General features: G+C 70.8%; 104 protein-coding genes, 2 tRNA genes, 1 pseudogene and 1 riboswitch. Of the genes and pseudogenes, 57 read left to right on the top strand and 50 right to left on the bottom strand.

All coding sequences use genetic code 11. The features are described 5' to 3' along the window. The 4 genes from C3488_RS11905 to C3488_RS11890 all read left to right on the top strand — a co-directional run. The coding region (locus C3488_RS11905) for an ATP-dependent DNA helicase UvrD2 (RefSeq protein ID WP_181138979.1) at positions 1 to 1,120 on the top strand (1,120 nt) is incomplete at its 5' end. A gap of 165 nt (positions 1,121 to 1,285) precedes the next feature. After that, a complete protein-coding gene (locus tag C3488_RS11900) occupies positions 1,286 to 1,606 on the top strand; it encodes a hypothetical protein (RefSeq protein WP_181138978.1) in 321 nt (106 codons plus the stop codon). A gap of 175 nt (positions 1,607 to 1,781) precedes the next feature. Next, complete coding sequence (locus C3488_RS11895) at positions 1,782 to 2,150, top strand: WhiB family transcriptional regulator (RefSeq protein WP_019072119.1); 369 nt, start codon at positions 1,782 to 1,784, stop codon at positions 2,148 to 2,150. Continuing rightward, positions 2,147 to 2,470, top strand: coding sequence for a hypothetical protein (locus C3488_RS11890; RefSeq protein ID WP_103839340.1), 324 nt, complete (start codon positions 2,147 to 2,149; stop codon positions 2,468 to 2,470). Before C3488_RS11895 ends, C3488_RS11890 begins: the two co-directional genes overlap by 4 nt. Positions 2,471 to 2,596: 126 nt before the next feature. Here C3488_RS11890 and C3488_RS11885 read toward each other — a convergent pair whose 3' ends face one another. Further along, complete coding sequence (locus tag C3488_RS11885) at positions 2,597 to 3,970, bottom strand: AarF/ABC1/UbiB kinase family protein (RefSeq protein WP_103839339.1); 1,374 nt, start codon at positions 3,968 to 3,970, stop codon at positions 2,597 to 2,599. Then, positions 3,963 to 5,186 (bottom strand): ThiF family adenylyltransferase, encoded by a 1,224-nt coding sequence (locus C3488_RS11880; RefSeq protein WP_103839338.1) that lies wholly within the window; start codon positions 5,184 to 5,186, stop codon positions 3,963 to 3,965. The genes C3488_RS11885 and C3488_RS11880 overlap by 8 nt, the downstream gene beginning before the upstream one ends. A 222-nt stretch (positions 5,187 to 5,408) precedes the next feature. Here C3488_RS11880 and C3488_RS11875 point away from each other — a divergent pair, with 222 nt between their 5' ends. From C3488_RS11875 to C3488_RS11860, 4 genes are all read left to right on the top strand, one after another. Then, positions 5,409 to 6,005 carry a M48 family metallopeptidase gene (locus tag C3488_RS11875; RefSeq protein ID WP_103839337.1) on the top strand — a complete coding sequence of 199 codons (597 nt, stop codon included), beginning with the start codon at positions 5,409 to 5,411 and terminating at the stop codon, positions 6,003 to 6,005. Positions 6,006 to 6,206: 201 nt separating this feature from the next. Then, entirely contained in the window at positions 6,207 to 7,871 is a 1,665-nt protein-coding gene (locus C3488_RS11870) for a TerD family protein (protein WP_103839336.1), read from the top strand. A gap of 11 nt (positions 7,872 to 7,882) precedes the next feature. Next, complete coding sequence (locus tag C3488_RS11865) at positions 7,883 to 8,563, top strand: AIM24 family protein (protein ID WP_103839335.1); 681 nt, start codon at positions 7,883 to 7,885, stop codon at positions 8,561 to 8,563. Positions 8,564 to 8,579: 16 nt separating this feature from the next. Further along, positions 8,580 to 9,335, top strand: a complete 756-nt coding sequence (locus C3488_RS11860) for an AIM24 family protein (protein WP_103839334.1) — start codon at positions 8,580 to 8,582, stop codon at positions 9,333 to 9,335. Positions 9,336 to 9,387: 52 nt separating this feature from the next. On the opposite strand, the gene C3488_RS11855 is transcribed toward C3488_RS11860, so the two are convergent. Then, positions 9,388 to 9,903 (bottom strand): NUDIX hydrolase, encoded by a 516-nt coding sequence (locus tag C3488_RS11855; protein ID WP_103839333.1) that lies wholly within the window; start codon positions 9,901 to 9,903, stop codon positions 9,388 to 9,390. Then, positions 9,900 to 11,333, bottom strand: coding sequence for a zinc-dependent metalloprotease (locus tag C3488_RS11850; RefSeq protein ID WP_103839332.1), 1,434 nt, complete (start codon positions 11,331 to 11,333; stop codon positions 9,900 to 9,902). The genes C3488_RS11855 and C3488_RS11850 overlap by 4 nt, the downstream gene beginning before the upstream one ends. Positions 11,334 to 11,524: 191 nt before the next feature. Between C3488_RS11850 and C3488_RS11845 the strand changes: the two genes are divergently transcribed. The 4 genes from C3488_RS11845 to C3488_RS11835 all read left to right on the top strand — a co-directional run bounded on the left by C3488_RS11845 (position 11,525) and on the right by C3488_RS11835 (position 14,915). After that, a complete protein-coding gene (locus C3488_RS11845; protein WP_103839331.1) occupies positions 11,525 to 12,688 on the top strand; it encodes an SDR family oxidoreductase in 1,164 nt (387 codons plus the stop codon). Between the two features lie 216 nt (positions 12,689 to 12,904). Next, entirely contained in the window at positions 12,905 to 13,363 is a 459-nt protein-coding gene (locus C3488_RS11840) for a molybdenum cofactor biosynthesis protein MoaE (protein WP_103839330.1), read from the top strand. Between the two features lie 206 nt (positions 13,364 to 13,569). Next, positions 13,570 to 13,734, top strand: coding sequence for a hypothetical protein (locus tag C3488_RS40445; protein WP_181138977.1), 165 nt, complete (start codon positions 13,570 to 13,572; stop codon positions 13,732 to 13,734). 83 nt (positions 13,735 to 13,817) lie between these two features. Further along, the gene (locus C3488_RS11835; RefSeq protein WP_103839329.1) at positions 13,818 to 14,915 is read left to right on the top strand and encodes a PDZ domain-containing protein; all 1,098 of its coding nucleotides are present in this window, start codon (positions 13,818 to 13,820) and stop codon (positions 14,913 to 14,915) included. 73 nt (positions 14,916 to 14,988) lie between these two features. On the opposite strand, the gene C3488_RS11830 is transcribed toward C3488_RS11835, so the two are convergent. Next, positions 14,989 to 15,531 (bottom strand): PPA1309 family protein, encoded by a 543-nt coding sequence (locus C3488_RS11830; protein ID WP_258053375.1) that lies wholly within the window; start codon positions 15,529 to 15,531, stop codon positions 14,989 to 14,991. 174 nt (positions 15,532 to 15,705) lie between these two features. Between C3488_RS11830 and C3488_RS11825 the strand changes: the two genes are divergently transcribed. The 4 genes from C3488_RS11825 to C3488_RS11810 all read left to right on the top strand — a co-directional run bounded on the left by C3488_RS11825 (position 15,706) and on the right by C3488_RS11810 (position 21,138). Continuing rightward, positions 15,706 to 18,693: a UPF0182 family protein gene (locus tag C3488_RS11825; protein ID WP_103839356.1), complete on the top strand. Its 2,988-nt coding sequence runs from the start codon at positions 15,706 to 15,708 to the stop codon at positions 18,691 to 18,693. A 43-nt stretch (positions 18,694 to 18,736) separates the two neighbouring features. After that, positions 18,737 to 18,810, top strand: a tRNA-Met gene (locus C3488_RS11820). A 229-nt stretch (positions 18,811 to 19,039) separates the two neighbouring features. Beyond that, entirely contained in the window at positions 19,040 to 20,974 is a 1,935-nt protein-coding gene (locus C3488_RS11815) for a tetratricopeptide repeat protein (protein WP_103839327.1), read from the top strand. Between the two features lie 90 nt (positions 20,975 to 21,064). Next, positions 21,065 to 21,138: transfer RNA gene (locus C3488_RS11810), tRNA-Met, on the top strand. 139 nt (positions 21,139 to 21,277) lie between these two features. Here C3488_RS11810 and C3488_RS11805 read toward each other — a convergent pair. The 3 genes from C3488_RS11805 to hisN form a co-directional block, all read right to left on the bottom strand. Further along, a complete protein-coding gene (locus tag C3488_RS11805) occupies positions 21,278 to 21,697 on the bottom strand; it encodes a Fur family transcriptional regulator (RefSeq protein WP_103839326.1) in 420 nt (139 codons plus the stop codon). A gap of 165 nt (positions 21,698 to 21,862) precedes the next feature. Then, positions 21,863 to 22,258: a cyclic nucleotide-binding/CBS domain-containing protein gene (locus C3488_RS11800; RefSeq protein ID WP_103839325.1), complete on the bottom strand. Its 396-nt coding sequence runs from the start codon at positions 22,256 to 22,258 to the stop codon at positions 21,863 to 21,865. 251 nt (positions 22,259 to 22,509) lie between these two features. Continuing rightward, positions 22,510 to 23,310: a histidinol-phosphatase gene (hisN, locus tag C3488_RS11795; protein WP_103839324.1), complete on the bottom strand. Its 801-nt coding sequence runs from the start codon at positions 23,308 to 23,310 to the stop codon at positions 22,510 to 22,512. A gap of 204 nt (positions 23,311 to 23,514) precedes the next feature. Here hisN and C3488_RS11790 point away from each other — a divergent pair, with 204 nt between their 5' ends. Beyond that, a complete protein-coding gene (locus tag C3488_RS11790) occupies positions 23,515 to 24,123 on the top strand; it encodes a TetR/AcrR family transcriptional regulator (protein WP_103839323.1) in 609 nt (202 codons plus the stop codon). A gap of 63 nt (positions 24,124 to 24,186) precedes the next feature. On the opposite strand, the gene C3488_RS11785 is transcribed toward C3488_RS11790, so the two are convergent. The 4 genes from C3488_RS11785 to C3488_RS11770 form a co-directional block, all read right to left on the bottom strand. Then, positions 24,187 to 24,510, bottom strand: coding sequence for a multidrug efflux SMR transporter (locus C3488_RS11785; protein WP_103839322.1), 324 nt, complete (start codon positions 24,508 to 24,510; stop codon positions 24,187 to 24,189). Positions 24,511 to 24,611: 101 nt separating this feature from the next. Beyond that, positions 24,612 to 25,622, bottom strand: a complete 1,011-nt coding sequence (gene rsgA / locus C3488_RS11780; protein WP_103839355.1) for a ribosome small subunit-dependent GTPase A — start codon at positions 25,620 to 25,622, stop codon at positions 24,612 to 24,614. 17 nt (positions 25,623 to 25,639) lie between these two features. Further along, complete coding sequence (gene aroA / locus C3488_RS11775; protein ID WP_103839321.1) at positions 25,640 to 26,956, bottom strand: 3-phosphoshikimate 1-carboxyvinyltransferase; 1,317 nt, start codon at positions 26,954 to 26,956, stop codon at positions 25,640 to 25,642. A gap of 151 nt (positions 26,957 to 27,107) precedes the next feature. After that, entirely contained in the window at positions 27,108 to 27,839 is a 732-nt protein-coding gene (locus C3488_RS11770; RefSeq protein WP_103839320.1) for a M50 family metallopeptidase, read from the bottom strand. Positions 27,840 to 27,888: 49 nt separating this feature from the next. Here C3488_RS11770 and C3488_RS11765 point away from each other — a divergent pair, with 49 nt between their 5' ends. From C3488_RS11765 to C3488_RS11720, 10 genes are all read left to right on the top strand, one after another. Continuing rightward, on the top strand, positions 27,889 to 28,704 hold the full coding sequence (locus C3488_RS11765) for an SOS response-associated peptidase (protein WP_103839319.1): 816 nt from the start codon (positions 27,889 to 27,891) through the stop codon (positions 28,702 to 28,704). Positions 28,705 to 28,714: 10 nt separating this feature from the next. Then, positions 28,715 to 29,341, top strand: a complete 627-nt coding sequence (locus tag C3488_RS11760) for an alpha/beta family hydrolase (protein WP_103839354.1) — start codon at positions 28,715 to 28,717, stop codon at positions 29,339 to 29,341. 254 nt (positions 29,342 to 29,595) lie between these two features. Beyond that, complete coding sequence (sigR, locus tag C3488_RS11755) at positions 29,596 to 30,276, top strand: RNA polymerase sigma factor SigR (RefSeq protein WP_219822307.1); 681 nt, start codon at positions 29,596 to 29,598, stop codon at positions 30,274 to 30,276. Next, the gene (gene rsrA, locus C3488_RS11750) at positions 30,273 to 30,575 is read left to right on the top strand and encodes a mycothiol system anti-sigma-R factor (protein WP_103839317.1); all 303 of its coding nucleotides are present in this window, start codon (positions 30,273 to 30,275) and stop codon (positions 30,573 to 30,575) included. Before sigR ends, rsrA begins: the two co-directional genes overlap by 4 nt. Positions 30,576 to 30,769: 194 nt before the next feature. Continuing rightward, positions 30,770 to 32,152: an HD-GYP domain-containing protein gene (locus C3488_RS11745; RefSeq protein WP_103839316.1), complete on the top strand. Its 1,383-nt coding sequence runs from the start codon at positions 30,770 to 30,772 to the stop codon at positions 32,150 to 32,152. After that, complete coding sequence (locus tag C3488_RS11740; RefSeq protein WP_103839315.1) at positions 32,149 to 33,396, top strand: HD-GYP domain-containing protein; 1,248 nt, start codon at positions 32,149 to 32,151, stop codon at positions 33,394 to 33,396. The genes C3488_RS11745 and C3488_RS11740 overlap by 4 nt, the downstream gene beginning before the upstream one ends. A gap of 138 nt (positions 33,397 to 33,534) precedes the next feature. Further along, positions 33,535 to 34,515 carry a hypothetical protein gene (locus C3488_RS11735; protein WP_103839314.1) on the top strand — a complete coding sequence of 327 codons (981 nt, stop codon included), beginning with the start codon at positions 33,535 to 33,537 and terminating at the stop codon, positions 34,513 to 34,515. 97 nt (positions 34,516 to 34,612) lie between these two features. Beyond that, positions 34,613 to 35,263, top strand: coding sequence for a peptide deformylase (gene def, locus C3488_RS11730; RefSeq protein ID WP_103839313.1), 651 nt, complete (start codon positions 34,613 to 34,615; stop codon positions 35,261 to 35,263). Positions 35,264 to 35,584: 321 nt separating this feature from the next. Continuing rightward, a complete protein-coding gene (gene cyc1, locus C3488_RS11725; RefSeq protein ID WP_103839353.1) occupies positions 35,585 to 36,670 on the top strand; it encodes an epi-isozizaene synthase in 1,086 nt (361 codons plus the stop codon). After that, positions 36,667 to 38,031 (top strand): cytochrome P450, encoded by a 1,365-nt coding sequence (locus C3488_RS11720; RefSeq protein WP_103839312.1) that lies wholly within the window; start codon positions 36,667 to 36,669, stop codon positions 38,029 to 38,031. The genes cyc1 and C3488_RS11720 overlap by 4 nt, the downstream gene beginning before the upstream one ends. A gap of 63 nt (positions 38,032 to 38,094) precedes the next feature. Here C3488_RS11720 and C3488_RS11715 read toward each other — a convergent pair whose 3' ends face one another. From C3488_RS11715 to C3488_RS11690, 6 genes are all read right to left on the bottom strand, one after another. Further along, positions 38,095 to 39,102, bottom strand: a complete 1,008-nt coding sequence (locus C3488_RS11715; protein ID WP_103839311.1) for a ribonucleotide-diphosphate reductase subunit beta — start codon at positions 39,100 to 39,102, stop codon at positions 38,095 to 38,097. Between the two features lie 56 nt (positions 39,103 to 39,158). After that, positions 39,159 to 41,528, bottom strand: a complete 2,370-nt coding sequence (locus C3488_RS11710; protein ID WP_103839310.1) for a ribonucleoside-diphosphate reductase subunit alpha — start codon at positions 41,526 to 41,528, stop codon at positions 39,159 to 39,161. 144 nt (positions 41,529 to 41,672) lie between these two features. Next, a riboswitch (cobalamin riboswitch) is annotated at positions 41,673 to 41,763 on the bottom strand. 77 nt (positions 41,764 to 41,840) lie between these two features. Continuing rightward, complete coding sequence (locus C3488_RS11705) at positions 41,841 to 42,350, bottom strand: GNAT family N-acetyltransferase (RefSeq protein WP_103839352.1); 510 nt, start codon at positions 42,348 to 42,350, stop codon at positions 41,841 to 41,843. An 81-nt stretch (positions 42,351 to 42,431) separates the two neighbouring features. Further along, positions 42,432 to 44,060 (bottom strand): monocarboxylate uptake permease MctP, encoded by a 1,629-nt coding sequence (mctP, locus tag C3488_RS11700; protein WP_103839309.1) that lies wholly within the window; start codon positions 44,058 to 44,060, stop codon positions 42,432 to 42,434. Next, a complete protein-coding gene (locus tag C3488_RS11695; RefSeq protein ID WP_181138975.1) occupies positions 44,057 to 44,323 on the bottom strand; it encodes a DUF3311 domain-containing protein in 267 nt (88 codons plus the stop codon). Before C3488_RS11695 ends, mctP begins: the two co-directional genes overlap by 4 nt. A 143-nt stretch (positions 44,324 to 44,466) precedes the next feature. Further along, entirely contained in the window at positions 44,467 to 45,231 is a 765-nt protein-coding gene (locus C3488_RS11690) for a GntR family transcriptional regulator (protein ID WP_103839307.1), read from the bottom strand. Positions 45,232 to 45,653: 422 nt separating this feature from the next. On the opposite strand from C3488_RS11690, the gene C3488_RS11685 reads away from it, so the two are divergent. The 4 genes from C3488_RS11685 (at position 45,654) to C3488_RS11670 (ending at position 50,453) form a co-directional block, all read left to right on the top strand. After that, positions 45,654 to 46,937 (top strand): extracellular solute-binding protein, encoded by a 1,284-nt coding sequence (locus C3488_RS11685; RefSeq protein WP_103839306.1) that lies wholly within the window; start codon positions 45,654 to 45,656, stop codon positions 46,935 to 46,937. A 145-nt stretch (positions 46,938 to 47,082) separates the two neighbouring features. After that, positions 47,083 to 48,075, top strand: a complete 993-nt coding sequence (locus tag C3488_RS11680) for a carbohydrate ABC transporter permease (RefSeq protein ID WP_103839305.1) — start codon at positions 47,083 to 47,085, stop codon at positions 48,073 to 48,075. Positions 48,076 to 48,089: 14 nt separating this feature from the next. Further along, on the top strand, positions 48,090 to 48,950 hold the full coding sequence (locus C3488_RS11675; protein ID WP_103839351.1) for a carbohydrate ABC transporter permease: 861 nt from the start codon (positions 48,090 to 48,092) through the stop codon (positions 48,948 to 48,950). Positions 48,951 to 48,959: 9 nt separating this feature from the next. Next, positions 48,960 to 50,453 carry a glycoside hydrolase family 3 protein gene (locus C3488_RS11670; RefSeq protein ID WP_103839304.1) on the top strand — a complete coding sequence of 498 codons (1,494 nt, stop codon included), beginning with the start codon at positions 48,960 to 48,962 and terminating at the stop codon, positions 50,451 to 50,453. A gap of 79 nt (positions 50,454 to 50,532) precedes the next feature. Here C3488_RS11670 and nagB read toward each other — a convergent pair whose 3' ends face one another. Beyond that, positions 50,533 to 51,318, bottom strand: a complete 786-nt coding sequence (gene nagB / locus C3488_RS11665; protein WP_103839303.1) for a glucosamine-6-phosphate deaminase — start codon at positions 51,316 to 51,318, stop codon at positions 50,533 to 50,535. Between the two features lie 349 nt (positions 51,319 to 51,667). Between nagB and C3488_RS11660 the strand changes: the two genes are divergently transcribed. Beyond that, a complete protein-coding gene (locus C3488_RS11660; protein ID WP_103839302.1) occupies positions 51,668 to 52,738 on the top strand; it encodes an SIS domain-containing protein in 1,071 nt (356 codons plus the stop codon). 36 nt (positions 52,739 to 52,774) lie between these two features. Here the strand turns inward: C3488_RS11660 and C3488_RS11655 are convergent, their stop codons facing one another. After that, positions 52,775 to 53,527 carry an SDR family oxidoreductase gene (locus C3488_RS11655; RefSeq protein WP_103839301.1) on the bottom strand — a complete coding sequence of 251 codons (753 nt, stop codon included), beginning with the start codon at positions 53,525 to 53,527 and terminating at the stop codon, positions 52,775 to 52,777. Positions 53,528 to 53,621: 94 nt separating this feature from the next. Between C3488_RS11655 and C3488_RS11650 the strand changes: the two genes are divergently transcribed. Both C3488_RS11650 and C3488_RS11645 read left to right on the top strand, forming a co-directional pair. Further along, entirely contained in the window at positions 53,622 to 54,404 is a 783-nt protein-coding gene (locus C3488_RS11650) for a TetR/AcrR family transcriptional regulator (RefSeq protein ID WP_103839300.1), read from the top strand. Between the two features lie 426 nt (positions 54,405 to 54,830). After that, positions 54,831 to 56,297: a sensor histidine kinase gene (locus C3488_RS11645; RefSeq protein ID WP_103839299.1), complete on the top strand. Its 1,467-nt coding sequence runs from the start codon at positions 54,831 to 54,833 to the stop codon at positions 56,295 to 56,297. A 219-nt stretch (positions 56,298 to 56,516) separates the two neighbouring features. On the opposite strand, the gene C3488_RS11640 is transcribed toward C3488_RS11645, so the two are convergent. Both C3488_RS11640 and C3488_RS11635 read right to left on the bottom strand, forming a co-directional pair. Then, positions 56,517 to 56,774, bottom strand: a complete 258-nt coding sequence (locus C3488_RS11640; RefSeq protein WP_003992873.1) for a WhiB family transcriptional regulator — start codon at positions 56,772 to 56,774, stop codon at positions 56,517 to 56,519. A 320-nt stretch (positions 56,775 to 57,094) separates the two neighbouring features. Then, positions 57,095 to 58,063: a diacylglycerol kinase family protein gene (locus C3488_RS11635; protein WP_103839298.1), complete on the bottom strand. Its 969-nt coding sequence runs from the start codon at positions 58,061 to 58,063 to the stop codon at positions 57,095 to 57,097. Between the two features lie 135 nt (positions 58,064 to 58,198). On the opposite strand from C3488_RS11635, the gene C3488_RS11630 reads away from it, so the two are divergent. Further along, positions 58,199 to 58,651 (top strand): hypothetical protein, encoded by a 453-nt coding sequence (locus C3488_RS11630; RefSeq protein WP_103839297.1) that lies wholly within the window; start codon positions 58,199 to 58,201, stop codon positions 58,649 to 58,651. A 306-nt stretch (positions 58,652 to 58,957) separates the two neighbouring features. Here C3488_RS11630 and C3488_RS11625 read toward each other — a convergent pair whose 3' ends face one another. The 3 genes from C3488_RS11625 to C3488_RS11615 all read right to left on the bottom strand — a co-directional run bounded on the left by C3488_RS11625 (position 58,958) and on the right by C3488_RS11615 (position 61,003). Continuing rightward, on the bottom strand, positions 58,958 to 60,058 hold the full coding sequence (locus C3488_RS11625) for an RNA polymerase sigma factor SigF (protein ID WP_103839296.1): 1,101 nt from the start codon (positions 60,056 to 60,058) through the stop codon (positions 58,958 to 58,960). Next, the gene (locus C3488_RS11620) at positions 60,055 to 60,468 is read right to left on the bottom strand and encodes an anti-sigma regulatory factor (protein WP_103839295.1); all 414 of its coding nucleotides are present in this window, start codon (positions 60,466 to 60,468) and stop codon (positions 60,055 to 60,057) included. The genes C3488_RS11625 and C3488_RS11620 overlap by 4 nt, the downstream gene beginning before the upstream one ends. A gap of 274 nt (positions 60,469 to 60,742) precedes the next feature. Continuing rightward, positions 60,743 to 61,003: a UBP-type zinc finger domain-containing protein gene (locus C3488_RS11615; protein WP_103839294.1), complete on the bottom strand. Its 261-nt coding sequence runs from the start codon at positions 61,001 to 61,003 to the stop codon at positions 60,743 to 60,745. 62 nt (positions 61,004 to 61,065) lie between these two features. Here C3488_RS11615 and C3488_RS11610 point away from each other — a divergent pair, with 62 nt between their 5' ends. Next, a complete protein-coding gene (locus tag C3488_RS11610) occupies positions 61,066 to 62,661 on the top strand; it encodes a Na+/H+ antiporter (protein WP_103839293.1) in 1,596 nt (531 codons plus the stop codon). Between the two features lie 25 nt (positions 62,662 to 62,686). Here the strand turns inward: C3488_RS11610 and C3488_RS11605 are convergent, their stop codons facing one another. After that, a complete protein-coding gene (locus C3488_RS11605; RefSeq protein ID WP_181138974.1) occupies positions 62,687 to 63,616 on the bottom strand; it encodes a 1-aminocyclopropane-1-carboxylate deaminase/D-cysteine desulfhydrase in 930 nt (309 codons plus the stop codon). 170 nt (positions 63,617 to 63,786) lie between these two features. Between C3488_RS11605 and C3488_RS11600 the strand changes: the two genes are divergently transcribed. From C3488_RS11600 to C3488_RS11585, 4 genes are all read left to right on the top strand, one after another. Then, positions 63,787 to 65,193 carry a family 2B encapsulin nanocompartment shell protein gene (locus C3488_RS11600; RefSeq protein ID WP_103839292.1) on the top strand — a complete coding sequence of 469 codons (1,407 nt, stop codon included), beginning with the start codon at positions 63,787 to 63,789 and terminating at the stop codon, positions 65,191 to 65,193. A gap of 154 nt (positions 65,194 to 65,347) precedes the next feature. Next, entirely contained in the window at positions 65,348 to 66,472 is a 1,125-nt protein-coding gene (locus tag C3488_RS11595) for a family 2 encapsulin nanocompartment cargo protein polyprenyl transferase (protein ID WP_258053374.1), read from the top strand. Between the two features lie 207 nt (positions 66,473 to 66,679). Further along, on the top strand, positions 66,680 to 67,300 hold the full coding sequence (locus tag C3488_RS11590; protein ID WP_103839291.1) for an N-acetyltransferase: 621 nt from the start codon (positions 66,680 to 66,682) through the stop codon (positions 67,298 to 67,300). Between the two features lie 66 nt (positions 67,301 to 67,366). Further along, positions 67,367 to 67,561 (top strand): hypothetical protein, encoded by a 195-nt coding sequence (locus tag C3488_RS11585; protein ID WP_103839290.1) that lies wholly within the window; start codon positions 67,367 to 67,369, stop codon positions 67,559 to 67,561. Here C3488_RS11585 and C3488_RS11580 read toward each other — a convergent pair. From C3488_RS11580 to C3488_RS11570, 3 genes are all read right to left on the bottom strand, one after another. After that, positions 67,558 to 68,307 carry a VOC family protein gene (locus C3488_RS11580; RefSeq protein ID WP_103839289.1) on the bottom strand — a complete coding sequence of 250 codons (750 nt, stop codon included), beginning with the start codon at positions 68,305 to 68,307 and terminating at the stop codon, positions 67,558 to 67,560. The genes C3488_RS11585 and C3488_RS11580 overlap by 4 nt on opposite strands. A gap of 88 nt (positions 68,308 to 68,395) precedes the next feature. Continuing rightward, entirely contained in the window at positions 68,396 to 68,812 is a 417-nt protein-coding gene (locus tag C3488_RS11575) for a VOC family protein (RefSeq protein WP_103839288.1), read from the bottom strand. Between the two features lie 17 nt (positions 68,813 to 68,829). Further along, complete coding sequence (locus C3488_RS11570; RefSeq protein ID WP_103839287.1) at positions 68,830 to 69,261, bottom strand: helix-turn-helix transcriptional regulator; 432 nt, start codon at positions 69,259 to 69,261, stop codon at positions 68,830 to 68,832. A gap of 193 nt (positions 69,262 to 69,454) precedes the next feature. Here C3488_RS11570 and C3488_RS11565 point away from each other — a divergent pair, with 193 nt between their 5' ends. Further along, a complete protein-coding gene (locus C3488_RS11565; protein WP_103839286.1) occupies positions 69,455 to 70,207 on the top strand; it encodes a nucleotidyltransferase domain-containing protein in 753 nt (250 codons plus the stop codon). Positions 70,208 to 70,336: 129 nt separating this feature from the next. On the opposite strand, the gene sodN is transcribed toward C3488_RS11565, so the two are convergent. Further along, the gene (gene sodN, locus C3488_RS11560) at positions 70,337 to 70,732 is read right to left on the bottom strand and encodes a superoxide dismutase, Ni (RefSeq protein WP_103839348.1); all 396 of its coding nucleotides are present in this window, start codon (positions 70,730 to 70,732) and stop codon (positions 70,337 to 70,339) included. Between the two features lie 146 nt (positions 70,733 to 70,878). Here sodN and sodX point away from each other — a divergent pair, with 146 nt between their 5' ends. Next, positions 70,879 to 71,313: a nickel-type superoxide dismutase maturation protease gene (gene sodX / locus C3488_RS11555; protein WP_103839347.1), complete on the top strand. Its 435-nt coding sequence runs from the start codon at positions 70,879 to 70,881 to the stop codon at positions 71,311 to 71,313. On the opposite strand, the gene C3488_RS11550 is transcribed toward sodX, so the two are convergent. Then, on the bottom strand, positions 71,217 to 71,846 hold the full coding sequence (locus C3488_RS11550) for an ABATE domain-containing protein (RefSeq protein ID WP_103839285.1): 630 nt from the start codon (positions 71,844 to 71,846) through the stop codon (positions 71,217 to 71,219). The two genes, sodX and C3488_RS11550, sit on opposite strands and share 97 nt — an antisense overlap. 104 nt (positions 71,847 to 71,950) lie before the next feature. Here C3488_RS11550 and C3488_RS11545 point away from each other — a divergent pair, with 104 nt between their 5' ends. Then, on the top strand, positions 71,951 to 72,721 hold the full coding sequence (locus tag C3488_RS11545; protein WP_103839284.1) for a trans-aconitate 2-methyltransferase: 771 nt from the start codon (positions 71,951 to 71,953) through the stop codon (positions 72,719 to 72,721). A 64-nt stretch (positions 72,722 to 72,785) separates the two neighbouring features. Here C3488_RS11545 and C3488_RS11540 read toward each other — a convergent pair whose 3' ends face one another. Genes C3488_RS11540 through C3488_RS11530 form a run of 3 tightly spaced genes read right to left on the bottom strand, consistent with a single transcriptional unit; the run spans position 72,786 to position 75,510 of the window. Then, entirely contained in the window at positions 72,786 to 73,586 is an 801-nt protein-coding gene (locus C3488_RS11540) for an amino acid ABC transporter ATP-binding protein (RefSeq protein WP_103839283.1), read from the bottom strand. Then, on the bottom strand, positions 73,583 to 74,512 hold the full coding sequence (locus C3488_RS11535; protein ID WP_103839282.1) for an amino acid ABC transporter permease: 930 nt from the start codon (positions 74,510 to 74,512) through the stop codon (positions 73,583 to 73,585). The genes C3488_RS11540 and C3488_RS11535 overlap by 4 nt, the downstream gene beginning before the upstream one ends. A gap of 29 nt (positions 74,513 to 74,541) precedes the next feature. Then, complete coding sequence (locus tag C3488_RS11530) at positions 74,542 to 75,510, bottom strand: ABC transporter substrate-binding protein (protein ID WP_103839281.1); 969 nt, start codon at positions 75,508 to 75,510, stop codon at positions 74,542 to 74,544. A gap of 539 nt (positions 75,511 to 76,049) precedes the next feature. On the opposite strand from C3488_RS11530, the gene C3488_RS11520 reads away from it, so the two are divergent. From C3488_RS11520 to C3488_RS11505, 4 genes are all read left to right on the top strand, one after another. Further along, positions 76,050 to 77,273 carry an NADP-dependent malic enzyme gene (locus C3488_RS11520; protein WP_103839280.1) on the top strand — a complete coding sequence of 408 codons (1,224 nt, stop codon included), beginning with the start codon at positions 76,050 to 76,052 and terminating at the stop codon, positions 77,271 to 77,273. A gap of 310 nt (positions 77,274 to 77,583) precedes the next feature. Then, positions 77,584 to 78,549 (top strand): zinc-binding dehydrogenase, encoded by a 966-nt coding sequence (locus C3488_RS11515; protein WP_103839279.1) that lies wholly within the window; start codon positions 77,584 to 77,586, stop codon positions 78,547 to 78,549. A gap of 154 nt (positions 78,550 to 78,703) precedes the next feature. After that, the gene (locus C3488_RS11510) at positions 78,704 to 78,913 is read left to right on the top strand and encodes a helix-turn-helix domain-containing protein (RefSeq protein ID WP_037674056.1); all 210 of its coding nucleotides are present in this window, start codon (positions 78,704 to 78,706) and stop codon (positions 78,911 to 78,913) included. Next, positions 78,913 to 79,476, top strand: coding sequence for a Clp protease N-terminal domain-containing protein (locus tag C3488_RS11505; RefSeq protein WP_103839278.1), 564 nt, complete (start codon positions 78,913 to 78,915; stop codon positions 79,474 to 79,476). Before C3488_RS11510 ends, C3488_RS11505 begins: the two co-directional genes overlap by 1 nt. A 44-nt stretch (positions 79,477 to 79,520) precedes the next feature. Here C3488_RS11505 and C3488_RS11500 read toward each other — a convergent pair whose 3' ends face one another. The 7 genes from C3488_RS11500 to C3488_RS11470 all read right to left on the bottom strand — a co-directional run bounded on the left by C3488_RS11500 (position 79,521) and on the right by C3488_RS11470 (position 88,924). Further along, positions 79,521 to 80,552 carry a PadR family transcriptional regulator gene (locus C3488_RS11500; RefSeq protein WP_103839277.1) on the bottom strand — a complete coding sequence of 344 codons (1,032 nt, stop codon included), beginning with the start codon at positions 80,550 to 80,552 and terminating at the stop codon, positions 79,521 to 79,523. A gap of 1 nt (position 80,553) precedes the next feature. Next, a complete protein-coding gene (locus C3488_RS11495) occupies positions 80,554 to 81,489 on the bottom strand; it encodes a DUF4097 family beta strand repeat-containing protein (RefSeq protein ID WP_103839346.1) in 936 nt (311 codons plus the stop codon). A 187-nt stretch (positions 81,490 to 81,676) separates the two neighbouring features. Next, positions 81,677 to 81,856, bottom strand: coding sequence for a DUF6104 family protein (locus tag C3488_RS11490; protein WP_028420339.1), 180 nt, complete (start codon positions 81,854 to 81,856; stop codon positions 81,677 to 81,679). Between the two features lie 312 nt (positions 81,857 to 82,168). After that, positions 82,169 to 85,999: a multifunctional oxoglutarate decarboxylase/oxoglutarate dehydrogenase thiamine pyrophosphate-binding subunit/dihydrolipoyllysine-residue succinyltransferase subunit gene (locus C3488_RS11485; protein WP_103839345.1), complete on the bottom strand. Its 3,831-nt coding sequence runs from the start codon at positions 85,997 to 85,999 to the stop codon at positions 82,169 to 82,171. A gap of 282 nt (positions 86,000 to 86,281) precedes the next feature. Next, a complete protein-coding gene (locus tag C3488_RS11480) occupies positions 86,282 to 87,391 on the bottom strand; it encodes an ATP-binding protein (RefSeq protein ID WP_103839276.1) in 1,110 nt (369 codons plus the stop codon). After that, positions 87,388 to 88,125, bottom strand: coding sequence for a response regulator transcription factor (locus C3488_RS11475; protein WP_103839275.1), 738 nt, complete (start codon positions 88,123 to 88,125; stop codon positions 87,388 to 87,390). Before C3488_RS11475 ends, C3488_RS11480 begins: the two co-directional genes overlap by 4 nt. A 112-nt stretch (positions 88,126 to 88,237) precedes the next feature. Further along, a complete protein-coding gene (locus C3488_RS11470) occupies positions 88,238 to 88,924 on the bottom strand; it encodes a spermidine synthase (RefSeq protein ID WP_103839344.1) in 687 nt (228 codons plus the stop codon). A 233-nt stretch (positions 88,925 to 89,157) separates the two neighbouring features. On the opposite strand from C3488_RS11470, the gene C3488_RS11465 reads away from it, so the two are divergent. The 3 genes from C3488_RS11465 to C3488_RS11455 all read left to right on the top strand — a co-directional run bounded on the left by C3488_RS11465 (position 89,158) and on the right by C3488_RS11455 (position 93,323). Continuing rightward, complete coding sequence (locus C3488_RS11465) at positions 89,158 to 89,937, top strand: rhomboid-like protein (protein WP_103839274.1); 780 nt, start codon at positions 89,158 to 89,160, stop codon at positions 89,935 to 89,937. A 287-nt stretch (positions 89,938 to 90,224) separates the two neighbouring features. After that, positions 90,225 to 92,642 (top strand): endopeptidase La, encoded by a 2,418-nt coding sequence (gene lon, locus C3488_RS11460; protein WP_103839273.1) that lies wholly within the window; start codon positions 90,225 to 90,227, stop codon positions 92,640 to 92,642. Between the two features lie 168 nt (positions 92,643 to 92,810). Then, on the top strand, positions 92,811 to 93,323 hold the full coding sequence (locus C3488_RS11455) for a MarR family transcriptional regulator (protein ID WP_181138973.1): 513 nt from the start codon (positions 92,811 to 92,813) through the stop codon (positions 93,321 to 93,323). Between the two features lie 71 nt (positions 93,324 to 93,394). Here the strand turns inward: C3488_RS11455 and C3488_RS11450 are convergent, their stop codons facing one another. Further along, a complete protein-coding gene (locus C3488_RS11450; RefSeq protein ID WP_103839272.1) occupies positions 93,395 to 94,183 on the bottom strand; it encodes a protein phosphatase 2C domain-containing protein in 789 nt (262 codons plus the stop codon). A gap of 373 nt (positions 94,184 to 94,556) precedes the next feature. On the opposite strand from C3488_RS11450, the gene C3488_RS11445 reads away from it, so the two are divergent. The 5 genes from C3488_RS11445 to C3488_RS11425 are packed head-to-tail and all read left to right on the top strand — an operon-like array spanning position 94,557 to position 100,317. Next, complete coding sequence (locus C3488_RS11445; RefSeq protein WP_103839271.1) at positions 94,557 to 97,484, top strand: nitrate- and nitrite sensing domain-containing protein; 2,928 nt, start codon at positions 94,557 to 94,559, stop codon at positions 97,482 to 97,484. Beyond that, positions 97,481 to 98,020, top strand: a complete 540-nt coding sequence (locus C3488_RS11440) for a roadblock/LC7 domain-containing protein (protein WP_103839270.1) — start codon at positions 97,481 to 97,483, stop codon at positions 98,018 to 98,020. Before C3488_RS11445 ends, C3488_RS11440 begins: the two co-directional genes overlap by 4 nt. Next, positions 98,017 to 98,421 (top strand): DUF742 domain-containing protein, encoded by a 405-nt coding sequence (locus C3488_RS11435; protein WP_103839269.1) that lies wholly within the window; start codon positions 98,017 to 98,019, stop codon positions 98,419 to 98,421. Before C3488_RS11440 ends, C3488_RS11435 begins: the two co-directional genes overlap by 4 nt. Continuing rightward, positions 98,402 to 99,040: an ATP/GTP-binding protein gene (locus C3488_RS11430; protein WP_103839268.1), complete on the top strand. Its 639-nt coding sequence runs from the start codon at positions 98,402 to 98,404 to the stop codon at positions 99,038 to 99,040. The genes C3488_RS11435 and C3488_RS11430 overlap by 20 nt, the downstream gene beginning before the upstream one ends. A 23-nt stretch (positions 99,041 to 99,063) precedes the next feature. Beyond that, positions 99,064 to 100,317: a styrene monooxygenase/indole monooxygenase family protein gene (locus tag C3488_RS11425; protein WP_103839267.1), complete on the top strand. Its 1,254-nt coding sequence runs from the start codon at positions 99,064 to 99,066 to the stop codon at positions 100,315 to 100,317. Here C3488_RS11425 and C3488_RS11420 read toward each other — a convergent pair. The 4 genes from C3488_RS11420 to C3488_RS11405 all read right to left on the bottom strand — a co-directional run bounded on the left by C3488_RS11420 (position 100,290) and on the right by C3488_RS11405 (position 103,543). Then, entirely contained in the window at positions 100,290 to 101,276 is a 987-nt protein-coding gene (locus C3488_RS11420) for a hypothetical protein (RefSeq protein WP_103839266.1), read from the bottom strand. The genes C3488_RS11425 and C3488_RS11420 overlap by 28 nt on opposite strands. Before the next feature lie 102 nt (positions 101,277 to 101,378). Continuing rightward, the gene (locus C3488_RS11415; RefSeq protein ID WP_103839265.1) at positions 101,379 to 101,693 is read right to left on the bottom strand and encodes a hypothetical protein; all 315 of its coding nucleotides are present in this window, start codon (positions 101,691 to 101,693) and stop codon (positions 101,379 to 101,381) included. A 10-nt stretch (positions 101,694 to 101,703) separates the two neighbouring features. Continuing rightward, positions 101,704 to 102,429 carry a TetR/AcrR family transcriptional regulator gene (locus C3488_RS11410; protein ID WP_103839264.1) on the bottom strand — a complete coding sequence of 242 codons (726 nt, stop codon included), beginning with the start codon at positions 102,427 to 102,429 and terminating at the stop codon, positions 101,704 to 101,706. Positions 102,430 to 102,613: 184 nt separating this feature from the next. Continuing rightward, positions 102,614 to 103,543 carry a diiron oxygenase gene (locus C3488_RS11405; protein WP_103839263.1) on the bottom strand — a complete coding sequence of 310 codons (930 nt, stop codon included), beginning with the start codon at positions 103,541 to 103,543 and terminating at the stop codon, positions 102,614 to 102,616. A gap of 137 nt (positions 103,544 to 103,680) precedes the next feature. Between C3488_RS11405 and C3488_RS11400 the strand changes: the two genes are divergently transcribed. After that, positions 103,681 to 104,793 (top strand): ferritin-like domain-containing protein, encoded by a 1,113-nt coding sequence (locus C3488_RS11400; RefSeq protein WP_103839262.1) that lies wholly within the window; start codon positions 103,681 to 103,683, stop codon positions 104,791 to 104,793. Positions 104,794 to 104,874: 81 nt separating this feature from the next. Then, the gene (locus tag C3488_RS11395) at positions 104,875 to 105,513 is read left to right on the top strand and encodes a Uma2 family endonuclease (protein WP_103839261.1); all 639 of its coding nucleotides are present in this window, start codon (positions 104,875 to 104,877) and stop codon (positions 105,511 to 105,513) included. Here the strand turns inward: C3488_RS11395 and C3488_RS11390 are convergent. From C3488_RS11390 to C3488_RS11375, 4 genes and pseudogenes are all read right to left on the bottom strand, one after another. Further along, a complete protein-coding gene (locus C3488_RS11390; RefSeq protein ID WP_103839260.1) occupies positions 105,458 to 105,931 on the bottom strand; it encodes a DUF3291 domain-containing protein in 474 nt (157 codons plus the stop codon). The genes C3488_RS11395 and C3488_RS11390 overlap by 56 nt on opposite strands. 59 nt (positions 105,932 to 105,990) lie before the next feature. Then, positions 105,991 to 107,466 carry a penicillin-binding transpeptidase domain-containing protein gene (locus C3488_RS11385; RefSeq protein WP_103839259.1) on the bottom strand — a complete coding sequence of 492 codons (1,476 nt, stop codon included), beginning with the start codon at positions 107,464 to 107,466 and terminating at the stop codon, positions 105,991 to 105,993. Continuing rightward, a complete protein-coding gene (locus C3488_RS11380) occupies positions 107,463 to 108,773 on the bottom strand; it encodes an FtsW/RodA/SpoVE family cell cycle protein (protein WP_103839342.1) in 1,311 nt (436 codons plus the stop codon). The genes C3488_RS11385 and C3488_RS11380 overlap by 4 nt, the downstream gene beginning before the upstream one ends. A 112-nt stretch (positions 108,774 to 108,885) precedes the next feature. Next, positions 108,886 to 109,821: pseudogene (locus C3488_RS11375) on the bottom strand (ATP-binding protein); the annotation flags it as partial.

The raw sequence follows: 109,821 nt of genomic DNA, 5'->3' as shown, positions 1-109,821 counted from the left end.
AGTGCCCGCGTCCGAGATCGCCATCCTGTTCCGCACCAACTCCCAGTCCGAGATCTACGAACAGGCCCTCGCGGACGCCGGAGTGCCCTATCAGCTCCGTGGCGCCGAACGGTTCTTCGACCGCCCCGAGGTGCGCAAGGCGGGCGTCGCCCTGCGCGGCGCCGCGCGCTTCGGCGCGAACGACTCCCTCCTCGACGACGCTGTTGACCTGCCCTCCCAGGTGCGTGCCGTCCTTGCGGGCGAAGGGTGGACATCCGTGCCGCCCGCGGGCTCCGGGGCCGTCAGAGAGCGGTGGGAGTCGCTGGCCGCGCTCGTGAATCTGGCCCAGGACTTCGCCGCGGCCAGACCCGACGCCACACTCGGCGACCTGGTGGCGGAGCTCGACGAGCGGGCGAACGCCCAGCACGCACCGACCGTGCAGGGCGTCACCCTCGCCTCCCTGCACTCCGCCAAGGGTCTGGAGTGGGACGCCGTCTTCGTGGTCGGGGTCGCCGAGGGCATGATGCCCATCACCTACGCGAGGACCGACGAGCAGATCGAGGAGGAGCGCCGCCTCCTCTACGTCGGCGTCACCCGCGCGAGGGAACGCCTGTACGTCTCCTGGTCCCTGTCCCGCTCACCGGGTGGTCGTCCAGTCCGACGGCCGAGCCGCTTCCTCGACGGACTGCGTCCGGGCTCCTCCGCCACCACCGGCCGTACCTCCATCGGGGGCACCGGAGGCATCGAACGAGGCGTCAGCGCCTTCGGCGCGGCCACCACGGCCCTCACCCCACGCCGTACCAGCAGGACTCCGGCCCGCTGCCGGGTCTGCGGGCGCACGCTGTCCGACGCGGGGGAGATGAAGCTGATGCGCTGCGACGACTGCCCCTCCGACATGGACGAGGGCCTGTACGAACGGCTGCGTGAGTGGCGGGCGGTGCAGGCGCAGCGCAGTGGGCAGCCCGCGTTCTGCGTCTTCACGGATCGGACGCTGGTCGCGATCGCCGAGGCGCTGCCCGCCGATGAGCGTGAACTGGCCCGTGTCCCGGGGGTCGGAGCGCGCAAACTGGGCCGCTACGGAGCCGATGTTCTGGCCATCTGCGCAGGTCGCGATGTCGGGGAACAGGACAGTGGTGACTGATACCAACTCGTCGAAAAAATAGTTTGCGCATGCCCCAGCGATCCCCATAGGTTCTTAGCCACGGGGACAGCGGCCTTCTCGGAGGCCCTGATTCCGTGTTGTACTTGCATATCCGTCGGACTGGCTCACCCCAGTCCCCCGAGACGCCGAGAGGAGGCGATTGAAGTGATCAGCATCAAGACCAGCTCCACCAGCACCGTCAAACTGACCGATCGCTCGGTCGTCTCCACGTGCATGCTCGGCGCCTCCGACCTGGGCACCGGTCTGTCCGGCATTCGTGCCGTGCGTCCGGCGTCCTCCCTGTCTCTCGCGGGTCTTCCCGTCCGCGAGCGCAATGAGCGACCGACCAAGGCACTGGGAGCAGTAGTGGCACAGGCCGAGGCCTATGCCTTTGCGGCGGCCGGTGCCGGATTCCGGAAGCAGACGACGCAGCACCACCTGATGTGGGCCTTCCGTGGGCCAGAACCCTGGAGTGATCCAGCCTGATCGATGATCAGGCCGGCGCCTTCAGGGCCGCGGAACCCCATCCGGGATCCGCGGCCCTTCTGTTTTCCCCGAACGGGGATGGCAGAGCGAAGGGGCCTCGGGACAAGAAAAGAACCCGGTACCAGCCGACACCCGGTCCGATCGGACCGGAACGACCAGACGAGGAAGACGAACCGTGCAACTCGAAGCGCACGCCCCGTCCGTACCGCCTTCCGAAACGATCCCCCCGCCCGGCCTCACGGAGGACTCCACCTTGACCCCGCTCACCGCGCTGACCGCGCTCGACGACGCCATCGAGAACCTCGGCGTACCCGTCCCGTGCCGCTCGTACGACCCGGAGGTCTTCTTCGCCGAGTCGCCGGCCGACGTCGAGTACGCCAAGTCCCTCTGCCGCACCTGCCCGCTGATCGAGGCCTGCCTCGCCGGGGCCAAGGAGCGGCGTGAGCCCTGGGGCGTCTGGGGTGGCGAGCTCTTCGTCCAGGGTGTCGTCGTCGCCCGGAAGCGGCCGCGTGGCCGCCCGCGCAAGAACCCGGTCACGGCATGAACACCACAGGAACGATCGACCGCCCCCTCACGCACGACCCCAAGAAGCAGGCCCCGATGAAGCCGTCCACGAGTGAGCCCATGGGCTCCGCGATCCCAGACGTCACCACCACCGGCGCGAACGCCTCGCGTCAGAACAGGACCCGAGAGATGCAACTCATCCCAGAAGCCCTGGCTCGTGCGCATATGCACGAGCGGCTGCAAGAGGCCGAGCGGGAACGCCAGGCGGTGCGTCTGGCGGTGGCCCGCCGCATGCAGCGCCGGGCCGAGCGCGCCTCGCTGCGCGCCCGTCGGGCGCTCGCCATGGCCGTGATGCAGTAGCCGACGCCGTCGGCACCAGGACAACCACGCAGGGGCCGGCCCGAAGGGTCGGCCCCTGCGGCGCGTTGGGAGATGCGGGCCGAACCGGTCACCCGGGGCAGCCCGGCCAGGCGCGGTGCAGGCCGGTCAGGCCTCCGCCGCCGACTCCTCCTCCGGAGCCTTCTCCGGCAGGAAGCCCGGCAGCCACTCCTCCAGCTCGTCACGCAGGCGGACCGTCGCGCCCAGTTGGCACAGCACGCCGATCGTGCTCAGGGTCACCCGGTGGATGAGGAGGTAGGCCGGAGGAAGGTTGAGCTGCTTGCCCAGCTGGTGGGCGGGGGAGCGCGGGTCGGCGATACGGGCCGCCTGGCTGCGCATCCAGCCGCGAGTGAAGGTGAATTCGTCCGCCTGCGCCGGTTCGATGATCGGGAGGAGGTAGTCGAGGACCGCGTCGGGGTCGAGCGCGATGGACTCCTTGACGAAGCCCTCTTCACACAGCAGTTCGTAGACCGACTGCGCGTCGCCCTCCAGGGTCATGCGCAGGGAGTGTCCGATCGGGGTGGGCAGGCCGCCCGGCAGGCGGTCGACCGTGCCGAAGTCCATGACGCCGAGGCGCCAGCCGTCCTTCCCGTCACCGCTGCGGGGACGGGGCAGGAGGCGGAAGTTGCCCGGATGCGGGTCCGCGTGCAGCAGGCCTGTACGGGCCGGGCCGGAGAAGAGGAAGCGGGCCAGCAGCTGCCCGGCGCTGTCCCGCTGCTCCTGAGTGCCGTCGGCGATCACCTCTGAGAGCGGTATGCCGTCGATCCACTCGGTCACCAGGACCTGCTCGCACTGGTGCACCACTGCCGGCACCGTGACGTCGGGGTCGCCCGCGAACTCCTCGGCGTGGGCCCGCTGAGCCTGCGCCTCCAGCCCGTAGTCCAGTTCCTCCGAAACCCGGTCGCGCAGCTCCGCGATCAGCGGCTTGATGTCCATGCCCGGGATCAGGGGGCCCAGCAGACGGGCGAACCGGCTGAGTTGGTTCAGGTCGGAGAGCAGGGCGTCGCCGGCGCCCGGGTACTGGACCTTGACCGCGACCTCACGGCCGTCGTGCCACACCCCGTGGTGCACCTGCCCGATCGAGGCCGCCGCCGACGGCCTGTCCTCGAACTCCAGGAACAGCTCCTGCCAGTCCGCGCCGAGCCTCTCCTCGAGGACTCCGTGCACCGTCCGGGTCGGCATCGGCGGGGCTGCCTCCTGGAGCTTGGTCAGAGCCGCGCGGTAGGGGCCGGCCACCTCTTCGGGGAGCGCCGACTCGAAGACCGACAGAGCCTGCCCGAACTTCATCGCGCCGCCCTTGAGCTCACCGAGCACCTTGAACAGTTGTTCGGCTGTGCGCTGTTGGAGTTCGCGGCCGACCATCTCCGCGGACTCGCCGACGATCCGTTTGCCGAGTCCCCAAGTCGCCCGCCCGGCGAAGCCGAGCGGGAGCGCGGCGAGCTTGGCGGTCCGGGTGACCGCCTTCCGGGGAAGATCAGACATGCGCCCTCCAAGTCCCAGACAGCCGTGCCGCGTGTGCCTTGCGGGAGAGGTTCCTCGACGGCCGTTGCTCCGCCATTGTCTCGCGCGGCTCCCCGTCCTCGGAGGTGTGTCCCTCCTTACCTTTCTCCGCCGCGCCGCACCCGCATGCGGAATGCGCCCACACCGGCCGGGCGTGCCAGTCGAACCGGGGCACGGACGCCTCCCAGCGTGCGCCCGAGCTGGCGGGCCCGTAGCCGTCCAGGAACGCGAGCGCGTGCCCGGCGGCGACTCCCGCGACGGCAGTCGCCAACGCGAGGTCGCACGCCTGGACCTGGGGTCGGCGCCCCGAGCGCCACTGGGCGACCAGACGTGGCCAGGTCTCGTCCCGGTCGGCGCGCCCCCGGTCGAGGCAGCCGGCGCAGCTCGTCTCGCCCGGCAGGACGAACGGGCCGACGATGCCCGTGCCTTCCGCGACACCCGCGTACAGATGGGGTGTTCCCGAGGCGATCAGCGGTTCCGCGCTGAGCGGGTCGGGGGCGTGCACGTCGACGCCGTCGCGCGGGGCGAGGATCACCAGCGAGAAGCCGGGGTCCGGGTCGTCGTGGAGAGAGCGGCGCGCGGCGCGTTCCTGTCGCGGGGGCCGGTCGGGGGCGGCCGCGCGGACCGCGCGGCGGGCCGCCTCCTCTCTGCGCTCGCCGATCGCCTCCACCGGCAGGCCACCCGGGGCCACGTCCCACGGCTCGACACAGCCCGTGTCGCGGACGTCGACCTCGCCGACGCCGGCGCCCGCGAGGAGCGAGGCGAGGAGGACGCCCACACGGCCCGCGCCGCGGACCTGGACGCGGAGGAAGCGGCGGGCGGCCAGACGCCGGGCGGCCTCGCCGGGTGAGCGGGCGACCAGGGACAGGGATGCCAGATCGGCACGGAGGCGGTCGAGGACGGTCGCCTTGCCGCGGAGGGCGTCGGCCTGCGGGCCACCGCCGGTGGCGTCGTCGAGCAGGCCCGCGCCCGACAGGTTGTCCACGAGCGCGTCGACGTGTCCGTCCGGCAGGCCCATGCGGCGGGCCTCCTCGCGGAGCAGCGGCAGCCCGCGGGTGCCGTCGAGCAGGGTGAGGAAGCTGCCCGTCGCGGTGTCCACCGGGCCCAGCACCATCGCGTGCGAGGGTGCCATCCCGAACTGGACGGTGTTCAGATCGCGCCATCCGCGCCGCAGCGCGGGCTTCACCATCGGATGCATGACCGGCCCCCGTAGTCCGTAATGCGTCAGTACGTCGTCATATGACAGCGGATGTGTCTGTCCGCCGGCGCATGCCAGCATGCCTGGACCCAGCGCAGCGTGCCGAAAGTTGTCCACAGGGGGAGGTGTTCGTCATATGAATCACGTGCGCGGGAGTGGGGATCAGCGCGGAACCGCGTCGGAGGCGGGACTTCCCCCGTGTGCAGCGGGTAACGTCGGGGCGTGCCCGCCGACCCACCGCACCGTGCCGGAAAGCCGCCGCGCAGCACGACGAGCCAGCCGCCGAGCGGCTCGGGGACGAGCGCGATCGAGGTTCGCAGAAGCGCGCGACGCCGCAGAACGGTGTCCGCCTACCGCGAGGGTGATCGCACCGTCGTGCTCATCCCCGCCCGGATGTCCAAGGCGGAGGAGCAGCGCTGGGTGACCGTCATGCTCGACAAGCTGGCCGCTCAGGAGAGCCGCCGGGTGATCGGCGACGCCGATCTGGCCGAGCGTGCCGAGCGGCTGTCGCTGCAGTACCTGGACGGTCGGGCGCGGCCCGCCTCGGTCCGCTGGGTCACCAACCAGAACACACGCTGGGGCTCGTGCACCCCGTCCGAGGGCAGCATCCGACTGTCGCACCGGCTGCAGGGCATGCCCGAGTACGTCATCGACTACGTCCTGTTGCACGAGCTCGCACATCTGCTCGTACCGGGACACGGGCCGCGCTTCTGGCGGTTGCTGGAGGCGTATCCGCGCACCGAGCGTGCCCGCGGTTATCTGGAGGGGGTGGTCGCTGCCGGCCGACTGCCGTACCAGCCGGCGCAGGACGAGGAGTAGCGGCGACGCGGCCCACACTCCCTCAGCGGTCGTACGGGCCATCTCCGTACTGCGCGCACCGCCGCAGAAGGCCGAGAAGCCGCCGGTCCTCACGACGATGCGGTTGTGTACCGGGTCTGTACCGGCTCCCCTCCGCTGCGTGCGTTTGCCGTTAGCCTGGCGCGACGCACTCACATTCGGGATGGGGGACGGTCGTTACGCATGGCCAGGGAATTCCAACGCGGCCACAAGGCCAGGATCAGTGACCTCACGGCGGGCACGGACCTGTACGTAGGGGTGCAGATCTCCGCGCCCGGACTGAGCTTCGACATCAGCTGCTTCGGGCTGGACGCCGACGAACGGCTCTCGGACGACCGGTACTTCGTCTTCTTCAACCAGCCGAAGACGCCGGAGGAGGCCATTCAGCTCCTCGGTCCGCAGGCGGGGGACACGGAGTCCTTCCGGGTCACGCTGGACAAGATCCCGTCGCACATCCACAAGCTGTCCTTCACGGCGACGATCGACGGCGCCGGGCAGATGTCGCAGATCGGCCCCGGATACCTGCGTATCGTCGCGGGCGGCGAGGAAGTGGCCCGCTACCCCTTCAGCGGCTCGGAGTTCACCACCGAACGCGCCGTCATGCTGGGCGACTTCTACCTCAAGGACGTCTGGCGGTTCGCCGCGGTCGGGCAGGGGTTCGACGGCGGCCTCGAGGCACTGCTGAAGAACTTCGGCGGGGAGGTCCTCGAGGAGGAGCAGACGCCCGCCCCGCAGCAGCCGCAGACCGGTGCCGCCCCGGGGTTCGCCCCGCCGGCGTTCGCCGCCCCGGCCGCACCTGCCCCGGCGCCCGCACCCCCCGCACCTCCGGCATCCGCTCCCGCGCCGATGCCGCAGCAGCCGCAACCCGCCCCCCAGGGCTACGCGCCGCCCCAGGGACCCGCTCCCCACGCGCCCGCGCCCTCCGTGCACGCCGCCCCCACCATCGTCGCGCCCCTGAACGCGCCCCCAGCCGGAGCCGTGCCGCCGCCGGGCCCGGCGCCGCACGTCCAGCCGCCCGCTCCGCCCGGCCCCCCGCCCGGATACGGACAGCAGCCGGCCGCGTCGATGCCACCCGGATACGCACAGCAGCCGCCGTACGGCCAGGCTCCCGGGCAGTACCCGGCCCCGCCCGGCGCCCCCTCCCCGTACGGCGCTCCCCAGGGCGCTCCGCAGGGTGCTCCCCAGGCCACCGGTGTGGCCGCCGCGTTGCAGGTCTTCAAGGAGACGCCCACCGGGCAGCGGTGGACGCAGCAGAACAAGAAGCTCGTCCGCGTGGACCTCGGCATCGGCGGCCAGCCCGTACTGGCCCGCCAGGGCAGCATGGTGCTCTACCAGGGCAAGGTCGACTTCGGCTACAAGGGCGCCGGCTTCGCCGGGCGGATCGTGGGCAACGCCACCGGTCAGGAGATGCAGCTGATGCGCTGCACGGGCCAGGGGCAGGTGTTCCTCGCGGAGAGCGCCACCGATCTGCACCCGATCGAGCTCCAGGGGGACGCGATCTGTGTCTCCGCGGAGAACGTCCTCGCCTTCGACGAATCACTCCAGCACGAGGTGCGGCGCATCGAGGGGCACGGCATCCCCGGGGGCGCCCTGTTCACCATGCAGTTCCAGGGCACCGGCACGATCGTCGTCAAGACGCACGGCGCACCCGTGGTGCTGCCCGTCACCCCGACGACGTTCGTGGACTCCAACGCCGTCGTCGCCTGGTCGGCCGCCGCCCAGGTGATCGTCTCCAGCCAGGTGCGCATGCGCCGCAACGCCTATCCGGGCCACACCGGAGAGGGCGTGAACCTGCAGTTCCGCGCCGCACCCGGCAATTTCGTCGTCGTCCAGCCGTACGAGGTCTGAGGGAGCCCGTCATGAACCAGCCGCTCGCGGGCTATGCCCCCGCACCCGTCACCGCTCGCATGGAGAACCACGGCAGCCACATGCTGAAGGTCGCCATGCAGACCGGAAACGACCTCCTCGCGCGCGTGGGCTCCATGGTCGCCTACGAAGGGTTCGTCCAGTACGAGCCCAACCCGCCCGCCGTGCGCCAGATCGCGCGGGACTGGATGACGGGTGAGGGTGCGCCCCTGATGAAGTGCTCCGGCGACGGTCTGCTCTACCTCGCCGACTACGGGGCGAACGTCGTCGTCATCAACCTGGGCGGCGATGCGATCTCCGTCAACGCCACCAACCTGCTCGCCTTCGACGCCCACCTGCAGTGGGGCGTCGAACGCGTCAAGGGACTCGCCAAGTTCGCCGGACAGGGCCTGTGGAACACGAGGATCTCCGGGCAGGGCTGGGTGGCCCTGACATCCCGGGGCACCCCGATCGTGGTCGACTGCGGCGGAGGCGAGGACGAGACGTACGTGGACCCGGACGCACTCGTCGCCTGGTCCCCGAACCTCAAGGTGAAGGGCAAGCGCAGCTTCAAGGCGCAGTCGCTCATCGGGCGCGGCAGCGGCGAGGCCTACCAGATGGCGTTCTCCGGGCAGGGCATCGTGGTCGTCCAGCCCAGCGAGGACAGCACCGACCGCCTCCGGATCCGGGGCTGAGGGGGAACCGCACACCATGCAGAGCTCGCTTTTCGCCTACAACGAGCAGCAGACCCAGGAGCGCTACAGCCTGCAGAACCCGCAGATGCTGCGCGTCCTGCTGGAGGGCCACGACGACGTCCTGGCGCGCAAGGGCACCATGGTCGCCTATCAGGGGCTCATCGAGTTCGACGCCGAGTACCAGAGCGGCGGTCAGCGTCGCGCGCGGGCCCACACCGGTGAGGGCCTGGACCTGATGCGCTGTCACGGACAGGGCACCGTCTACCTCGCCAACCTCGCGCAGCACGTGCACATCATGGACGTCGAGCGGGACGGGCTGACCGTCGACAGCAGTTACGTCCTGGCGATGGACTCCTCGCTGCACCACGAGGTCATCGCCGTCGACAGCCTGTACGGGATCTCCGGCTCCGGCAAGTACCAGCTCAACATCACCGGCCGCGGCAAGGTCGCGCTGATGACGTCGGGTGCGCCGCTGCTGATGCAGGTCACGCCGGACAAGTACGTCAACTGCGACGCCGACGCGATCGTCGCCTGGTCCACCGGTCTTCGGGTGCAGATGCAGGCCCAGACGCATTCCTCCGGGGTGTGGCGGCGCCGCGGCAACACCGGTGAGGGCTGGGAGCTCAGCTTCATGGGCAGCGGCTTCGCGCTGGTGCAGCCCAGCGAGCTGCTGCCGCCGCAGAACGCCCAGATCGGGCAGGGGCTGGCCGCGCAGTTCGGCATGGGGCAGCACGGGGCACGGGCACAGAACCAGGGAAACGTCTGGAGCTGAGCATGGGTGAGGGGTGACCGCAGTGGCGGCCACCCCTCACCCGGTCACACCTTCACAGCCTGGCGCGCGTAGCTTCCAGCAGCCGTACGACCGACTCGTCCGCCACGTCCGCCACCTCGGTGTACGGGAACCAGCGCAGGTCCAGGGACTCGTCGCTGATCGCCTCCACGGCCCCGGCCGGGGCGAGCGCCGCGTACTGGACGTCGAGGTGCCAGGCGCACGGCGTGTGATGCCGGTCCAGGCGCACGGGACCGCCGGGCAGCAGGATCAGTCCCTCGATGCCCGACTCCTCGGTCGCCTCACGGCGCGCGGCGTCCGCCAGCGTCGCGTCGTCCGGCTCGCAGTGGCCGCCCATCTGCAGCCACATCCGGATCTTCTTGTGGAGGGTCAGGAGCACCCGGCCGTGCTCGGGGTCGATCACCAGTGCGCTCGCGGTGATGTGCCCGTCCCCACAGGACTTCCACATGCCGTCCGGGTGCGCCTGGAGGTGGTCCAGATACGCCTGGCGCAGCTCTTCCTGGTCCTCGTAGGACTTGAGCACGAGGACAGCGTCGTCGTGGAGGCTCACTCGGCGTCGTCGCCCTCTGCTTCGCCGCCGTCCTTCTTCCTCAGGTCCGGCTTCGGAGCGGAGCCGCCCGCCGCCTCGCCGAGCATCTTGTCCAGCTCCGAGAAGTCGAGCTGCTCGCGGTGCACGAACCCGTCCGGGTCGTCCAGGTCGGACGCCGTCGGCAGCATGTCCGGGTGGGCCCACAGGCCGTCCCGGCCGTCGACACCGCGCGCGTCCGTGAGCGACGCCCACAGACGGGAGGCGTCCCGCAGCCGGCGCGGGCGCAGCTCCAGGCCGATCAGCGTGGCGAACGTCTGCTCTGCCGGGCCGCCCGAGGCGCGACGGCGGCGCAGGGTCTCGCGCAGCGCGTCCGCGGATGCCAGGCGCGGCTTCGCGGCCGCGTGCACCACCGCGTCGACCCAGCCCTCGACGAGCGCCAGCGCCGTCTCCAGACGGGCCAGGGCCGCCTTCTGCTCCGGTGTGTCCTCCGGCTGGAACATGCCCTGCTGGAGCGCCTGCTGCAGCTCCTCCGGGTTCTGCGGGTCGAACTGGCCGACCACGTCCTCCAGCTTCGCCGTGTCGACCTTGATGCCGCGGGCGTAGCCCTCGACGGCGCCGAACAGGTGCGAGCGCAGCCACGGCACGTGTGCGAACAGGCGCTGGTGGGCGGCCTCGCGCAGTGCGAGGTACAGCCGCACCTCCTCCTTGGGCACGCCCAGGTCCTTGCCGAACACCTCGATGTTCAGCGGCAGCAGCGCGGCCTTCCCGGCCGGGCCGAGCGGCAGACCGATGTCGGTGGAGCCGACGACCTCGCCCGCGAGCACGCCGACGGCCTGCCCGATCTGCGTGCCGAACATGGCGCCGCCCATGGAGCGCATCATGCCGATCAGCGGGCCCGCCATGGCCTGCATCTCCTCCGGCAGGACGTCGCCCATGGCCGCGCCGACGCGCTCGGCGACCGGATCGACGAGCTCCTTCCACACCGGCAGGGTCGCCTCGACCCACTCCGCGCGGCTCCAGGCCACTGCGGAGCCCGAGCCGGACGGCAGCGACGTCGCGTCGTCGAGCCACAGGTCGGCCAGGCGGACGGCCTCCTCCACGGCGGAGCGCTCGCCAGGGCTCACGCTCTGGTCCTTGGTGCCGTCGGGGGTGCCCTGGGAGACCGTCTGGCGGGCGATCTGCTTGGCCATGTCCCAGTTCACGGGGCCGCCCTCGTAGGAGAGCATCTGGCCCAGCTGCTGGAAGGCGGCGCCCAGGTCGGTGGGGTTCAGGGAACCGAACATCGCTGCGAGCGGGTTGTCGGCGCCGGCACCGCCGGCTCCGGGAAGCCCGAAGCCGAACGGGTTGGCCGGTCCCTGACCACCGCCGCTCTGCGGGTCCTTCTTCTTGCCCTCGTCGCCGTTCTCCGGCTCCTCCGGCGGAAGGCCGAATCCGAATGGGGTGTCACTCACGGGATTCCTCGGCTGGTAAGGCCACCGGTTCCTTCCGGCGGCTGGCTGCCCGACAACACCACCCAGCGTAGACACCTTGACCCGATCGGGCCTGGGTGCTTCGCCGACTCCTGGCCTGGGGCAGGATGGATGCCACCTGGTACGCACGCGTGCTTTGCGTCCGTATGGAAGACAACCGCTGGAGACGCCCGGTGAGTTCCCCAGATCCGCAGGTTCGCGCAGCGCGAAACCATTCAGCCCACCCGTCGCCCGACCACCGCCCCTCAAGGACGGCGCTCGGCGCCGGCGAGTCGGCCGCCATCCGCGGGCCCGTCGTCGCGGTCACCGGTGCCGCGTCCGGGGTCGGCGCGCTGCTCACCGAGCGGCTCGCCGCGTGCGAGGAGATCCGGCAGGTCGTCGCCATCGACGAGCGACGCGGGGAGTGCGCGGCGGCGCGGTGGCACATCCTGGACGTGCGGGATCCGGCGATCGCGGACAAGCTGCGGGGCGCGGACGTGGTGGTGCACCTGGCGCTCGACCTGGACCTGGAGACGGACCCGGCGGCGCGCACGGCGTACAACGTGCGCGGAACGCAGACCGTGCTGACCGCGGCGGCGGCCGCCGGGGTGCACCGGGTGGTGCTGTGCACGTCCGCGATGGTCTACGGGGCGCTGCCGGACAACGAGCTGCCGCTGTCGGAGGACGCCGAGCTGCGGGCGACGGCGGAGGCGACCGGGGTCGGGGACCTGCTGGAGATCGAGCGGCTCGCGCGGCGGGCGCCGAGGGCCCATCCGGGGCTCAACGTCACCGTGGTGCGGCCCGCGGTGCTGGTCGGGGGCACGGACACGGCGCTGACCAGGTATTTCGAGTCACCTCGGCTGCTGGTGGTGGCGGGGTCGCGGCCGGCGTGGCAGTTCTGCCACGTCGAGGATCTGTGCAGTGCCTTGGAGTACGCCGTTCTCGAGAAGGTGGAGGGGGAACTGGCCGTCGGGTGCGAGGGGTGGCTGGAGCAGGAGGAGGTCGAGGAGCTGAGCGGGATCCGGCGGATGGAGCTGCCGTCCGCGGTCGCGCTGGGCGCGGCGGCCCGGCTGCACCGCATCGGGCTGACGCCGTCGCCGGCCGGGGACCTCGCGTACACGATGTACCCCTGGGTCGTGAGCGGGAGCCGGCTGCACGACGCCGGGTGGCGGCCGAAGTGGACGAACGAGGAGGTGCTGGCCGAGCTGCTGGAGGAGGTGGCCGGGCGGCACACCGTGGTGGGGCGGCGGCTGGGACGCAAGGACGCGACGGCGGCGGGGGCCGCGGGGGCGACGGTCGCTCTGCTGGGTGCGGCGGCGGTGGTGCGGAGGGCGCGGAAGGCGCGGCGGCGGGTCTGAGGGGCGGTGCGGGGGTCTGGTCAGGTGTCGCAGCGGGATTCCGGCCGGGTTCGGTGCGTCGCGGCTGGGCGCCGAGGCAGTTCGCCCGCGGCCCTCACCCTTCCCCTTCCCGGGTGCTCCGCCCCCGGGGCCCCGCTCGGGGACCGCGTCCCCTGAAATATCGCCCGGGGACTGCGGCTGTTCCTCCTTCTCCGAGGTGTACGGCACGATGGGGGCATGGCACCCAACAGTGATCACCCCGGTGAGCAGGTGGCGGACGAGCCCATCAAGCTGCTGGCCATTCGGGACACCCCGCTCTCCGTCGACGAGGTCTTCCAGTCCGTAGGGGACGCCGCGGCCGGAGGGATCGCGCTGTTCGTCGGAACCGTGCGCAACCATGACGGCGGGGCCGATGTCGACGCGCTCGGCTACTCGTGCCATCCGACCGCCGAGGCCGAGATGCGCCGCATCGCCGAGAAGGTCGTCGCCGAGTACCCCGTCCGGGCGCTCGCGGCGGTGCACCGCGTGGGGGACCTGCGCGTCGGTGATCTCGCCGTCGTCGTCGCCGTGGCGTGCCCCCACCGGGGTGAGGCCTTCGAGGCCTGCCGCAAGCTCATCGACGACCTCAAGCACGAAGTGCCCATCTGGAAGCACCAGAGGTTCTCCGACGGCACCGATGAATGGGTCGGCGCGTAGCGCTGTCGTTGTGGGGTGGTGGTCGGGCGGCGGGAGGGCGGGTCGGTGCCTGCCGAGCGGGGGAGCGCGTACCTCTCCTGGGGTTAACCAACCTCTCACCCGGGCTCCGGTTGCGTAACCGTACCCCTCGCGTGAGCGTTGACATTGCAGATGATTAATCTGCTGATCAGTCAGTTGCGGTCGCTCATCGGGGTTGGGAGGTCGGCATGGCGGCGCTCGCCTGGTTGCTGATTCCGCTTTTGGCTGGGATCGGTGCAGGACTGTGGGGCAGTTGGGCCAGTCGCAACCGCAAGGCCGCGGGCGACGGCTCCGAGCTCGCCGGGTACGCGCGTTTCCGCGAGGCCATGGAGAGGTCCCACTCGGGCGGCTGAGCGCGCCGAGGATCCAGGGCCGCCCGTGCTCGTACGGACGGCCCTGACGGTCCGCTGACAGCACCGTCCCGTACTGTCGTTCCATGCCACGCCGCACCGCGACGATGCTCGCCTCCACCTTGATGCTGATCGCGCTCCTGTGTGCGGGAGTGTTCATCAAAGTGCCGTACTCGGAGATGTCCCCGGGGCCGACGGTGAACACCCTGGACGAGCACGACGGCCAGCCGGTGCTGCAGATCTCCGGGCGCAGGACCTACCCGACGACCGGACACCTGAACATGACCACCGTGCGGGTCACCAGCGCCGACTACAACATGAACCTCGTGGAGGCCGTCTACGGCTGGCTGGCGCACGACACCAAGGTGGTCCCGCACGACACGCTCTACCCGGACGGCAAGACCGAACAGCAGTCCACGCAGGAGAACGCCGAGGAGTTCAGCCAGTCCCAGGAGAGCGCCAAGGTCGCAGCCCTGAAGGAGCTGGGCATCCCGGTGAAGTCCTGGGTGATCGTCTCCACCGTGCTCAAGGGGTCGCCCGCCGAGGGCAGGCTGCACGCCGGCGATGTGATCAAGGCCGTCGACGGCAGTGCCGTGAAGGTGCCCGAGGACGTCGCAAAGCTGGTCACCAAGCACAAGCCCGGCGAGAATGTCGTATTCACGATCGTCCCGGCGAAGGAGCAGGCCGCCGCCGAGAAGGCGCACAAGACGGCGACCGGAACCCGGGATGTGACGATCACCACGACGAAGTCCCACGACACCGGCCGGGAACGGGCCATCGTCGGGATCTCCGCCGGGACCGATCACACCTTCCCGTTCACCATCGACATCAAGCTCGCCGACGTGGGCGGACCGAGCGCCGGGCTGATGTTCGCCCTCGGCATCTACGACAAGCTCACCCCGGGCAGCCTCACCGGCGGCAAGTTCGTCGCCGGCACCGGCACCATCGACGACGACGGCCAGGTCGGACCGATCGGCGGTGTCGAGATGAAGACCGTCGGGGCGCGCAGCAAGGGCGCACAGTACTTCCTCACCCCCAAGGACAACTGCGCCTCCGCCGCCAAGGACACCCCCAAGGGGCTCACCCTGGTGAAGGTCAACACCATCGAGGACGCCCTGAACGCCCTCAAGGACATCCGCACCGGCAAGACCGCCGATCTGCCGACGTGCACCACCAAGGGCTGACGAGCAGCGCCTTCGCATGAGTGGGGGCGCCCGTAAGCCTCCGGGCGCCCCCACTCGCGCGTACGCGGAGCGCTCAGTCCTCGAACGTCGCCGCCAGTGCCTCCGCAAGGCCCGGCACGAGGTCCGGGCCGGTCAGCACCTCCGTCGGCGAGTCCTTCTCGCGCAGCCGCAGCGCCGACTCCCGCGCGCCGTCCCGCAGCACCGCCACCGTCATCCGCACCTCCTGGCGCTCCGGGTGCTCGGCGACCCACGCGGCCAGCTTCTTCTCGCTCAGTCCCTGGGGGACCTGGGACTCCGCGGACGGCGGCAGCATCAGCCGCTCCACCGTGAGCGCACAGCCGACCACCGCGTCGGGCCAGGCGATGGTGCCGAGGAACTCGTCCAGCGGCCGGTCGGCGGGGATCTCGTCCTGCTCGATCGGGGTGAGACCCGCGGCCTCGGGCTCGTCCTGAAGGCCGAGCTGGGTCGCGAGCGCGGGCTCCTCGGTCCGCAGGCGCGCGGTGTCGACGAGGGCGAAGAGGCGAGCGGGCTGGTCCCAGCCGAGGCCGGAGGCGTACTCGTCGATCTCGAGCACGGCCCGGGTGAGCGGGTTCGCTGCCATGGGAGTGTTGGACATGGTCACAATCCTGCCTCGTTCCCACCCGGAAGCGGGAACCGAGTAAAGCGCCAGTAAGTTGCATAGGTGAGGCTCCGCGATCGTGGAGCCTCATCCATGGTCCGCGTTCACGGGGGCCTGACGGATCAACTCGGATCAACAGCGAACTTCGAGGTGCGCACCTTGGCTTTCCAGATGCCCGACCGCGGCGGAGGCCCGACGGGGCCACGGATCAGAGTGGGCCGCCCGTCCGGGCGGGCCCGGACCCTGCTCATGACGCTCGGGGTCCTCGCCGTCCTCGGTATGGCGTTCGTCATGTTCGCCGGTTTCTGGACGGACTGGCTCTGGTACCGGTCGGTGAAGTACTCGTCGGTCTTCACCACCACCCTGTGGACCAAGATCGGGCTCTTCTTCGTCTTCGGTCTGCTGATGGCGGCAGCGGTCGGCGTGAACATCTGGCTCGCGCACCGGCTGCGTCCGCCGCTGAGCGCCATGTCCATGGAGCAGCAGAGCCTCGACCGGTACCGGATGGGGATCGCGCCCTACAAGACGTGGCTGCTGCTCGGGATCACCGCCCTGGTGGGCCTGGTCGCGGGCGCGTCGGCGTCGAGCCAGTGGCGGACCTGGCTGATGTGGGTGAACGGCGTGCCGTTCCACCAGAAGGACCCCCAGTTCCACCTGGACGTCTCCTTCTATGCCTTCGACCTGCCCTGGTACCGCTTCCTGCTCGGCTTCGGCTTCGCCGCGACGGTCCTGTCCCTGATCGCCGCCGCGCTCACCCACTACCTGTACGGCGGGCTGCGGATCACCTCCCCGGGAGCGCGCGCCACCGCCGCCGCCACCGGGCACCTGTCCGTGCTGCTCGGTGTCTTCGTCGCCCTGAAGGCGGTCGCCTACTGGCTCGACCGGTACGGACTCGCGGTCAAGTCCAGCGACTTCAAGGCGACCGGCAACTGGACGGGTCTGCGGTACGTCGACGCGAACGCCTACCTGCCGGCCAAGACGATCCTGTTCTGCATCGCGGTCATCTGCGCGCTGCTGTTCTTCGCCACTCTGTGGCGGCGCACCTGGCAGCTGCCCGTGATCGGTTTCGGCCTGATGGTGCTCTCGGCGATCCTCATCGGCGGGCTGTACCCGGCGATCGTCCAGAAGTTCCAGGTCCAGCCGAACGAGCAGGCCAAGGAGGCGCCGTACGTCGACAAGAACCTGAAGGCGACCCGCGAGGCCTACGGCATCGACGACGCCCAGGTCAGCGAGTACCCGGGGACGAGCAGCAGCAAGGACAAGAGCGCGCTGCGCGCAGACGCGGACGCCACCGCGAGCATCCGCCTGCTGGACCCGAACATCGTCTCGCCGACGTTCCAGCAGCTCCAGCAGATGAAGAACTACTACGCGTTCCCGACCAACCTGGACGTCGACCGGTACACGAAGGACGGCAAGGACCAGGACACGGTCATCGGTCTGCGCGAGCTGAACCTGAACGGCATTCCGAAGAACAACTGGATCAACGACCACTTCCGCTACACCCACGGCTACGGCGTGGTCGCGGCCAAGGGCACCACCGCCGACGCCAACGGCCAGCCCGTCTTCACCGAGTCCGACCTGCCGTCGACCGGTGACCTCGGGACGTACGAACAGCGGATCTACTACGGCGAGAAGACCACCACGTACTCGATCGTCGGCGGCCCCCAGAAGGAGATCGACTACTCCGACGACAACGGCGAGAAGACCACCAGCTACCGGGGCAAGAGCGGGGTCAGCCTCTCCAACCCGATCAACCGGGCCGCGTACGCGGTGGCGTTCAGCGAGCCGCAGATCCTCTACTCCGGCGCCATAGGCGACGGCTCGCGGATCCTGTACAACCGCACGCCCAAGGAACGCGTCGAGGCGGTCGCGCCGTGGCTGACCATCGACGGCGACGCCTACCCGGCCGTCGTCGACGGCCGCATCCAGTGGATCGTCGACGCCTACACGACGTCGAACGGCTATCCGTACTCCTCCCGTACGACGCTGGGCGACACCACGGCCGACTCGCTGACCGCGGGCAACACCCAGCGCGCGGTGATGGCCCAGCAGAACCAGGTCAACTACATCCGCAACTCGGTGAAGGCGACCGTCGACGCGTACACGGGCGAGGTCAAGCTCTACCAGTGGGACACCGAGGACCCGGTCCTGAAGACCTGGATGAAGGCGTTCCCGGGCACCGTGGAGCCGCGTGGCGACATCTCGCCGTCGCTCATGTCCCATCTGCGCTACCCGCAGGACCTGTTCAAGGTCCAGCGCGAGCTGCTGACCCGCTACCACGTCAAGGACGCGCAGACGTTCCTCAGCGGCAGCGAGGTCTGGCAGGTGCCCGACGACCCGACGAACAAGACGGGCAACGCGGTGCCGCCGTACTACCTGAGCATGAAGATGCCCGACCAGCAGGCGCAGGCGTTCTCCCTGACGACGACCTTCACACCGAACGGCCGTGACAACCTGAGCGCCTTCATGGCGGTCGACTCCGAGGCGGGTACCCCCGACTACGGCAAGATCAGGATTCTGAAGCTGCCGACGAGCAGAACGGTCGACGGGCCGAAGCAGGTCCAGAGCCAGTTCAACTCCGAGCAGAGCATCGCCGAGTCGATCAGGCTGCTGAAGGGCGGCGACTCCGACATCGAGTACGGCAACCTGCTCACCGTGCCGATCGACGGAGGACTGCTGTACGTGGAACCCGTCTACGTCCGCGGCGGCGGGCTCAAGTATCCGCTGCTGCGCAAGGTGTTGGTGACCTACGGCGGCAACACCGCGTTCGAGGACACGCTCGACGAGGCGCTCAACAAGGTCTTCGGCGTCCAGGGTTCCACCCCGCCGCCGGAGACCGGGACCGGCAACCCGCCGACACCCGGCAACCCGACCGTCCAACAGGCGCTCCAGGACGCCCAGAAGGCCTTCGACGCCGGCCAGGAAGCCCTCAAGAAGGGCGACTGGGAGGCGTACGGGCGGGCGCAGAAGGACCTGCAGGACGCGCTGAAGCAGGCCGAGGAGGCCCAGACAAAGGCCGGGAAGACCAGTGGCGGTGGCAGCGGTGGCGCGAGCGGCAGCAGTCCCTCCGCCACTCCGAGCAGCTCACCGGGCAGTTCACCGAGCGGCAGTCCGAGCGGTTCGGCCAGCAGTTCGCCGAGCGCTTCCGGCGGGGGCTGAACCAGGACCACTCCCGCGCCGTGATACGGTGAACCAACAACGGCGCGGGGTGGAGCAGCTCGGTAGCTCGCTGGGCTCATAACCCAGAGGTCGCAGGTTCAAATCCTGTCCCCGCTACTGAAGTCGAGGGCCCGGATCCTGATCGTGGATCCGGGCCCTCGGCGTGTGTGCGACACGAGGGGGCGTACGGCGTGACCAGGTGACTTGCCTGAAATGCGGCTGCTTGTGGGGGCAGTTGGCCACTTCTGTGTTTGACTTGTCTCTCTGTGGGCATGTCGACAAAACGCTGAAGTGACCTCACTGGCTGCGGTATACCAGGTGTACCCAGGTTGCAGGTGGTGCGACGATGGACGTTATGGGGGACAAGGCAACTCTGTTCGGGACGGGCCGATTTGTGCGGTCCGCCGACCGGCTCGTGGACCGGCCGGCCGAGCAGTCCGCCGACATGTCCGCCCACCGACTCGCCCACCAGTTTGCCGATCACTCGGCCGATTCCTCCGTCGACCCGTCCGACCAGGCTGTCGAGCAGGCTGTCGAGCGGGACGAGGCCGGTGAGGCGGCCGAGGAGGCACGGCAGCGGCTCGCTGCCGAGGCCGGAGACGTCCAGGCGATGAGCGTCCTCGGCGCCATGCTGCTGCGCCGAGGCGATCTCGACGGAGCCGAGCCCCAGCTGCGCGCCGCCACGGCCGCGGGTGACCGCGCCGCCGCCAACAACCTGGGTGTCCTTCTGCACCAGCGCGGATACGCGGAGGAGGCGGCCGGCTGGTGGCGCATCGCCGCCGTCGCAGGGTCCGCCGCCGCCGCGCACGCGCTCGGACGGCACCACCGTGAGCGCGGCGACGAGCCGGCCGCCGAGTACTGGCTGCGCCAGGCGGCCGAGCAGGGGCATGTGCTGGGCGCCTACGCGCTCGCCGATCTCCTGGAGCACCGCGGTGACGACGGCGCCGAGCAGTGGATGCGGGCCGCCGCGGAGCGCGGGCACCGTGAGGCCGCGTACCGGTTGGCGAGAACGCTCGACCGCAGGGCGCTGTCCGAGCGGAAGGCCGGCGCTGACAACGGTGTCGAGCCGTCCGCGCTCGAGGAGGCCGAGCAGTGGTACCGGCAGGCCGCCGCGCGCGGACACCGGCGCGCCGCGCTGCACCTCGGGGCGATCCTGGAGAGGCGGGGCGAGCTGAAGGAGGCCGGTCGCTGGTACCTGACGAGCGCGAAGGACGGCGAGGCGCGGGCCGCCTGCGCGCTCGGCTTCCTGCTGCGGGACACGGGGGACACCGAGAGCGCCGCGGTGTGGTGGCTCAGAGCCGCCCAGGAGGGCGACGGCAACGCGGCGAACGCGCTGGGCGCGCTGCACGCCGAGCGTGGAGAGACGCAGACCGCCGAGCGGTGGTACCGGGCGGCGATGGACGCGGGCGACGTCAACGGCGCGTACAACCTGGCTCTGCTCTGCGCCGAGCAGGGGCGGACCGCGCAGGCCGAGCAGTGGTACCGGCGCGCGGCGTACGCCGGGCACCGGGAGGCGGCGAACGCGCTCGCCATCCTGCTGCTGCAGGGCGGGGACGCGACGGGGGCGGAACCGTGGTTCTCCAAGGCGGCGGAGGCGGGGAGCGTGGACGCCGCGTTCAACCTGGGCATCCTCTACGCAGGGCGGGGCGAGGACGACACGGCCCTCGGATGGTACGAGCGGGCGGCGGCCGCCGGGCACACCGAGGCGGCGCTCCAGGTCGGGATCGCCCGACTGCGTCAGGGTGACGAGCGGACGGCCGAACGGCATCTGCGCTGCGCCGCGGGGGGCGGCAGCGCCGAGGCGGCGTACCGGCTGGCCATGCTCCTGGACGCGCGGCGGCCCCCGGCGCCCGCGCACGAGCTGGGGGAGCCGTCGCACGAGAAGAGCGAGTGCGAGGAGTGGTACGAGCGGGCGGCCTCGCAGGGGCACCGTCGGGCGCAGGTACGGGTCGGGATGCTGGCCGCCGCGCGGGGGGACGTCGTGGAGGCGGCGAGGTGGTACCGGGAGGCGGCTGAGGGCGGGTCGCGCAACGGCGCGTTCAATCTGGGGCTGCTGCTGGCGCGGGAGGGGAGCGAGCCGGAGGCCGCGCTGTGGTGGACCCGGGCGGCCGATGCAGGGCACGGTCGGGCGGCGCTGCGGCTGGCTCTGGTCTACGCGCGTCAGGGGGAGCTGGCGGAGGGGCAGCGGTGGGCCGACCGGGCGGTGTCGCTCGGGCCGGCGGAGGTGGCGGAGCGGGCGGCGCGGCTGCGGGACGCTCTGCGGGAGGAACTGTCGGCGTGACGGAGCGGGGCTCTGGGCACCGCAGGAGCGTGGGGCCGCTGAAGCGATTTGCCTCTGTCCGTGTCGTTGACGTAATGTTGCGTTCACCGACGCGGGGTGGAGCAGCTCGGTAGCTCGCTGGGCTCATAACCCAGAGGTCGCAGGTTCAAATCCTGTCCCCGCTACTGAAGGACCGAGGCCGGAAACCCAAACGGGTTCCGGCCTCGGTCTGTTATGCATTGATGCTCTGTTGATGCGTGACGCGCCCCTTCTGGCGCTGTGACGCCCCCTTGCGAGGTGAACGCGGCGGCCGGCGAAGCGCCGCTAGGCCGCCGCTGCGCAGTTCGGGCACAGGCCGCGGTACGTCACCTCTACGTCCGACACCGTGAAGCCGAAGCGCTCCGAGTCGGGGAGGTCCGTCAGCGGGTTGCCCGTCGGGTGGACGTCGCGGATCGTGCCGCAGTTTGCACACACCAGGTGGTGGTGCGGACGGTGCGCGTTCGGGTCGTACCGCTTGGCGCGCTTGTCCGTGGCGACCTCGAGCACCTCGCCCAGGGACACCAGCTCGCCCAGCGTGTTGTAGACGGTTGCCCGGGAGATCTCCGGCAGCTTGGCGACGGCACGCGCGTGCACCTCGTCGGCCGTCAGGTGGACGTGCTCGCCGTCGAGGACCTCGGCCACGACACGCCGCTGCGCGGTCATCCGCCATCCACGTCCGCGCAGCCGTTCCAACAGGTCACTCATGCCCACCAGCCTAACAGCTGGGGACCAGATTCCGAACAGGTGTGACTTTGGATGCTTACTTGTCTTGGACTTCGTCCAATGTGGTGGGTGCAGCCCTGCGCCTGCTCCGCGGCTGAGCCGGTGCGGTGCCTGTGCGGATCCTGTCCGTACAGGCACCGTCGTGCATCAGCTCACCGCTGCCGGTCGACGCGCCGGGGCCCAGCAGCGGATGATGTCGCGGACCGAGACGACGCCGACCGGTTCGTCGTCGTCCAGGACGATCAGATGCCGGAAGCCGCCGTGGGCCATGGCCCGCGCGGCCTCCTCGAGAGTCCAGGACGGAGCGGCGAACACGACGTCCATGGTGGTGTGGGCCTGGGCCCGTTCGACGTCCGGGCTCTGGCCCAGGCCGACGGAGTTGAGGATGTCGCGCTCGGTGAGGATGCCGGGGCCGCCGGCGTCCGGGTCGAGGACCACGGCCGCGCCGACCCGGCGGGCTGACATCAGGGCTGCTGCCTGGCGGAGAGTGTGTGCGGGGCCGATGGTGAGGACCACGGTGCTCATGGCGTCGCGGACGAGCATGGGGCGGAGCCACCTCCTACGAGTGCGCTGGACCGAACCCACTCGACCGCACTGGCTCAGGGCTCCGGAACCGTAGGATGTCGCCCGCCGGAAGCGCCCGCCCCAGGCTTCACAAATTCACAAGTGGGTGATGCCCAGGTTCCCAGGCAAAGGGCCGGTCAACAAGAGGGCGCGCGACGTGAGTTCAGGGGCGCTCGCGATGCACAGAAGCACCTCTGTGCACCCCTGGTGTCTCGTACGGACCGGTAGGGCTAGTACCGGTCGTTCAGATGGTCGAGCAGGGTGTCGTGGAGCAGCCCGTTGGAGGCGGCCGCGTTGCCGCTGTGCGGGCCCGGGCGGCCGTCGAGGCCCGTGAAGGAGCCGCCGGCCTCGGTCACGATGATCGCGTTCGCCGCCATGTCCCACAGCGACAGCTCCGGCTCGGCGCAGATGTCCACCGAGCCCTCCGCGACCATCATGTACGGCCAGAAGTCGCCGTAGCCGCGGGTGCGCCACACCGCACGCGTCAGGTCCAGGAAGCCGTTCAGTCGGCCCTGCTCCTCCCAGCCGGACAGCGAGGAGTACGCGAAGGACGCGTCCGACAGCCTCGAGACGCGCGAGACGTGCAGCCGCGACGCCGAGGACAGGCTGCGCCCCGTGAACGCGCCGTGCCCCTTCGCCGCCCACCAACGCCGGCCCAGCGCGGGCGCCGAGACGACACCGACGACGGGCTGGTAGCCCCCCTCGCCCGCCTCCATCAGCGAGATCAGCGTGGCCCACACCGGTACGCCGCGCACGTAGTTCTTGGTGCCGTCGATCGGGTCGATCACCCAGCGGCGCGGGCCCGTGCCCTCGACGCCGTACTCCTCGCCGAGGACCGCGTCGCGCGGCCGGGCGCGCTGGAGCTGGCCGCGGATGAGCTCCTCGGCGGCCTTGTCGGCCTCACTCACCGGTGTCATGTCCGGTTTTGTCTCGACCTTGAGGTCAAGGGCCTTGAACCGGCCCGTGGTCGCGGCGTCGGCCGCGTCCGCGAGCACATGGGCGAGCCGCAGGTCATCGAGATAGTCGGGCATGACCGAACCGTATCTGCCCCTTCGCCGCACCGGCCACACGGGACGGGGGATCTTCCCGGGGCGCCTCCGCGGGCGGCTCCGCGCTGCCGTGCGATCGCGGCGTGCGACGACCGGTAGGCGCCCTTCGATGCCGCCGAGAACCCTTGACACTATCGGTGCACGCGTCAACTCTGTGCGTGAGAGCCGCTGGTCCCGAGGGAGGCGATGATGCCTGCAGCGCGGGAATCCCTGCTGGACGCCGCCTATACGGCGCTCCTGCGCCGTCCGTGGTCCGCCGTGCGCATGGTGGACGTGGCCGCGGCGGCCGGTGTCTCCCGCCAGACGCTGTACAACGAGTTCGGCAGCAAGGACGGGCTCGCCCGCGCCCTGGTGCGCCGGGTGGCGGACGGGTACCTGGCCGGTGTCGAGAGGGCTCTCGCCGCGCACGGGGACGTCGGCGACCGGCTGACGTCCGTCGCGGAGTGGACCCTCTCGGCTGCCCGCGAGAACGTCCTAGTCCGCGCCATGCTCACCGGATGCTGGAGCGAGTCGTTGCCGTCGCCGTCGCTCGCGGCAGTGCCGTCCGGCTCCGCCGTACCGGCACAGCGGCGGGCCGACGGGCCACTGCCCTCACCGTCGGATCTTGTGGGCCTGGTCCGTGATCGCGCCGTGGCGGCGGCGGTCGCGCCCGGCATGGGCAACGGCGATGCCGCGGAGCTGGGCCGTGCCTGTGAGGTGGCCGTCAGGTTGTCGCTGTCGTGTGTGGCGGCTCCGCCGGGGGAGGGTGGGGTCGCGGAGCTGCTGCGGGCTGCTCTGCCGCGGCAGGTTCGATGACGGTGCGCCCCGAGCCCCGCCCCTCACGATGGGTGTCCCCTCGGTCGGCGTGCCCCCTCAGTCTCAGTGAGCCGAACCCGAGAGCTGCAAGCCGATCACGCCCACGATCACGAACGTGATCGAGACGATCTTCAGCGTGGACACGAGGTCACCCAGGAACACCATCCCGTAGATCGCCGTCCCCGCCGCCCCGATTCCCGTCCACACCGCGTACGCCGGACCCACGTCCAGTTTCCTCAAGGACAGCGTGAGGAGGCCGAAGCTGCCCAGTGCGAAACAGCAGAACGCGATGGTCGGCCAGAGCCTGGTGAAACCGTGGGAGAGCTTGAGGCAGACGGCGAATCCGGTCTCGAGAAGTCCGGCCACGATGACCAGCAGCCACGCCATGTGTCGTCCTCCCACGTCCCCACGCCGACTGCTCAGGTCCTGTCGGATCTCGATGCGTGTAAGCCTTTACCTGCGTGTGAGGCACCCAAACACCGGCGAGGTCAGTCCCCTTCCCTGCGTTCCCGCGTGGCGAGCAGCCTGCGCAGGGAGTACAGCCGGGCCGGATCCGCGTGGCCCTCGGCGACCCACGCGTCGAGCGCGCAGTCCGGCTCGTCGTGGCTGCACGCCCGTGGGCAGCCCTCGGTGCCGGGCTCGAGGTCCGGGAAGGCGTGGATGACGCGGGACGGGTCGATGTGGGCCAGGCCGAAGGACCGTACGCCCGGGGTGTCGATGACCCACCCGTCCGCCTCCTGCAGCGGCAGCGCCAGCGCCGAGGTCGTGGTGTGCCGGCCGCGGCCCGTGACCGCGTTGACATGCCCGGTCATGCGGCGCCTGTCCTCCGGAACCAGCGCGTTGACCAGGGTCGTCTTGCCCACACCCGAATGCCCGACGAACGCGGTGGCCTTGCCGTCGAGGTGCTCGCGCACCCGGTCCGCGGCGTCGCCGGTCTCCAGTTCCTCACGGCTGGTGACGACGTAGGGGATGTCCAGGTCGCCATACAGCTCCAGAAGCTTCTCGGGCGGTGCGAGGTCCGACTTGGTCAGCACCAGCAGCGGGTCCAGGCCGCCGTCGTAGGCCGCCACCAGGCAGCGGTCGATCAGGCGCGGGCGCGGCTCGGGGTCCGCGAGGGCGGTGACGATGGCCAGCTGGTCGGCGTTGGCGACGACCACGCGCTCGTAGGGATCGTCGTCGTCGGCGGTGCGGCGCAGCACCGACGAGCGCTCCTCGATGCGGACGATCCGCGCGAGAGTGTCCTTCTTGCCGGACAGGTCGCCGACCAGGGCGACACGGTCACCGACCACCGCGGCCTTGCGGCCCAGTTCACGGGCCTTCATCGCCATGACCGTACGGCCGTCGACCAGGCAGGTCAGCCGCCCGCGGTCGACGGTGAGGACCATGCCCTCCGCCGCGTCCTCGTGCTTGGGCCGGATGCTCGTACGCGGCCGGTTGCCCCTGCGGTTGGGACGCGTGCGGATGTCGTCCTCGTCGGTGTGCTTGCCGTAGCGGCGCATGGTCGTCAGTCCGCCCGTCAGTTCCCCAGCATCCCGGTCCACAGGTCGGGGAAGTCCGGCAGCGTCTTGGCCGTGGTCGCCACGTTCTCGATCCGCACGCCCTCGACCGCGAGGCCGATGACGGCGCCCGCGGTGGCCATGCGGTGGTCGTCGTAGGTGTGGAAGACCCCGCCGTGCAGAGGGCGCGGGCGGATGTGGAGACCGTCGGCGGTCTCGGTGACGTCACCGCCCAGTTCGTTGATCTCCTTGGTCAGCGCGGCCAGGCGGTCCGTCTCGTGCAGCCGCAGATGGGCCACGCCGCGCAGGGTGGACGGGGAGTCCGCGAGGGCCGCGACCGCAGCGATACCCGGGGTCAGCTCGCCGACCTCGCTCAGGTCCACGTCGATGCCGTGGACGGCACCGGAGCCGGTGAAGACCAGGCCCCGTTCGGTCAGTTCGCAGGAGCCGCCCATCTCGGTGAAGATCTCACGAAGGCGGTCGCCGGGCTGGGTCGTGCGGGCCGGCCAGTCCGGGATGACGACCTTGCCGCCGGTCACCAGGGCGGCGGCGAGGAACGGCTGGGCGTTCGACAGGTCCGGCTCGACGGTCAGGTCACGCCCGAGCAGGGCGCCCGGCGTGACCCGCCAGACGTTGGGCTCACCACCCGACTCCGGGGTGTCCACCTGGGCGCCGACCGCGCGCAGCATGTCGACCGTCATGCGGATGTGCGGCAGGGAGGGCAGCGTCGCACCGGTGTGGCGGACCTCGACGCCCTGGTTGAAGCGGGGGGCGGACAGCAGCAGGGCGCTGACGAACTGGGAGGACGAGGACGCGTCGACCGACACCGGTCCGCCGTCCAGCGCGCCGCCGCCGTGGACGGTGAGCGGCAGCGCGCCGCGGCCGTCGTCGTCGATACGGGCGCCGAGGGCGCGCAGGGCGTCGATCACGCCGTTCAGGGGGCGTTCGTACGAGCGCGGGTCGCCGTCGAAGCGGACCGGGCCGTCGGCGAGCGCGGCCACCGGGGGCAGGAAGCGCATCACGGTGCCGGCATTGCCGACGTCGACCGTGGCCGGGCCGTGCAGTACGGCGGGGATGACGCGCCAGGTCTCCCCGGAGCCGTCCGGCCCGACCCCTTCCTCGATACCGACCCCCATCGCGCGCAGGGCCGCGGCCATCAGCAGGGTGTCGCGGGAGCGCAGCGGTCGGCGCAGCCAGCCAGGCTCGGAGGCGAGGGCGGCGAGGACGAGGGCGCGGTTGGTGACCGACTTGGACCCGGGCACGTGAACCGTCGCGTCGACGGCTCCGCTCGCGTGCGGGGCGGGCCAGAGGGCGGTGTGCGGGGGGTTCGGGGCCATGGGCCCACTCTATAAGGGCGCTGTTGAGGCGAGCATCGTTCGGGAGCGGCGCCGTCGCGGCTGGTCGCTCCCCCTCAAAGTTCTCGGCTCCCTCGACAGGGGCCCCGTCACGGCGGGGCGGCACACCGAGACGGTAGCGCCCCGTTCGTCGTCACATCTGCAGCAGCCAGCGTCCGCCGCCCATCAGGGAGCACAGCGACACCGCGTGGAACAGGAACAGCCACAGCCCGGCGGGCACGTTCGTCAGCCGCGCCAGCTGGTCGGCGTCCGAGTCCCGGGCGCCCGCGCGGGACCGCTTGGCCTGCAGCTCGAAGGCGGGGCGTACGCCGCCGAGGAGCAGGAACCACACCGCAGCGTAGGCGAACGCCGCCTGCACCTGCGGACCGGTCAGCCAGGACACCGCCAGGAACGTGCCGCCGGTCAGCAGCACGGTCAGCGCGCCGTACGCGTTGCGGATCATCACCAGCATCGACACGAGCAGCGCGGTCGCCAGCCACAGCAGCGCGGTGATGTGCCCGGCGGCGAGCAGTGCCGCGCCGCCGAGGCCGAGGAGCGGGGGAGCGGTGTAGCCCGCGGCGGCGGTGAGGATCATGCCGAGCCCGTACGGCTTGCCACGGCTGACCGTGAGGCCGCTGGTGTCCGAGTGCAGCCGGATGCCGGTGAGCGTGCGGCCGGTCACCAGCGCGACCAGGCCGTGGCCGCCCTCGTGAGCGATGGTGATCGCGTTTCGGGATATCCGCCACAGGCTGTGCGGGACGACCAGGGCGAGCGCCGCGACCATGGTGGCGATCACCACCCACAGAGCGGGGTCCGGTTGGCTGCCGAAGACCTCGTCCCAGAGATCGGGCAGCGAGCTCAGCGAGGTCGAGGCGAGGCTGTCCATTGCGGTGAGTGGCTCCAGGGGTGTCGGCGGATCTGGCAGTGTGGCACGCATGTGCGGACGGTACGCAGCGAGTCGCAGGCCCGAGGATCTCGCAGGAATCTTTGAAATCGAGATGTCGGAGCCGGAGGAGTCTTCGGCGCCCGACTACAACGTGGCTCCGACCAAGGAGGTCTACGCGGTACTGGACCGTCCTTTGAAGGACGCCGACGACACACGCCCGGTTCGCCAGCTGCGCAGGCTCAAGTGGGGCCTCGTGCCTTCCTGGGCCAAGTCGCCCGAGGGCGCCGCCCGCATGATCAACGCGCGTGCCGAGACCGTGCACGAGAAGCCGTCCTACCGACGGGCCTTCGCCACCCGGCGCTGCATCCTGCCCGCCGACGGCTACTACGAGTGGGTCACCGGCAAGGACGAGCGCGACCTGGAGGTCGAGGGCAGGCGCAAGCGCCCGCGCAAGCAGCCGTACTTCGTGCTGCCCGCCGACGGCACGGTCTTCGCGATGGCCGGGCTGTACGAGTTCTGGCGGGACAGGACCCTGCCCGACGACCACCCGCAGGCCTGGTGGGCGACCTGCTCGGTGATCACCACGGAGGCGGAGACCGCACCCCTGGCCGCGGCCCCGGCCGAGGGCCCGCGCACCCTGGCCGACATCCATCCCCGGATGCCGCTGATGCTGACCCCGGACCGCTGGGACGCCTGGCTCGACCCCTCCCGTACGGACCCCCACGACCTGCGCTCCCTGCTGGACCCGCCACCCCCGGGCCTGATGCGCGCCTACCCGGTCTCCACGGCGGTGAGCAACGTCCGCAACAACGGCCCGGAGCTGCTGAAGGAGCTGGCGGGGCCCGAAGAGGGCACACTCTTCTGACGTGACCGATGTGACACAGAGCGTCGAGACGGACGCCGGTACGGCCCGCGTCACCTGGCACCGGGCGAAGCGGGCGAGGCTGGTCCTGGCCGTGAGCCACGGCGCCGGCGGCGGCATCGAGGCACGCGACCTCCAGGCACTCGCCCGGGTCCTGCCCGCGCACGGTGTGAGCGTCGCGCTCGTGGAGCAGCCCTGGCGCGTCGCCGGCAAGAAGGTGGCGCCCGCGCCGAAGACGCTGGATCTGGGGTGGCGCGGGGTGTGGCCCGCGCTCGCCGCCCCCGGGCTGCCGGTGATCGCGGGCGGACGCAGCGCCGGGGCCCGGGTCGCCTGCCGCACCGCCGCCGAGGTGGGCGCGCACGCGGTCCTCGCCCTGAGCTTCCCGCTGCATCCGCCGGGCAGGCCGGAGAAGTCCCGGGCGGACGAACTGCTGGGCGCGGGCGTGCCCACGCTGGTGGTGCAGGGCGGCAACGACCCGTTCGGCAGGCCGGACGAGTTCCCCCGGGGCTCCTACGAGATCGTCGAGGTGTCGTACGGCGACCACGGCTTCGCGGTGCCCAAGCGCGCGGACACCACTCAGGAGCAGGCGCTGGAGACGATCACCGACGCCGCGGTGAAGTGGGTCACGTCACTCGGGTGACGTCCGGGAATGTTGCGGGGTGGACCACTGTTGTCGGGATCAGACAGCACCCGGCGTGCTGTACGCACCGACGAGAGGAAGTCCGCCGCATGGGTTCGATCATCTGCCCGAGCCGTAGCAGCAGTGCTGACCTGGACTGGACGGTGCTGCACGCGGCCAAGACCGCTCCGATTCGAGCGGCGGCGGGCAACGATGTTCGTCTATCCTCCGATTCGAGTGGGATCGGTTTCGGTCCTGCCACGTCGTTGGAGGAGGTGGGTCCGGTCACCGGTACCGACGCAGGGACCGACTACGGCCAGGCGGAGCAGCCCGAGGGCCGGGGCACGGGCATGGAGTCGTCCGCCGAGCGCAGTGCGCGCTTCGAGCGGGACGCGCTCGAATTCCTCGACCAGATGTACTCGGCCGCGCTGCGCATGACGCGCAACCCGGCCGACGCCGAGGACCTGGTGCAGGAGACGTACGCGAAGGCGTACGCGTCCTTCCACCAGTTCCGCGAGGGCACCAACCTCAAGGCCTGGCTGTACCGGATCCTGACCAACACGTTCATCAACTCGTACCGCAAGAAGCAGCGCGAACCCCAGCGCAGCGCGGCCGAGGAGATCGAGGACTGGCAGCTGGCACGCGCCGAGTCGCACATGTCGACCGGTCTGCGCTCGGCGGAGTCGCAGGCGCTCGACCACCTTCCCGACTCGGACGTCAAGGAAGCGCTCCAGGCGATCCCCGAGGAATTCCGCATCGCCGTCTACCTCGCGGACGTAGAGGGCTTTGCCTACAAGGAGATCGCCGACATCATGGGGACACCCATCGGCACGGTGATGTCCCGGCTGCACCGGGGGCGCCGTCAACTGCGCGGCATGCTCGAGGACTACGCCCGCGAGCGCGGGCTGGTCCCGGCCGGCGCCGGAGAGTCGAACGAGAAAGGCTCGGGCTCATGAGCTGCGGAGAGCCGCACGAGACGGACTGCAGTGAGGTCCTGGACCATCTCTACGAGTTCCTCGACAGTGAGATGCCGGACGTCGACCGCACGAAGTTCCAGCAGCACTTCAAGGAGTGCTCTCCCTGCCTGGAGAAGTACGGGCTGGAGCAGGCCGTGAAGAAGCTGGTCAAGCGGTGCTGCGGCCATGACGACGTGCCGACGGACCTGCGGGCGAAGGTCATGGGTCGCATCGAGCTGATCCGCTCCGGCCAGACGGTCCCCGAGCACGATGTGACCGCGACTCCCCAGGAGTCCTGAACTCAAGTTCGGACGCTCGGTCAATCCTCGGCAGTTCGTCACTCGAACGTGCTAATCCGCGGGCCGGAGGCCCATGGATTCGGCCAATGCCGCCCCGGTGCGCCACCTGCCCCCCTAGGCTCCCGAGCCTGAATGGGGCATGACCGGGCCCGCCCCGTTCCAGGACCGGGCGCCGGTCGGCGGGAGGTGGCGTCGTGGGACCGGATCGGCCTTGGGGCCACGTGTACGTCGGCTGTGCGGCCCTGGCAGCCCTGTTCTGCGTGGCTCCCGTGCCGGAGCTGCCCGTCCCCTGGTGGGCGGTCGCCCTGCTCGCCGTGCTCTACGCCGGCTGCGAGCAGGTCCCCCGGTGCTCCCTCGTGGGCCGCCACGCACCCGTCGGTATGGGCACGTTCTTCCCCGTGCTGCTCGCCGGCGCCTTCCTGCTGCCGCCCCCGGCTGCCGCGCTCGTGCCGTTGCCGGGCGCCCTGCTCGCCCGGGTCGACGGGCGGCCGGCCTGGCTGCGCCGCACCTGGCGGGCCGCACAGCTCGCCCTGGCCGTGTGGGCGGCCTCCCGGGTGCACTGGTCGCTCGGCGGCCACGACGCGGTCGTCGGCCCCCGCTTCCCGTACGCGCTCCTGCCCGCGGGCGCCGCCGTTGTGGCGTTCTGCCTGGCGCTCACCGCCCTCGACGGCGGGATCCTGGCGCTCACCGAGCGCGTACCGGCGCACACCGCCTGGCGCGGCCTCTTCCTGCGCTCCCTCGCGCCCGTCACCGTGCACGGCCTGGCCGGACTGATGATGGCCGTGCTGTGGCGCAGCACGTACGGGCCCCTCGCGGCTCTGCTCGTGCTGCTGCCCATGTACGTCTCCTGCTGGGTCTTCGCCCAGTACCACCGCGAGCGGGCGGCCCATCAGGCCACGATCCGCGCACTCGTCCAGGCGGTCGACATCAAGGACGGCTACACACGCGGGCACAGCGAACGGGTCGGACAGGCCTCGGTGATGATCGCCCGCGAACTGGGCATGGACGACGAACGCGTCGAGGTGCTGCGCTTCGCCGGGATCCTGCACGACGTGGGCAAACTCGGCGTGCCCACCCGGCTGCTGCGCAAGGACGGGCCGCTCACCCCCGAGGAGCGGCGGATCATCGAACTGCACCCCGAGTACGGCCATGAGATGGTCCGCGGCATCGGGTTCCTCGACGAGGCGCGGTCCGCGATCCTCCACCACCACGAACGCCTGGACGGCAGCGGGTATCCGTACGGACTGACGGGCGACCGGATCCCCGAGTGCGCCCGCGTGGTCGCCGTCGCCGACGCCTTCGACGCCATGACCTCCACCCGCTCCTACCGGCGGGCCCGCCCCGTCGCCGCGGCTCTGGAAGAACTCCAGCGGTGTGCGGGGTCCCAGTTCGACCCGGCGATGGTACGGGCGTTCGTCCGGGCCCTGGCACGGTGGGGCTGGCACCCGGTGGTGACCGCGGACGAGGAACGGCGCCAGGAGGCCCGGGAAGTCCGGGCGCGCGGAAACGTACCGCCTCCGGCCCTGCCCCTGGCCGGCCGTCCGGCCGGGCGGGGACCCGGCGGGGGCGGTGCATGACCGCCGGCCGCCTCCCCCTCGTCCTCGCCCACGCGGCGGCCTGGCTCCTCGGCGCAGGCTCTCTCGCCCACACCCTCTGGCACGGCCTCGAGGAGCCGGGTGCCGCCCTCGCCTTCGGGGTGCTCGTCGGCGCCGGCGAGCTCGGCCGGTGGAGCGGAAGCGGCGAACGCGAGCCCGCACCCCTCGGGGCGGCCGGGGCGCTCGCCTACGCCCTCCTCGCAGAGACCGCCGGCCGGGCCACCCACCACGGCGTGCCCCAGGTCGTCGCGGTGGTGCTCGCGGCCTCCCTCGCAGGTTGTGTGCCGCACGTGGCCCGCGGGCGCGGCCGCACCACCGACCACCTCACCCGCCGCCTGCTCACCGTCGGCTTCACCGCCGTCTGCTTCCAGCCCCTCTTCCACCACGGCGGACTGCAGCAGCACCGGAGCGGACCCGCGTACGCGCTGATCGCCGTCGCCCTGCTCGTCCTGACCACCCTCTGCGACGCCGTGCTCGCCGCCGTGCTCGCGCACTGCCGGACCCGCTGGCCGTTCGGGCCGCTGCTGCGCGACGAGCTGCGCGGCAGGCGCGGCATCGGCTCCGCGGTGTGCGCCACGGGAGCCGTGATGTCCCTGGCCGTCGCGGTCGTCGGCCTGTGGGCGCTGCCCGTCTTCTCGCTGCCGCTGCTGCTCACCCAGCTCTCCTACCGGCGCTACGCGGCCGTGCGCACCACCTACCGGCAGACCATCGCCTCCCTGGCCCGTGCCACCGAGATCGCCGGGTACACGCCCCCCGGGCACGCTCGCCGCGTGGCCGAGCTCAGCCGGGCCGTCGGCCGTGAGATGGGCCTCACCGAGCCCGAGCTGACCGTCCTGGAGCACGCGGCCCTCATGCACGACATCGGGCAGCTCAGCCTGGTCGACCCCGTACCCGCCGGCGCCACCGCCCGGCTGCCCGCCGAGGAGCAGCGGCGCATCGCCCTGCTCGGCGGCGCCGTGGTGCGTCAGACCGGCGTGGACGCCGAGGTGGCCGTCGTCGTGGAACGGCAGGCCGACCCCTACCGCGAACAGCCGGTGAGCGCCAGAATCATCCGGGCGGTCAACGCGTACGAGGAGATGTCGAGGGAAGAGACGGGACCGGGGGGACCGCTCAGCGCGCTGGAGCGGCTGCGGCTCGCGTGCGCCCGCGACTACCAGCCGGAGGTCGTGGAATCACTCGCACGAGTGCTGCAGCGAGACGGTCTGAGGGCCCCAGCGGTGGGGTAACCCATGGGTAATGAGCGCCCGTCCGGCCGTACGTGGTTGGATGCGAGGAGAGGGTGTTCGGGGGCACGCTCGGTCCGTGGCCCCGCAGACGGCAGGAATCCGGCAGGCGGGAATCGCAAGGGACTGGCAGGCGGAATCGTGAGGATCTTCGGGAAAGGACGGCACCGGCCCTCCGCCTCCTGGCGGCAGGCCACCGACCGCGCGTTCACCCTGATCGGTGACGGCCGGTACGAGGACGCGGGAGCGCTGCTGACCCGTGCCGCGGATCTGGAGCCCTGGCTTTCGGAGTCCTGGTTCAACCTGGCGCTGCTGCACAAGTTCCGCCACGACTGGGAGCAGGCCCGTGCCGCCGGGCTGCGCGCGGTTGCGTTGCTCGAGAAGGAGACCGGGGCGCCCGACTGGTGGAACGTGGGCATCGCCGCCACCGCCCTGCAGGACTGGCCGCTGGCCCGCCGCGCCTGGCAGGCGTACGGGCTGAAGGTGCCGGGGGGCGCCGCGGTCTCCTCGGAGCCCGCCGGGATGGAGCTGGGCAGTGCGGCCGTGCGGCTGTCACCGGAGGGCGAGGCCGAGGTGGTCTGGGGCCGCCGGCTGGACCCCGCCCGGATCGAGGTGCTCTCCATCCCGCTGCCGTCCTCCGGGCGCCGTTGGGGCGAGGTCGTGCTGCACGACGGGGTACCGCACGGGGAGCGCACGACGGCCGCCGGGCACACCTATCCCGTCTTCGACGAGATCGAGCTGTGGGCGCCCTCGCCGGTGCCCACCTGGGTGGTCCTGCTGGAGGCCGCCACGGAGGCCGACCGCGACGCGCTGGAACAGCTGGCCGCCGACGCCGGGTTCGCCGCGGAGGACTGGTCCTCGTCCGTGCGGCTGCTGTGCCGTACGTGTTCCGAGTCCCGGATGCCGGCCGACGAGGGCGACGGCGAGCACCTCGACCCGCACGACCACAGCGAGCCCGGCCACCCGGGGCCGCTGGGGCACCGCACGGACGGGCAGCTGTGGGTGCCCGAGCGGGAGTGCGGGGTGGCCGCGCCGGCTTCGCTCGTTCGGGGGCTGCTGGACGGGTGGGTCGCGGACAGTCCTGATTCCCGTGACTGGCGCGACCTCGAAGAGGTGTGTTGACCGGGCCTTCACCGGTCGCCCCGGGGAGGACACCCGACCACGCCCCGTAGGCTGTACTCGCAGATTTCCCATGGTTGCAGGAAGGCGTACGTCGGTCATGGCGCAGCAGGACACCGATCAGCAGCACGCGGGCGTGCTCCCCGTCGACGACGAGGGTTTCGTCGTCGACACGGAGGACTGCGAGGAGCGCGAGACGGCCTGGCGGGAGCGTGGCACCTCGCGGCCGATCACGGTCGTCGGGAACCCGGTGCTGCACAAGGAGTGCAAGAACGTCACCGAGTTCGGCGAGGAGCTCGAGCAGCTGGTCGCGGACATGTTCGCCAGCCAGCGCACGGCGGAGGGCGTGGGCCTGGCCGCCAACCAGATCGGTGTCGATCTGAAGGTCTTCGTCTACGACTGCCAGGACGACGAGGGCGTGCGCCACGTGGGCGTGGTCTGCAATCCCAAGCTCGTCGACCTGCCCGCCGACAAGCGCCGTCTGGACGACAGCAACGAGGGCTGCCTGTCCGTGCCGACCGCCTACGCGCCGCTCGCCCGCCCCGACTACGCCGAGGTCACGGGGCAGGACGAGAAGGGCAACCCGATCAAGGTGCGCGGCACCGGCTACTTCGCGCGGTGTCTGCAGCACGAGACGGACCATCTGTACGGCTACCTCTACATCGACCGGCTCTCCAAGCGCGAACGCAAGGACGCCCTGCGGCAGATGGCCGAGAACGAGCCCCGCTACCCCGTGGTGGCCAACGACTGAGCCCCATGGGGGTGTCTCGGACACCCCCGGCACCTCCTGGTCGACGGCGCCGGGCCGGCACTCCGCCCTGCCCGGCGCCGTTCGCGTAGGTGCTCGCGTTCATGTGTGCGTCGCACATTCGACCCCTTGTACGCATGAACTGAACCTTAATCAGTCACACAAGGGGAGAATCTCGGCACAGTAGAGGAGTGAGTAGAGCAAATCCGTTCCCATGCCGGTCAGTTGTAGTGCTGAATGGAATGCGCGGGACAACGCGACGGCGGTGCGCCCGGCACGACGGAGGGGGCGCGGCGCCAACCGGCCGCTGAGAGGGGTTTGTTCGTGCCAGCTTTCCCACACAGCACTTCACCGACGGCGACCGCGGTCGCGGTTCCACCGGCGCTCCGGCTGCCGGTGATCGAGGCCGCGTTTCCCCGTCGACTGCACCCGTATTGGCCCCGCCTGCAGGAGAAGACACGTTCCTGGCTGCTGGAAAAGCGGCTCATGCCGGCGGACAAGGTCGAGGAATATGCCGACGGACTGTGCTACACCGACCTCATGGCGGGCTACTACATCGGCGCCCCCGACGAGGTCCTGCAGGCGATAGCCGACTACAGCGCGTGGTTCTTCGTCTGGGACGACCGCCACGACCGCGACATCGTGCACCGTCGGCCCGCTGCCTGGGGGAGGCTGAGGTCGCGACTGCACAGGGCCCTGGACTCTCCCGCGGACCATCTGCACCATCAGGATCCCCTGGTCGCCGGGTTCGCGGACAGTGTGCTGCGGCTGTACTCGTTCCTCGGCCCCACGTGGAACGCCCGCTTCGCCCGGCACTTCCACGCGGTGATCGAGGCCTACGACCGGGAGTTCCGCAACCGCACTCTGGGGCGCGTCCCGACGGTGGAGGTCTACCTCGAACTGCGCCGGCTCACCTTCGCGCACTGGATCTGGACGGATCTGCTGGAGCTGAGCGCGGAATGCGAACTGCCGGAGCACGTCAGGAAACACCCCGCATACCGGCGGGCGGCCTTGCTGAGCCAGGAGTTCGCCGCCTGGTACAACGACCTGTGTTCGCTTCCCAAGGAATTAGCGGGGGACGAGGTCCACAATCTCGGAATCAGCCTCATCCATCATGAGCGGCTGACGCTCGAAGAGGCCGTCACGGAAATACGGCGACGGGTCGGGCAATGCGTCACCGATTTCGTCGCCGCCGAAAAGGAGGCACTGCGGTTCGCAGACACCCTCGCGGACGGGACGGTGCGGGAAAAGGAACTGGGCATCGCGGTCAGAGCGATCGTCGCAAACATGCGGAACTGGTTCAGCACCGTGTACTGGTTCCACCACGAGTCCGGCCGGTACCGGGTCGACAGCTGGGACGACCGGTCGACACCCCCGTATGTCGACAACGAAGCGGCAGGTGAGAAATGACGCTGGAATCGGTCAGGACCCAGGCGGCCACGGAGCCGTCTGTTCCGCCGCTCGCCGCGGGCGGTGTCCCCGGTCTCGGACACGGCTGGAAACTGGCCCGCGACCCGCTCGGCTTCCTCACCCGGCTGCGTGACGACGGCGACGTCGTACGGCTGAGGATCGGCCCGAAGACGCTGTACGCGGTCACCAGCCCCGAACTCGCCGGCGCCCTCGCGCTCAGCACCGACTTCCAGATCGGTGGGGCGCTGTGGGAGTCCCTCGAGGACCTGCTCGGCAAGCAGGGCGTGGCCACCAGCAACGGGCCGCTGCACAGGCGCCAGAGGCGGGCCATCCAGCCCGCCTTCCGGCTCGAGGCCGTCCCCGCATACGGCCCGATCATGGCGGAGGAGGCACACGCGCTCGTGGAACGCTGGCGCTCCGGCGCCGTCGTGGACGCCACCACGGAGGCCTTCCGCGTGGCCGTCCGCGTCGCCACCCGCTGCCTGATGCGCGGCAGTTACATGGACGCCCGGGCCGAGCGGATCTGCGCGGCGCTCACCACACTGTTCAGCGGTATGTACCAGCGCATGGTCCTGCCTCTGGGGCCGCTTTATCGCCTGCCGCTTCCGGCCAACCGCGAATTCAACCGGGCATTGGCCGATCTGCATCTCCTGGTCGACGAGATCGTCGCCGACCGCCGGGCATCCGGTCAAAAGCCGGACGATTTGCTGACGGCTTTGCTGGAGGCGAAGGACGAGAATGGCGATGCCATCGGGGAACAGGAGATCCACGACCAGGTCGTCGCCATCATCACCGCCGGAAGCGAAACCGTCGGTTCCATGATCATGTCGCTCCTGAAGGTCCTCTCCGAGCGCCCGGATCAGGGCGACAAGATCCGCGACGAGGTGAAAACCGTCGTGGGGGACCGGCCGGTGGCATTCGAGGACGTCCGGAAGCTGACGTACACCGCGCACGTCATCGTCGAGACAATGCGTTTGCATCCCGCGGTATGGATATTGACGCGGCGGGCGGTGGCCGACACACAGCTCGGCGGGTACCGCATTCCGGCCGGGGCCGACGTCGTCTACAGCCCGTACGCGATCCAGCGTGATCCGCGCTCCTACGGGCGGCATCTGGAGTTCGACCCAGACCGATGGCTTCCGGAGCGGGCCAAGGAGGTCCCCAAGCACGCGATGACCCCGTTCGGCGTCGGCAACCGCAAGTGCCCGGGCGACCACTTCTCGATGGCCGAACTCACGCTTCTCACCGCGGCGATGGCCTCCGCCTACCGCTTCGAACAGGCACCCGGATCAGAGCCCGGGCCCCGCATCGGCATCACGCTCCGCCCGCGCAGGCTGCTGCTGCGGGCCCTGCCCCGCTGATCCCTCGCACCCGGCGCAGGTTCGGACGGCCCGCGAGCCGCCCGAACCTGCGCCGGCAGGTGCTCAGAAGTCCTCGTCCAGGTCGACGGTGCCCTCCACCGCGACCTGGTACGCCGACGGACGCCGCTCGAAGAAGTTGGTCAGCTCCTGGACGCCCTGCAGCTCCATGAAGGAGAAGGGGTTCTCCGAGCCGTACACCGGGGCGAAGCCGAGGCGCGTGAGGCGCTGGTCGGCGACGCACTCCAGGTATTGCCGCATCGAGTCGGTGTTCATGCCCGGCAGGCCGTCACCGCACAGGTCGCGGGCGAACTGCAGCTCGGCCTCGACAGCCTCCCGGAGCATGTCGGTGACCTGCTGCCGGAGCTCGTCGTCGAAGAGGTCCGGCTCCTCCTTGCGGACGGTGTCCACGACGTCGAACGCGAACGACATGTGCATCGTCTCGTCGCGGAACACCCAGTTGGTGCCGGTGGCCAGGCCGTGCAGCAGGCCCCGGCTGCGGAACCAGTAGACGTACGCGAAGGCGCCGTAGAAGAACAGGCCCTCGATGCATGCGGCGAAGCAGATGAGGTTGAGGAGGAACCGGCGGCGGTCCGCCCTGGTCTCCAGGCGCTCGATCTTCTCGACCGAGTCCATCCATGTGAAGCAGAACTCGGCCTTCTCACGGATGGACGGAATGTTCTCCACGGCCGCGAAGGCCGCCGCCCGGTCGTCCGGGTCTGGAAGGTAGGTGTCCAGCAGCGTCAGGTAGAACTGGACGTGGACGGCCTCCTCGAAGAGCTGCCTCGACAGGTACAGGCGCGCTTCGGGGGAGTTGATGTGCTTGTAGAGGGTCAGCACCAGGTTGTTGGCGACGATCGAGTCGCCGGTCGCGAAGAAGGCCACCAGGCGGCCGATCAGGTGCTGCTCGCCCGGGGTGAGCTTGGCGAGGTCGGCGACGTCCGAGTGGAGGTCGACCTCCTCCACGGTCCAGGTGTTCTTGATGGCGTCCCGGTAGCGCTCGTAGAAGTCGGGGTAGCGCATGGGGCGCAGGGTCAGCTCGAAGCCGGGGTCGAGCAGGTTCTGGTTAGTCATTACCGTCGGCGCGAAGCGCCGTCCTCCAGGGGTGGTGGTCGGGTGGCGGGCGGGAATTACTGGCAGGCCTCGCAGGACTCGGGGTTTTCCAGGGAGCAGGCGACGGCCTCTTCGGGGGCCGGCTGCTGTACGGGGATGGCGGCCTGGGCGGCGCGGGCGATGCGGGTCGCCGGGCGCGAGCGCAGGTAGTACGTCGTCTTCAGGCCCTGCTTCCAGGCGTACGCGTACATCGAGGAGAGCTTGCCGATGGTCGGCGTCTCCATGAAGAGGTTCAGGGACTGGGACTGGTCGAGGAAGGGGGTCCTCGCCGCCGCCATGTCGATCAGGCCGCGCTGCGGGATCTCCCACGCCGTGCGGTAGAGCTGCCGCACGTCCTCGGGGATCCACGCGAAGTCCTGCACCGAGCCGTTGGACTCGCGCAGCGCCTCACGGGTGCGGGCGTCCCAGACACCCAGCTCCTTCAGGTCCCGCACCAGGTACGAGTTGACCTGGAGGAACTCGCCGGACAGGGTCTCGCGCTTGAAGAGGTTGGAGACCTGGGGCTCGATGCATTCGTAGGCGCCCGCGATGGACGCGATGGTCGCGGTGGGCGCGATGGCGAGCAGCAGCGAGTTGCGCATGCCGACCGCGGTGATGCGTTCGCGCAGGGCCGCCCAGCGCTCCGGCCAGGCCGTCTCGACGTCGTAGTGGTCGGGGTGCAGCACGCCCCGGGCGGTACGGGTCTTCTCCCAGGCCGGAAGCGGGCCGTGCCGCTCGGCGAGGTCCGCGGAGGCCTCGTACGCGGCGAGCATGATGCGCTCGGCGATCCGCGTGGACAATGCCGTGGCCGCGGGGGAGTCGAAGGGCAGCCGCAGCTTGAAGAAGACGTCCTGCAGGCCCATAGCGCCGAGGCCGACGGGGCGCCACCTGGCGTTGGAGCGGGCCGCCTGCTCGGTGGGGTAGAAGTTGATGTCGACGACGCGGTCGAGGAAGGTGACGGCGGTGCGGACGGTGGCGTCCAGCCGCTCCCAGTCCATGTCGCCGTCGGCCACGAACGCGCCCAGGTTGACCGACCCCAGGTTGCAGACCGCCGTCTCCTCGTCGTCCGTGACCTCCAGGATCTCCGTGCAGAGGTTGGAGGAGTGGATCACGTGGCCCGGCTCGGCCGTCTGGTTGGCGGTGCGGTTGGCGGCGTCCTTGAACGTCATCCAGCCGTTGCCGGTCTGCGCCAGGGTCCGCATCATGCGGCCGTACAGGTCCCGGGCCGGGATCGTCTTCTTGGCGAGACCTGCCGCCTCGGCCCTGCGGTAGGCGGCGTCGAACTCCTCGCCCCACAGGTCGACCAGCTCGGGCACGTCCGAGGGGGAGAACAGCGACCACCGCTCGTCGGCGGCGACCCGGCGCATGAACTCGTCCGGGATCCAGTGCGCGAGGTTGAGGTTGTGAGTGCGGCGGGCGTCCTCGCCGGTGTTGTCCCGCAGTTCCAGGAACTCCTCGATGTCCACGTGCCAGGTCTCCAGGTAGACGGCGGCGGCACCCTTGCGCCGGCCGCCCTGGTTCACGGCGGCGACCGAGGCGTCGAGGGTCTTCAGGAACGGGACGATGCCGTTGGAGTGCCCGTTGGTGCCGCGGATCAGGGAGCCGCGGGAGCGGACGCGGGAGAAGGCGATGCCGATGCCGCCGGCGTGCTTGGAGAGGCGGGCGACCTGGTGGTAGCGCTCGTAGAGGGAGTCCAGCTCGTCCTTCGGGGAGTCGAGGAGGTAGCAGGACGACATCTGGGGGTGCCGGGTGCCGGAGTTGAAGAGGGTGGGGGAGGAGGGGAGGTAGTCGAGCCGGCTCATGAGCCCGTAGAGCGCGGCGACGTCGTCCACCGCCCGGCTGCCCGTCTGCGGATCGAACGCAGTGTCCTCGGCGAGCCCGGAGGCGACGCGGAGCATGAAGTGCTGGGGCGTCTCGACGACCTTGCGGGTGATCGGGTGGCGCAGGAGGTAGCGGCTGTGCAGGGTGCGCAGGCCGAAGTAGCCGAAGCGGTCGTCGGCCAGCTCGTCCACCAGGACGTCGAGACGGTCGGCGTGCAGGCGCACGAACTCGGCGGTGCGGTCCGCGATGAGTCCTTCCCGGTGGCCGACGGCGATGGACTCGGTGAACGACGTGACGCCCTGGGAGGCGGCCTCGGCGCGGATGCCGATGGTCAGCAGGCGGGCGGCCAGCTTCGAGTAGGCGGGGTCCTCGGAGATGAGGCCCGCGGCGGCCTCCGTGGCCAGCTCGCGCAGTTCGGCCTCGTCGGCACGGGCGGACCGGCCGCGCAGCGCGGCGGCGGCGACCCGGCCGGGGTCGGCGTCGGGAAGGTCGGCGGTCAGCTCGGTCAGGGTCCGCAGCAGCGCGGCACCGGGACCGTCGAATTCCAGGCCCGTGGCTGAAGCCGGATCGGCTGGCGCGATGGTCACGTGGGGCTCTCCCTCGCTCGGCACGGGACCTGGCGGAGGGCAGGGGGCAGCTCACGAGCGCACGCGGCGTCGCGTCCACCGGCCCATTCCGCGAGGCCCGGACGTCAGGGCACCCGGACCGGACGGCCGGGCGCACTGTCGGCAGGTCCTCGGACTGACGCTCGTACGACGGCATGCGGGCATACGTGTACGAGTACACCGTTGCGGGACAGTTCCGGATTCGCACCGGATTCCCCTGCGGCGACAGCGAGCATGAGCATACATCTTGTGCCGGGCTGCGGCGCCACCCCCAGATGTTGTGTCGCAACCGCCTCAGAGCGTCAACTCGTAGGTGAGGAGAGTGATGTCGTCGAGCTGGGGGAGGGGGTTCCAGTCCCGCTCGGGTGTGCGAACGAAGCCCAGGCGTTCATAGATGCGATGGGCGGTGCGCATCGTGCGCTGGGTCGACAGGACGACCCGTACGCAGCCGTCCGTGGCCCGTGCGCGGTCGACGCAGGCCCGGACGAGAGCCTCTCCCGCTCCCCGGCCGCGGGCGGCGTGCGCGACCGCGAGCATTCGTATCTCGGCCTCCCCCGGTCCCGCGATGTCGGCCATGGGGCTGCGGCTGGTCGGTACGAAGGTGACGCCGCCGAGAACATGCCCGTCCGCCACGGCCACCAGCACCTCTGCTGCGGCCGCCCGCCCTGACACGTCCTTCAGTTCGTCGAGGTAGGCGTCGCTCTCACCGAAGTCGAGGAGGCCGTCCCGGAGATAGGCCTGCGCGGTGATCTCGCCGAGCGTGTCGTACTCGTCGGGGGTCGCCGGCCGGATGGTGAGATCCATGAGCCCGAGTGTGCCCGACGGGTACGACAACGGGCCGCCGGATCGGCTCCGACGGCCCGTTGGCCCGCGTACGGCGTGGACTCAGTGCGAGGTGCCGGCCGTGGCCGGCGGCAGCTCCACCTGCACCCCCGGGTCGCCCGCGTCCGCCGTGTAGTCCTCCGGCTTCGTCTCGTCGATGCCCTCCGGAGCCTTCAGCGCCTTCAGGACGAACGTCAGCACCACCGTCACCACCACGTTCATCACGAACGCCGTCAGGCCGATGTAGCCGATCTCCCCGATGCCGGGGATCTCCTTGGCGGAGCCGCCGAAGTGCCGCTGGGTCGGGGACGCGACACCGTAGGCCGCCAGCGTGCCGTAGACCATGCCGACCGCCCAGCCGGCGAGCAGCGCCCAGCGGTGGAACCAGCGGGTGAACAGACCGCCGACCAGGGCCGGGAAGGTCTGCAGGATCCAGATGCCGCCGAGCAGCTGGAAGTTGATGGCGACCGTCTTGTCCATGGTCAGGACGAAGACCAGGGCGCCCACCTTCACCAGCAGCGACACGATCTTGGAGACCCTGGTCTCCTCCGCTGCCGTCGCGTCCGGCTTGATGAAGTCCTTGTAGATGTTGCGGGTGAACAGGTTCGCGGCCGCGATCGACATGATCGCCGCGGGCACCAGCGCACCGATGCCGATCGCCGCGAAGGCCACGCCGGCGAACCAGTCCGGGAACATGTTCTCGAACAGCTGCGGAATCGCCAGCTGCCCGTTCTTGACCTTCACACCCGCCGCGATCGCCATGAAGCCCAGCAGCGCCAGCAGGCCCAGCATCAGCGAGTACAGCGGCAGGATGGTGGTGTTGCGGCGGATCACCTCACGGCTGCGCGAGGACAGCGTCGCGGTGATCGAGTGCGGGTACATGAACAGCGCGAGCGCCGAGCCCAGCGCCAGCGTGGCGTACGTCCACTGGGTCGCCTCCGAGGGCGCGAGGGCCCCGCGCGGCTTGCCCGTCGCCGGGTTGACCTGTGCGAACGCCTGGCCCGCCTTCGTGAAGACGTCGTCGAAGCCGCCCAGCTTGATCGGGATGTAGATGATCGCCACCGCGATGACGATGTAGATCAGCGTGTCCTTCACGAACGCGATCAGGGCGGGCGCCCTGAGCCCCGACGAGTACGTGTACGCGGCCAGCACACCGAAGGCGATCAGCAGCGGCAGGTCCTTCACGAACCAGTTGGTGTTCTCGCCGCCGCCCACGCCCATCACGTCCAGCACCGCCTGGATGCCCACCAGCTGGAGCGCGATGTACGGCATGGTCGCCAGGATGCCGGTGAGCGCCACCGCCAGCGATAGGCCCTTCGAACCGAACCGGCCACGCACGAAGTCCGAGGTCGTGACGTACCCGTGCCGGTGCGAGACCGACCACAGCCGCGGCAGGAAGGTGAAGATCAGCGGGTACACCAGGATGGTGTAGGGCACCGCGAAGAAACCCGAGGCGCCCGCCGCGTAGATCGCCGCCGGCACGGCCACGAACGTGTACGCGGTGTACAGGTCGCCGCCCAGCAGGAACCAGGTGATCCAGGTCCCGAACGAGCGGCCGCCGAGGCCCCACTCGTCGAGGCTGTGCTCGTTGTCGGCCCTGCGCCAGCGCGCCGCCAGGAAGCCCATGACCGTGACGGCCAGGAAGAAGAAGATGAAGACGCCGAGCGCGACGCCGTTCACGCCGTCCTTCACTGCGACGCACCCCCCTTCTGGCCGGCACGGGAGCGCTGGTCACGCTGCCACAGCTTGTACGCGAGCATCGTCAGCGCCGTGGAGATGAGCACCCACAGCATCTGGTACCAGTAGAAGAACGGGATGCCGATGAACGCGGGGTCCGTCTTGGCGTACGAGCCGACCCACAGCATCGCGACGAAGGGTGCTACAAGGCAGAGGGCGATGACGACGCGCATCGGCGTCACCACCGCCGCTCTGGCTGCATCTGGCTGATCGGACATGCGGCTCCGTCCCCTCACTGGTCACCTGTGCACCTGTGTAATGCGCAGGCAATGTAGGTGACCGCGTCATGAAAGCGGAAGCCCTCGTCCGCATATCGGTCGTGACCAGGCGGTCGTGACCGGGTCCGGAAGGCGCTGCCGGGTTACTCCGCGGGCCGCTTGAGCCGGGCCACGAACTTGTAGCGGTCCCCCCGGTAGACGGACCGCACCCACTCCACCGGCTTGCCCTCGCGGTCCAGCGAGTGGCGGGAGAGCATCAGCATCGGCAGGCCCACGTCCGTGCCGAGCAGACCCGCCTCGCGCGGGGTGGCCAGCGAGGTCTCGATGGTCTCCTCGGCCTCCGCGAGACGGACGTCGTAGACCTCCGCGAGCGCCGTGTAGAGGGAGGTGTACTTCACCAGCGAGCGGCGCAGCGCCGGGAAGCGCTTGGCGGACAGGTGCGTAGTCTCGATCGCCATCGGCTCGCCGCTCGCCAGCCGCAGCCGCTCGATGCGCAGCACCCGGCCGCCGGGCGAGATGTCGAGCAGCCCGGCGAGCGTGTCGTCGGCCGTGATGTAGCCGATGTCCAGCAGCTGCGAGGTGGGCTCCAGGCCCTGCGCGCGCATGTCCTCCGTGTACGAGGTCAGTTGCAGCGCCTGGGACACCTTCGGCTTGGCGACGAACGTGCCCTTGCCCTGGATGCGTTCGAGCCGACCCTCGACGACCAGCTCCTGCAACGCCTGGCGCACCGTCGTGCGGGAGGTGTCGAACTCCGCGGCCAGCGTGCGCTCGGGCGGCACCGGCGTGCCCGGCGCCAGCGTCTCCGTCATGTCGAGCAGATGCTTCTTCAGACGGTAGTACTTGGGCACGCGCGCGGTGCGGACGGTCGTCCCGCCCTCGCTCTCCGCACTGCTGACCTCGGTGCTCATGCTCTGCCTTCCCGGCTCCGGATGCCGATGCGACCGACAAGGCGTCGGTCACGGCTCACATCGTGGCACGGCTTCATGGGGAGCAGAGCCCCACGCTCCGTGATCCCCGCTCCACGGACGGGGATCCCCTCTGTATACCGTCGGCACCCCCGCTGGTCTAGTCCACATCGCGGAAGTGGTCCAGTCGCGACCGCCGGAGCCCGGGTGCCCGTTTTCGCTGGGTTCCTACTTAAAGGTCCTTTCATATGTAGGTCGCATAACGAACACCTTGAGCGGCTCGAACGCCCTTGACGAGCCTATTGGTCTGAGCCAAGCTCCCCCGTACTGGTCTACACCATTGGTCCAGTCCCGGCCCCACGGGCGGTGCGCGTCGTCACGCCGCGGGGACAAGGGGGGTTTGTGGCATCCCTGAGGAGGATGGCGTGAAGCGCAAACTGACAGTCGCGATCGGTATCGCGGGCATGATGGTCTCCATCGCGGCGTGCGGGGGCGGGAAGTCCGGCGGGTCGAGCACGGGGGCGGACGCCAAGGAGCTCACCGTCTGGCTGACGGTCGACGCCCAGAACAACTGGCCGGCGCTGGTGAAGGCCGCCGACGACGCGGTGCTGAAGAAGCACCCGGGCCTGAAGATCAACCACGAGTACTACGGCTGGCCGGACAAGAACACCAAGCTCGACGCCGTCCTCGCCACCGACAAGGCGCCCGACGTGGTCGAGATGGGCAACACCGAGATGCTCGGTTACATGGTCAAGGGCGCCTTCGCCCCCGTGGACACGGCCAAGTTCGACAACTCCGCCCAGTGGCTGGACGGCCTCAAGTCGTCCGTCACGTACGACGGCAAGGCCTACGGCGTCCCTTACTACGCCGGGGGCCGCGTCGCCAACTGGCGCAAGGACATCGCCGCTTCGGTCGGTGTGAAGACGCCGCCGAAGACGTACCAGGAGCTCACCGCCGACCTGGACAAGATCCAGAAGAAGGAGGGCAGCGGGTTCAGCGCCTGGTACCAGCCCACGCGCGACTGGTACGCGGCCATGTCCTTCGTCTACGACGCCGGCGGGTCCATCGCCAAGCAGGAGGGCGGCCAGTGGAAGGCCAGCCTCTCCTCGCCGGAGTCCCTCAAGGGCCTCAGCGAGTTCAAGACGGTCATCGACAAGTACATGCACGGCGACAAGACCAAGGACGAGTCCGACCGGTACATCGTCTACGGCCAGGGCAAGTCCGCCATGATCTTCGGCGCCGCCTGGGAGGGCGCGGCTGCGGCCGACCCGAAGGCCGACAAGACCGGCGGCAAGCTGAAGACCAGCCTCGAGAACTTCGTGATGCCCGGTCCGTCCGGCAAGAACATGCCCGTGTTCCTGGGCGGTTCCGACCTGGCGATCCCGGTCAAGTCCAAGGCGCAGGCACTGGCAGCCGAGTGGATCAACGCCTTCACCGGGTCGCAGGGCCAGAAGGGTCTCATCGCCAAGGGCAACCTGCCCAACAACAAGACCGACCTCGCGACCCTGAAGAACGACCCGGCGACGGCGGTCCCGGCCACCGCGGCCGAGTCCAACTGGTTCGTCCCCATGGCACCCGGCTGGGGCCAGGTCGAGAAGGCGCAGGTCCTGCAGACGATGCTGCAGGACATCGGCACCGGCAAGAAGTCGGTCGAGGCCGCCGCGAAGGACGCGGACGCCGCGATCGACAAGGTCATCAACACCAAGTAAGCCGACGGCAGGGCCCCGTGGACCCCGGGGGGTGTTCGGGGAGGGGCCCTGCGTCTCGTACGACCGTGGGGGCGGGGCTGCCGTCCTCCTGCGACCGTGCGGGTTTCGCCTTCGTACGACCTGAAGGACCGCTGAGGAGCGCGCGATGAGTGCCGCAGACACGACCACCCCTGCCAAGGTGCCGCCGCCGCGGCCGGCGCCTCCACCACCGGGCGCCGTCGCCGTGAGGCCACACAGAGGGCGGGCGCCGGGCGGGACCGCCGTCCCCTGGGCGCTGCTCGCCCCCTGTCTGCTGGTCCTCGCCCTGGTGATGGGCTATCCGCTGGTCCGCCTGGTGACCCTGTCCTTCCAGAAGTTCGGCCAGTCCCAGCTGTGGGGGTTCCAGCCGGCCCAGTCGGCCGGGCTCGCCAACTTCACCAACGTGCTTCAGGACGGCGAGTTCTGGGCGGTCGTCGTGCGCACGATCGTCTTCGCGGCCGGATCGGTGATCTTCACCATGGTCCTCGGCATGCTGATCGCGCTGCTGCTCCAGCGGGTCTCCGGCTGGATGAAGACGCTGATCAACATCGTGCTGGTGGCCAGTTGGGGCATGCCGGTCATCGTGGCCACCACCGTCTTCAAATGGCTCTTCGACTCGGACTACGGCATCCTCAACGCCCTGCTGAGCAAGCTGCCCGGCGTGCATCTGATCGGCCACAACTGGTTCGCGAGCGGACCGCAGGGCCTGGCCGTGATCATGCTGCTCGTGGTCTGGGGCGCTGTGCCGTTCGTCGTGATCACGCTCGGCGCGGGCCTCACCCAGGTGCCCGTCGAGCTTCAGGAGGCGGCCCGGCTCGACGGCGCGGGCTCCTGGGGGGTGTTCCGCCACGTCACCCTCCCGATCCTGAAGCCGATCATCGTGATGCTCTCGACCCTCTCCGTGATCTGGGACATGGGCGTCTTCCCGCAGGTCTTCGTGATGCGCGGCGGCCACCCCGAGGCCGAGTTCCAGTTGCTCACCACGTACTCGTACGACCGGGCGTTCGTGGTCGACGACTACGGCCAGGGCTCCGCGATCGCGCTGATCACCGTGCTGTTGCTGCTCGGCGTCGTCGCCGTCTACATGCGCCAGATGCTGAAGATCGGAGAAGTCGAATGAGCGGCATGAGCGGCATGAGTGCGACGACGCTCGCCGGGCGCTCCGCGGCCCGCCGCCGGACCAGGTCCCGGCTCGGCTGGAACCTCCTCGGCCTGCTGGTCTTCCTCACCGTGGGCTTCCCCGTCTACTGGATGATAGACACGGCGTTCAAGCCGGCGAAGGACGCCATCGACCCGGACCCGAGCCTGCTGCCCACCGGTTTCACACTGGACAACTTCCGCCGGGCGCTGGCCATCGCGGACTTCTGGGGACCGGTCGGCCGCAGCCTCGTCGTGTCGCTGTCGGTGGTCGCGATCGGCATAGTCGTCGGCATGCTGGCGGCGCTGGCCATCTCCCGGTTCGCCTTCCGCGGCCGGAAGATCGTGATCGTGGGCATCCTGGCGGTCCAGATGGTCCCGCTCATCGCCATGATCATCCCGGTGTTCCTCCTGCTCAACGACCTCGATCAGTACGACAAGCTGTCCGGTCTGATCATCACCTACCTGACCTTCATCCTCCCGTTCACGGTGTGGACGCTGCGCGGCTTCATCGTCAACATCCCGCGCGAACTGGAGGAGGCGGCCATGGTGGACGGGTGCTCGCGCACAGGCGCCTTCCTGCGGGTCGTCTTCCCGCTGCTGGCCCCCGGCCTGGTCGCCACCTCGGTCTACGGCTTCATCCAGGCATGGAACGAGTACCTGTACGCCCTGATGCTGATGAGCCAGCAGCACCAGACCGCGACCGTCTGGCTCGGCAACTTCACCACCAAGCACGGCACCGAGTACGCCCCCATGATGGCCGGCGCCACGATGATGGCGGTGCCGATGGTCGTGCTCTTCCTCCTCGTCCAGCGCAAGATGGCCGCGGGCCTCACCGCGGGCGCCGTGAAGGGATAACGCCCCCTGATGACGACATTCGCCAGCGGCACGGACACTCTGACGCGCGACGCGCTGACGGTCCTCCAACCCGGCTTCATCGGCACCACCGCCCCCGACTGGCTGCTGCGGCGCCTCGGCGAGGGCCTGGCGTCCGTGGGCCTGTTCGGCCGCAACATCACCTCGCCCGAACAACTCGCCGCCTTGACCGCCCAGTTGCGCGCCGAACGCGACGACGTGCTCGTCGCCATCGACGAGGAGGGCGGAGACGTCACCCGCCTGGAGGCGCGCACCGGCTCCTCCTTCCCGGGCAACCACGCGCTGGGCGCGGTCGACGACGTCGACCTGACCCGCGAGGTGGCCTACGCACTCGGCCGTCGGCTCGCCGAGTGCGGGGTCAACTTCAACTGGGCGCCCTCGGCCGACGTGAACTCCAACCCCGCCAACCCGGTGATCGGCGTCCGGTCCTTCGGCGCCGACCCTCAGCTGGTGGCCCGCCACACCGCCGCCTACGTCACCGGCCTGCAGTCCGCCGGCGTCGCCGCCTGCACCAAGCACTTCCCGGGGCACGGGGACACCGAGGTCGACTCCCACCTCGCCCTGCCGCGCATCGACGCGGAACCAGTGGTGCTCACGCACCGCGACGTCGCCCCGTTCCGCGCGGCGATCACCGCCGGCACGCGCGCCGTGATGAGCGCGCACATCCTGGTCCCGGCCCTGGACCCGGACCGCCCGGCAACGTTGTCCCGGCGCATCCTGACCGACCTGCTGCGCGACGAGCTCGCCTACGACGGCCTGATCGTCACCGACGGCATGGAGATGCGGGCGATCGCCGACACGTACGGCATCGAGCGTGGCAGCGTCCTCGCCGTCGCGGCCGGCGCGGACGCCATCTGCGTGGGCGGCGGTCTCGCGGACGACGAGACGGTACGACGGCTGCGGGACGCCCTGGTGGCGGCGGTCCGCTCCGGAGAGCTGGCCGAGGAACGGCTCGCCGAGGCCGCGGAGCGCGTACGGGCGCTGGCACGGTGGACGGCGTCGGCAGCAGCGGACGGCGTCGGCCCACACCGGCCGCCCGTCGCCGACATCGGCCTGCTCGCGGCCCGCCGCGCGCTGAACATCACCGGCGAAGCGGGCCTCACCCCGCTCACCGAACCGCCCTACGTCGCCGCCCTCGCCCCCGTCGCCAACATCGCGGTGGGCGACGAGACCCCGTGGGGCGTGACCGCCGAACTGCTCCGCCTGCTTCCCGGCACGGAGACCGGCAGCTTCGCCGGGGAGGCGGCGGGCCGTGCGGCACTGGCGGCCGCCGGGCCCCGGCGGATCGTGGCGGTGGTCCGCGACGAGCACCGCCACCCATGGATGGCCTCCGCCCTCGACACGCTCCTCGAGCAGCGTCCCGACACGATCGTGGTCGAGATGGGCGTCCCCCAGGCCGTTCCTCGCGGCGCCCTGCACATCGCCACCCACGGCGCGGCACAGGTGTGCGGTCGCGCGGCGGCGGAGGTCCTCGCGGGCCGTTGAGCCGCGGTGGGCAGGACGCCGGGTCCGGGTGCCGTCCGGACCCGGCGTCCTCCTTGTGAGGCCTCTTCCTGCGAGGGTGCTAGATGCCCTGCCAGTCGGGCTTGTTGGCGTAGGTGTGGCGGAAGTAGTCGGCGAGCTTCAGCTTGGACGCGGCGGCCTCGTCCACGACGACGGTCGCGTGCGGGTGGAGTTGGAGCGCGGAGGCCGGGCAGACCGCGGCGACCGGTCCCTCGACGGTCGCGGCGACCGCGTCCGCCTTGCCCTCGCCGGTCGCCAGCAGCACCAGATGCCGGGCCTCGAGGATGGTGCCTATGCCCTGGGTGATCACGTGGTGCGGCACCTGGTCGATGTCGCCGTCGAAGAAGCGGGCGTTGTCGATACGGGTCTGCTCGGTGAGCGTCTTGATACGGGTGCGGGAGGCGAGCGAGGAGCACGGCTCGTTGAACCCGATGTGCCCGTCGGTCCCGATTCCGAGCAGTTGCAGATCCACGCCACCGGCCTCGGCGAGCGCCCTGTCGTACGCCTCGCACGCGGCCTGAACGTCCTCCGCAGTGCCGTCGGGCCCCAGGAAGGCGTCCATGCCTATCCCGAGCGGCTCCAGCACCTCCCGCCGCAGGACGGAACGGTACGACTCCGGGTGGTCCGCGGGCAGTCCTACGTACTCGTCGAGCTGGGCGACGCGCGCCCGCGAAACGTCCACAGCACCGGAGCGCGCCCTGGCCGCCAGGGCTTCGTACACGGGCAACGGTGTCGACCCGGTGGCGACACCGAGCAGGGCGTCGGGCTTGCGTCGGAGCAGCTGCGCCATGGCCTCGGCGATGAGCTCGCCACCCGCCTGGGCGTCCGGAACGATGACAACTTCCACGCTGGGCCTGCCGATCTGAGGAGAGGGACTGGGAACCGGGGAAATGGGCCATGTGGTTTAGACCAATCTAACAGAGTCGGGTCCGTCGGAGGGCCTGCGGGAGGGGCGTTGGCGGGAGGTGGAGGAGGCGGTCCGGAGGGAGTCGGCGGCGTCCCGAACGCGGGGTCCGGCCAAGGTCGCCTGCCTGGCGGATCCGAGCCGGCAGGCTCACTGATTCGCCCCTCTGCCCGGCATCGCCCGGCACGGATCCGCCACTGCCTCCCCGTCGAGGCGTCGCCGGGTCCGAGGGGGTGGAATGGAAGCCGTCAGGCCATGGCGAGAGGCACTGAACCACCCAGGAGGAACCCCCATGACGCCGACGACACCGGACCCTCAGCGAGACCTCCCGGGACGGGCCATGGCCCGGGAGATGGCCGAACAGCCCGCCGTTCTGCGCCGCATCCTCAACGAGGGGGCGCCGCGCATCCGGGAGGTGGCCCGCGAGGTCGCCGCCCGCAAGCCCCGGTTCGTGCTTCTGACGGCCCGCGGCACCTCGGACAACGCCGCGCTCTACGCCAAGTACCTCCTGGAGATCCGTCTCGGCCTGCCCTGCGGTCTCACCTCGATGTCCACGACCACGGCCTACGGCGCCCGCCCCGACCTCACCGACGTCCTGGTCATCACCGTCAGTCAGTCCGGCGGCTCCCCGGACCTCGTCGCATCGACGCGGGCCGCCCGCGAGGCCGGTGCCCTCACGCTCGCCGTGACCAACAACCCGGACTCACCGCTGGCCGCCGTCTCCGAGTACCACATGGACGTCATGGCCGGTGAGGAGAAGGCTCTCCCCGCGACCAAGACCTACACCGCCTCCCTTCTCGCCCTCTATCTGTTGGTCGAAGGACTGCGCGGCGGTGACGGTGCCCCCGCGAAGGCACTGCCCGACCTCGCCGAGCAACTCCTCGCCCGTCAGGACGAGGTCCGCACTCTCGCCGCCCGCTACCGCTTCGCCGAGCGCATGGTCATCACCTCGCGCGGCTATGGCTACCCCACCGCCAAGGAAGCCGCCCTGAAGCTGATGGAGACCAGCTACATCCCCGCGCTCTCCTACTCCGGCGCCGATCTCCTGCACGGCCCGCTCGCCATGGTCGACAACGTCTCGCCGGTCATCGCCGTCGTGACGGACGGCAAGGGCGGCGCCGCGCTCCAACCCGTACTCGACCGGCTGCGCGGCCGCGGAGCCGACCTCGTCGTCATCGGACCGCCGAGCCAGGTCGAGCAGGCATCGGCGGGCTTCGTCCTGCCGACCGAGGGCGTGGCCGAGGAGGTCCAGCCGATCCTGGAGATCATTCCGCTCCAGCTCCTCGCGTACGAGGTCACCATCGCCCGCGGCCAGGACCCGGACGCCCCGCGCGCTCTGGCCAAGGTGACGGAGACCCACTGAGAAGCGGCCGGGTGCGCCGGAAGTCCGCAGGAGGCCCTAGGTCAGCGAACCTCCCGTTGCGTCCACCCAGCTGCCCGTGACCCACCGGCCGGCGTCGGAGGCCAGGAACGCCACCACGTCGGCGACGTCGGCCGGGGTGCCCACGCGGCCAAGTGCCGATATGGAGGCGGCCCAGGCCGCGCCGTCCTGTGTGCCGTGCAGCAACTCGGCGGTGTTGTCGGTGTCGATGATCCCGGGCGCCACCGAGTTCACGGTGATGCCACGATGGCCCAGCACCTTGGACAGGTCGCGGGTGAAGACGTCCAGGGCGCCCTTCGTCATCGCGTAGGCGACCTGCTGCGGTATCGCCGCGGTTCTGGACAGGCCGGAGGAGATGTTGACGACACGGCCGCCGTCCCTCAACCGATCCAGGCCGCGACGCACGATGAAGAACGGCGCCTTCACATTCACCGCGAAGACCTTGTCGTACTCCTCCTCCTCGATCTCCGGCAGCGGGCGTGCACCGCCGATGCCCGCGTTGTTGACCAGGATGTCCACGCCGTCCGCATGGCGGTCGAAGGCCTCCCACAGGGCCTGGGCGTCGCCTGGCAGCCCCAGTTCGACGCCGATCGCGAACGCGGAACCTCCGGCTTCCTCGATCGCTGCGACCGTCTCCTTCGCTGCCGCCTCGTTCCGGCCGTAGTGCACGGCCACCCGTGCACCGTCACGCGCCAGCCGCTCGGCGATTCCCCGGCCGATGCCCCTGCTCGCCCCCGTGACGAGCGCGGTCCTCCCCGCGAGCACGCCCATGTCGATACCCCTCGCATTCCCTAGCGGTCGATACAGAAAAGACCGTACTGCAGGACGGGCGCATTTCTCTAGCACCCGCTATAAAATCCACCCCATGGTGGAGAGTCAGGACAGCGACCGACAGACCGAGCCGTCGGCCGGAGGGTCGACGCGGGCCGCGGCCGAGGGCCGGCCCGCGAGCCAATCGACGCGGGCGCGCGGTGGTCCCGGGTCCTCCCGCCCTCGCGGACGCCCCCGTTCCTTCGACCGTGGGACCGCGCTTGAAAAGGCCCTCCTCGCGTTCTGGGAGCACGGCTACGAGGCCACCTCCGTCTCCGACCTGACCCGGGTCATGGGCATCGGTGCGCCGAGCCTGTACGCGGCGTTCGGCGACAAGCGGTCCCTCTTCGAGGAGGTCGTCGGGGTCTACGACGAGCGGTACGGATCCTTCGGTGGCCGCGCCCTCGCCGAGGAGCCCACCGCCCGTGCCGCGGTCGAGCGAATGCTCCGCGAGGCCGCCGAGATCTACACCGCCCCCGGGCGCCCGCACGGCTGCCTCGTCATCCACGCCGCCACCAACTGCACGACACCGGAGGTCGAGGAGTCCCTGCGGGCACGGCGCAACGCCAACATCGACGCCTTCGAGAGCCGTATCCGGGCCGCGGTCGCCACCGGTGAGCTGCCCGCCGGTACCGATGCCCGCACCCTCGCCCGGTACGTCGGCGCGATCATCCAGGGCATGTCCCAGCAGGCGCGCGACGGGGCCACCCGGGAGGAGCTGGAGGCGCTCGCCGAGGTCGCCCTCGCCGTCTGGCCCCCCTCGCGAACCGGCGGCGGCTACGCTCCAAGTGGGCCGTCGGGACGGCCGGGACGGATGCGTGACGGCGTGGATGTCTGATAAAGAGACAACAACAAACATCCTCCAACGCATGGACACACGCACAGGACCCGGGCACCATTGGTCTCGTCGGCGTGGTCTAGTCCACCAGCGCCGCCAACGCTAGGTAAAGTAAGTAAAGCCACACAGCCCCGTCTTCCCCGCACAGGAAGGCGGACCGAGGAACCGGCGCTCTCTGCCCTGACTGCTCCGGCTCCTCGACCTTCGGCCGACCGGGACCGCACACCCCGCGGCCGTTGATGCTCCGGGCTGCGGTGCCGGGAGGGTTGAGGGTCCCTCCCAGGCGCCGCGGCCCGCGGGTGCTTCCCGGGGCCGTACGAGCGCCGCACCCGGACCGCCTCCCCGGCAGGGTCGTACCGGGGTGCCTGCACCGGCCGATTTCGATCGATGTCCGAACGCCCAGGTACCCTCGCACACGTGCCCTCCATGAACGAACTGGTCCGCCAGCACACCGCTCTCAGCGACTCCGACCTGGAGTGGCTGCATCTGCTGGTGTCGGAGTGGCAGCTGTTGTCCGACCTCTCCTTCGCCGACCTGGTCCTGTGGGTGCCCACTCTCGACGGCACCCGATACGTGTCGGTGGCCCAGATGCGCCCCAACACCGGCCCCACGTCCTACCAGGACGACATGGTCGGCCACCTCGTCCCCCGCGGCCGCCGTCCCATGCTGGACGCGGCCCTGGACGAGGGCCGGATCGTGCGCGAGGGCGACCCGGAGTGGCGTGAGGAGGTTCCGGTCCGGGTCGAGTCCATCCCCGTACGCTGCGGGGGCCGCGTCCTCGGCGTCATCGCACGCAACACCAACCTGCTGACGGTGCGCACCCCGAGCCGCCTGGAGCTCACGTACCTCCAGAGCGCCTCCGACCTGGCCCAGATGATCGCGGCCGGCGCCTTCCCGTTCCCGGACCAGCAGGTCGACATGGACGCCTCACCGCGCGTCGGTGACGGCTTGATCAGGCTCGATGCGGACGGCATCGTCCAGTACGCGTCACCGAACGCGCTGTCGGCGTACCACCGGCTCGGCCTCGCCGCCGACCTCGTCGGCCACCACCTCGGCAAGACCACCGCGGAACTCGCCCCGACCAAGGGGCCGGTGGACGAGGCACTGGTCAAGCTTGCCAGCGGATGGGCGCCGCGCGAGTTCGAGATCGAGGCCAACGACGGGGTGATCCAGTTCCGCGCGATCCCCCTCAAACCCAAGGGCACGCGCATCGGCTCGCTGGTGCTGCTCCGGGACGTCACCGAACTGCGGCGCCGCGAGCGCGAGTTGATCACCAAGGACGCGACCATCCGGGAGATCCACCACCGGGTGAAGAACAACCTCCAGACGGTCGCCGCCCTGCTCCGCCTGCAGGCCCGTCGTATCGAGTCCGATCGCGGCAGGGAGGCCTTGGAGGAGGCCGTGCGAAGGGTCGGCTCGATCGCCATCGTCCATGAGACGCTGTCCCAGAACCTGGACGAGCGCGTGGAGTTCGACGAGATCGCCGACCGGGTGCTCGCCATGGTCGCGGAGATCTCGCCCGGCACGGTCACCGGCCGGCGCAGCGGCCGCTTCGGCATCCTCGACGCGGAGGTCGCCACCCCGCTGTCCATGGTGCTCACGGAGGTCCTGCAGAACGCGCTGGAGCACGGCTTCCGTCAGGGCGAGACCGGCACGGTCGAGGTCTCGGCCGTCCGCGGCGGTACTACGAAGGAGGCGCGCCTCCTGGTCACCGTCCAGGACGACGGGGTGGGCCTGCCCGAGGGCTTCGATCCGCAGACCGCCGGCAACCTCGGGCTGCAGATCGTGCGAACGCTGGTTGAGGGCGAGTTGGGCGGGACCTTCGATATGGTCCCGGCCCCGGGGCGGGGCACGCGTGTGATCCTGGACATCCCGGTCCGTGCGCAGAAGTGAGCCCGGGCGGCGGCGAGCCGGTAGGGATATCGCCGCCGTCGCCGCCTCGGCTCCGCAGGGCGTCGTCCCCACAGCAATGAGCCCCGGGCCACCAAGTGGTCCGGGGCTAAAAGCTCGTTGGTGCCAGCTGCTGCTAGCGACTGCGCGCTGCGGCTCGGGGGCGGGAGAAGCGTACTCGCTGTACGCGCCGCCAAGCTCAGGCTCGTCGGGGCGGGTGTGTCAGGCGGAGGCCTGACGGGCCCGGTTGCGGGCGGCGCGGCGCTTCATGGCGCGGCGCTCGTCCTCGCTGAGACCACCCCAGACGCCGGAGTCCTGGCCGGACTCGAGCGCCCACTGCAGGCACTGCTCGATAACCGGGCAGCGACGGCAGACGGCCTTGGCTTCCTCGATCTGCAGCAGCGCAGGACCGGTGTTGCCGATGGGGAAGAAGAGCTCGGGGTCTTCCTCGCGGCAAACGGCGTTGTGACGCCAGTCCATGGCTGCTACCTCTCCTTGGTATTACGTGCAGGTTGCTTGTGAATGTGAACGCTTTCACGAATCCCTCAACAAGTGAAGGGCCGATCGTCAGACTCACTGACGTGGTCCTGTGGATTGAGGAGGGGTTCGGACACTCTCGATGGGAGCCGGTGTTGCGGGCTGTCCCGAGCGCCACGTAGAGACTCGCAAACCTCAGCGGCGGATACAACCCCTTCCGGAAAGTTTTTTTGATTCCTTGGTGTCGACTAGGTCACAGCCGTACTTCCAAGGGGTGGATCCTGGCCTAAACGTTCGAGTGAAAGGACTTTGGCCCCTTCTGCTCACACAATCACACGCAGTGCACGGCGTACGCCTGTGAACGTCACGCTCGTACGCACCCCGAGGTGGTCGCCGTCCATCTGCAGGGGGAGGGGCGCCTTCGAATGCAAGGTGAAGCCGCTCAGGTCGTGCAGCGAGACCACATGCCTGCCACGGGGTCCGCGCTCGGGGGACGAAGTGAGCAACTGGGTCGCATACCGGGCAATCGAGGCCGTCGAGAGGCGGCTGAGGGCCAGCACGTCGAGGCCGGTATCGAACGAGGCCTTAGGCGAGGCGTACACCGGACGATTGCCGAGAAACGTCCAGGGCGCGGTGTTGCAGATTATGGACATGACCAGATCGGTGACCGGCTCCTCACCCGCCCGCTCCAGGGTGATCGTGCCGTGCCTGCGATGCGGTTCGTCCAGGAACTGACGGATCACCTGGCGCAGGTAGAGCGCATGGGTGGACCGCTTGCCCTGTTCCCGCTGCTGCTCCACCCGGCCGACCACTCCCGCGTCGAAGCCGAAGCCCGCGTTGAAGGTGAACCAGCGGGAGGGCACCGCCTCGTCCTCGGTGCCCGGGGTGCCCGCGGCGAGACCGAGGCCGACCACACGCTCACGGCGCTCGCGCAGGCCGTCGAGGATGGCGCCGGTGGCCTCCACGACGTCGTTGGGCAGGCCCAGGGCCCGGGCGAAGACATTGGTCGAGCCGCCGGGCACCACGGCGAGCAGGGGGAGGCGGTCGGGGTCCGGGCCGTGGTGCAACAGGCCGTTGACGACCTCGTTGACCGTGCCGTCCCCGCCGAGCGCCACGACCAGGTCTATGTCCTCGCTCTCCGCGGCCTGCCGGCCGAGGTCCCGGGCGTGCCCCCGGTACTCGGTGGTCACCGCCTCGAGCTTCATCTCGCTCGCCAGCGCGTGGATGAGGACATCACGGGTACGTGCGCTTGTGGTGGTTGCCGCCGGATTGACCACGAGAAGTGCACGCATGGTGTGCAGCGTACCTACTGGGCGGTACCGGGCCCTAGCCCGGGTAGGGATCCGGTAAGGACCGGGAGTCGTCTTGGGCACAGCGGGGCCGGAGGCGTCGGCGGCGGCGACCGGGCCGAAGGCTACCCTTCAGGGGTGAGCGCTGAGCAGAACCCCACTCCTGAGACCCGCGAAGCCGGGCCCCGCCCCGCGCGGCTGACCGCCGCGGCGGCGCTGGCCGGCCTGGAGGGGCTGGCCCTGGTCGCGGGCGGCGCCTGGACGCTCGTCCTCGGACTCACGGGCGCGCCGGACGACCGGCAGCAGGCCGTCACCCTGGGCATCACCCTGATCGTGCTCGCGCTGCTTCCCCTGCTGGCCGCGCGGGGACTGCTGCTGCGGCGCGGCTGGAGCCGGGGGCCCGCCGTCATCACCCAGATCATGGCGCTGCCGGTGGCGTACAACCTGCTGCGCGCCGACAGCGTCGCGATCCCGGTCGGCATCGTGCTCGCGATCGTCGCGGTGACGGCCCTGGTGCTCCTGGTGAACCCGGCGACGACGCAGGCCCTCGGAATCCGCGGGCCCGGCCGCGCGGAGGAGCCGAAGCGGTAGCAGGCGTCCGGCCGGCTCTGCGGAGGGGCCGAGGCGGTGGCCGACGTCCGGCCTTGCGGGGCGGCCGGAGAGGAGCCGACGTACGGCCGGTGTCGGCTTGGCGTCGCGATGCCGGGCAAGGACACCGAGCCCGGTGATTTCCTTGCCCGACGACTGATTTCCCCGCCCGACGACACCAGCGGCAGCAACGACAACAGCGACATCCCGGCCGTCGCCGGCCTCCCGCGCCCCCGAGCCGACGCGAAGGCGGGACACCGCCCGGCCGTCGCGGGACGCCGCTGACCGGCAGCCCCGCGTGCCGCCGTCCTACTCCTCCACCAGCAGCTTGTCCCGCAGCTGCGCCAGCGTCCGCGCCAGCAGACGCGAGACGTGCATCTGCGAGATGCCGACCTCCTGCGCGATCTGCGACTGCGTCATGTTGCCGAAGAAGCGCAGCAGCAGGATCCGCTTCTCCCTCGGCGGCAGATCCTCCAGCAGCGGCTTCAGCGACTCGCGGTACTCGACGCCCTCCAGCGCCTCGTCCTCCGCGCCGAGCGTGTCCGCGACCGCCGGGGACTCGTCGTCCGTGTCGGGGACGTCCAGGGACAGCGTGGAGTACGCGTTGGCGGACTCCAGGCCCTCCAGGACCTCCTCCTCCGAGATGGCCAGCTTCTCGGCCAGCTCGTGGACCGTCGGGGAGCGGCCGTGCTGCTGGGACAGCTCGGCCGTGGCCGTCGTCAGGGCCAGGCGCAGCTCCTGCAGGCGCCGCGGCACGCGCACCGCCCAGCCCTTGTCGCGGAAGTGCCGCTTGATCTCGCCGACGACCGTCGGGGTCGCGTAGGTCGAGAACTCGACGCCCCGCTCCGGGTCGAAGCGGTCGACCGACTTGATCAGACCGATGGTCGCGACCTGGGTCAGATCGTCCAGCGGCTCGCCGCGGTTGCGGAAGCGGCGCGCGAGGTGCTCGACGAGCGGCAGGTGCATACGAACCAGCCGGTTGCGCAGCTCCGCGTACTCCGGGCTGCCTTCCTTCAGCTTGCGCAGTTCGACGAACATCGCCCGCGCGCCGCTGCGGTCCTGTGGGTCGTGCTGTGCGCCGACCGGCACACCCTGCTCAGCGTTTCGCTCGTGCTCGCTCATCGTCCCGCCCGTCGTCCGCCGCCCTCCGGAGGACGTGCCCGTGGCTCCGCCTGCATCCCGTCGTGCGCCGCCCCGGACGGAGAGCACCTCGTCCGCCCCGGCCGGACCCGTCTGCACGGGTGCCATGACCGCCGACGCCTGGCCCTCCGGGTGCGGACGGGCCTGCTCGGGGATGCCGTCCACGCCTTCCGCCATGCGCGGCGCCCCGTCCGGGCCGCCCGCGCTCCCGGCGGAGAACTTCCGTGTGCCGCGCTCTTCGTCCCGCACCGGCCCGTCCCCGTTCGTCACGCCGGCCCGGGTCCCGCGCCGCGCTGTTTGTAGAGGCTGATGGACACGGTCTTGTCGTCGGAGACCGCGGAGGAGACCTTGCCGGCCAGGGCCGACAGGACCGTCCAGGCGAAAGTGTCCCGCGAGGGGGCATGGCCGTCCGTGGTCGGGGCCGCGACCGTGACCTCCAGCGAGTCGTCGATGAGCCGGAAGACACAGCTGAGCACCGAGCCGGGCACGGCCTGCTGCAGCAGGATCGCGCAGGCCTCGTCGACCGCGATGCGCAGGTCCTCGATCTCGTCGAGGGTGAAGTCCAAACGGGCTGCGAGACCGGCCGTGGCCGTGCGCAGCACCGACAGGTAGGCACCCGCAGCCGGCAGCCGGACTTCCACGAAGTCCTGGGTCGCGGGCTCGCCTGCGATCTGGGACACCCTCACCTCCAAGGTGGTACAAGCTGTTTCGGGGGCCGAGGGTCGCCCCCCGGGGTAACGCCCCTCGTGGTTCAGCGGTGACGCTATCGCGCTCTCAACGTACCTGTCCCCGGGACCCCGACCCCTTGCTGTCACTCATAGTAAACCCATGTATACGCACAGTGGCTAGGGGTCTGGCGGAACCAATCGGGGAGAGCGCGTGCCGCTTTGACGTACCCGGACGTCAGACCGGCGAACCGTCCGGATCCAGGGTCACACGGGGGCCGGTCCGCGGTCACACGAGTACATGGTCGACGAAGCACCAGCGCCAGTTCTCACCTGGTTCGAACGTGCGCATCACCGGGTGGCCGCTGGCCTCGTGGTGCGCCGTGGCGTGCCGGAGGGGCGAGGAGTCGCAGCAGCCCACGTGTCCGCACTCCAGGCACAGACGCAGTTGCACCGGGTGCGTGCCGGCGGCGAGGCACTCCAGGCAGGTCTCGCTCTGGGGCTTGGGCTCGGGGTCCGGCAGCGCGTCGCCGTGCGTGCACTGTTTCATGGTGGCCAGATTACGACGGGTCCGCGGGAAGCGGCGCGGAAAAAGAGGGCGGGCGGAAGACGATGAACGTGGTGCCACTGCTGTTGCTGGTCGCCGGCAGCGCGGCCGTAGCCGGGGCGGCGCGCCGGACCCCGGTGCCCGCGCCGCTGCTGCTCGTCGCCGTGGGGCTTGCCGTCTCGTACCTGCCCGGGGTGCCCGAGTACACCCTCGACCCCGAGATCGTCCTGCCGCTGGTGCTGCCCCCGTTGCTCTACACCGCGGCCACCGACAGCTCCTACCTGGATCTGAGGGCGCAGATGCGGCCGGTGGCCCTGCTGTCCGTCGGATACGTGCTCTTCGCGACCCTCGCCGTGGGCTGGGCGACGTACCTGATCGTGCCGGGCCTGCCGCTGACGGCGGCGCTGGTCCTGGGCGCGGTGGTCGCGCCGCCGGACGCGGTCGCGGCGACGGCGGTCGCCCGGCGGGTGGGCCTGCCCTCACGGATCACCACGATCCTGCAGGGGGAGTCGCTGGTGAACGACGCGACCGCGATCACCGCGTACAAGGTGGCGCTGGCCGCGGCGGTCGGCGAAGGCGCGACCTGGTCGGGCGGCGTGCGGGAGTTCCTGATCGCGGCGGTCGGCGGGGTGGTGATCGGTCTGCTGCTGATGGTGCCGATCCATTGGCTTCGCACCCACCTGAAGGAGGCGCTGCTGCAGAACACGCTCTCCTTGTTGATCCCGTTCGTCGCCTACGGCGCCGCGGAATGGGTGCACGCCTCCGGAGTGCTCGCCGTGGTCGTCGTAGCCCTCTATCTCGGCTACCACAACTACCAGGTCGACTTCGCGACCCGTCTCCAGGAGGAGGCGGTGTGGAAGATGGTCGCGTTCGTGCTGGAGTCGGCGGTCTTCGCTCTCATCGGACTGCAGCTGCCGGTCGTCCTCAGGGGCCTCGGTCCGTATGAGGGCACGCGCGCGGCCTGGTACGCGGTGGCCGTGTTCCTGGTGGTCGTCGTGTCCCGGTTCGTCTGGGTGTACCCGGCGACCTTCCTGCCGCGTGCCCTCTTCGGGCGCATCCGGGAGCGCGAGGAGAACCCGACGTGGAAGGGGCCGTTGATCATCGGCTGGGCGGGGATGAGGGGGGTCGTGTCACTCGCGATCGCCTTCTCGATCCCGCGGACCGTGCACGGTGGCGGCCCGTTCCCCGACCGCAACCTGGTCCTCTTCCTGACCTTCACGACGGTGATCGGCACGCTGGTGGTGCAGGGACTGAGCCTGCCCCCGATCATCCGGCTGCTGCGCCTGCCGGGGCGCAACCCCCAGGCGGAGACGCTCGCGGAGGCGAACGCACAGGCGCAGGCGTCCCGGGCCGCCGAGCAGCGCCTCGAGGAACTCCTGGAGGACGAGCGCAACGCACTGCCGCCACCACTGGCCGACCGCCTCCGCATCGTCCTGGAGCGCCGCCGCAACGCTGTCTGGGAACGGCTGGGCTCGGTGAACCCGGTGACCGGCGAAACGGTCGACGAGACCTACCGGCGGCTGTCGCGCGAGATGATCGGTGCGGAGCGGGAGGTGTTCGTCAAACTCCGCAACCACCGCTACATCGACGACGAGATGCTCCGCACCCTGCTGCGCCGCCTGGACCTGGAGGAGGCGGCGGCGTTCCGGGAGACGACATGAGCCCCTCGCACGGGGCCGGGCTCCGCTAGGGAAAGGGGCGACCCGTGATCACGGCCGCCACCGTCGTCCCCCTCGGGAACGCCCCCTCCCGGGTCAACGTGACCAGTCCGTACAGCAGCTTGGCGACATAGAGACGTTCCACAGGCAGGCCGTGGCGGGAGGCGAAGTCGGTCGCGAACGCTTCGAGTTCGGGGGTGGTGCGGGCGTACCCGCCGAAGTGGAAGCGGTCGTCGAGGGACCAGGTGCCGCGGCGGGCGCCGAAGGCGCGGGTCTGCAGGGCGGTCACCTCGGCGGTCAGGAAGCCGCCTTTGAGGACGGGGATGCCCAGGGCCCGCTGGCCAGGGGCCAGGCCGGCCGCGAGGCCCGCCAGCGTGCCACCGGTGCCGCAGGCCAGGGCCACCACGTCCGCCCGGCCGCGCAGCTCCTCACCGAGCGCGCGGCAGCCGCGCACGGCGAGGGAGTTGCTGCCGCCCTCCGGAACCACGTACGCCTCCTCGGCGTCCGCCGCACGCAGGACGCCGGTCAGCGTCTCCGGCTCCGCCTTGAGGCGATAGGTCGACCTGTCGACGAAGTGCAGTCGCATGCCGTCGGCCCTGCACCGGGCCAGCGAGGGGTTGAGCGGGCGGTCGGCCAGCTCCTCGCCGCGCACCACTCCGATCGTCTCCAGCCCCAGCAGCCGGCCCGCCGCGGCCGTCGCGCGCAGGTGGTTGGAGTACGCGCCCCCGAAAGTGAGCAGGGGGCGGCCGGCCGCGGCCCGAAGGTTGGGGGCGAGCTTGCGCCACTTGTTGCCGACCAGGTCCGGGTGGATCAGGTCGTCACGCTTGAGCAGCAGCCGCACGCCGTACCGTGCGAACCGCTCGTCCACGACCTCCCGCAGCGGCGACGGCAGGCGCGGGCGCAGCTCGGTCGCCGGGTCGGGCGTCTCGCGGGCGTCCCGCGCGGCAGGGCTGGTCACCCCGCCATTGTCGAATACCGGCCACCGGCCGGGAGCACTCGGAAACGCGGGCTCAAGTGCCCAACCCAGCCGTGATCCATTCCCGCTCTTTCGTGTAATGGTGCGACCACGATGCGTGATGGAAGGCTGGTCCTCGCAGATCGGATGCATGACCGGGAGGGGCATTACCAATGTCGGTAGGCGAAGAGGTCCGCGCCGAGGAGAACAGGCCGCAGCAGAGCCTCGGCACCGCGGCGGCGCGGAACCTGGCCACCACCACCAAGTCCGCACCCCAGATGCAGGAGATCAGCTCACGGTGGCTGCTGCGCACGCTGCCGTGGGTGAACGTGCAGGGTGGCACGTACCGGGTCAACCGCCGCCTGACCTATGCGGTGGGCGACGGCCGAGTGACCTTCGTGAAGACCGGTGATCAGGTGGCGGTCATCCCCGCGGAGCTGGGCGAGCTGCCCGCCCTGCGCGCGTACGACGACCTGGACGTGCTCGGCGAACTCGCCCAGCGCTGCCAGCAGCGCAGGTTCGCACCGGGGGACGTGCTCGCCGAGTTCGGCAGCCAGGCCGACGAGGTGTTCCTGCTCGCGCACGGCAAGGTGGAGAAGATCGGCACGGGCCCCTACGGGGACGACGCGGTGCTCGGCGTCCTGGCCGACGGCGCATACTTCGGCGACCAGTCGCTGCTCGACCCGGACGCCATCTGGGAGTACACGGCCCGCGCGGTCACCACCTGCACGGTGCTCGCCCTGCCCCGCCGGGACGTCGACCAGGTCGCGGAGCGGGCCCAGTCGCTGCGCGACCACCTCCAGCGGCAGCGCTCGATCCCCGCCCAGCGCACCAACAAGTACGGCGAGAAGGCGATCGACCTCGCCGCCGGTCACTCCGGTGAGCCGGACATCCCGCACACCTTCGTCGACTACGAGGCATCGCCCCGTGAGTACGAGCTGAGCATCGCCCAGACGGTCCTGCGCATCCACACGCGCGTGGCGGACCTCTACAACCAGCCGATGAACCAGACCGAGCACCAGCTCCGGCTGACCGTCGAGGCTCTCAAGGAGCGCCAGGAGCACGAGCTCATCAACAACCCCGACTTCGGGCTCCTGAGCAACTGCGAGTACGACCAGCGGCTGCAGCCGCACGACGGCGTGCCGAGCCCCGACGACATGGACGAGCTGCTCAGCAGGCGGCGCGGCACCAAGCTCTTCCTCGCCCATCCGCGTGCGATCTCCGCGTTCGGCCGTGAACTCAACAAGCGCGGACTCGTCCCGGAGACCATCGACATCGGAGGCAACCGCATCCCCACCTGGCGCGGCGTGCCGATCTACCCGTGCAACAAGATCCCGGTCACCGAGGCCCGCACGACCTCGATCATCGCCATGCGTACCGGGGAGGAGGAGCAGGGCGTCGTCGGACTTCGCCAGTCCGGGATCCCCGACGAGATCGAACCGAGCCTGTCGGTGCGGTTCATGGGCATCAACGAGCAGGCGATCATCAGCTATCTGGTGACGGCGTACTACTCGGCCGCCGTCCTGGTCCCGGACGCGCTGGGGGTCCTGGAGAATGTCGAGATCGGCCGCTGGAGGTGAGGCCCCTCCTCGGCTCGTCCGCCCACGAGGCGCGTCCGATCGCGGCCCAGAAGCGGCACTCGGTGTTCCGCCCGTCACCGTGGGTAGATCATCCGGGCATGTGTCCAGCGGTAGCGGAAGGCGTCACCGTCCGCAGACTCCACGAGGCGGTTCCATGAGTGAGTTCATGACGGAGCCGAAGCGGGGCCCGGCCCTCGCGCGGCGCGGCCCGGCCGGTGTCCCGAAGCGGCGTGACCCGCTCTCCGGTCGGCCGGCTCCGCCCGACGGGCACGAAGCCGCGGCGATCCTGGAGCGCACCCGCGCCGCGGTCGACCCCGAGCTGCGCCGGGCCGTCGACTCGCTGCCCGGCTCCATGCGCCGGATCGCGCGCTATCACTTCGGTTGGGAGCACGCGGACGGCACCCCGGCGACCGGCAACGCGGGCAAGGCGATACGACCGGCGCTCGTGCTGACGGCCGTACGGGCACTCGGCGGGCAGGAGTCGACCGCCGTACGGGCCGCCGCGGCGGTGGAACTCGTCCACAACTTCACGCTGCTGCACGACGATCTGATGGACCGCGACACCACCCGCAGGCACCGCCCCACCGCGTGGACCGTGTTCGGTGACGCGGACGCGATCCTCGCGGGAGACGCCCTGCAGGCGCTGGCCCTGCGGCTGCTCGCCGAGGACCCGCACCCGGCGTCGGGCGCGGCCGCCGCCCGGCTCGCGGCCTGTGTCGTCGAGCTGTGTGCCGGGCAGCACGCGGACACGGCCATGGAGCGGCGTGGCCCCCACGAGGTCACGCTCGCGGAGGTGCTCGCCATGGCCGAGGCGAAGACGGGCGCCCTGCTCGGCTGCGCCTGCGCGCTGGGCGCGCTGTACGCGGGAGCGGACGCGGCGGACGTGGAGGCGCTGGATGCGTTCGGCCGTGAGGCGGGGCTGGCTTTCCAGCTCATCGACGACGTGATCGGCATCTGGGGCGACCCGAGCCGCACCGGCAAGCCGGCCGGTGCGGACCTCATGGCCCGTAAGAAGTCGCTGCCTGTGGTCGCCGCGCTCGCCTCCGGTACGCCGGCGGCGGCCGAGCTCGCGGAGATGTACGAGGGGCCGTATCAGGAAGGGGAGTTGGAGCGCACTGTGCTCGCCGTCGAGCAGGCGGGCGGGCGGGACTGGGCGCAGTCGCAGGCGGCCGACCGGATGGGCCGGGCGATGCAGGAGCTGTCCCGCGCGGTCCCCGACCCGGACGCGGCGGGTGGCCTCCTGGCGCTGGCCGAGTTCGTCACCCGGCGCAGCGCCTGACCGGCACCACCGCTGGAACCCCGGAGACCGGGCCCGAGCGGCTCCTGACCCCGCCACGGTCCCGGAGACTCCGGCCGGGGCGGCCCCCGTACCTCAGACGATGTGCGGGGGCCGCCCCTCCCCACCCGTGGCGCCCCGGCCGATCGAGTTCCGGTTAGGCTGCAACCGCCGTTTCGACGGGGCGAGTTGACGTGAAGGGGTGGGCTGATGGGTGTGGCCATTCGGGCGGCCGACGGGAGCGACCGGGAGCTGGTCGTCCGGCTGCTGGACGAAGCGTTCCAGGACGACCCGGTCAGCAGTTGGGTCTTCCCGGGCGAGGAGTACCGCCGCAGGACGCATCACCGACTGATGGCCGCGTTCACCGACGTCGTGCTCGCCGAGGGACGCATCGACGTGACCGAGGACGGCACGGCGTGCGCACTGTGGCTGTCCGTACCGGGGGGCGACCACGCGCCGGAGGGGGGTACGGGCGGGGCGGAGCCCGAGGAGGGGGACGACGGGGTGCGGCTGCGGGAGGCCGTCGACCCGGAGAACGAGCGCGTGGAGCGGATCGCCCGGCTGACGGCCGAGGTGCACCCCGCGGACCGCGCCCACGAGTACCTGTGGATGATCGGCGTGGCCCCCGGACACCAGAGCAGGGGCCTCGGCACCGCGCTCATCCAGCACGTCCTCGATCGCTGCGACAGCGAGAGCCTGCCCGCCTATCTGGAGGCGAGCAGCGCCCGCAGCGTACGGCTGTACGAACGCCTCGGCTTCGCCTCCACCGGACGCACCGTGGACCTCCCGGACGGCCCGCGGATGTGGCCGATGTGGCGCGAGCCGCGCTGAACCGCTGAACCCGGCGACGCGGTGGACGGCGGGCGCAGGCCCCCGGAACCGGCCTAGGCTGGAGGCATGGGCAGCCAGGACCCCGTCTGCCCGTCCTGCGGGCATCCGGTCGCCACCGTCGTACGGCGCCACAAGACGCTGGGCGCCGTGGTCCCCGTATGGCGCCCCGGCCCGTGCCGGAATCCGCAGTGCCCGGCCTACGCGGCCCGGGAGCCCGAGGAGGCGCAGCCGAAACGGCGCGGTGAACGCAACAGGCCTTAGCCGGGCAGGCCGCCCGTCCAGGGGTCGCGGCCCGTCAGGCAGTAGGTGCCGCCCGCCGGGTCGCTCATCACGGTCCAGTGGGTGCCGTCGGCGACGTGTGTGGCGCCGAGCCGCTCGTGCCAGGCACGGGTGGCCTGGATGTCCGCGCACGCGAGGTCCAGGTGGGCCGAGGCGGGGCGGTCGGTGCCGAGGCGTTGCAGCAGGATACGGACGGGGAGGCCGACGGGCGGCCTGACCACGTGGAACTCCGGGAGCGAGCCGGGGGAGGAGTCCCAGCCGGTGAGCTCGGTCCAGAAGGCGACCTCGGCGTCGAACACGGCCGGGGCGAGGTCGAGGCACACCTGGTCGAGGCGCGTGGCCGCGCCGCCGGGGCCCTCGAAGGCCGGCGGTCGCGCCGACTCGCCGTGCCAGGGCACCGCGCAGAACAGCACGCCACCGGGGGAGCGGAGGACCGCCCAACCGGCGTGGTCGGAGACGAGGTCCGCGTCCAGCCGCCGCGCCGCCGCGACGAGCGCGGGCACGTCCTCGACGGCGAGATCCAGATGGGCGCCGCCGCCGGCTCGTACCGCCTGGGCCTTCACACAGGGGTCGCCCGACTCCGGCAACAGCGTGACGAACTCACCCTCGTCGCCCCGCGGTCGGGACGACTTGGTGCCGGTGGCGGCGGTCCAGAAGTCGCAGGCCCGGCCGAACTCCTCGGCGGGCCGGTCGACGAAGGCGTACGTCCAGCGGATCGGTTCGCTCATGAGGGGCACGCGGTCTCCCTGGCAGACGGTTCACGGGCTCGTACCGTCTCCCCGCGCCGTCCCGTCGCGCAAACGCCTTTCCCGTGGGTCAGGCGTCGCGACGCTGGTTGAAGCGAAGCAGGTTGCCCGCCGGGTCGCGGAAGGCGCAGTCGCGCACGCCGTACGGCTGGTCCATGGGCTCCTGGAGGACCTCCGCGCCGGACGCCTGGACGCGGGCGAAGAGGGCGTCGCAGTCATCGGTGGAGAAGATGACGCCGCGCAGAAGACCCTTGGCGAGCAGTTCCGCCATCGCACGGCGGTCGGTGGGGGAGGCGTCCGGGTTCGCCGCCGGGGGTTCCAGGACGATCTCCACGTCCGGCTGGAGCGGGGAGCCGACCGTCACCCAGCGCATGCCCTCGAAACCGACGTCGTTGCGCACCTCCAGGCCGAGGACGTCCCGGTAGAAGGCGAGCGCCTTGTCGTGGTCGTCTACGGCGATGAAGCACTGGGAGAGTTTCACGTCCATGAGGCCAGGCTAGAGCGCTACAGCTGCTCACGGGGGTCTGTCCGCGTGTCGCCCGGCCGCCCCCGGCGCGGGCGCGTCAGTCCCTTCGCCACGCACGGCGGTATCGCCGCTCCCTGCTCGTGTGACCGCGCCCGGTAGGCGCTCGGCGTCTCGCCGACCAGTTCCGTGAAGCGTGAGCTGAAGGATCCCAGCGAGGTGCAGCCGACGGCGATGCAGACTTCCGTCACGGTCAGGCCGCCGCGTCGCAGCAGTGCCTTGGCCCGCTCGATACGGCGGGTCATGAGATAGCTGTACGGCGTCTCCCCGTACGCCTCGCGGAAACTGCGCTGGAAGTGCCCCGGCGACATCAGCGCGGTGCGCGCCAGCGCCGGTATGTCCAACGGCTCGGCGTACTCACGGTCCATCCGGTCGCGCGCCCGCCGCAGCCGGACCAGGTCCTCCACGTTCACGCCGTCAGCATCGCACGGGCCACTGACAGCGGGCCCTCGAGCAGGACCTGGATGTGCGGGCGGCAGAGCGGACCGAGGTCACGTACGCGGGCGGCGCACGGACCGTCAGGACGCCCGAGCCCAGGTCCGGCACCCGGACTGACGCGGCGCGACTCCCGGCCTGTCGGCCCCTGATCGGTGCCACGATGTCCCCATGGACCCGCACCCGCCGCCCGCCCTCGCCACGGCCCTCGACCTGGCCCGCCGGCTCGTCGACAGCCGTTACCCGGGTGCCCTCTCCGCCGTGCTCGGTGGTTCCACGGCGCGGGGACGGGCGACCGCCACGAGCGATCTCGACCTCGTCCTGCTGCTCCCGGACGGGGACGTCAGCCGCCGGGAGACGCTCCGGTACGAAGGGCGGGTGACGGAGGTGTTCGCCCACACCCGTGCCGGCCTGGAGGAGATCTTCGCCGCGGACCGGGCGAGCCGTCGCGGGACCATGCTGTTCCTCTACGCCGAGTCGGTCCCCGTCCACGACCCCCACGGGCACGCGGCGGCTTTCCGCGCCGAGGCCCGCGCCCTGGTGGCGGCGGGCCCCGACCCACTGACGCGCAAGGAACGCGACGGCACCCGCTACGGGCTCACCGATCTGCTGGACGACCTGGCCGACGTCCAGGACCGCCACGAGCAACTGGTCCTCGCGGACCGGGTGCTGAGCAGCGCGTCCATCCTGCTGACGGACCACCACCGCGCCTGGTGGGGCAACGGCAAGTGGCTCCCGCGCCGCCTGACGGCAGCCGACCCGGTCCTCGGCGGCGCCCTCCTGCGGGCACACCTCACGCTCGCCGAACACGCCGACCCCGGCCCACTGACCGCGATAGCGCAGGAGATCCTCGACCTGGCGGGCGGGCCCCTGCGGGAGGGCTACTCGAGTCTGTGGTCCGAGCACGGGAAGAACGGGGAATGAGGCGCGTTCACGGTGCACCGGCCACGACGCGACGGGGCCCGGCCGGTTGGTGCGGCCGGGCCCCATCGGGTGCGGAGCGGACCTGCGAGGGTGCACCGCTCGCCGGTCGGTCGTGGGCGAAAGACCGGGTCAGGCCTTCTTGGTCTCCCAGAAGATCTTGTCGATCTGGGCGATGTAGTCGAGCGCCTTCTGGCCCGTCGCCGGGTCCGTCGAGCCCTTGGCGGCCGAGAGGGCCTTCAGGGTGTCGTTGACCAGCTGGTGCAGCTCCGGGTACTTCTCGAAGTGCGGGGCCTTGAAGTAGTCGCTCCACAGCACCGACACGTGGTGCTTGGCGAGCTCGGCACGCTGCTCCTTGATGGTGGTGGCGCGCGCCTGGAAGTGCGGGTCGTCGTTGGCGGCCATCTTCTCCTGGATGGCCTTCACCGACTCCGCCTCGATGCGGGCCTGGGCCGGGTCGTAGACACCACAGGGGAGGTCGCAGTGGGCGCTGACCTTGACCTTCGGGGCAAACAGGCGGGAGAGCATGAAGCTGTCCTTCCTCGTGATCGTCATCTCAGGTGGGACATTACTCCGTAGGGGACCGGTTTTGGCGAGTGCCCCCAGGGGCTTACGCCAAAAGTCCAGGGTGAGACTGGGACTGGTGGAGGAACGGACCGGGGAGGTGCCGGATGATGCCGGAGCTGTCACAGGAGACCGAGCGCGCGAGGGCGTTGCTGCCGCTGGGGGTGGCGGAGGTCACAGGGCCGTCCATGGTGCCCACGCTCCAGCACGGCGACCGCCTGCTCCTGCAGTACGGGGCCCGGGTGCGGCCCGGTGACGTCATCGTGCTGCGCCACCCCTTCCAGCAGGACCTGCTGGTCGTCAAGCGTGCCGTGGAGTCGCGCGAGGGCGGCTGGTGGGTGCTCGGCGACAATCCGTACGCGGGTGGGGACAGCACCGACTACGGCACCGTTCCCGAGGAACTGGTCCTTGGGAAGGTGTGGTTCCGTTACCGCCCGCTCAGGGACGGTCAGCGCTCGGCCTTCGCGCTGCTGCGCTGGGCGCTCTCCGCGGCCCGGCCCGTGTTCTCCGACCGGTCCGCCTCCAGGCGTTTGCGGGCACGGTAGGCGGCCACGTTCGCGCGCGTCGCGCAGCGGTCCGAGCAGTAGCGCCGGGAGCGGTTCGTCGAGGTGTCGAGGTAGGCGTTGCGGCAGGGAGCCGCCTCGCACAGGCCCAGGCGGTCCACGCCGTACTCGGTGAGGTGGAAGGCGAGCCCCATCGTGGCGATGGCCGCGTAGCCCGCGGTCGCGTTCGACGGGTGGTCGGCGAGGTGCATGTGCCACAGGGGCCGGCCGTCGTCGTCCCGGTGGTCGTGCCCGGAGATCTGCGGGCTCACTGGGAATTCGAGGAGCAGTGAGTTCAGCAGGTCCACGGCGAGCGTCTCGTCGCCCCGGTCCGCCGCCTCGAAGACCGAGCGCAGCCGGGCCCGGACCGAGCGGAAGCGGGTGACGTCGGCGTCGGTGGCTCGGCGGGCCGCCGACTGGTTGCCCCCGAAAAGGTCGCGGACGGCCTCCACCGAGGTCAGCGAGTCCTTGCCCCGGGCCGGTTCCTCGCTGTTCACGAGACGTACGGCGTAGTCCGAGTAATAGGCCAGTTCCACTTGTAGTCCTTACGGAGGCGCTCTATCGTCGTGGGTGCGATGCGTAACAGATGACCCTGCATCCAGGGTATTACGCAGTTCTGTGGAGAAGGGGGCTTCTTCCGATGGACACAACGACCGGATCCACCACGGGCACCGACTGGCAGGCATGGCAGGAGAGCTGGGACCGCCAGCAGGAGTGGTACATGCCCGACCGTGAGGAGCGCTTCCGGATCATGCTCGACATGGTCGAGGCGTTCGTGGGCAGCGGACCCCGGGTGCTCGACCTCGCGTGCGGCACCGGCAGCATCACCGCCCGGCTCCTCGCCCGTTTCCCGAAGGCCACCAGCACCGGCGTCGACCTCGACCCGGCCCTGCTCGCCATCGCACGCGGCACGTTCGAGGGCGACGACCGCGTCACGCTCGTCGAGGCCGACCTCAAGGACCCCGACTGGCCGGCGCGCCTGCCGTACGACGCGTACGACGCCGTCCTCACCGCCACGGCCCTCCACTGGCTGCGCGAAGAGCCCCTCGAGGCCCTCTACGGTCGGATCGCGGAACTCGTCCGCTACGGCGGCGTCTTCATGAACGCCGACCACATGATCGACGAGACGACGCCCCGGATCAACGCGGCCGAAAGCGCCCAGCGGCACGCCCGTATGGATCAGGCCATGCGCGACGGCGCCCTCGACTGGGCCGAGTGGTGGGCGCTGGCCGCCAAGGACCCCGTCCTCGCCGCGCCCACCGCCCGCCGCTTCGAGATCTACGGCGCCCACGCCGACGGCGAAATGCCCGCCGCGGCCTGGCACGCGCGCGTACTGCGCGAGAAGGGCTTCGCCGAGGCCCGCCCGGTGTGGTGCTCCCCCTCGGACACGCTGCTGCTGGCCCTCAAGTAGGGCCCGGGAGAGAAGAGTCGAGGGCGGTACGGGGAGCCCGTACCGCCCTCTGTGTCGTGACCGGTCAGAGGACCTTCGACAGGAAGGACTTCGTCCGCTCGTGCTGGGGGTTCGACAGGACCTCACGTGGGTGGCCGGCCTCGACCACCACACCGTCGTCCATGAAGACGAGCGAGTCGCCGACCTCCCGGGCGAAGCCCATCTCGTGCGTGACGACGATCATCGTCATGCCGTCCTCGGCGAGGTCCCGCATGACGTCGAGGACCTCGCCGACCAGCTCCGGGTCGAGAGCCGAGGTCGGCTCGTCGAAGAGCATCAGCTTGGGCTCCATCGCCAGCGCGCGGGCGATGGCGACGCGCTGCTGCTGGCCGCCGGAGAGCTGGGCGGGGTAGTGGCCGGTACGGTCACCGAGGCCGACCCGGTCCAGCAGCCGCTGCGCCCGCTCCCGGGCGGCGGCCTTGCTCTCCCGCTTGACCTGGACCGGCGCCTCCATGACGTTCTCCAGCGCCGTCATGTGCGGGAAGAGGTTGAAGCGCTGGAACACCATGCCGATGTCCCGTCGCTGCGCCGCGACCTCCTTCTCCTTCAGCTCGTAGAGCTTGTCGCCCTTCTGCCGGTAGCCGACCAGGTCCCCGTCGACGTACAGCCGTCCGGCGCTGATCTTCTCCAGGTGGTTGATGCACCGCAGGAAGGTGGACTTGCCCGAGCCGGAGGGGCCGATGAGGCAGAACACCTCCCGCGGGTTCACCTCCAGGTCGATGCCCTTGAGGATGTGCGCGAGACCGAAGGACTTGTGCACGCCCTCGGCCTTGACCATCGGGCCACCACTGGTGCTCTTGCCCATGCCCTTGCCGAGACTGCTCATCGGGCCACCTCCGGGCGACGGAACGAACCGAACAGACGGAGGTTCTTCCTCAGCCGCTGCAGCGGGGTCGGCGGCAGGTTGCGCGTCGAGCCTCGGGCGTAACGGCGTTCGATGTAGTACTGGAAGATGCTGAAGATCGTGGTCAGGATCAGGTACCAGATCGACGCCACGAAGTACATCTCCACGACCGCGAGCGAGGTGCTGGAGATGTCGGTGGACCGCTTGATGAGCTCGTTGAACTGGACCGCGTAGGCGAGCGACGAGGTCTTCAGCATGTTGATGAACTCGTTGCCGGTCGGCGGCACGATCACTCGCATCGCCTGCGGGAGGATCACACGCCGCAGCGTCTGGCCCTGGGTCATGCCCAGTGCGTGGGACGCCTCCGTCTGCCCCTCGTCGACCGACTGGATGCCCGCGCGCACGATCTCCGCCATGTACGCGGCCTCGTTCAGGCCGAGGCCCAGCAGAGCCGTCAGGAACGGCGTCATCACCTGGTTCATCTCGTCCTTGTAGAACCCCAGGTTCAGGATGGGGAACACGAGTGCGATGTTGTACCAGAGGAGCAGCTGGACCAGGACCGGAGTGCCCCGGAAGAACCAGATGTAGAACCAGGACACCGTGCTGGTGACCGGGTTCGACGACATCCGCATCACCGCGAGGACGATGCCCAGCGCGAGGCCGAGCACCATGGCGAGGACCGAGATGTACAGCGTGTGCCAGGCGCCGGACAGGATCGTCCCGTCCGTGAGGTAGTCCGGGATCACGCTGTAGTTGATCTTCGCGTTGGAGAACGCGATTCCGATCAGCACCACAACGGCGACGACCAGGACGCCGGCCACCCAGCGCCCGTAGTGGCGCACCGGTATGGCCTTGATCTGCTCCGGCGGCACCGTCGGCGCCGGAATCTTGTCGACAGTGTCAGTCACGGTGACTGCCCTTCAGTGTTGCGTGAGGCTCAGGAGCCGCCGTTGATCTTCGCCTCGGTCACCGAGCCGTCCGTGACGTTCCACTTCTGCAGGATCTTCTGGTACTCGCCGCTCTTGATGATCGCGCTCACGGCCGCCTGGAGGGCGTCGCGCAGCTGGGTGTTCTCCTTGCTGACCGCGATGCCGTACGGACCCGCCTCGATCTGGTCGCCGACGACCTCGAAGTCCTTGCCCCCGCCCGAGGTCTTGGCGTTGTAGGCCGCGACCGGGAAGTCGTTCAGGTCCGCGACGGACGCGCCCTGCTTGAGGCGGAGCAGCGCCTCGGGGTCGGTGTCGAAGGTCTGCAGCGTGATGGGCTTCTTGCCGTCCTTGGTGCACTTCGTGCTCTGCGCCTTGGCGACGTCCTCGGACGTGGTGGCCCTCTGCAGGGCCACGACCTTGCCGCACAGGTCGTCCAGCGACTTGACGCCCTTCGGGTTGCCCTTCTGGACGAGGATCGAGGTGCCCGCGGTGAAGTAGTCGACGAAGTCGACGCCGTTGCCGACCTTCTTGCCGTTGCTGGAGTCGATGCCGTTCTGGCGGTCCTTGGTGTCGCTCATCGCGGACATGATCACGTTGAACCGCTTGGCCTGCATACCCACGATGAGCTGGTCGAACTTGCCGTTCTGGAACTCGAACTTCACGCCCAGCTGCTTGCCGAGGGCGTCCGCGATGTCCGGGTCGATGCCGACGGCCTTGCCGCCCTGCATGAACTCGACCGGAGCGTACGAGATGTCGGAGCCCACCTTGATGACGCCCGCGTCACGGATGTCCTTGGGGAGCTTGTCGGCGAGCGGCGCCGAGGACGTGGACGAGCCGCCGCCGCTGTTGTCGGTGCTGCCCTTGTCCGTGTGGTCGCCGCAACCGGCAAGCACCAGGGTGCCCGCGACCGCGATGGCGCCGACCGCGGCTATTCGGGAGCGCGTGGCGGTCGTACGACGGGTGGAGCGTGCGGTCATGGTGGTTCCTCCGGCGGAATGGGGTTTGTGCCGACGGGTCGACGAGTACACACACCTTCGGGTGTCGCGACCTCGCGTGATTCAGGCATCTTGCCAGTCGCACCGCGGCATTCAGGTGACCCGCTATGTCAAAATCGGATAACGGGTGACCCCCGAACCGCCTCGGGCGGCCGATTTCGGCCGCACCTTGTGCGGGAATCCTTCCTTCCGGCCGGAAGATCTTCGGTGTATCTCACCATGCGGTCGGTCTCACGCCCCCACGCGTGATCGTGTGAGGGCGTGCAGCGGACTTGTCCACATTTTCAGCCATGAGTCATCTCACCGGCGTGTGACCTTCGCGTTATGGACTCGTCCCGAGCACCATCCGTCCGGTAAGAAGGTGCCTTACACCCCTCATCCGGGGCTCAGGGCGCGTGTGCGGCGCGCCCGTCGCGTATGTGCCCTCACGCACCAGTCACGTGGGTCGTACGCGGTGCCCGCCCACCCCTCAACCAGGAGTGGTCACCCTCAAACCATGCAGATCTAAGGGGTACAAGACAGTGGCAGCGGAGATCGTCAACTCGCGCAGCGACAGCAATGCGGATCAGGACGGCGGGGCGGAGCCCCACGATTCCTTCGATCCGGCGTTCGCGCTGCACCGCGGCGGCAAGATGGCCGTGCAGGCCACCGTGCCGGTCCGCGACAAGGACGACCTGTCCCTGGCGTACACGCCCGGCGTCGCCCGGGTGTGCACGGCCATCGCGGAGCAGCCGGAGCTGGTCCACGACTACACATGGAAGTCGTCGGTCGTCGCCGTGGTGACCGACGGCACGGCAGTGCTGGGGCTCGGCGACATCGGCCCCGAGGCCTCCCTCCCGGTGATGGAGGGCAAGGCGATCCTGTTCAAGCAGTTCGGCGGCGTGGACGCGGTGCCGATCGCCCTGGACTGCACGGACGTGGACGAGATCATCGACACCGTGGCCCGGCTCGCGCCCTCCTTCGGAGGCGTCAACCTGGAGGACATCTCGGCGCCGCGGTGCTTCGAGATCGAGCGTCGGCTCCAGGAGCGGCTGGACATCCCGGTCTTCCACGACGACCAGCACGGCACGGCCGTGGTGACGCTGGCCGCCCTGCGGAACGCGGCGCGGCTGACCGGGAAGGGGCTCGGCGACCTGCGGGCCGTCATCTCCGGCGCCGGCGCGGCGGGATTCGCCATCGCGAAGATGCTGATCGAGGCGGGGATCGGCGATGTCGCGGTCGCCGACCGCAAGGGAGTCGTCTCGCGGGAGCGGGAGGATCTGACGCCGGTCAAGCGGGAGCTCGCCGAGTTCACCAACAAGGCGGGGCTTTCGGGGTCTCTCGAGCACGCCCTGGAGGGTGCCGACGTCTTCATCGGGGTCTCCGGCGGCACCGTCTCGGAGAAGGCGGTGGCGTCGATGGCGGAGGGTGCCTTCGTCTTCGCGATGGCCAACCCGAACCCGGAGGTGCATCCGGACGTCGCGCACAAGTACGCGTCCGTGGTGGCGACGGGCCGCTCCGACTTCCCGAACCAGATCAACAACGTGCTGGCATTCCCCGGCATCTTCGCCGGAGCCCTCCAGGTGCGGGCGTCCCGCATCACGGAGGGGATGAAGATCGCGGCGGCGGAGGCGCTGGCGGGGGTCGTCGGGGACGACCTCGCTGCCGACTATGTGATTCCCTCGCCGTTCGACGAGCGGGTCGCCCCCGCGGTGACGGCGGCGGTGGCCGCGGCAGCCCGGGCAGAGGGCGTGGCTCGGCGGTAACGGTGCGCCGGGTGGGCGGGGGGCTTTCCAACCCGCCCACCCGGGTGGTGTGAGGCGCGGCTTCCTGCTCGGGGTCCCAAGGCATCCGGCGTGGGTGCGGGCCGGGCGTCGGCCGCGCTTTCCGGCGCCGGCAGGGCGCCCCCAGAAGGGGTGCCCCCAGCGCCCACCCGTGCCGCTTCGGGGTCCCCCCGGGCCGCTGAGGCACTGGGGGAGGCACGACTGCCCGCAGCTACTTACGCGCCCCCAGCGGGATGCGTGTCACAGTCGGCCATGGTTCCGTGACACCCCGGCGGAGCCTAATCTCAAGGTCATGTTCGCTGCCTACGCCGCCCGTATCGACCGCGACGACCCCCTCTCCGGCCTCGAGCTGGGAGAGCGCCCGGCCCCCGAGCGGAGGCCCGGCTGGACGACCGTGACCGTCAAGGCCGCCTCCCTCAACCACCACGACCTCTGGTCCCTCAGGGGTGTCGGGCTCTCCGAGGACAAGCTCCCCATGATCCTCGGCTGTGACGCGGCCGGCGTCGACGAGGACGGCAACGAGGTCGTCCTCCACTCCGTCATCGGCCAGACCGGCCACGGCGTCGGCCCCGACGAGCCACGCTCCATCCTCACCGAGCGCTACCAGGGCACCTTCGCCGAACAGGTCTCCGTCCCCACCTGGAACCTCCTCCCCAAGCCCAGGGAACTCTCCTTCGAGGAGGCCGCCTGCCTGCCCACCGCCTGGCTGACGGCCTACCGGATGCTGTTCACCAATGCCGGAGTCCGCCCCGGTGACTCCGTCCTCGTCCAGGGCGCGGGCGGCGGTGTCGCGACCGCCGCCATCGTGCTCGGCAAGGCGGCCGGCCTCAGGGTCTTCGCCACCAGCCGGGACGAGGCCAAGCGCAAGCGCGCCGTGGAACTGGGCGCAGTGGAGGCCCTGGAGTCCGGTGCCCGGCTGCCGCAGCGCGTGGACGCCGTCATCGAGACCGTCGGTGCCGCCACCTGGTCCCACTCGGTCAAGTCGCTGCGTCCCGGAGGCACCCTCGTCATCTCGGGCGCCACCAGCGGTGACCGGCCCTCCCACGCGGAGCTCACCCGAATCTTCTTCCTCGAACTGAAGGTCGTCGGCTCCACCATGGGCTCCAAGGAGGAACTGGAGGACCTGCTCTCCTTCTGCGCCGCCACCGGCGTACGCCCCGTCATCGACGAGGTGCTTCCCCTCGACCGGGCCCGCGAGGGCTTCGAACGCCTGGAAGCCGGAGACCAGTTCGGGAAGATCGTGCTGACGGCAGGCTGACGGCAGGCTGAGGGCCGACTGACGGCACACGGACGGCACCTTCCTCCACCCCACGGCGGGCTCGGGATTCATCCCGGGCCCGCCGTGGGCGTTTTCGCGACCGACATGTCAACCCGGGTTGACACCCCGGGATGCGTCAACCTATGTTGACAGCATGACCGAAGCAACGGATCTCGCCGAACGCGCAGGCGACCGCGATCCACGAGTCGGGCTGCGAGCCGTCGCCGCGCTGCGCAGGCTGCTGGAGCAGCTGGAGGCGGTGCAGGTGCGCAGCGCGCGCCATCAGGGCTGGTCGTGGCAGGAGATCGCCGCGGAACTCGGAGTCAGCAGGCAGGCCGTGCACAAGAAGTACGGGAGGCAGTGATGTTCGAACGGTTCACCCAGGACGCCCGCGCGGTGGTCACCGGCGCCGTCGCGCACTGTGAACGCGCCGGTGGGCAACGCGTCGACGAAGCCCACCTGTTGCTCGCCCTCCTCGAGAGCGAGGGCGGCCGTGCCGCGTTCGCCCTGGCGGCGCTCGGGGTGGCCGGACGGCGCGACGCGATCGAACGGGACCTCGCCGAGGCCCGCCGTCGCGGCGGGCTCACCCGCGCCGACGCGGACGCTCTCTCCGGGCTCGGCATCGACCTCACCGAGATCGTCTCCCGGGTCGAGGAGGCCCACGGAGAGGGCGCGCTGGCCGCGACCCACGGGGTCGTACGGCGGTCCGGGCGCCGCCCCTTCAGCCGCGGGGCCAAGGATGTTCTCACCCGGTCCCTGCGCGCGGCCCTCGCGCACGGCGACCGGCGCATCGGCGACGAGCACCTGCTCCTCGCCCTGACCGCCCGCCCCGGCGTCCCGTCCGAGGTCCTCGCCGACCATGGAGTGACCTACGCCGGCGTGCAGGACCTGCTGTGGGACGGCAGCGGCCGGGCGAAGGCAGGGTGAGGCTGCCGCCGGGAGACGCTCGGCCGGTCGTGAGGTGAGGAGCCCTACCCCTTCCGCGACCGCAGCGTCGCCCCGATGTGCGCCGCCGCCGTCGACAGATGCCGGCGGGCGTCGCGCAACTGCTCCTCCGTCACCCCGTGGTCCCGGGCCGCGTCGCGGATGTCGTCACGGAAGCGGTCCAGGAGCCGGTCGAGGGCGCGGGCCGGGTCGCCCGGGAAGTCCTCATGCGCCCAGGACGGCTCGTACGCACCCGGGAAGTCCTCGGGGGTCGTCGCGTACTCGGGCCGCTCCGCCGGCCTGGGCGCATCCGCGGTTCCCGGGTGTCCGAAGCCGAAGTCCTTGCCGAAGTCCTTGCCGAACTCGCCGAACTCCTTGGCCAGTTCGGACAGACCCTCCCGTAGGCCCGTCGGCCAGTCGCCCCGCGCGAAGTGGTCCTGGACCTGCTCCTGCACCCGTCGCACCATGCGCTGCAGCTCCTCCTGCGCCTGGGCGCGCGCCCGCTCCTGGGCCTCCTTGGCCTGGCGGCGTGCCCGCTGGGCCTCTTCACGGGCCCTTCGGCTCTCGTCCTTGGCGCGCCGGGCCTGCTCCTTCCACTCCTGCTTGACGCGCCGCATCTCCTCCCGGGCGGCGCGCCACGCCTCCTTGTCGGCCTGGTCGCCGTAGGCACCCTCGTGCTCCTTGGTGCCCCGACGCGCCTGTGAGACTGCGGCCCGCATCTCGCGGCGCAGGTCGCCCGCCGCCCCCCGCACGTCGGCCTGGATCTCGGCGGCCAGCTCGGCGACCGACTCGCGGATCTCCAGCTCCAGGTCGGCCAGCTCACCGCTGCGGTCGGCCAGTTCGGCACGGCCAGCGTCCGTGATGGCGTACACCTTGCGGCCGCCCTCGGTGGTGTGCGTGACCAGTCCCTCGGCCTCGAGCTTGGCCAGCCGGGGGTAGACGGTGCCGGCGGACGGCGCGTACAGCCCCTGGAAGCGCTCCTCCAGCAGCCGGATCACCTCGTATCCGTGGCGTGGTGCCTCATCGAGGAGCTTCAGCAGGTACAGCCGCAGGCGGCCGTGGGCGAAGACGGGAGGCATGTCAGAGCCCCTTCCGCTCGGTGGGGCCGCCGGTCGTGCCGTGGGCGGAACGGTCGGCCGGTACGGCGGTGTCGTCGCCGCTGGTCCCGGAGGACGCGGTGGCGGGCGGTGTGTCCCATGGCTCGTCCTCGGCGGGTGGGCGGCGCAGCAGGGCGATGGAGCCGGAGACGGTGGTCGCCTTCAGCCGGCCGTTGCCCCCGCCCAGGCGGCCCGTGATCTTCTTCGCGCCCCGCTGGCCGGTGACGCGCAGGTCGTCGAAGGCGTTGGACACGGTGCCGCTCGCGGTGTTCGCCTCCACCTCCGCGTCCGCCGGGTGGGGGAGACGGATGGCGATCTCGCCCGAGACGTTCGTCAGGCGGGCGTCGGTGGGGCCGCTCGTGGGATCGAGGTCCAGGATGATCGAACCGCTGACCGAGTCGGCCTTCACGGACGGGCACGCGCCCTCGATGACGGTCAGGTCGCCGGAGACGGAGTTGAGCCGCAACTCGCCGGTGACGCTCTGGACCTCCACGCTCCCCGACACCGTGGTGGCGCGGACCGGACCGGAGAGGCCGGCCAGGGTCGTGGCCCCCGTGACGCTCTTGACGTCGGCGCCGCCGTCGATCCCGGAGACCAGGGCGTCGGCCCCGACCACGCCCACCTCCACGCGGGTGGACGCCGGGACGGCGAGGGAGACCACGGCGCTGCGACGCCAGCCCTTGGGGTCGAGCCACTTGAGGAAGCCCTTCCAGGGCAGGTCGTCGTAGGCCACGGTGAGGGTGCCGTCCTTCTGTGTCACCGTCAGGGCGGGGCCCTCGATCTGCGAGACCTCCAGCCGTGCGGAACCCTCGTCGGTGCCCACCACGTTCACCGTTCCGTTGACGACGCGCACATGGAGTGCCGTCACCGGGTCGTCGAAGGTGAGCTTCTTCGGCTCTGCGACGGACCACTCGGGCATGGTGCTGACCTCCTCGGCCGGTGCGGGCGCGCGCGACGAGCGGACGCGTCCGAGAAACGACACGCCATATCGCGTCTTCCATACTCACGATATATCGCGCCTCCGGGAAGTCAAGACACCCGTCCGAGGGATCAGGCGACAAAGAAGGGGCGCCCTGCGGACAGGGCGCCCCACCGGATGGCGATGTCTACTCGTCGTCCTCGTCGTCCAGGCGCGCCAGCCACGTCGCCAGGCGTTCCACCGGCACCTCGAAGTCCGGGTTGAGATCGACGAACGTCCGCAGCTGCTCGGCGAGCCACTCGAAGGTGATCTCCTCCTCGCCGCGCCGCTTCTCCAGCTCCTCGATGCCGCGGTCGGTGAAGTACATGGGGCTGCTCTCCTGCGTTCGTACGGGCCGGTGGTGCCGGAACCAGCCTACGTACCGATCGGAGGTGCCGCGTGACCCCTGCGCCCGCCCTGCTCGGGCCGGGCGAGGAGCCGGCGGAGGCGGTACGGGTGGGAGAGGGTGCAAGGCGCCTTCGGCGACGATCTCCTTGCGCGAGTCCACCAGCCGGCCGCGCGGCTGTCGGCCGCCGAGCGGCGCGGACCACGCGGCACGTGAGCCGTCCAAGACGCGGAGAGGGCCCGGCCCGAGTCACGCGGACTCGGGCCGGGCCCTTCGTGCGTACCGCCGTGGGGCCTACGCCTCGAACACCTCACGCACCAGCTGCTCCTGCTCCGCCTGGTGCCGCTTCGCCGAGCCCACCGCCGGGGACGACGAGTGCGGGCGGGAGATGCGGCGCAGGCGCTCGCCGGCCGGGATGTCCGCGCCGACCGCCAGGTCCAGGTGGTCGATCAGGTTCAGGGCGATGAACGGCCAGGCGCCCTGGTTCGCCGGCTCCTCCTGGGCCCACAGGTACTTCTCGGCGTTCGGGTATTTCTTGATCTCCTCCTGGAGCTCCGCACCCGGCAGCGGGTACAGCCGCTCGAGGCGGATGATCGCCGTGTCCGTCACGCCGCGCTTGGTGCGCTCGGCATCCAGGTCGTAGTACAGCTTGCCGGCCACGAAGACGACCTTGCGGACGGCGGCGGGGTCCACCGCGGAATCGCCGATGACCGGGCGGAACTGACCCGACGTGAACTCCTCCGTCTTCGATGCGGCGGCCTTGAGACGCAGCATCGACTTCGGGGTGAAGACCACCAGCGGCTTGTGGTGCGGGTTGTGCACCTGCCAGCGCAGGAGGTGGAAGTAGTTCGACGGGAGGGTCGGCATGGCGACCGTCATGTTGTTCTGGGCGCAGAGCTGGAGGAACCGCTCGACGCGGGCCGAGGAGTGGTCCGGGCCCTGACCCTCGTAGCCGTGGGGGAGCAGCAGGACGACACCGCTCGTCTGGCCCCACTTCTGCTCGGCCGCCGAGATGTACTCGTCGACCACCGTCTGCGCGCCGTTGACGAAGTCGCCGAACTGCGCCTCCCACATCACGAGCGCGTCGGGGCGGGCCAGCGAGTAGCCGTACTCGAAGCCCATGACCGCGTACTCGGACAGAAGGGAGTTGTAGACGTTGTAGCGCGCCTGGTCCTCGGCGAGGTACTGGAGCGGGGTGTACTCCTCGCCCGTCTGGCGGTCGATGAGGACCGCGTGGCGCTGGCCGAAGGTGCCGCGCTGGGAGTCCTGGCCGGACAGGCGGACCGGGGTGCCCTCCAGGAGGAGGGAGCCGACCGCGAGGGTCTCGCCCATGCCCCAGTCGATCGTGCCGTCCTCGACCATGGCCGCCCGGCGCTGCAGCTGAGGCAGCAGACGCGGGTGTACGTGGAAGGACTCGGGGATGTTGACCTGGGACTCCGCGATCCGCTTCACGACCTCCGTGGAGATCGCGGTGTTCACGGCGACCGGGAACTCCGCCTGCGGGTCCGTGACCGGGCCGACGCTCGGCTGGGCCGTGGTGGCCTCGCGGACCTCCGTGAAGACCTTCTCCAGCTGGCCCTGGTAGTCCTGCAGCGCCTGCTCGGCCTCCTCCAGGGTGATGTCGCCGCGACCGATCAGGGACTCGGTGTACAGCTTGCGCACCGAGCGCTTCTTGTCGATCAGGTCGTACATCAGCGGCTGGGTGAAGGCCGGGTTGTCCGACTCGTTGTGACCGCGGCGGCGGTAGCAGATGAGGTCGATCACCACGTCCTTGTTGAACGCCTGGCGGAACTCGAAGGCCAGGCGTGCGACGCGCACGACGGCCTCGGGGTCGTCGCCGTTCACGTGGAAGATCGGGGCCTCGATCATGCGGGCGACGTCCGTCGCGTACATGGAGGAGCGCGAGGACTCGGGGGCCGCGGTGAAGCCGACCTGGTTGTTGATGACGATGTGGACCGTGCCGCCGGTGCGGTAGCCGCGCAGCTGCGACATGTTCAGGGTCTCGGCCACCACGCCCTGGCCCGCGAAGGCCGCGTCGCCGTGGATCGCCACCGGCAGCACCGTGAAGTCCGTGCCGCCCTTGTTGATGATGTCCTGCTTGGCCCGGGTGATGCCCTCGATGACCGGGTCGACCGTCTCCAGGTGGGAGGGGTTCGCGGCCAGCGAGACCTTGATCTGCTCGCCGTCCAGGCCGGTGAAGGTGCCCTCGGCGCCCAGGTGGTACTTCACGTCGCCGGAGCCGTGCATCGACTTCGGGTCGAGGTTGCCCTCGAACTCGCGGAAGATCTGCGCGTACGACTTGCCGACGATGTTCGCCAGGACGTTCAGACGGCCGCGGTGGGCCATTCCGATGACGACCTCGTCCAGGCGGGACTCGGCCGCGGAGTCGATCACCGCGTCGAGCAGCGGGATGACGGACTCGCCGCCCTCGAGGGAGAAGCGCTTCTGGCCGACGTACTTCGTCTGCAGGAAGGTCTCGAAGGCCTCCGCCGCGTTCAGCCGGCGCAGGATGCGCAGCTGCTCCTCGCGCTCCGGCTTGGAGTGCGCGCGCTCGACGCGGTCCTGGATCCACTTGCGCTGCTTGGGGTCCTGGATGTGCATGTACTCGATGCCGGTGGTGCGGCAGTAGGAGTCACGGAGCACGCCGAGGATGTCGCGCAGCTTCATCATCGACTTGCCGGCGAAGCCGCCGACGGCGAACTCGCGCTCCAGGTCCCACAGGGTGAGGCCATGCTCGGTGATGTCCAGGTCGGGGTGCTTGCGCTGCTGGTACTCCAGCGGGTCGGTGTCGGCCATGACGTGGCCGCGGACCCGGTAGGAGTGGATCAGCTCGAAGACGCGGGCCGCCTTGGTGACGTCGTCGTCGTGGCTTGCGTCGATGTCCTTGAGCCAGCGGACCGGCTCGTAGGGGATGCGCAGGGCCTCGAAGATCTCGTCGTAGAAGCGGTTCTCGCCCAGCAGCAGGTTCGCGACCTGGCGGAGGAACTCGCCGGAGGCGGCGCCCTGGATGACCCGGTGGTCGTAGGTCGACGTGAGCGTCATGACCTTGGAGATGCCGAGCTTGTTCAGGGTGTCCTGGGAGGTGCCCTGGAACTCCGCCGGGTAGTCCATGGAGCCGACGCCCATGATCACCGACTGGCCGGGCATCAGGCGCGGCACCGAGTGGACCGTGCCGAGGCCGCCGGGGTTGGTGAGGGAGACGGTGACGCCGGTGAAGTCGTCCATCGTCAGCTTGCCGTCGCGGGCGCGGCGGACGATGTCCTCGTAGGCCTGCCAGAACTCGAAGAAGTTCAGGGTCTCGGCCTTCTTGATCGCCGCGACGACGAGCTGGCGGTCGCCGTTGGGCTTGACCAGGTCGATGGCGAGGCCGAGGTTGACGTGGTCGGGCCTGACCAGGGTGGGCTTGCCGTCCTTCTCCGCGAACGACCAGTTCATCGACGGCATCGCCTTGATGGCCTGGACCATCGCGTAGCCGATGAGGTGCGTGAAGGAGATCTTCCCGCCGCGGGCGCGCTTGAGGTGGTTGTTGATGACGATGCGGTTGTCGAAGAGCAGCTTCACCGGGACCGCGCGCACGGACGTGGCCGTGGGGATCTCCAGGGAGGCGTTCATGTTCTTCGCGACGGCGGCGGCGGGGCCGCGCAGCGTCACCAGTTCGGGGCCGGCGGGGGCCTCGGACACGGGCTCGTCCTTCTTGGGCTGGGCGGGGGCCGCGGCGGGCTTCGCGGCGGCGGGTGCGGCGGGCTTGGCCGGAGCCGGTGCGGCGGCGGCCGGGGCGGGCTTCACCGGGGCCGGCGCGGCGGCCGGCTGCGGTGCGGCGGCGGCCGGGACCTGCGGTGCGGCGGGAGCCGCGGGCGCGGACTGCGCTGCCTGGGGCGCCGTGGTGGTCTCCGCGGCCCCCGCGGCCGCGGGACCCGACGGAGCCGAGGAGGCAGCGGCGGCGGCCCCCGGCTTGTAGTCGGCGAAGAAGTCCCACCAGGCGCGGTCTACCGAATTCGGGTCCTGGAGGTACTGCTGATAGATCTCGTCGACGAGCCACTCGTTGGGACCGAACGCAGCAGCGGGGTTCTTCCCGGCTTGGTCGTCGGTCGAGACGCTCGGGTTACTGGGGGACTGTGGCGACACGGCGGCAACCGCCCTCTTCCGCTTCACAAGGTGATTGGACAGCGGGAATAAAGGCTACGCCTCCAAGACCGCGAAGGTCAGGTCGGGCCGGTTCATCGTCGCGTAAGTCACATCGGAAAGTGCGTTTCAGGGGTTGAAATGGCGGGAAACAAGCGTGGTTCCGGTTGTGGACGGGTGCGACGGCCCGGGCCCGGCGCGGGGAGTGCGCGGGCCTCTGCCTGATCACACGTGTCCGGGTGTGCGGACAGGCGTGGATCTTGTTGCTCCGGTTCGAACTTTACGTCAACTTGGCAGAGACGGCTCTCCCGGAAGGGTGACCTGGATCCGGCAGCCGCGCGGGGATTCGGCCACCCCGATCCGGCCACCGTGCAGATCCACCGCCCAGCGGGCGATCGCCAGGCCGAGGCCCGTGCCGCCGTCGCTGCCGGGCCCGTGCGGCCGGTTCACGGCGCCGCGGTTGAAGCGCTCGAAGACCCGGTGCCACTCCGACTGGGGGATGCCGGGGCCCTCGTCCAGCACCTCCAGCTCCAGCGAGTCCGGAGCGGGGCCGCGCCGGGCCTTCACCGTGACGCGGCCGTGCGGCGGGCTGTGCTTGACGGCGTTGTCGATCAGGTTGGCGACGACCTGGTGGATCCGCTCCGGGTCGGCGTGCGCGGTCAGCTCCGGCGGGGAGACGTCGAGGTGCAGATGGACGTCCGTACGGCTGTGGCTGCCGGAGCCCGAGGCGAGGCCCGCGCGCGCGGAGGACACCATCTGGGCCTCCTTGAGGACGCCCGAGAGGTACGGCCACACCTCGAAGCGACGTTTCTTCAGCGGAACGACGCCGTTGTCCAGGCGAGAGAGGTCCAGCAGCGTCTCCACCAGGCGCCCGAGGCGCTCGGTCTGCTTCAGTGCCGTGCGCATGGTCTCCGGGTCGGCCTCGGTGACCCCGTCGACGATGTTCTCCAGCACCGCGCGCAGGCCCGCGATGGGCGTGCGCAGCTCGTGCGAGACGTTCGCCACCAGCTCCTTGCGCTGGCTGTCCTGGGCCTCCAGCTCGTCGGCCATCAGGTTGATCGTCTGGGCCAGGTCACCCAGCTCGTCCCGGCGGTTGTCGCGCACACGACGGCTGTAGTCGCCGTGCGAGATGGACCGGGCCACGGCGTTCATCTCGTCCAGCGGAGCGGTGAGCGAGTGCGCCACGAACTGCGTGATCAGCAGGGTGGCGATCATCGAGAACACCGTGATGAACCGCAGCTCGGTGGCGGTGCGCACCGCGATCATCAGCAGACCCGTGGTGATGAACACCGAGATGACGACCAGCGCGCCCAGCTTGGTCTTGATCGAGAACGGGCGTACGCCGCCCCAGGGCTGCCCGGGGCTCCTCCGCGCGGCCGACCGCCCGCTGCTCATGGCGTCGGGGTCTCCAGGGCGTAGCCCACGCCGTGCACCGTTCGGATGCGCTCCGCGCCGATCTTCCGCCGCAGCGCCTTGATGTGGCTGTCCACGGTGCGGGTGCCGGAGGCGTCCGCCCAGTCCCACACCTCGGCGAGCAACTGCTCACGGGAGAGCACGGCACGCGGCGTGTTGGCCAGGCACACCAGCAGGTCGAACTCGGTGGGCGTCAGATGGACGTCCTCGCTGCGCACCCGCACCCTGCGCTGCGCATGGTCGATCTCCAGTTCGCCGAGGCGCAGTATCCCGGTGCGGGGGGTCGCGGCGGCCAGCGCGGCCCGCTCCACCCGGCGCAGCAGCACGTGCACGCGTGCCGCCAGCTCCCGCATCGAGAACGGTTTGGTCATGTAGTCGTCGGCGCCGACACCGAGTCCGACCAGCATGTCGGTCTCGTCGTCGCGCGCGGTGAGCATCAGCACCGGCACCGGGCGCTGGGCCTGCACACGCCGGCAGACCTCCAGCCCGTCGAAGCCCGGCAGCATGATGTCGAGGATCAGCAGGTCGGGCTGCCATGCCTCCGCCGTGTCGACCGCCGCCGGGCCGTCACCTGCCGTTTGCACGAGGAATCCCTCCGCGCGCAGACGGGTGGCGATGGCGTCGACGATCGTCTGGTCGTCCTCGACCACCAGGACGCGTCGTTGAGCGCCCGGGGTCGCCGTCGTGCCGTTGTGGGAGGTGTGTGTCTGCTCCATCGCCCGCCCCTGGGGTTGCTTTCCGGAATCCGTGGGGTGATCCCATGACTGCGTTTGACGCTTGAATGATCCGCGTCAGGGAAGCAGCGTACGGGGAGTTACCGCCGGTCGGCTATCCAGGTCCGATCGCGAGGTGCACGACGTCGGGAACGCCCCGGGCAACGGGCACCTCTTCGGTACGCACCTGCCGGAACCCGGCATTCCTAAGGGTTCCTTCAAATTCCGGAGAGGGCTCGGCCGACCACACCGCGAGCACACCGCCGGGTTTCAACACCCTTGCGCAGCTTGTGAGTCCGGACGTCGAGTAGAGGTTGCCGTTGTCGTCCGTGACCGTCCACGCGGGGCCGTTGTCGATGTCCAGGCAGAGGGCGTCGTACGTGTCCGATGTCTCATTGACGTGGGTGACGAGGTCGGCCTCCACGACGCGGGTGCGCGGATCGGCCAGCGCGTCGGCGGTCAGCGTGGACAGGGGGCCCTCGAGGTGCCAGTCGATGACGGCGCGTTCGCGTTCGACGACGGTGATGCGTCCCCAGCGGGGGTCGGCGGCGGCGTGCGCGAGCGAGAAACCGACGCCGAGTCCGCCGATCAGCACGCTCGGGTCCGGGCGGCCGTCCAGGGCGTCCGACGCGGCCTGCACCAGCAGCCGTTCCGAGCGCCCGTCGGAGGTGTCCATCAGGAAGCAGCCGTTGGCGATGATCTGCAGCAGCTCACCGTGGCGCCGCAGCACCACCTCGCCGTGCGGTCCCTCGCGACGGTCCAGGACCACCGGGGTCCCGTCGGTGTCGTACGGATGAGGCATGGACCACATTCTGGTGACCTGCGGGGCGGCGGACGAAGGATTTTCCCCGGCGGCCGAACGGGTCTTCCCGCAGCGGTCGAGCGCACTCCGATGCCGCCGGCAGTCGCGCGCGCTCGCCCCGGACGCCGGAAAGAGATGGGAAGTTGCTGTGAATCGCGTCTCGGGTGGCGTCGGTCATAGACAGCGACCGGCGTGGCGCGAAGGGTGGGGCCTGACGGAAGGAGCGCCGCACCTTGGAACGTACGGTCTCGGCGGCTGACGCCTCGCTCACGCCCCCCGAGACGGGCGTGCCGCTTCTGGACGGCATGCCGCGTCAGCGCACGGCGCCGCCGTCCGTCGCGTCTCCGGCTGCCCTCCCGGTGCGGTGGACGGCACCGCGCCTGGTGTCGCTGCTGCCGAGCCCCGGACGGGCGCCGTTCAGCTTCGGCTACGCCGCCGTGTTGCTGGTGACCTCACTGTTCGCCCAGTTCGCCGACCCGTCGCTGGTGAACGCCCTGTACCAGGCATCCAGCACGGACGTCGCGCATCTGATGCGCAGTCCGGTGGTGGTGCTGCTGGCCAGCGCGTTGTGGATCGCGGGCGGGATGATGTCGTACTACACGCTCGTCTTCCTGGTCGTGCTGACGGCGCTGGAGCGGCGGATAGGCGGTGCCCGCACGGCCGTCGTCTTCCTGTCGGGGCATGTGCTCGCGACGCTGGGCACCGAGGTCCCGGTCGGCCTCGCGGTGCTGGCGGGCCATCTGCCGGACAGTTCGCTGCACCGCCTCGACTACGGCATCAGCTTCGGGGTGGCGGCGAGCCTGGGCGCGCTGACGGGGTTGCTGCGGCCGTGGCTGCGCTCGATCGTGCTGATCGTGTTCTCCGCGCTACTCCTCCAGGACCTGGCCGAGTTCACGGACCCGCTGAGCAACTGGGGCCATCTGCTGGCGCTGGCGGTCGGCATCGCGACCTGGCCGCTGGTACGGCGCTGGGCCCGGACCGGAGCGGAGGTCACCCCGGCGCCGGCTCGGTGACTTCGGCCCACGCCCCGCGGCTTTGCTGCCACGCGCCACTCATGCGGCACCGCCCGAACCGTCCGAAGCACCACACGCGGACGCCGCCCCGCCTCCCACGGCGACCCGTCCCGGCCTCCCGAGCGAGCCGTCCCGGCCTCGGGCGTCGATCTGTCTCCACGCCACTCCGTGCCTGGTCACAGCACCCGCACCGACTGATCGCCGAGAGCGAACAAGGCTGGGGGAACAATCGAATCCTCTCGTGCATTGAGTCTGCACAGCTCAACTTGACTGCCGAAGGGGAGATCATGGCTTCGACGTCCTCACCGCTCACTCTGCCTGTGCTGCCGCTCGACGGCGAGGTTGTGCTGCCCGGCATGGTGGTCCCGCTGGACCTGAGCGACTCCGAGGTCCGCGCGGCGGTGGAGGCCGCCCAGGCGGCCGCCCGTTCCGAGCCCGGAAAGCCCAGGGTCCTGCTCGTTCCACGCATCGACGGCACGTACGCCGCCACCGGTGTCCTCGGCACCGTCGAGCAGGTCGGCCGGCTCGCGGACGGCGACCCGGGCGCCCTCATCCGCGGCCTGGGACGGGTGAAGATCGGTGCGGGCACCACCGGGCCCGGCGCGGCGCTCTGGGTCGAGGGAACACGCATCGACGAGACGGTCCCCGACCCGCTGCCCGGCCATGTCGCCGAACTCGTCAAGGAGTACAAGGCCCTCGCCGCCAGCTGGCTGAAGAAGCGCGGCGCCTGGCAGGTCGTCGACCGCGTCCAGGCCATCGACGACGTCTCCGCGCTCGCCGACAACTCCGGCTACTCGCCCTTCCTGACCACCGAACAGAAGGTGGAACTCCTGGAGACCACCGACCCGGTGGCCCGGCTCAAGCTCGCCACCCAGCAGCTCCGCGACCACCTCGCCGAGCAGGAGGTCGCCGAGTCCATCGCCAAGGACGTCCAGGAAGGCGTCGACAAGCAGCAGCGCGAGTTCCTGCTGCGCCGCCAGCTGGAAGCCGTCCGCAAGGAGCTGCGCGAGCTGAACGGCGACACCGCGGAGGGTGAGGAGTCCGACGACTACCGCGCCCGCGTGGAGGCCGCCGACCTGCCCGAGAAGGTGCGTGAGGCCGCGCTCAAGGAGGTCGACAAGCTCGAGCGCACCAGCGACCAGTCCCCCGAGGGCTCCTGGATCCGCACCTGGCTCGACACCGTGCTCGAGATGCCCTGGAACGAGCGCACCGAGGACGCGTACGACATCCGCGGCGCCAGGGCCGTCCTGGACGCGGAGCACGCGGGCCTGGAGGACGTGAAGGAGCGCATCACCGAGTACCTCGCGGTGCGCAAGCGGCGCGCCGACCGGGGCCTCGGCGTCGTGGGCGGCCGTCGCGGCGGCGCCGTGCTGGCGCTCGTCGGACCGCCCGGCGTCGGCAAGACCAGCCTCGGCGAGTCCGTCGCGCACGCCATGGGCCGCACGTTCGTCCGCGTCGCCCTCGGCGGTGTCCGTGACGAGGCCGAGATCCGCGGCCACCGCCGTACGTACGTCGGCGCCCTGCCCGGCCGTATCGTCCGCGCCATCAAGGAGGCCGGTTCCATGAACCCGGTCGTCCTGCTCGACGAGATCGACAAGGTGGGCTCCGACTTCCGCGGCGACCCGGCCGCGGCCCTGCTGGAGGTCCTGGACCCGGCGCAGAACCACACGTTCCGCGACCACTACCTGGAGGTCGAACTCGATCTGTCCGACGTGGTGTTCCTCGCCACGGCCAACGTCCTGGAGGCCATCCCGGAGGCGCTCGCCGACCGCATGGACATCGTCCGCCTGGACGGCTACACCGAGGACGAGAAGGTCGTCATCGCCCGTGACCACCTGCTCCCGCGCCAGCTGGAGCGGGCCGGCCTGAACAAGGACGAGGTCACGATCGACGAGGCCGCGCTGCGCAAGCTCGCCGGCGAGTACACCCGCGAGGCGGGCGTGCGCACCCTGGAGCGGTCCATCGCGCGGCTGCTGCGCAAGGTCACGGCCCAGCACGAACTCGGCGAACGCGAGCTGCCGTTCACCGTCCGGGACGAGGACCTGCGCGGGCTGCTCGGGCGCCCGCACCACGTGCCCGAGTCCGCCCAGGACCCGGCCGAGCGGCGCACCGCGGTCCCCGGTGTGGCCACCGGCCTCGCGGTCACCGGCGCGGGCGGGGACGTCCTCTACGTGGAGGCGTCGCTGGCCGACCCGGAGACGGGCGCGGCGGGCCTGACCCTGACCGGCCAGCTGGGCGACGTGATGAAGGAGTCCGCGCAGATCGCCCTCAGCTTCCTGCGCTCCCACGGCGCCGAACTGGAACTGCCCGTCGGCGATCTGAAGGACCGGGGCGTGCACATCCACTTCCCGGCGGGCGCGGTCCCCAAGGACGGTCCGAGCGCGGGCGTCACGATGACGACCGCGCTGGCCTCGCTGCTGTCGGGCCGGCTGGTCCGCACGGACGTGGCGATGACCGGTGAGGTCTCGCTGACCGGCCGGGTCCTGCCGATCGGCGGGGTGAAGCAGAAGCTGCTCGCCGCGCACCGGGCGGGGGTCACCACGGTGATCATCCCCAAGCGCAACGAGCCGGACCTGGACGACGTCCCGGCGGAGGTGCTGGACAAGCTCGACGTCCACGCCGTCACGGACGTCCGCCAGGTCCTGGAGCTGGCCCTCGCGCCCGCCACGAGCGATGCGACGCCGGAGGTTCCGGTGGCGGCGTGACGGACGCTGCCGGATGAGGGAAGGCCCGGGTTTCGTGAGGGAGGCCCGGGCCTTCGCCATGGACCGGTGCTGCCGTTGGTCTACGCCTGCGAAATACTGGCGGAGCTGCGGCGACGGCGACCTTTGGCGGAAACTTCGAGGAACGGGATACCGGATCAGGTGACTGACGTGCACGAGGACGGAAACGGCGAGCGGCGTCCGGTGGCCCCGGGCGCGTCGGCGGAGGGTGCGGACCGGTCCGGTGGTGCGAACCAGGAGTTCCTGGCGCTGGAGCGCGAGCTGACGGTGTTCCTCCGGCGCGCCCGCGCCAACGCCGGGCAGATGGCTCGGGAGGTCCACCCGGACCTGGAGTCCGCCGCGTACGGGCTCCTCGTACGGCTGGACGAGTGCGGCCGCCAGCGCGCCACTGAACTGGCCGCCTACATCGGGGTCGGCAAGGCCACGATGTCCCGCCAGCTGCGCGCCCTCGAGGAGCTGGGTCTGGTCGCCCGGGAGCCCGATCCGGCCGACGGCCGTGCCTGGCTGGTGCACCTCACGGAGGAGGGCCACCGGCGTGTCGGCCGCGTCCGCGAGGCCCGCCGCGCCCGCTATGTGCGCCAGCTCGCCCACTGGGACCCGCGCGAGGTGGCGGAACTGGCGCGGCTGCTGCACCAGCTGAACATGGGCATGGACAAGCAGTAGCCGTACCGGGTTGTGGGAGCCCAGCGAGGGCGCCGGCCCCACGCAGCGGGAGCCGCATGGGGGCAGGACCCCTACGGCTCCACGTACACCACCGTCGCGTCGTCGTGCGTCTTGCTGCGGCCGAGGTACGCACGTTCCTCACGGTCGGCGCTCTCCAGCGCCCGTACGCGCTCCACCAGCGCCGCCGCGCCCTCCTTGCGGACGACCGTGAACAGATCCGTCCAGTCGCCCTGGCGGAACTTCTCCGTCCAGCGCGTCGCCCCGTCCGTCAGGGCCACCAGGGCCTGCACCCGGCCGCGCGGCAGCTCCCCGGTGACGGCGCGGGCCGCGACCGAGGGGTCCGCGGCCGCCGTGAAGAAGCCGCCCTCTTTGTTGCGGACCGTGGCGTCCACCAGCGCGTCCGTGGCCAGCGCCGCGCGCGGGAGGCGGGCGAGGCGGTCGTCCAGGAGAGCGGTGACCGTGCTGTCGGGGGCTTCGACGAGGAGCACCGAGTCCGACAGGACGAGGTACTCCACCGCGGCATCGGACCAGCGGGCGAGGACCACGGTCGCCTGAGGCGTCCGCGGGTGAGAAAGCTCACAAGTGGCGGAGTGGGCGTCGGCGGTGCGCGCAACGGCCTCCGCCAGGATCTCCGCGAGTGTCAGATCCCGGCGGGAAACGGACAGTTCGGTCAGCAGGCCGCCCAGGCGCGCGCAGAACCAGGGGACGGAATGCAGACAGCCGTGGTCGCCGGCCGGCGGGGTCACCCCGTCCAGGACGACCAGCGCCCCGCCCTGTCCTGAGGCCGGAAGCGCGAGCGCGGCGAAGTCCTCGTTGGGGCGAGTCGCGTCGCCGGGTTCGGACGTCAGCTCAATACGCATCCAGCCAGTCTGCACGAGGCCTTCACAAGGTCCACGAAAGGCCGTCAACGGTCGCTGAATCGATGCGAGCGCGCAGGTCAGCTGCCTGGTTTGGTACGGAATAATCGCTTCCGGTGAAGCGCGGTGGCGAATATTGCCAAAGTGCGCCGCCGACGTCCAACCGGCCCACCGCGCAAGGCCTCGGCACGGGCCAGAGGAACTTGCCCGCCAACTCCCCACCGATGTTCACTCCTTCGGGTGGCGGGTCAGGCGAAGCGGGACCTCTGCCCACCGGCACTGGGAGGGTCGGAAGCCGTCGTACCGGGTCGGCATTCCCGTTGACGGAACGTCACCCCGGGCCCATGGGTACACGAGTGAGGAAGTGCGAGCACCGGTGCAGAAGACGCGGCCTCGGAGCACAGGCAAGCAGACGGCCCCCGAGCAGGGGGCCTCGTCCGAGTCCGCGGGCCGGGGCCGCCCCGCCCATGTGCGCAACCGGCTGATCGTCGCCGTCGCCGTGGTCGCCGCCGCCGTCGTCGGGGCCGGGGCGCCGAGCGTCGTCGCCGCCTCCGGGCAGCTGCACGACTCCCAGAACCTGGTCACGCTCGCCGAGCAGACCCAGGACGCGCTCGTCCTCGCGCACTCGCTGGCCGACGAACGGGACGAGGTCACCTCGTACGTGGCCGCCGGGCGCCCCGGGTCCAAGGCGCCCGCCGAGCAGCAGCAGGCCCGCGTCGACCGGGAGATCGAGGACCTGCGCGCCAACCCGGACCTCTCCGGCGGCCTGCGCAAGGACCTCGACGACGTGGCCGCGGTACGGCGAGCGGCGCTCACCGGCAAGAGCACCGCTCTCCAGGCGCATCAGGCGTACTCCGCCGCCATCACCGAGCTGCACGCCCTCGCCGAGCAGCTGGCCGAACAGATGCCGCCGCGCGCGGGGTCCGGCGCCCACTCCCTCGCCGAGCTGGACACCGCCGTGCAGCAGGCCGCCGCCGCCCGCGGACTGCTCCTCGCGGCCCTGAACATCCCGCACACCACCCAGACCGTCATCAGCCCGGTCACCGGCCTGCCGACCACCACCAGCACCTCCTCGGACGCCGACACCAAGCAGCGTGACGCGCTCACCGCCGCCGCCCAGCAGGCCGCCGTCCGCTCCGACGCGGCGATCGCCGGCTTCCGCGACACGGCCCCCGTTGCGGCCAAGTCCTCCTACGACTCCACGGTCACCGGCCCCGAGGTCTCCTCCGCCGAGAAGTACCTCGCCTCCCTCACCGACCAGCCCACCCTCTCCGACAGCGACCTCGACCTGAGCACCAAGAAGGTCGACGCCGCGCTCTCCGCCCGCGTCGACCTGATGCGCGGCGTGGAGTCCTCCCTCTACGAGGCCCGCAGCAAGGACCTCGCCCAGCTGCGCGACGACGACGTCACCGCGCTGGAGATCCGCATCGCCGTCCTCGGCGCCATCCTGCTGGTCGCCGTCGGCATCGCCATGGCCATGGCCCGCAGCCTCACCCGCCCGCTCGCCGTGCTCCGCCTCGGCACCGCGCGCGTGGCCGCCGACCCGGCCGGCGAGGAACCGGTGAAGTTCACCGGCCGCAACGACGAGTTCGCGCAGGTCGTCCGCTCCGTCAACGCCCTGCACGCGCACGCCGCCGCCCTCCAGGAGCGCCTTGCGACCCTGGAGGCCGACCGCAAGCACCTCGTCGGCCAGCGGCAGACCATGGCCGACGAGCGCGAGAGGCTGCGCGCCGAACTGGCCCAGGCCGCCGCCCATCTGCAGCAGGTCCGGCACAGCATCCACTCCACGTTCGTCAACCTCGCCCTGCGCACCCTCGGCCTGGTCGAGCGCCAGCTGACCGTCATCGAGGGCCTGGAGGAGCGGGAGCAGGACCCGGAGCGGCTGTCCACACTGTTCAAGCTCGACCACTTCGCCACGGTCATGCGGCGCCACAGCGAGAACCTCCTCGTCCTGGCCGGCGCCGAGCACGTCCAGCAGCACGCCGGGCCGGTGCCGCTCGTCGACGTGGTGCGCGCCGCGGTCAGCGAGATCGAGCGCTACGAGCGCGTCCGTATCGCCGCACTCCCCCCGCACGCGCACGTCGCCGGGTTCGCCGCCGACGACCTGTCGCACCTGGTGGCCGAACTCCTGGAGAACGCCACCTCCTTCTCGCCGCCCGACGTCCCCGTCGAGATCTCCGGCTGGCTCCTGGAGAGCGGCGAGGTGATGCTCTCCGTGCAGGACGAGGGCATCGGCATGGCCGCCGAGCGGATGAGCCGGCTCAACGCCCGGCTCGCCGACTTCGACCCGGAGGACGCCTACGACCAGGAGAGTGGCGAGGGCCTCGGCCTCGGCCTGTACGTGGTCGCCCGCCTCGCCCACCGGCACGGGGTGCGGGTGCAGTTGCGGGAGCAGAAACAGGGCGGCGTCGCGGCCGTCGTGGTCCTGCCGAAGCCGCTGCTCGCCGAGGCGCCGGCCGCGGCCGTGCCCGCCGGGGCCCCGATGGCCGCGGGTGCGGCTTCGTTCTCGCTGCCCGGCGCGGACGCGGAGGTCAACTCCAACGTCCTCAGCGGTCGTGCGCGGCTCGCGCCGGGGAGGCCCGGGGGCGACGAGGACCCCCTGATCGCGGCGGCGGAGGAGGCCGTACGGGAGCGGGAGGGGAGCGAGCAGCGGCAGGAGCCCGCCCGGGGTGAGGAATCCGTAGGGGACGACTGGGGCGTGCCGCGAGCCGAGTCCGTACGCGAGCCCGCCACCCCGGAGCCCGCCGCCGAGCCCGAGTTCGGTCCCGAGACCACGATGGAGCTGTTCCTTCCGTCGCCCCGCGTGGAGCCGTCGCCCCGGGCGGAGGAACCCGCCCCGGCCGCCGGCATCCCCGCCCAGGCGGCGGCCGACCCCTACGCCATCGGCCCGGAGAGCCACGAACGCACCCTGGACGAGGGCGAGCCGCAGCCCGCCGCGCAGGCACCCGCGTCGGAGCCGCCCGCGTCGAAGGCACCCCAGGAGCCCGAGGCGCCTCAGGAGCCCGAGACCCCCCGGCTCACCGCCAAGGGGCTCCCCAAGCGCACCCCCAGGATCTCCGCGCCCGCTCCGGCCCCGCGTCCGCGCCCCGGCGGTGTGGACGCCGAGGCGCTGCGCCGCAGGCTCGGCGGGTTCCACCGGGGAGCCAAGGAGGGCTTCCGCCACGTCGAGGCGGAGATCGCCGAGCGGACGGGGGAGACCAAGGCACCCGGGCACCGGCCCACGGCCCCACCGCAGCACGCGACACCCGGCACCGCACAGGACGTTGAATCATCGGGGGGCACAGTCGAGGAGGCAAGCAGTTGACCGCGTCCAGTACCTTCGGACTGAGCAGTGAAGCCCGCAACCTGCACTGGCTGCTGACCAACCTGATGGAGGAGGTGCCCGGCATCCTGTCGGTCGCGGTGGTCTCCTCCGACGGCCTGCTCCTGCTCTCGTCCGACCCCGGCCTCCCCCACGCTCGAACGAGCTCGCGCGGCGGGACCCCCACGGCGGAAGCCCGCGCCGGCCGCGACGGGAGGCCCAGCGGGCCCAAGGGGTCCGCCGCCGACCTCGCCACCATCGTCTCCGGCATCGGCAGCCTCACCATCGGCGCCGCCAAGCTGATGGACGCAGGCAAGGTCAAGCACACGATGGTCGCCATGGACGAGGGCAGCCTGTTCGTCATGTCCATCAGCGACGGCTCGCTGCTCGGCGTGCACGGCTCCGCGGACTGCGACATGAGCGTGGTGGCGTACCACATGGCGCTCTTCGTCGGCCGCGCCGGACACGTCCTGACGCCCGAGCTCCGCAGCGAGCTGCGCAGGTCCCTCGAGGCCGAGTCGGCAGGGAGCGCCCGATGAGCGGCACACAGAAGAAACTTCCCGTCCGCGGCGGCGAGCGCAAACCCGCCCGCGTGCGCCCCTACTCCCTCACCGGGGGCCGTACCCGCTTCGGCCACGTCCTGCTCGTCGAGACCTTCGTCGCCGCTCTGGAGGCCCCCGAGGAGCGGCGGGAACTGACGAATGGTTCACTGTCCACCCGCGTGATGCCGGAGATGCGGGCCATCGTCGAGCTGTGCCGCCGTATGCGCACGGTGGCGGAGATCGCGGCACTGCTGAAGATGCCGCTCGGGGTGGTCCGCGTCCTCCTGAGCGACCTCGCGGACCAGGGAAAGATCCGTGTGTACGGAACCGGTCACGGCACGGGACAGCCGGACCGCGCTCTGCTGGAAAGGGTGCTGAGTGGACTCCGTCGTCTCTGACGCCGCCCCGGGCGTCGACCGACTCGTCGAGCCCGACGAGGAACTGAAGGCCTGGCAGACGGACCGTACGCGTGCCCCGATAGCCACGAAGATCGTGGTGGCGGGCGGCTTCGGCGTCGGCAAGACCACCCTGGTGAGCGCCGTCTCGGAGATCACGCCCCTGCAGACCGAGGCGCTGATGACCGAGGCCAGCGAGGAGACCGACGACCTCACGGGCACCCCGGACAAGCTCACCACCACCGTGGCCATGGACTTCGGCCGCATCACGCTCGACGACGACCTGGTGCTCTACCTCTTCGGCACGCCGGGCCAGCAGCGGTTCTGGTTCATGTGGGACGACCTGGTGCGGGGCGCGATCGGAGCGGTCGTCATGGCCGACACCCGCCGGCTCGCGGACTGCTTCCCGGCGCTCGACTACTTCGAGAGCAGCGGCCTGCCGTACATGGTCGCCGTCAACCACTTCGACGGCAGCGAGCGGTTCGAACCGGAGGATGTGCGCGAGGCCCTCACGATTCCCGCACACATACCTGTCATGATCATGGACGCGCGCCGCCGGATCTCGGTGATCGAGACCCTTCTGGCCCTGGTGGGCCACGCGCTGGACGTCACCCCCGAGTAGTCGTGAGTAGGAGCACCACCCGCATGCGGAAGATACTCGTCGTCGGAGCCGGCCAGTCCGGACTCCAGCTCGCCCTCGGCCTCCAGTCGCACGGGTACGAGGTCACCCTGATGTCCAACCGGGCCGCGGACGAGATCCGTACCGGCCGGGTCATGTCGACGCAGTGCATGTTCGACACGGCGCTGCAGCACGAGCGCGACCTGAAGCTGAACTTCTGGGAGTCCCAGGCCCCGAAGATCGAAGGACTCGGCGTGTCCGTCGCCGCTCCCGGCTCGTTCGACCCGGGCCCGTCGCAGCGCGCGATCGACTGGGTGGCCGAGCTCGACGGGTACGCGCAGTCGGTCGACCAGCGGCTGAAGATGGCAGGCTGGATGGAGACGTTCGCGCAGCGCGGCGGCCAGCTCGTCATCCACGGCGCGGCGGTCTCCGACCTCGACTACTTCTCCCGCACCTACGACCTGGTGCTCGTGTCGGCCGGCAAGGGCGAGCTGGTGTCGATGTTCGCCCGGGACCCGGAGCGCTCCCCGTACAGCGAGCCGCAGCGCGCGCTCGCCGTGTCGTACGTCCACGGCCTCGGGCCGCGCCCCGAGCACCCGGACTTCGACGCGGTCCGCTGCAACCTGGTCCCCGGCGTCGGCGAGCTGTTCGTCATGCCGACGCTCACCACCTCCGGCCGCGCGGACATCCTGTTCTGGGAGGGCATACCCGGCGGCCCGCTCGACGTCTTCAAGGGCGTCAAGGACCCCGGCGAGCACCTCTCCCTGACCCTGGAACTCATGGAGAAGTTCATTCCCTGGGAGTATGCGCGGGCCACCAAGGTGGAGCTGACCGACGCCGGCGGCACGCTGGCCGGGCGGTACGCGCCCACCGTGCGCAAGCCGATCGGGCGGCTGCCCGGTGGCGGGCTGGTGCTCGGCGTCGCCGACGTGGTCGTGGCGAACGACCCGATCACCGGGCAGGGCTCCAACTCGGCGTCCAAGTGCGCGGCCGCGTATCTGGCCTCGATCCTCGAACACGGGGACAAGGAATTCGACGAGGCGTGGATGCAGCAGACGTTCGACCGCTACTGGGAGACGGCGCGCCACGTGACCAAGTGGACGAACGCGATGCTGGGCGTGCCGCCGGAGCACGTGCTGAACCTGATCGGGGCGGCGGGGGCCATGCCGCCGGTGGCGCACCGGATCGCCAACGGGTTCAACGACCCCTCGGACTTCGAGAACTTCTTCTACGAGCCGGAGAAGGCCGAGGCCTACCTGGCGTCGGTGGCCGGCGCCTGACCTGACGCCTCCGGGCGCACGGCGCCGTATGCCGCCGGGCCCTCGGCCGTCGGCGTCGGCTTCGCGTCGGGCGCACCGGAGGCCGGGGCCGTCTGCTGGGCCGCCGCGGCCGTGTCCTGCTCGTACCGGGCCAGGGCGGCCAGCTGTTCGGGAGTGAGGGAGGCGAGCCGCTTCTCGATGTCCTTCAGCCGCCGTTCGACGTCGTCCCGCGCCTTCTGCCGCTGGTCGGTGAGGGTGAGCTGGTCGTCCAGCGCCTTACGGGCCGCGCGGGCCAGGGCGTCGGCGCTTCTCTCTGCCAGGATCAGCTGATTCACGGTCGCGGCCCGCTCCTGCGTCAGCCGGCCGATCAGATGACCCTCGTCGAGCGCGCGCTGCGGGTCGCGGGCGAACAGCAGGCGCACGTACGGGGAGAGGTAGGTGCCGGTCTGGTACTGCTGCCGGGCCAGCCGGCCGGCCTCGACGCGGCTGCTCTGCAGCTCGAGCCGGGTCCTGGCGAGTTGCCCGTCCAGCCGGGCCACCTCCGCCCGGCGCTGCTTCAGCTTCTCGGTGGTGGCGTTGTAGGCGTCGGTGGCCTGCTCCGCCGCGCGGTAGAGCTGCTGAAAGTCGGTCAGGAGCTGGGAGACGGGGTGGGTCCCGGGTCGGGCGGTGCTGGGGGCCGGGTCCGGTGGGGCCGTGGTGCCGAGGGCCGGGTCCGGTCGGGGCGTCGTGCTCGGCCGGGTCTCCGGTGGGGCGGTGGGGCCGGGGACGGGGTCCGGCTGGGCCTCGGGGTTGGGGGTCGGGTCCGGTCGGGGCGTCGTGCTCGGCCGGGTCTCCGGTGGGGCGGTGGGGCCGGGGACGGGGTCCGGTGGGGCCGTGGTGGTGGGGGTGGGGTCCGGGACGGCGATCGCCGGCGCGGCGGCGAGCAGGGCCCACATGGTCACCGCCGCCGTACCCGCCAGGCGCAGCGACCTTTCTGACATGTCATCACCTCCGGATGCCGGGTGGTCCCTCCACCTCGCACCGGAAGGATGAGACGGGTGCGGCCCGTGCGCGCGCCGGGTGGTCGGTTCGGCGCAGCGAGGTCACTCGTGGGCGGTGTCCGGGCCGTCCCCCGGCGTGGCGTCTGGCTTCCGTCGAGGCTTCGACCACGGCCACCGCAGTCGGCCGCCGGTGTCCCCCTCCGGGTCGTACTCGTACCTCCAGCCCGGGTGGAGACCGAACCTGCCGCTCGGGCCCGCCTGGACGCGACGGTAGACGAGGACGGTGGGCGGACCGCCGGCCGCGTCCGGGACCGGCACGCGGTACGTCTTCGGGGGGTGGCCGGTGAGGCCCAGCAGGACGGGCAGGACGCGGCCGTCCAGGGGGCCGCCGACGAACGGGGTGTCTTGGCTCTTCACGGCACCAGTGTCACAGCAGGTGACCGGCGTCGCCGAGCACGGGCAGGACGCGCCGGGCCAGGGCGCCGACCAGGCCGTCGGCGCTCTCCAGGGTCAGCGCGGAGCGGACCACGGCGGCGGTCTGCGCATCACGTCCCGCGGTGGCCACCAGCCCGGCCACGAACTGCTCCACCAGCCAGTCCCGCAACTCCTCGACCGGGGGCTGCTTGTCCTGGTCGAGCCAGATGAGGGAGGCGGCCTCGACGGAGGTGATCCACATGCGGACGGTCATCCGCAGCCCCGGGCCGGGGTCCTCGACGCCGAGGTGACTGAGGATGTGCTCGGCCGCGGCCCGGCGCACGCCGTCGACTATGGCGGTGGTGCGGGACGTCTCGACCACGCTGCCGCCCTGGAGCAGGGCGCTGAAACCGGCGTCGTGCCGGGCGACGAAGGCGAGGTAGCGGTCGAGGGCGCGGGCCAGGCGGTGGCTGAGCGGGCCCTCGGGCGGCTCGGCGAAGCACTGCCGGAGGTCGTCGGCGGCTGAGCGGAGGGCGGCCTCGTAGAGCTGCTGCTTGCCGCCGGGGAAGTAGCGGTAGACGAGGGGGCGGGAGACGCCGGCCGCCTCCGCCACGTCGTCGAGGGAGACCTCCTCGGGGGCGCGGTGCGCGAAGAGGGTGAGCGCGGCGTCGAGGAGTTGCCTGCGGCGTTCTTCCACGCTGAGCCTTCGGTACGCGCGCGTGGTGGCCTCGGAGGTCATGTTCGCAGCGTAATCGTGTTGCCGGGAGGACGAGGCACCCGGAGCTGCGGAGGCCGTGCCGGGGCCGCGCCCGCAGTCCCCTGCCGGCCTGAACGGCCTCGTCCTCAATCTCCCCCACTTTCGGCTTCGCTCTAGCGGGGCCGCCACGACGGGCTGAAGATGCCGGACCGAAGCCGAGACGCACTCATGCCAGCAACCCGGACGACCGCCACAACCGCCGGCCCACACCCCTGAGCACCCCGATGTCGTCCAGGAAGTCCGTCAGTCTCTTCGCTCCCGTCTGCATGATCTCCCGGCGGTGGCCGCTCGCCCTCACCTGGGCCATCGCCTCCCGCTTGTCCAGGCCCACGTTCGTGTAGACCTCCGGGTTCACGAAGGCCACCGAGAACACCCGTGCGAACTCGCCGGACGTGATGCGGGTGAACTCCTGCGACCACCGCGGAGCGGTCACCATCTGGCGGCGCAGTTCCTCCCGGGCGTAGCGGACGTGGCGGGCCTCCTCGACCACGTGGATACGGGTGACCCCGCGGATCAGCGGCTGCACCCGCTCGTCGGGGAACGTCAGCCGCTGCATCCAGTCCAGCACCTCCTCGCCCAGCAGCGTGGCCGTGAAGGAGCCCGGCGTGGTCGAGACCGTCTTGAAGACGCGGCCCAGGTTCCGGTGCACCCGGCTCACCGGGTACCAGGGTGTGTCGCCGTGCGCTATCAGCCGGGCGAACATCTTCGAGTGCCGGCACTCGTCCTCGATCTCGGTCAGCGCGTACCGCACGTGCGCGCTCGTCGCCGCCTTGTCGTAGATGTGCCGGACCAGCAGCTGCATCAGGATGATCTCGAACCAGATGCCGAGCGAGGCGAGCGCCGCGGCCTCGTGCTGGGAGAGCCGGATCCGCTGCTCCTCGCTCATCCCCCGCCACAGCGGTGTGTCGTAGAGCGACACCAGCTCCGGGGGCCAGAACCACATTCCTTCCTGGTAGGGCGCGTCCCAGTCCAGCTCCTCGTCGGGGTCGAAGGAGTGCTTGGCGGACGAGGCGAGGAGCCGCTCCGCCACCTGCTCCCGGTCCTTGAGCAGCCCCAGCGCGTCGCGCAGCACGTCTGCTTCCGTCACGGTCGTCATCGCTGTGCCCACCACCTCGTCGTACGGGCCGCCTGTTACCCGCGGTCACGGATTTATGAGACTGCTTGTCAGCAACGCCGTCAATCCCTTGCGCTCCACTTGTTGACGCCGCGTCTACCTCGTGTGAGCGTGTGCTCATGCCGACGTTTGAGCTGTACGCCAAGGAGCCGGAGGAACCCCTCTGGCAGGTGCCCGCCAGTGGCGCGGCCCGCTTCAGCTGGGAGTACGACGACGGGCGCGACCGGCTGCTGGCCCTGTACCAGAAGGGCAAGGACAAGCAGTGGGACGGGCAGAAGCGGATCGACTGGGACCTGGAGGTGGACCCCTGCGACCCGCTCGGCACGCCGGACGAGGCGATGACCCTGTACGGGACGCCGTACTGGGCGAAGATGACCGACAAGGACAAGGGCGAACTGCGCAAGCACTACGCCTCCTGGCAGTTCAGCCAGTTCCTGCACGGCGAGCAGGGCGCGATGGTGTGCGCGGCGCGCATCGTGGAGTCGGTCCCCGACCTGGACGCCAAGTTCTACTCGGCGACCCAGACGATGGACGAGGCGCGGCACGCGGAGATCTACGGCCGCTTCCTGCACGAGAAGATCGGGATGCTCTACCCGATCAACGACAACCTGCAAGCACTCCTCGGAGACACCCTGCGGGACAGCCGCTGGGACATGCCGTACCTCGGCATGCAGGTCCTCATCGAAGGTCTGGCGCTCGCCGCCTTCGGCATGATCCGCGACACGACCGACAAGCCGCTGCCCAAGCAGATCCTCGCGTACGTCATGCAGGACGAGGCCCGGCATGTGGCGTTCGGCCGCATGGCGCTGCGGGACTACTACAAGCAGCTCACGGACGCCGAACGGCGCGAACGCGAGGAGTTCGTCATCGAGGGCTGCTACCTGATGCGGGACCGCCTGCGCGGGGTGGAGGTGCTGGAGAACTTCGGCATCCCCAAGGCCGAGGCGGAGGCGTACAGCGAGAAGTCCGAGTTCCTCCAGCTGTTCCGGCAGTTGCTGTTCAGCCGCATCGTCCCGTGCGTGAAGGACATCGGCCTGTGGGGCAAGCGCCTTCAGCAGGCCTACGTCGACATGGGCGTCTTCGAGATGGGCGACTCGAACCTGGACCTGCTGATGGCGCAGGACGAGGAGATCGCCGAGAAGCTGGACGCGGAGCGCTTCGCGGCGGAGGAGAGGGAACGGGTCGCCGAGGTGGAGGAGGCGATCGAGCAGGGTCAGCACCTCGGTGGTTGATCACTCGATCGACGGGCGAATCGGCATATTCCCCTGGGTACGCTGGCTGTGCCGGGCAGACTCCGTCGCATGGGAGCAATCATGAGCGCCGCACGTGACTACGGGCTGGACGACGACTACGAGTGGGCTCGTCCGCCGGAGGGTGGCTGGACGGCGGACGACCTCGACAAGCTTCCCAATCTTCCTCCGCACACGGAGCTGATCGACGGGAGTCTTGTCTTCGTGAGTCCGCAGACCAGTTTCCACTCGCGTGCCATGCGCTTGCTGGAGCACACCCTGCTGGCCCAGGTGCCGGACGAGCTCGACGTCATCCGGGAGATGACGATCAAGCTCGACAAGCGCAATCGACCGGAGCCCGACGTCCTGGTTTTCCGTGCCGATGCCGATGCCGGTCCGCGGCAGACCTGGTACCGGCCGGAAGACGTCGTCATCGCCATCGAGGTCGTCTCGGAGGACTCGGAAGACCGGGACCGGGACGTGAAACCGCGGAAGTACGCGCGGGCGGGCATCCCGCACTACTGGCGCGTCGAAGAAAACAAGGGTCTTCCGGTGGTGTACGTCTACGAACTCGACCCCGCGACCCAGGCCTACGGCCTGACCGGCATCTTCCACGACAAGCTGGAACTGACCGTCCCCTTCCCCCTCACCGTCGACCTCACCGCCATCAACCGCCGGCCACCGGTCGCGCCTCCCCCGGGGGGAACGACGTCCGCAGGGTGAACGCGTACTCCGTCGGCCCGTGCGCGCGAAGGTGCAGCAACCGCTCCTCCGCCTCCGCAACCGTCGGGCGGTGGCCCGACGGGACCCACCACAGGGCCGTCACGGCCTCTTCCAGCCGCTCGAACCACTCCCGGCGCCGCGCCAGCATCTCCCGGTGCTGCCCCTGGTACATGAAAGCCGTGAGGGCGTTCGTGTCCCGCCATGTCGACATATTGATGATCAGCCACTCGTCGCCCAGCACGGGGATGTCCGTGGCGTTGCCCGAGTCGCTCTGCAACCGCCAGACGAAACCGTCGGCCGCGTCCGCCGTCGCGTTCACCGGGTCCAGGGCTTCCACGAAGTCCTTCAACTGCGGTGAGTCCAGCGGGGCCTTGAGGCGGGCGATGTTGACCTCGGCGAGTTCGTAGGTGGTCGTCATGACCGAACGGTAGGTCGGCCCGGCCGCCGGGCGACAGCCCCCGTCTCAGCACCTGGACCTCAACCCCTGCCGTATGGACGGGAGTTGAGCACCGCCTCCATCACCGCCTTCGCGACCGGCGCCGCGTCCCCGCCCCCGCTGACCTCGCCCTGCCGGCCCGACGCGTCCTCCACGACCACCGCGACCGCCACCGCCGGCTCCAGCGCGTCGTCCGCCTGCGCCCAGGAGATGAACCAGGCATACGGCCTCGCGGAGTTGTCGACGCCGTGCTGGGCCGTGCCCGTCTTGCCGCCCACTCGGGCGCCGGGGATCGCCGCGTTACGACCCGTGCCCTCCTGTACCACGTCCGTCATCATCTCCCGCAGCTGTTCCGCCGTGGTGGCGCTCATCGCCCGGTGCAGGGTTCGGGGCGTTGCCGTGGAGACCGTCTCGCCGCCCTTGGTCGTCGTCCGCTCCACCAGGTACGGCGCCCTCACGTCGCCCCCGCCGGCCACCGCCGCCGCGACCATCGCCATCTGCAGCGGTGTCGCCCGGGTCTCGAACTGCCCGATCGAGGACAGCGCCAGCTGGGAGGCGTCCAGCTTCGCGTCGAACGTGCTCGGCGCCACCGCGAACGGCACCCTCAGCTTCCGCCCGTCGAAGCCGAAGTTCGCCGCCGTGCCCGTCATGTCCTTCAGCCCCACCTCCACGCCCAGCTTGGCGAACACCGTGTTGCACGACCAGGTGAAGGCGTACCGCAGCGACGCGTCCGTGCAGTCGTCGGTCTCGTTGGTCAGCTCGGTCGTGGTCCCGGGCAGCCGGTACGGGTCGGGGGAGTCCGTCGGTGCGTCCAGGTCCGTCACCACCCCCGCCTCCAGGGCCGCCGCGGCCGTGACCACCTTGAACGTCGAACCGGGCGGATACGTCTGCCGGATCGCCCGGTCGAGCATCGGCCGCGCCGCGTCCCCGTTCAGCCGCTTCCAGGCCCGGGCCGCGGACGGCGACGTCCCGGACAGCTCCCCGGGGTCGTACGACGGCGTCGAGACCAGCGCCAGGATCCGCCCCGTCGTCGGCTCGACCGCGGCGACCGCGCCCGCGCGCCCGGCCAGCCCCTGGTACGCCGCCCGCTGCGCCGCCCCGTTGAGCGTGGTGACGACGTGGCCGCCGGGGATGCGCTTCCTCAGGACGCCGTTCCACAGGGGGAACGGATCGAGCAGCGGGTCGGTGCCCGACAGCAGCGCGTCCTCGGTGTGCTCCAGCAGCGTCGTCCCGTACAGCTGGGAGGCGAAGCCGGTGACCGGCGCGTACAGCGGCCCGTCGGTGTACGTCCGGGTGTGCCGGAACATGCCGCCCGTGTCCCGGGACCCGGTCACCGGGCGGCCGTCGACCAGGATGTCACCGCGGGGAACCTCGTAGCGGGTGATCATCTGCCGGCGGTTGGCGGGGTTGTCCTCGTAACGGGCGGACTGGAGGATCTGCACTCGGGTGGCGTTCGCCAGCAGGCCGATCAGCAGCACCGCGCACAGGGCCGCCGCCCGGCGGATGTACCTGCTCATGGCGCGGCCTTCCTGTCGTACTGGCTGCGGGCCGAGTCGCTGATCCGGATCAGCAGCGCCACGATGATCCAGTTGGTCACCAGCGACGAACCGCCCTGGGCCAGGAACGGCATCGCCATGCCCGTCAGCGGGATCAGGCCCGTCACCCCGCCCGCGATCACGAACACCTGGAGCGCCACGATCGACGCGAGCCCCACGGCGAGCAGCCGCCCGAACGGGTCCCGCAGCGCGAGCCCCGCCCGGTAGCCGCGCTCCACCAGCAGCGCGTAGAGCAGGAACAGCGCGCACAGGCCGGCGAAGCCCAGTTCCTCGCCCGCCGTCGCCAGGATGAAGTCCGACTTCACGGCGAAGCCGATCAGCACCGAGTGGCCGAGGCCGAGCCCGGTGCCGAGCGCGCCGCCGGCGGCGAACGCGAACAGTGACTGGGCGAGCTGGCCCGCGCCCTGGCCCGCCTCGATCGACGCGAAGGGATGCAGCCAGTCCTCGACCCGGGCGTGCACGTGCGGCTCCAGCCGGCCCACGGCGAACGCGCCCGCCATCGCGAGCAGCAGACCGACCGCGATCCAGCCGGTGCGGCCCGTGGCGACGTACAGCAGCACCACGAACAGCCCGAAGAACAGCAGCGAGGTGCCGAGGTCGCGCTCCAGGACGAGGACGCCGACGCTCAGCAGCCAGATCGCCACCACCGGGCCGAGGACCCGCCCGGTGGGCAGCTGCAGCCGCCACACCCTGCGGCCCGTGAACGCCAGCGCCTGCCGGTTTGCGGCCAGGTAGCCGGCGAAGAAGACCGCGAGCAGCAGCTTCGCGAACTCGCCCGGCTGGATGGAGAACCCGGCGACCCTGAGCCAGATCCGGGCGCCGTTCACCGCGGGGAAGAAGATCGGCAGGGTGAGCAGGGCGAGCGCGGCGCCGCCGCACAGGTAGGTGTAGCGCTGGAGCACCCGGTGGTGGCGCAGCAGCAGGACGACGGCGGTGAACAGCGCCACGCCGAGCGTCGACCAGGACAGCTGGGCGGGGGCCGCCCGGTGGCCCGGGGTCTCCAGGTCGAGGCGGTAGATCAGCACCAGGCCCACGCCGTTGAGCAGGACCGCGAGGGGCAGCAGCAGGGGATCGGCGTACGGGGCGCGCAGCCGTACCGCGCAGTGCGCGAGCAGCGCGAGCGTGCCGAGCCCGGCGCCGTAGCGGAGGGCTCCGGGCGGGAGGGTGCCGTGCCGGGCGAGGCCGACGGCGCAGTAGCCGTACACCGACAGCAGCACGGCGAGGACGATCAGGCCGAACTCGGTGCCCCGGCGCCGGGGCAGGCGCAGCGCGGGGCGGGGGCGTCCGCCGGCGTCACGGTCCTCGCTCCTGGCGTTCCGGGCGGGATCATGTGCGGAACGTAGCAAGAGGTGAGCGGTATGTCCCGTTATGCAGGGGCAATCAGCCCGTTCCGGTACTCCTTGGTGTCTGCGGGAGGGAGAGCGTGGCCACGGCCCCGCCGTCCGGCGCGTTGGCGAACTCCAGCCGGGCGCCCAGCACCTCCGCCTGCCCGAGCGCGATCGTCAGCCCGAGGCCGTGCCCCTTCGCGCCGCTCTCGGTGCGGAACCGCTGCGGTCCGTGCGCCAGCAGGTACTCCGGGTAACCGTCCCCGTGGTCCCGTACGGTGACCCGCGCACCGTCGACGGTCAGCACCACCGGGCCCCGCCCGTGCCGGTGCGCGTTCGCCACCAGATTGCCGAGCACCCGCTCCAGCCGCCGCCGGTCGGTCGCCACGCACGCGTCCCGCACCACCCGCACCTCCACGGGGGTCCCGGAGGCCCGCACCACCCGCTGCGCCAGCGGCGCGAGCCGCTCCTCGGCCGGCTCGAGGCGTTCGCCGCCCGCCTCCAGGCGGGAGATCTCCAGCAGGTCCTCGGTGAGCGTGCGCAGCGCCGCCACCCGGTCCCGCACCAGCTCGGTGGGCCGCCCAGGCGGCAGCAGCTCGGCCGCCGCGTGCAGCCCGGTCAGCGGGGTGCGCAGCTCGTGCGCCACGTCAGCGGTGAACCGCTGCTCGCTCAGCAGCTTGCCCTGCAGCGTGGCCGCCATCGTGTCCAGGGCGCCCGCGACGGCGGCCACCTCGTCCTGGGGGCGCGCCGGATTCCTCGCGCGCCGGTCGTTCACGCGCGCGTCCAGGTCGCCGCGCTGATCCGCCGGGCCACCTGCGCGGTGGCCTGCAGCCGCCGGGTCACCCGGGTCACCGCGAAGGCTCCCACGCACAGCGTCGCGCCGCTCGCCAGGGCCGAGGACCACACGATCGCCTCGTCCAGGGCGTCGATGATGCGGGCGCCCTGCGCGTAGTCGACCTGCACGGCGAGCGCCCGGCCGCCGTCGGCCGGG

The organism is Streptomyces sp. Ru72, from assembly GCF_002920635.1.
GTDB lineage: Bacteria > Actinomycetota > Actinomycetes > Streptomycetales > Streptomycetaceae > Streptomyces.
This window is presented reverse-complemented; position numbering and strand designations above follow the sequence as displayed.

Excerpts from the sequence above, each read along its gene's own strand:
- C3488_RS11890 (WP_103839340.1), top strand. The coding sequence starts at position 2,147 with ATGAACACCACAGGAACGATCGACCGCCCCCTCACGCACGACCCCAAG.
- sodX (WP_103839347.1), top strand. The coding sequence starts at position 70,879 with ATGCCGGAGCTGTCACAGGAGACCGAGCGCGCGAGGGCGTTGCTGCCG.
- C3488_RS11825 (WP_103839356.1), top strand. The coding sequence starts at position 15,706 with ATGCCCGACCGCGGCGGAGGCCCGACGGGGCCACGGATCAGAGTGGGC.
- C3488_RS11675 (WP_103839351.1), top strand. The coding sequence starts at position 48,090 with ATGAGTGCGACGACGCTCGCCGGGCGCTCCGCGGCCCGCCGCCGGACC.
- C3488_RS11860 (WP_103839334.1), top strand. The coding sequence starts at position 8,580 with ATGCAGAGCTCGCTTTTCGCCTACAACGAGCAGCAGACCCAGGAGCGC.
- C3488_RS11565 (WP_103839286.1), top strand. The coding sequence starts at position 69,455 with ATGGACCCGCACCCGCCGCCCGCCCTCGCCACGGCCCTCGACCTGGCC.
- C3488_RS11590 (WP_103839291.1), top strand. The coding sequence starts at position 66,680 with ATGGGTGTGGCCATTCGGGCGGCCGACGGGAGCGACCGGGAGCTGGTC.
- C3488_RS11425 (WP_103839267.1), top strand. The coding sequence starts at position 99,064 with ATGCGGAAGATACTCGTCGTCGGAGCCGGCCAGTCCGGACTCCAGCTC.
- C3488_RS11655 (WP_103839301.1), bottom strand. The coding sequence starts at position 53,527 with ATGGGCGTGCTCGCGGGGAGGACCGCGCTCGTCACGGGGGCGAGCAGG.
- C3488_RS11405 (WP_103839263.1), bottom strand. The coding sequence starts at position 103,543 with ATGACGACCGTGACGGAAGCAGACGTGCTGCGCGACGCGCTGGGGCTG.
- C3488_RS11800 (WP_103839325.1), bottom strand. The coding sequence starts at position 22,258 with ATGCTCGTCCGCGACGCCATGAGCACCGTGGTCCTCACCATCGGCCCC.
- C3488_RS11610 (WP_103839293.1), top strand. The coding sequence starts at position 61,066 with ATGAACGTGGTGCCACTGCTGTTGCTGGTCGCCGGCAGCGCGGCCGTA.
- C3488_RS11680 (WP_103839305.1), top strand. The coding sequence starts at position 47,083 with ATGAGTGCCGCAGACACGACCACCCCTGCCAAGGTGCCGCCGCCGCGG.
- C3488_RS11830 (WP_258053375.1), bottom strand. The coding sequence starts at position 15,531 with ATGTCCAACACTCCCATGGCAGCGAACCCGCTCACCCGGGCCGTGCTC.
- C3488_RS11690 (WP_103839307.1), bottom strand. The coding sequence starts at position 45,231 with ATGAGCACCGAGGTCAGCAGTGCGGAGAGCGAGGGCGGGACGACCGTC.
- C3488_RS11805 (WP_103839326.1), bottom strand. The coding sequence starts at position 21,697 with ATGAGTGACCTGTTGGAACGGCTGCGCGGACGTGGATGGCGGATGACC.
- C3488_RS11770 (WP_103839320.1), bottom strand. The coding sequence starts at position 27,839 with ATGGACAGCCTCGCCTCGACCTCGCTGAGCTCGCTGCCCGATCTCTGG.
- C3488_RS11640 (WP_003992873.1), bottom strand. The coding sequence starts at position 56,774 with ATGGACTGGCGTCACAACGCCGTTTGCCGCGAGGAAGACCCCGAGCTC.
- C3488_RS11540 (WP_103839283.1), bottom strand. The coding sequence starts at position 73,586 with ATGAGCAGTCTCGGCAAGGGCATGGGCAAGAGCACCAGTGGTGGCCCG.
- C3488_RS11390 (WP_103839260.1), bottom strand. The coding sequence starts at position 105,931 with ATGACGACCACCTACGAACTCGCCGAGGTCAACATCGCCCGCCTCAAG.
- C3488_RS11420 (WP_103839266.1), bottom strand. The coding sequence starts at position 101,276 with ATGTCAGAAAGGTCGCTGCGCCTGGCGGGTACGGCGGCGGTGACCATG.
- C3488_RS11785 (WP_103839322.1), bottom strand. The coding sequence starts at position 24,510 with ATGGCGTGGCTGCTGGTCATCGTGGCCGGACTTCTCGAGACCGGATTC.
- C3488_RS11865 (WP_103839335.1), top strand. The coding sequence starts at position 7,883 with ATGAACCAGCCGCTCGCGGGCTATGCCCCCGCACCCGTCACCGCTCGC.
- aroA (WP_103839321.1), bottom strand. The coding sequence starts at position 26,956 with ATGGCCCCGAACCCCCCGCACACCGCCCTCTGGCCCGCCCCGCACGCG.
- rsgA (WP_103839355.1), bottom strand. The coding sequence starts at position 25,622 with ATGCGCCGCTACGGCAAGCACACCGACGAGGACGACATCCGCACGCGT.
- C3488_RS11470 (WP_103839344.1), bottom strand. The coding sequence starts at position 88,924 with ATGCCTCATCCGTACGACACCGACGGGACCCCGGTGGTCCTGGACCGT.
- C3488_RS11490 (WP_028420339.1), bottom strand. The coding sequence starts at position 81,856 with ATGTACTTCACCGACCGCGGCATCGAGGAGCTGGAGAAGCGGCGCGGC.
- C3488_RS11505 (WP_103839278.1), top strand. The coding sequence starts at position 78,913 with ATGTTCGAACGGTTCACCCAGGACGCCCGCGCGGTGGTCACCGGCGCC.
- C3488_RS11515 (WP_103839279.1), top strand. The coding sequence starts at position 77,584 with ATGTTCGCTGCCTACGCCGCCCGTATCGACCGCGACGACCCCCTCTCC.
- C3488_RS11720 (WP_103839312.1), top strand. The coding sequence starts at position 36,667 with ATGACGCTGGAATCGGTCAGGACCCAGGCGGCCACGGAGCCGTCTGTT.
- C3488_RS11450 (WP_103839272.1), bottom strand. The coding sequence starts at position 94,183 with ATGCGTATTGAGCTGACGTCCGAACCCGGCGACGCGACTCGCCCCAAC.
- C3488_RS11870 (WP_103839336.1), top strand. The coding sequence starts at position 6,207 with ATGGCCAGGGAATTCCAACGCGGCCACAAGGCCAGGATCAGTGACCTC.
- C3488_RS11400 (WP_103839262.1), top strand. The coding sequence starts at position 103,681 with ATGCCGACGTTTGAGCTGTACGCCAAGGAGCCGGAGGAACCCCTCTGG.
- hisN (WP_103839324.1), bottom strand. The coding sequence starts at position 23,310 with ATGCCCGACTATCTCGATGACCTGCGGCTCGCCCATGTGCTCGCGGAC.
- C3488_RS11580 (WP_103839289.1), bottom strand. The coding sequence starts at position 68,307 with ATGAGCGAACCGATCCGCTGGACGTACGCCTTCGTCGACCGGCCCGCC.
- C3488_RS11510 (WP_037674056.1), top strand. The coding sequence starts at position 78,704 with ATGACCGAAGCAACGGATCTCGCCGAACGCGCAGGCGACCGCGATCCA.
- C3488_RS11500 (WP_103839277.1), bottom strand. The coding sequence starts at position 80,552 with ATGCCTCCCGTCTTCGCCCACGGCCGCCTGCGGCTGTACCTGCTGAAG.
- C3488_RS11715 (WP_103839311.1), bottom strand. The coding sequence starts at position 39,102 with ATGACTAACCAGAACCTGCTCGACCCCGGCTTCGAGCTGACCCTGCGC.
- C3488_RS11635 (WP_103839298.1), bottom strand. The coding sequence starts at position 58,063 with ATGCGTGCACTTCTCGTGGTCAATCCGGCGGCAACCACCACAAGCGCA.
- C3488_RS11705 (WP_103839352.1), bottom strand. The coding sequence starts at position 42,350 with ATGGATCTCACCATCCGGCCGGCGACCCCCGACGAGTACGACACGCTC.
- C3488_RS11840 (WP_103839330.1), top strand. The coding sequence starts at position 12,905 with ATGGCACCCAACAGTGATCACCCCGGTGAGCAGGTGGCGGACGAGCCC.
- sodN (WP_103839348.1), bottom strand. The coding sequence starts at position 70,732 with ATGCTCTCCCGCCTGTTTGCCCCGAAGGTCAAGGTCAGCGCCCACTGC.
- C3488_RS11765 (WP_103839319.1), top strand. The coding sequence starts at position 27,889 with ATGTGCGGACGGTACGCAGCGAGTCGCAGGCCCGAGGATCTCGCAGGA.
- C3488_RS11645 (WP_103839299.1), top strand. The coding sequence starts at position 54,831 with ATGAACGAACTGGTCCGCCAGCACACCGCTCTCAGCGACTCCGACCTG.
- C3488_RS11670 (WP_103839304.1), top strand. The coding sequence starts at position 48,960 with ATGACGACATTCGCCAGCGGCACGGACACTCTGACGCGCGACGCGCTG.
- C3488_RS11880 (WP_103839338.1), bottom strand. The coding sequence starts at position 5,186 with ATGCATCCGATGGTGAAGCCCGCGCTGCGGCGCGGATGGCGCGATCTG.
- C3488_RS11595 (WP_258053374.1), top strand. The coding sequence starts at position 65,348 with ATGAGTGAGTTCATGACGGAGCCGAAGCGGGGCCCGGCCCTCGCGCGG.
- C3488_RS11530 (WP_103839281.1), bottom strand. The coding sequence starts at position 75,510 with ATGACCGCACGCTCCACCCGTCGTACGACCGCCACGCGCTCCCGAATA.
- C3488_RS11650 (WP_103839300.1), top strand. The coding sequence starts at position 53,622 with ATGGTGGAGAGTCAGGACAGCGACCGACAGACCGAGCCGTCGGCCGGA.
- def (WP_103839313.1), top strand. The coding sequence starts at position 34,613 with ATGGCGCAGCAGGACACCGATCAGCAGCACGCGGGCGTGCTCCCCGTC.
- C3488_RS11480 (WP_103839276.1), bottom strand. The coding sequence starts at position 87,391 with ATGAGCAGCGGGCGGTCGGCCGCGCGGAGGAGCCCCGGGCAGCCCTGG.
- C3488_RS11545 (WP_103839284.1), top strand. The coding sequence starts at position 71,951 with ATGGACACAACGACCGGATCCACCACGGGCACCGACTGGCAGGCATGG.
- C3488_RS11815 (WP_103839327.1), top strand. The coding sequence starts at position 19,040 with ATGGACGTTATGGGGGACAAGGCAACTCTGTTCGGGACGGGCCGATTT.
- C3488_RS11695 (WP_181138975.1), bottom strand. The coding sequence starts at position 44,323 with ATGTCCGATCAGCCAGATGCAGCCAGAGCGGCGGTGGTGACGCCGATG.
- C3488_RS11740 (WP_103839315.1), top strand. The coding sequence starts at position 32,149 with ATGACCGCCGGCCGCCTCCCCCTCGTCCTCGCCCACGCGGCGGCCTGG.
- C3488_RS11410 (WP_103839264.1), bottom strand. The coding sequence starts at position 102,429 with ATGACCTCCGAGGCCACCACGCGCGCGTACCGAAGGCTCAGCGTGGAA.
- C3488_RS11395 (WP_103839261.1), top strand. The coding sequence starts at position 104,875 with ATGAGCGCCGCACGTGACTACGGGCTGGACGACGACTACGAGTGGGCT.
- C3488_RS11600 (WP_103839292.1), top strand. The coding sequence starts at position 63,787 with ATGTCGGTAGGCGAAGAGGTCCGCGCCGAGGAGAACAGGCCGCAGCAG.
- lon (WP_103839273.1), top strand. The coding sequence starts at position 90,225 with ATGGCTTCGACGTCCTCACCGCTCACTCTGCCTGTGCTGCCGCTCGAC.
- C3488_RS11885 (WP_103839339.1), bottom strand. The coding sequence starts at position 3,970 with ATGTCTGATCTTCCCCGGAAGGCGGTCACCCGGACCGCCAAGCTCGCC.
- rsrA (WP_103839317.1), top strand. The coding sequence starts at position 30,273 with ATGAGCTGCGGAGAGCCGCACGAGACGGACTGCAGTGAGGTCCTGGAC.
- C3488_RS11435 (WP_103839269.1), top strand. The coding sequence starts at position 98,017 with ATGAGCGGCACACAGAAGAAACTTCCCGTCCGCGGCGGCGAGCGCAAA.
- C3488_RS11835 (WP_103839329.1), top strand. The coding sequence starts at position 13,818 with ATGCCACGCCGCACCGCGACGATGCTCGCCTCCACCTTGATGCTGATC.
- C3488_RS11585 (WP_103839290.1), top strand. The coding sequence starts at position 67,367 with ATGGGCAGCCAGGACCCCGTCTGCCCGTCCTGCGGGCATCCGGTCGCC.
- C3488_RS40445 (WP_181138977.1), top strand. The coding sequence starts at position 13,570 with ATGGCGGCGCTCGCCTGGTTGCTGATTCCGCTTTTGGCTGGGATCGGT.
- C3488_RS11575 (WP_103839288.1), bottom strand. The coding sequence starts at position 68,812 with ATGGACGTGAAACTCTCCCAGTGCTTCATCGCCGTAGACGACCACGAC.
- C3488_RS11385 (WP_103839259.1), bottom strand. The coding sequence starts at position 107,466 with ATGAGCAGGTACATCCGCCGGGCGGCGGCCCTGTGCGCGGTGCTGCTG.
- C3488_RS11475 (WP_103839275.1), bottom strand. The coding sequence starts at position 88,125 with ATGGAGCAGACACACACCTCCCACAACGGCACGACGGCGACCCCGGGC.
- C3488_RS11790 (WP_103839323.1), top strand. The coding sequence starts at position 23,515 with ATGATGCCTGCAGCGCGGGAATCCCTGCTGGACGCCGCCTATACGGCG.
- C3488_RS11615 (WP_103839294.1), bottom strand. The coding sequence starts at position 61,003 with ATGAAACAGTGCACGCACGGCGACGCGCTGCCGGACCCCGAGCCCAAG.
- C3488_RS11495 (WP_103839346.1), bottom strand. The coding sequence starts at position 81,489 with ATGCCCGAGTGGTCCGTCGCAGAGCCGAAGAAGCTCACCTTCGACGAC.
- C3488_RS11660 (WP_103839302.1), top strand. The coding sequence starts at position 51,668 with ATGACGCCGACGACACCGGACCCTCAGCGAGACCTCCCGGGACGGGCC.